This is a genomic window from Mesorhizobium sp. P2_H9, assembly GCF_056403215.1.
Genome location: NZ_JBFUFX010000007.1, coordinates 109,028 through 220,278 on the forward strand (window position 1 = coordinate 109,028; position 111,251 = coordinate 220,278).

The window sequence follows — 111,251 nt, forward strand, 5'->3', positions numbered from 1 at the left end:
TTATGTGCGCACGATCGCGCTTTTTGTTCGCTTCAGGCCGACCAAAGCCCGAAAAGCAAATGAAACCGCCACGGCATGCCCTGCCGGGCGGTTTTCTTGGAACGGCGGTCCTATACGTCAAAGCAGGCCGGGGCGCAACACCTCAGGGGCTGCGACGCTCTGTCCGGACCCGAGCGTGGCCTAAGGGATGCGGAACAGCACCGGGAGAATCCCAGATTGCTGGGCGCCGTCGATGGTTTCGAAGACGGGCAGCGCCACCAGGAACACCAGCCCGTCCAGCAGCGTGGTCAACAGCAGGCGCGGCTTGAAGCTGCCGGTATCGCCTTCCTCGTAGAGCGACAAATTAGGGAAGAAGCGTGGCACTTTCGCCAGATAGGCCTTGTATGGCGCACCAAGCGCCTCCTTGAGGAATTTCTCCTCGTGCCGGATGACGATGTGAAAGGCTCCCGCACAAAGCAACCCGAAGCCGATCGTGCCCGTGACCGAGCCGATCTGCGCGCCGACGCCGGCGGCAGCAACGCTCGAGAAGACATAGAGCGGGTTGCGGGTGATCGAATAAGGGCCGCCGGTCACCACCTCGGAGGATTTGCGCCCGCCGATATAGAGCGTCGACCACAAGCGTCCGACGACACCGAGGAAGATCAAAAGCACGCCGAACATCTCGATGGTTTCGTGCACCGGTGTATCCGGCGGAAACGTCGACTGCCCGAACAGCAGCGCCGCGAACAGCACGACGACGAGCACGGCAAGCACCATCCTGCGCGTGTGCTGATAGTCGCCAGTCGCGTATTTGACCTCATTGACCATGTCGGAATCCGATCGTCGAAAAGCTTTGCCGGCGATCGCAGCATCTGGACAAGAAACAGGCGTCCCGCCGATCGCCGGGACGCCGTGGAATATCATCAAGGCGGATTTAGAGCGCCATCATCACGCTGAACTTATCGTGATCTAGCGCGGCGCCAGCACCATCATCATCTGGCGGCCTTCGAGCTTCGGTTCCGCTTCGACCTTGGCGATGGTCGCCACTTCCTCGCGGACCTTGTTCAGAAGCTGCATGCCGAGTTCCATATGCGCCATCTCGCGGCCACGGAAGCGAAGGGTCAGCTTGACCTTGTCGCCTTCCTCGAAGAAGCGCCGCACGGCCTTCATCTTGGTCTCGTAGTCATGGCTGTCGATGTTCGGGCGCATCTTGATCTCCTTGATCTCGATGACCTTCTGGTTCTTGCGCGCCTCGGCCGCCTTCTTCTGGTTGGCGTATTTCAGCTTGCCGAGATCGAGGATTTTTACGACGGGCGGTACCGCATTGGGCGATATCTCGACCAGATCGAGCCCGGCCTCTTCGGCAAGCAGCAATGCGTCGTTGATGGAGACATCGCCTCGGTTCTGGCCTTCGGCGTCGATGAGCTGGACCCGGGGAACCCGGATATCACGGTTGGAGCGCGGGCCATCCTTGGTGGGCGCCGCTGCTTTGAAAGGTCTGCGAATGGTCGTGGTCTCCTTGAGCCGTTTCGTTCAGGGTTCTTCAGTTCAAATCGGTGAACGCGCCAATGTGGTGAGCGCGCGGGCGGAGTCAATAGCACAGCGCTGACAGGAAATCACCCTGCGTCCGCCACCTTCGGCTGCGCCAAGCGAAGAAACGCGCCAAGCACTTTTCGTTGAGCCCTCGGCTGTGCCAAAAGACCGGCGTGCCAAGAGACCGGCGCGAGGGAACAAAGCCATGACCGCCACCGCCCCGGGTTTTCTGGACGTCGAAGGAACCGCCATCGCCGTCAGGCATAGGGCAGGCGCCGAGCCCGGCATCGTCTGGCTCGGCGGCTACAAATCCGACATGTTGGGCACGAAGGCGCAAACGCTGTCGGATTGGGCGGATCGCGAAGGCCGCGCCTTCCTGCGCCACGATTATTCCGGCCATGGCGAATCGGGCGGCGCCTTTGCCGACGGCACCATCTCGAAATGGCTGGCGCAAAGCCTCGCGGTCTTGCGCCATTTCACGCAAGGCAAGCAGATCCTGGTTGGTTCCTCGATGGGCGCCTGGATCGCGCTGCGCATGGTGCAGGAATTGCGCAAGGCGGGCGAGGACCGCGTCGCCGGCCTGGTGCTGCTGGCGCCGGCGCCGGATTTCACCGCCGAACTGGTCGAACCGGCATTGACCGAGGCACAGAAGCGCGACCTCGCGCAAAAGGGCTTCTTCGAGGAGCCGTCGGACTACTCCGCCGAGCCTTACATCTACACCCGCGCGCTGATCGAGGACGGCCGCAACAACCTGACAATGACCGGGCCGATCGACACCCATTGTCCCGTCCACATATTGCAAGGCCTGGCTGACGCGGATGTGCCGACAAGCCATGCGCTGAAGCTGGTCGGCCTGCTGCCGGCCGACGATGTGACGCTATCGCTCATTCCCGAGGGCGACCACCGCCTGTCGCGGCCGCAGGATCTCGACATGCTGCTGCGAGCCGTGGGCGCCATGGTCCAGCAGGCAGGGTAGGAAAATGCGCATTTCCATTCCCATTTCCGCCTTCGTCGCGGCGATTGTCGGCTTCGGCGGCACGCTGGCCATCGTCATTGCCGCGGCCAAGGCGGTCGGCGCGACGCAGGTCGAGACCGCGAGCTGGGTCACCACCATCTGCCTGGCGATGGCCATTGAGAGCCTGTGGCTGTCATGGCGCACGAAAATGCCTGTCATCACCGCCTGGTCGACGCCGGGCCTGGCGCTGATTGCCGCATCGAGCGGCTTTTCGATGCGTGAGGCCGTCGCTGCCTTTGTCGTCACCGGCATCCTTTTGATCGCCACCGGCCTGTTTCGGCCGCTGACGCAGCTGATATCCAGGATACCGCCCTCCGTTGCCTCGGGCATGCTGGCCGGCATTGTCGTCACCTTCGCGCTGAATGCGGTCAAGACCGTTCCCGTCGATCCATGGCTGATCCTGCCGCTGATCGCCGCCTTCTTCGTCATCCGCCTGTTCAATCCGGCGCTGTCGGTGCTGGCAGTGCTGATCGGCGGTGGCCTCGCGGCTTTCCTTACCGGCCGCGTCGGCGGCCTGCCGACACCGGAGATATCGACGCTGACGCTGATTGCGCCCGATTTCACTGCCAAAGCGATCATCGGCCTGGCACTGCCGCTCTACCTCGTCACCATGGCCTCGCAGAACCTGTCCGGCCTCGCCGTGCTCAGGGCCGCCGGCTACCATCCCGAACCCGGCCCGCTGATCGGCGTCACCGGCCTGTTTTCGCTGCTGTCGGCGCCGTTTGGCGGCTCGACCACCAATCTGGCGGCGATCTCGGCGGCGATCTGCACCGGGCCGGACGTCCATCCGGACCCGGCCGAGCGCTGGAAGACCGGCCCGTTCTACGCGCTGGCCTACCTCGTCTTCGCGATGTTCGGCGCTTCGCTGGTGGCGATCTTCGCCGTCCTGCCGCAGAGCCTGATCGTGCTGGTCGCAGGCCTGGCATTGATGGCGTCGCTTGCCAACGCGCTGTCGATCGCGCTGAAGGAAGAGGGCGAGCGCATGGCCGCCACCGTCACCTTTGTCGTCACCGCGTCGGGGCTGACGCTGTTCGGCGTCGGTGCCGCATTCTGGGGCCTGATCGCCGGACTGGTCGTGCTTTTCCTGGAAATGCTCAAAAAGCGATAATCATTTCAGGACCTTGTCCGGTTTTGGCCGGCATTGTCTTGAATCGCCGTTTTTCCCATCCCATTTCGAATCCACGCAGCCGTATCTGGCTGTCTCCAACTGAAGGATTGGGAGAAAATGAACACATCTGCATTGATCCGTCCGGCGTGGACGCCGGCGACCATCGCGTTGATGGTTGTGGGTTTCATGGTGTTCTGGCCGCTCGGCTTCGCCATGCTTGCCTACATCATCTGGGGTGACCGTCTCGACGGCTTCAAGCGCGACGTCAACCGCGCCACCGACGGCATCTTCGCCGGCTGCCGCCGCGGTTCCGACAAGGCCGCCCGCTGGGGCCACGGTTCGGCTCGCACCGGCAACGTCGCTTTCGACGACTGGCGCGAAAAGGAACTCGAGCGTCTCAATGAAGAGCGCAACAAGCTCGACGAGATGCTGACCCAGTTCGACGAGTACGCCCGCGAATTGCGCCGCGCCAAGGACCAGGACGAGTTCGACCGCTTCATGGCCAACCGCAACAAGGCGACCGCTCCGACGACGACGACCGAACCGAGCAAGCCGGCGAAGCGCGGCAAGGGTTCGAACCTTCTCGACGACTGAGCCCCAGCGACAGGGCCCGGCATGCAAAAACGGCGTCGCGCAAGCGGCGCCGTTTCTTTTTTGTTCTGGTCGTTTTCCTCGAATCGCGTATCGTCTCGCTATGTCCTTCGGCTTCTTCCGCAACCTGACGAAACCCACGCCTTCCCCCGTTGAAGAGCGTGAGCATGTCGTCGCCGGCCGCTCGTTGCCGCTCAAGATCGTCGAGAGCGACCGGGCGCGGCGGCTGACGCTGCGCATCGATTCTGGTGGCCGCGGCCTGCGCATCACCGTGCCGCCGGGCCTGCGCCGCGGCGAGGTGGAAAAATTCCTGCATCGCCATCAGGACTGGCTGGAGCAGCGTCTGGCCAAGGTGCCAAACCGGCCGCAGGTGCGGCCCGGCATCAAGATACCGCTACGCGGCGTGCCGCATCGCATCGTCCATGAACCGGCAAAACGCGGCACCGTCAGCCTGTCGCGCGACGAGCGCGGCCCGTTGTTGATCGTGCATGGCGACCGGATACATCTGCCGCGCCGCATCGCCGATTTCTTGAAGCGCGAGGCCAAGAAGGAAATCGAGAAGCTGGTGATCAAACACACCGAGGCGCTAGGCAAGCGCGCCAAGGCGATCCGTTACAAGGACACGTCCAGCCGCTGGGGGTCATGCACGTCCGAAGGCAATCTGTCCTTCTCGTGGCGCATCATGATGGCGCCGCAGCCGGTCATAAACTACCTCGTGGCGCATGAGGTGGCGCATCTCAAGGAGATGAACCACGGCCCGAAATTCTGGAAATTGTGTGAAAAACTCTGTCCTGACACCGACCGTTGCAAGGACTGGCTGAAGCGCAATGGCGGCGCGTTGCAGGCGATCGTGTTCGAGTAGGGCGGTTGAAGATGGTGACGCCATCTGCAGCTTCGTCATCCTAGGGCGGAGCAAGGAGCGAAGCGACGCGGCGTAGACCCTAGGATCCATGCCGGGACGCGCGAGCGTCGCAGCGGTGCAGGTATTAAAGATACTTGGAACGACAGATCGGTGTCGCGGGGTACTTATTCTGCGCCGCCGCGTTCTTCGGTGGATGCCACGGAATGGATCCTAGGGTCTGCGCTCCGCTTCGCGTCGCTCCGCCCTAGGATGACGAAGGTAGGGTTGCCGCGACTGAGAAAGCCTCTCAATCGTCGTTCGCGGCGTTGAGATCCTCGGGCCGCAGCCCCTCATCGCCATGGCGCGGCCACGGCAAAAAGTTCTTCTCGAAGGCATCGCCGCCGAAATAGTCGAGCGCGCGGTGCGCCTCGGCGCCGTTGAAGGCGGCCTTGTCCATCAGGTGCGCGATGACCTCGCGGGCCTGTGCGATCTTCTGCCTGAGTTGATCAGCGGTTTCGTCTGCCATTGTTTTGCTCCCGCCTGTATCGCTACAGGGAAAGGTAGCGCTTTCCGCCCCGGCGGCAAACAGGATGCTTTTTCTCGACTCTTTTGCGGTTTCGTGCCAATCCCCGCGCCATGGCGCTCGACATCAAGATATGCGGGTTGAAGACTGACGGGGCACTGGCCGCGGCTTTGGCCGGCGGCGCCAGCCATGTCGGCTTCATTTTCTTTGCCAAGAGCCCGCGCTATGTCGATCCCCTGGAAGCCGGGCGCTTGCGCCAGGCAGCAACGGGCAAGGCCCAGGCGGTGGCCGTCACCGTCGATGCCAGCGACGCGTTCCTCGATGAGATCGTCGCGAAAATGCATCCCGACATGCTGCAAATGCACGGCTCGGAAACGCCCGAGCGGGTGGCGCAGGTGAAGGCCCGCTATGGCCTGCCGGTGATGAAGGCGCTGTCGGTCAGCGAGGCTGCCGATCTGGAGCGGATAAAGCCGTTTATCGGCGTTGCCGACCGCTTCCTGTTCGATGCCAAGCCGCCAAAGGACTCGGAATTGCCGGGTGGCAATGGCGTCGCCTTTGACTGGCATATTCTGGCCGGCCTTGACGCCAGCGTCGATTACATGCTTTCCGGTGGGCTCAACGCCGCCAACATCGGCGACGCCCTTCGGCTTGCCAACCCGCCCGGAATAGACATTTCCTCAGGCGTGGAAAGCGCGCCGGGCGTCAAGGATCCGGCGCTGATCGAACAGTTTTTCCGGGCCGTCAGGGCCGCGCGCGACGATCGCGCCGCCTGAACAATTTTTTCGAACCAGGAGATCGGCGATGGACCAGCCGGCGACACCCAATTCCTTCCGCACCGGACCCGACGAACAGGGCATGTTCGGCATCTTTGGCGGCCGTTTCGTCGCCGAGACGCTGATGCCGCTGATCCTCGACCTCGAGCGGAACTGGAACGAGGTCAAGAACGATCCGGATTTCAGGGCTGAACTCACTGACCTGTCGACCCATTATGCCGGGCGGCCCTCAAAACTGTATTTCGCCGAAGGCCTGACCAGGCATCTCGGCGGCGCCAAGGTCTATTTCAAGCGCGAGGATCTGAACCACACCGGCTCGCACAAGATCAACAACTGCCTCGGCCAGATCCTGCTGGCCAAGCGCATGGGCAAGAAGCGCATCATCGCCGAAACCGGCGCCGGCCAGCATGGCGTGGCGTCGGCCACGGTGGCGGCGCGCTTCGGCTTTCCCTGCGTGGTCTATATGGGCGCCACCGACGTCGCCCGCCAAAGCCCCAACGTCTTCCGCATGAAGTTGCTGGGCGCCGAAGTGCGGCCGGTCACCGCCGGTCACGGCACGCTGAAGGACGCCATGAACGAGGCGCTGCGTGACTGGGTTACCAATGTCGAGGACACTTATTACCTGATCGGCACCGCCGCCGGGCCGCATCCCTATCCGGAACTCGTGCGCGACTTCCAGTCGGTGATCGGTTCAGAAGCTCGCGCGCAGATCATCGAGCAGGAAGGCCGGCTGCCGGACACCATCATCGCCTGTGTCGGCGGTGGCTCGAACGCCATCGGCATGTTCCATCCTTTCCTTGACGACAAGGAGGTCCGCATCATCGGTATCGAAGCCGGCGGCCGCGGCCTCGACGGCATCGAGCATTGCGCCTCGATGAATGCCGGCGCACCCGGTGTACTGCACGGCAACCGCACCTATCTGCTGCAGAATGCCGACGGCCAGATCATGGACGGCCACTCAATCTCGGCCGGACTCGATTATCCCGGCGTCGGCCCAGAGCATTCCTGGCTGCGCGACTCGGGCCGTGTCGAATACGTGCCGATCCTCGACGACGAGGCGCTGGAGGCTTTCAAGCTGACGACGCGGGTCGAGGGCATCATTCCGGCGCTGGAATCCGCGCACGCCATTGCGCACGCGGTGAAGATCGTGCCCGCCATGGACAAGGACCAGATCGTCATCGTCAACCTGTCCGGCCGCGGCGACAAGGACGTGCATACGGTTGCCTCGATGCTGGGCATGGAGATCTGATCATGGTGACCCGCATCGACCGCCGCATGGCGAAACTGAAGACCGAAGGCCGCCCGGCGCTGGTCACCTATTTCATGGGCGGCGACCCCGACTACGACACCTCGCTGTCGATCATGAAGGCGCTGCCCGGCGCCGGCAGCGACATCATCGAGCTCGGCATGCCGTTTTCCGATCCGATGGCCGATGGCCCGGCGATCCAGGCGGCGGGCCTCAGGGCGCTGAAGGGCGGCCAGACTCTGGTCAAGACGCTGAAGATGGCGGCGGACTTTCGCGCCGGTGACAACGAAACGCCGATCGTGCTGATGGGCTACTACAACCCGATCTACATTTACGGCGTCGACCGCTTCCTTCGGGACGCGATTGCCAGCGGCATTGACGGGCTGATCGTCGTCGACCTGCCGCCGGAGATGGATGAGGAACTCTGCATCCCGGCGCTGAAGGCCGGCATCAATTTCATCCGGCTGGCGACGCCGACCACCGACGACAAGCGCCTGCCCAAGGTGCTGCAGAACACATCCGGCTTTGTCTACTACGTGTCGATGACCGGCATCACCGGCTCGGCGCTGGCCGACACCGGCAAGGTGGCTTCCGCCGTCAAGCGCATCAAGGGCCACACCGACCTGCCGGTCTGCGTCGGTTTTGGCGTCAAGACCGCCGAGCAGGCGCGCGTCATCGGCGCCAATGCCGACGGCGTCGTCGTCGGCACGGCGATCGTCAATGCGGTCGCCAACGTGCTGGGGCCGAAGGGCGAAAAAACCGCCGACCCGGCCGAAGCGGTCGCCACGCTGGTCAGCGGCCTGGCGCAAGGCGTGCGCTCGGCCCGCCTTGCTGCCGCCGAATAGTTTTCCTACCTCTTCCTAACTCTTCGTCAGGACAGGAGCCGAAGCGATGAACTGGATCACCAATTACGTCCGCCCGAAGATCAATTCGATGCTCGGCCGGCGCACCGACATGCCCGAGAATCTCTGGATCAAGGATCCGGAGACCGGCGAGATGGTGTTCCACAAGGATCTGGAGCAGAACCAGTTCGTCATCCCGTCTTCCGGCCATCACATGAAGATCTCGGCCAAGGAGCGGCTGCGCTTCTTCCTCGACGACGGCAAATACGAGCAGCTCGAAAATCCCAAGGTCATGCAGGACCCGCTCAAGTTCCGCGACGAGAAGCGCTACACCGACCGGTTGAAGGACGCCAAGGCCAAAACCGGCCTCGAAGACGCCATCGTCAACGCGCTGGGCTCCGTCGAAGGCCTGCCGGTGGTGGTGACGGTGCAGGACTTCGCCTTCATGGGCGGTTCGCTCGGCATGGCCGCCGGCGACGCCATCGTGCATGGCTTCGAGGTCGCCTTGCAGCGCAAGCGGCCGCTGATCCTGTTCGCGGCCTCCGGCGGCGCCCGCATGCAGGAAGGCATCCTGTCGCTGATGCAATTGCCGAGAACCACCGTCGGCGTCGACCGGCTGAAGGAAGCCGGTCTGCCCTACATCGTCGTGCTGACCAACCCGACCACCGGCGGCGTCACCGCGTCCTATGCCATGCTGGGCGACGTCCACATTGCCGAGCCCGGCGCGCTGATCGGCTTTGCCGGACCGCGCGTCATCGAACAGACCATCCGCGAAAAACTGCCCGACGGCTTCCAGCGCTCCGAATATCTGATGGAGCACGGCATGGTGGACATGGTGGTGTCGCGGCTGGAATTGCGCGGGACAATTTCCAGGCTCTTGAAAATGCTGCTCAAGCTGCCCGAAGAGCAAAAGCCGCTGGAGCCGGAAATCCTGCCGCCGGCGCTGATCCCGCCGGAAGCCCGTCCGCAAGCCTGACGCGACATCGTTCGCCGCGAACCGCGATTGCGCGCGCTTTGTTGCGCGCTTAGGATTCGTCCATGACCACGCTTGCCGCAGACCGCGAAATCGAAAGCCTGATGGCGCTTCACCCGAAGGGCTTCGACCTTTCGCTTGGCCGCATATCGCGGCTGCTGGAACGGCTGGGCAATCCGCAGGACCAATTGCCGCCGGTCATCCATATCGCCGGCACCAACGGCAAGGGTTCCTGCGCCGCCTTTTCGCGCGCGTTGCTCGAAGCCTCCGGCTACCGCGTCCATGTTCACACCTCGCCACATCTGGTGAACTGGCATGAGCGTTACCGACTGGCCGCCGATGGCGGCGGCAGGCTGGTCGAAGACAAGGTCTTCGCCGATGCCATCGCCCGCGTCGCCAAGGCCAATAATGGCGAGAAGATCACCGTCTTCGAGATTTTGACCGCGGTGACTTTCCTTTTGTTTTCCGAACATCCGGCCGACGTGGCGATCATCGAGGTCGGCCTCGGTGGTCGCCTTGACGCCACCAATGTCATCAGCGAACCGGCCGTCTCAGTGATTATGCCGGTCTCGCTCGACCATCAGGCCTATCTCGGCGATCGGGTCGAGGTGATCGCGGTCGAAAAGGCCGGCATCATCAAGCGCGGCTGTCCGGTGGTCATCGGCGCCCAGGAAAGCGAGCCGGCGCTGCAGGCCATCATCGAAACCGCCGAGCGGCTTGACTGTCCGTCCTTCGTCTATGGCCAGGATTTCCTCGCCTATGAGGAAAACGGCCGCATGGTCTACCAGGACGAAGACGGTCTGATGGACTTGCCGCCGCCGCGCCTGCCGGGGCGCCACCAGTTCGCCAATGCGGCGGCGGCGATCGCCGCGGTCAAGGCGGCGGGTTTCGAGATCAGCCACCGCGCCGCCGAAAAGGCCATGACGAGCGTTGTCTGGCCGGGCCGGATGCAGAAATTGTCGCAAGGCAGGCTGGTGGATCTGGCGCCCAAGGGCGCCGACATCTGGCTCGATGGCGGTCACAATCCGGGCGCCGGCATCGTCGTTGCCGAAGCGCTGGCCGAGCAGGAGGAAAAGCACCCGCGGCCGCTTTTCCTGATCGCCGGCATGATCAACACCAAGGACCAGAGCGGCTATTTCAGCGCCTTCAAGGGCCTGGTTCGCCATGTCTACACGGTACCTGTGAGCATGAGCGACGCCGGCGTGCCGAACGACGAACTGGCGATCCGCGCCACGGAGGCCGGGCTGACCGCCGAACCGGTGAGTTCCGTCGCCAGCGCGCTGATGCTGCTGCGCGACACCTGGGACGGACCGCCGCCGCGCATCCTGATCGGCGGATCGCTTTATTTCGTCGGCGCGGTGCTGGCCGAAAACGGCACGCCGCCAACATGATCAAGGTGAAGCAGCTCGCCCACGTCTGCATCTTCGCGCACGACCTGGAAGCGACGAGAAGCTTCTACCGCGACGTGCTGGGCATGGACACGAAATTCAATTTCCTGCGCGACGGCAAGGTCTTCGGCTTCTACCTCGATTGCGGTGGTCGTAGCCATGTCGAGGTGTTCCAGAAGGACGGCACGAGCTTCAGCGAGCTCAACCAGATCAACCATTTCTGCCTTGAGGTGGAAAATATCGACGCGGCGATCGCCCATATCAAGTCGAAGGGCGTCGACGTGACCGCCAAGAAGCATGCCTGCGACGACACCTTCCAGGCCTGGATCCGCGATCCCAGCGGGGTGAAGATCGAGCTGTTCGAATACACCGCAAAAAGCGCCCAATTCGCCGGCGGCGCCCGCATCGCCGACTGGTAGTCGTACCCGATGCGGCCTTGATGGATTACTTCAGCTCGATCTCGATGAAGGCGTACTCGCCCTCATTGGCGCTGATGACGTCGTGCTCGACGCCCTCCTTGCGGAAATAGGGCGCGCCCTTCTTCATCTCGGCGAAGGATTCGCCGTCCTTGGTCAACAGCTTCACTCTGCCGTCCATCAGCGGCACGACGACATAGTCGTGGCCGTGGCGGTGCCAGCCGGTGTTGTCGCCCGGGGCGAAGCGATATTCCGTGACGATGACGCGCTCATTGTCGATGAAGACGGTGGCCTTGGCGGATCCGGTCATGTCGCTCTCCTGTTTTGCCAAAACAGAGGACATGGCGTGCGCGGGCGCGAGGGCCAGAGCGGCTCAGCGATGACGCCAACAAAAAGCCCGGCGCGAGGGCCGGGCTTGATGGTCGGAATCCTGGATGGATCAGGCGAGGTTGCCGTTGATCCAGTGCGACAGCGCGGTCTTCGGCGCGGCACCCACCTTCATGTCGGCCATTTCGCCGCCCTTGAAGATCATCAGCGTCGGAATCGAGCGCACGCCGAACTGGGCGGCAAGCTCGGGATTCTCGTCGATGTTGAGCTTGGCGATCTTCACCTTGGCGCCTAGCTCAGTGGCGATGTCCTCAAGCGCCGGCGCGATCATCTTGCAAGGACCGCACCACTCCGCCCAGAAATCGACGACGACCGGTATGTTGGCGTCAAGCACATCGGTCTGGAAGTTGCTCTTGTCGACCTTGACGGTGGCCATATGGAAAATTCCTTTCGAAAGTTTTTGTCCCACCAAATGTGGTGGTGATCGAGCCCTTCTTCAAGCAGGTGTTGTGTCACGCTCCCGTGAGTCGGGCAAGGGCGTCATCCATGGCCGCTGCCGGCAGTTCGATCAGCCGCGGCGCTTCGGTAAACAGCAGCACGGCTGCGACCTCGCGGCCGGGATAAAGCGGCTGCAACAGCGCGCGATAGAGCGCCAGTTGCAGGACATAAGCCGGCGGAACGTCTGCCAGGCTAGCGGGCGCCGGCCGGTTGGTTTTGTAGTCGACGATCGAGATGCAGTCGGGGGTCACCGCCAGCCGGTCGATCTTACCGGAGATCGAGCGTTTCTTGCCCTTCACCTCCAGGCTGCCCATGATGGCCACCTCGGCCCGCGATGACGGCCCAAACAGCTGATCGAAGCGGCTGTCGGCAAGGATCGCCGCCACCGAGGCCAGCGCCTTGTCGCGCTCGGCGGCAGGCCATTCCGCGCCAGCGCGAGTGAGATAGCGCTCCGCCGCCGCCCGGCGTTCGCTCTCGGCAAGGCCGGGCAGCATCTGCAGCAGCTTGTGCAGCGCCAGTCCGCGCATCACCGCAAAGCCGGGCTCCGCCTCGCCATCCAGCACCGGCGAGCGTGTATCGACCACCGCTTCCTTGGCCTCGTCGATCAGCGCCGAGGCGCCGGACGGCGACAGCGGTCGCGGCAAATCCTCGTAAGGCGGCAAGGGCCGGAACAGCGTCGCCGGCAGTGGCCTGAAGATCTCGCTTTGCCTTGCGTCCTCGCCGGAAACCAGCGCGACGGGCGCCAGCTTGGTCACGCGAAAGCGATGCACGGGCTCGTCTATGGCGGGGTGGCGGCGCTCCGCGCTTTCAGCGGCGCCGATCAGCGCCCGGCTGACGATCGAATGCCAGGTGCCGGTGCTCGGCTCCCGCTTGCCGTGATAGCCGCAGACTATCAGCCGGTCCTCCGCCCGCGTCATGCCGACATAAAGCAGCCGGCGATATTCGTCGTCGGCCAGCTCGCGTGCCCGGGCCGCGGCGGCGCGAGAAAAGCCGTTGGCGACCTCGCTGGCGGCGCGCCAGAGATAACCCTTGCCGTTCCAATGCTGGCCCGAGCCTTCGAACGGCATCAATCGCGGCAGATGCTGGTCGCTGAACGGCGCCGACCCGCCATCGACCAGGAACACCACCGGCGCTTCCAGGCCCTTGGCGGCGTGCACGGTCATGACCCTCACCTCGTCGCGGGTCTGGTCCATCTCGCGCTTGATCTCGGGGCCGGTGTTTTCCAGTGTCGACAGGAAGGCTTCCAGCCCCGGCAGGCCGGTTCGCTCCTCTGCCAGGCAGAAGCTGAGGAACTCGTCCAGAATGTCGCCGGCTTCCGGCCCGAGACGGGCGATCATCTTCTTGCGCAACCCGTCACGCGCCAGCACGCCGGCGTAGAATTCGAACACCGGTTTGAACGCCGCTTCATTGGCCCAGCCGTCGAGCCGGGCAAGGACATTAGCCAGCGCAGGACTCTCGCCGGCATGCTGCCCGAGCGAGGCGATCAGCGACAATCCGGACGGTCGCTCCGCGGCGAGCGCGAACAGCGTTTCTTCCGAAACGTCGAAGATCGGGCTGCGCAGCACGGCGGCCAGCGACAGATCATCCTGCGGCTGGATGAGGAAATGACCGAGCGCGATCAGGTCCTTCACCGCGATGTGTCCGGGCAGGCTTAGCCGGTCGGCGCCGGCGACGGGGATGTCGCGGCGCTTCAGCGCCCGCGTCAGCGCATGGACGAAGCGGTCGCGTTTGCGCACCAGCACCAGCACATCGCCGGGTCGCAGTTTCTGTCCCCGACCTTCGATGATTTCGCCGCCGCCGATCCAGCCGGCAATGGTCGCGGCGACGTTTTCGGCAACCCGCACCGCCGGCGCATGGGCGTGGTCGATGGCTTGCGTCCAGTCGTCGGGCTCATCGACGGCATCGGTGCCGATCGATGGCCAGACCTCGACATAACCCGGCGCATCGGTACGGATCGCCTTGTGGTCGAGCGGATCGGGATCATGGCTGATGCCGCGCCGCACGCCCGGCTCGGCGAAGACGCGGTCGACGGCGGCCAGCACGTCGTCGGTCGAACGGAACGACCAGGTCAGTTTGAGATCGGCAAATGCGGCCTCGGCATCGCGCACACGGCCGGCAAACAACAGTCGGCTGTCGGCAAAAGAATCCGGCGCCGCCCCCTGAAAGGAATAGATCGACTGCTTTTCATCGCCAACGGCAAACACCGTACGATGCGTCGTGTCGCGCGCGCCTTGCCCGGCAAAGAACTCTTCCGTCAGCCGCTTCACCACCTCCCATTGGTCGGGGCTGGTGTCCTGCGCCTCGTCGAGCAGGATATGGTCGATGCCCTGGTCGAGCTTGTATTGCACCCAGGGGCCGGCATCGGGCCGCGCCAGGAGATTGACCGTACGCGTGATGAGGTCGTTGAAGTCGAGAAAACCGCGGCCGCGCTTCAGCGTCTCGTAGCGGGCGATCAGCCAGTCGGCGATGGTCAGCGCGGCAGCCGTGCCTTCCAGCATCCGGAACAGCGCCAGCCGGTCGGAGATCTCGAGAATGGCTTTGACTGCCGAAAAATAGCGGTCCGGCAGATCGGGCAGCCGGTCGAGCAACGCCTTCTTGAAGGTTTTTTGCGGATCGTAGGGGTCGCCATCCGCCTTCAGAAAAGCCCGGGACAGCAGACCAATCCTGCGCACCGCATCACCCTCGGCGAAGGCAAGCCGCGCATAGGGCAGGATGTTGTTCAGCACCGTGCGGGCATCGGCGTCATCGGCGGCACGGGCGAAGCCGGCAAAATAATCCGGCAAAAAGCCCGGCAGCGGCCAGACGGACGCCGCTATGCTTTCAGCCGTCTGCCCGGCGCTGAACTGAAACTCGTCGAACAGCGCCTGGAAGCGGTCGCGGCCGGCAGCATCGATGAAGGCGCGCAGACCGTCGCGCTTGCGCACGATCTCGCCCAGCAGCGCGTCGAGCCCGGCTTCGCCGCTGCGTTCCAGCACGGCTGCGAAAGCCTCGGCCAATGTCGTGTCGCCCGCAGCGGTGCCCGTAATCATGTCGCGGCGCGCGGCAGCGAACAGCGACGCCTCCATCTGCGGATCGAGCATTTCGAAATGGGCCGGAATGTTGGCTTCCAGCGGGAACTGGTGCAGCACCGATTCGCAAAAGGCGTGGATGGTCTGGATCTTCAAGCCGCCGGGCGTCTCCAGCGCCTCGGCAAACAGCCGCCGCGCCCGTCGCATCGTGTCACGATCGGGCCGGCGATTGTCCAGCGCCTCTATCTTTGCCGCCAGCTCCGGATCGCCAAGTGCCGTCCATTCCGACAGTGTCGAAAACACCCGGTTCGACATGTTGGCGGCAGCGGCGCGGGTGTAGGTCAGGCACAGGATTTTCGACGGATCGGTGCCGCGCAGCAGAAGCCGGATGACGCGCTGGGCCAGCACATGGGTCTTGCCCGATCCGGCATTAGCCGACACCCAGGCGGAATTCTGCGGATCGGAAGCGCGCGCCTGGCTGGAAGCGGTGTCGCTCGGGATGGGATAGGCCTTCTTCATGCCTCCCCTCCCTCGTCGTCGGTGTCGCCGCCAGCGGACCATTCGAGCACGCGGGCGAGATGGTCGTAATCGCCATCCGTCTCGCCCTCGCGAAACGGCAGTGCCCGCGACAGATAGCCGGCTGCCGGATCGGCATAGTGGATCAGCAGCTTTTCCAGCCGCGCCCAGGCCTCTTCGGCGAGATCCGCGGCGGTCCGCGGCTTGCGGTTGTATTCGAGGATGGATTCCTCGAACACCTCGCCATTCGGCTTCAGCCTGACGAAGGCCAACTGCGAAGGCTCGCGCGCGCCAAGCCCCTTGAAGGCGCCGCGCCTGAGCAGCGCGCCCTCCAGCGCCAGTTGCGGCGCCAGCAGTGTGTGCGCCTGCGCCTTGGATGGCGAGGAGCCGGTCTTGTAGTCGAGGATGTCGGCCATGCCGCCGGCCAGCAGGTCGACGCGATCGGCATAGCCGGACAACGTCACGCCGGATTGGCCGACAACGGTCTTTTCGGCGCGCTCCTCGGCATGCTGCCGGACCACGGCGGCGGCGCGGCCGCGCTCCCACTCGATGATGCTGGTGGCCAGCTTTTCGAAGCGCGGCCACCAGACGGCTTCGACATCGGCGGGAAGTGCGGCCTCGGCAAAGCAGGCCCGACCGGCGGCAATGAGACCTTCCAACGCCTCCGGCGCGCGCGGGTCGGCGACGCGCGCCGAGAAAAGATGCAGGATGGCGTGGAACAGCGTGCCGCGCTCGGCCGCACCCGGATCGCGGATCACCGGATCGAGCGGCATCAGGCTGAGGATGCGCCTGGCGTAGACCGCGTAGGGGTCGCGGCGGAGCGTCTCGATCTCGGTGACCGAGAAATGCTGCGGCCTGACATCAAGCGGCGGTTTTGGCTGCGGCCGTGGTGCGAAATTTTCCTTCTCGCCGGCATCGAGCGTGCGGGCCCAGACCAGCAGTTCATCGCCACGCCGACGAAGGGCCGCCGTGTGGTCCTTGCCGACGAAAGTGAGAATACGCTGCAGCCAGCGCGATGGCACTGCCGGCGCGTCGCCGGAACGGGCGGAGCGCGCCAGCATCACCTTTTTCGCTCCCATCGCCATCTGGAAATCATGCGCGGCGAGGCCGATGCGCCGTTCCGGCGGCTCGAGGTCGATGCCGGTCTTCATCAGCCGCGACATGAAGCGGTCGCTTTCCGGCTTGCGCGGCCACACGCCTTCGTTGAGCCCGCCAATCACCAGCGTGTCGACGCTCTGCAACCGGGCTTCCAGCGCGCCCCAGATGGCGATGTTGCGGTCGGTGCCTTGGCCCGGCTTGACCGTTTCCGGGGCGATCAACGCGTCCATCACATCGGGCCACTCGCTGGCGGCGAAGGCGAACGACGCCGAGGCGGCGACCAGCCCGCGCAAAAGCTCGGCGAGCTTTTCGCCGGCGTCGCCGGCATAGAATTCGCTCAGACTGCCATCCGCCGCCCGGCCGAGATTCTCCAGCGTGGCAATGCTGGCTCGGGTCAGCGCGACCAGATCGGCATCGTCGCGCCCGCGAAAGGCCGTCAGCGGCGCCAACGCGTCGGCAAGACGGGTCAGCAGATCGCGCGCGGCCTCGATGCCGCCAACGGTCAGCCGCGAAAACCAGAAGGGCTGGCGCTTGTCGCTGCTCAGGCCGGTAAGACGAGCCTCGAACAGCGCCGGCAGCGAGGCGATGTCGGGACGACCGGTGCCGCCGCGCAGCGCCACCAGTTCGATGAGCTCGGCTGCATGGCGCACGCTTGCCCGTTCCAGGCCAAGGCCAAGCAACGGGTGTTTGAGTAGCGACAAAAGGCCGACCGGATCGCCGGGGCGGAATGCGGCCTGCAGCGCCAATCTCAGCAGGCTGGCGGCCGGTGTGTTGGCCAGCGGCGTGCCGCCGGAATCGTCGGCGACAACGCCAAAACGCAACAGCTCGGCCGAGACGCGCCGCGCCAGCGCGCGGTCGCCGGTGACCAGCGCTGCCCGCTGGCCCGGCTGTTCGACGGCCGTTTTGAGCGCCACGGCGATCGCCACCGCCTCGTCGCGCTCGCTGGCCGCTTCCACCAACGTCACCTCGGCAAAGGCCTCGGTGATGTCGGCGGCGTCGAAGCGGGCACGCGTCTCGGCCCACAGCTCCGTGGTTTCGGCCGGCCGCAGCGCTTCGCCGACAAGAGCCGCGCGGACGGCAAGCGGCGTTTCGGCGGCAACGACCTCCTCGACGTCGGCCCGCAGCACGCCGATCTTGCCGATCAGCTTGGCCAGGCCATATTGCGGATGGCCAAGCAGGGCCGGCCGGGCGCCCGGTGCGGCAATCGCCGCGAAGGATGGCTCGTCGAGCATGCGGTCGAGGCCGGGCAGCACCACGGCGCCATTGGGCAGGCTGGCGACCACGGCCAGCAATTCGGCGGTGGCGGGGATCGAGCCGGTCGAGCCGGCGGCGATCACCGGCCCGACGGGTGGATTGCGCTTCAGCCGCGCCGCTTCCAGCCGGATCAGCGCATTGCGATGCGCGGCCGGGTTGGAGCGGTCGCGCTCTGCCAGGAAATTCGGCCAGGCGTCGGTGACGATGCCGAGGAAACTCAGCGTCACCTGCCACCAGCCGGCAAGGTTGCCGGTCACCAGTTCGGCCAGCCGGGTCCAGTCCGAATCCTCGGTCTCGATCTCGTCCATCAGCCGGGCAAGATCGCGCGCCAGCCAGATGGCGTCGGCAGCCGAGGCCGGCACGACGATCTCTTCGTCGAACATGGCAGCGACATGCGCCGGCAAATTGCGTTTCCACGCCCGCACCAGCGGCGCCAGCAGCAAAAGCCGTTCTATTGCCGGGATCGGCGGTGCAAGGTCGATTGCGGCGGACGCTTCCGCCTCGAAAGTCGCCTCGTCCTCATCGAATTCGCCAAGCGGGCGGATGACCGGCAGGATCGCCGAGCGGCCGCCCAGACTGTCGACGAAGGCGCCGCGCAACGCGCGGGCGGCGCGGCGCGTCGGCACATAGATGGTGACGTCGGCCAGCGCCAGCGGATCGCCGTCGAAGCGGAAACCGGGAACCAGCCTGCCGGCCAGCAGCGCATCGGCTAGCGTCGGCAGAAACGGCGCTCCGGGTGGGATCGAGAAAACGCGGCGGGAGCCGCTCATTGCGACTCGACAAGCGCGCCGGCAACCGCTGCTTCCGCGAGCGGAATGGCATCGGGCGTGCCGACGGTGATCCAGTGGCCGTGCATCGGCATGCCGAACAGGCGCCCGGCGGCAATCGCCGTATCGAAATAGGCGTTCAGCGAATGCGGCCCGGCCGGCGCATCCTTGAACAGACGCGGATGGACGATGGCAGCACCGGCATAGATAAGGCCGGCCGGATCACCTTTTGAACGCCGCAAGGTGCCATCCGGCGCCACCAGGAAATCGGTGCTGCCGCAGTGTCCGGTTGCCTGATTGAGATCAGCCAGCATCAGCAGAATATCCATTTTCGCTGCGTCCCATGCAAGGGCGAGGCGATCGAGGTTGAGCGGAGCGTGGTCGATCCAGAAGGTGTCGGCGTTGAGGATGTAGAAGGGCTGCTCGCCCAATTCCGGCAGCGCCTTGACGATGCCACCGGCGGAATCGAGCAACTGTTCGCTTTCGTCGGAAATCAGGATGTGCGGCGTGCGGCGCGCGGCGACATGGGCGACGATCTGCTCGGGAAAATAATGGACGTTGACCACGGCCTTGGCGACACCGGCGGCGGCCAGGCTGTCGAGACCCCAGTCGAGCAATGTCTTGCCGGCTATCTTGACCAGCGGCTTGGGGATGGTTTCGGTGATCGGCCGCATGCGCTTGCCAAGCCCGGCGGCGAGCACGATCGCGGTCCTGGGCTTTGCCGTCACGGGGTTCGTTCCTCCAGCAGGCCATTGGCGACATAGAAGTCGCGCAGCCCGCTCAAGGCCGGGTGCGCCAGCGCCCGCCGCAGATAGTCGCGAATGCGCGGCAGGTGCTTGAGATAATAGGGTTTGCCGTCGCGCTTTTCGAGCCGGACGAAGATGCCGAGGATCTTCGAATTGCGCTGCGCCGCCATGATTGCATAGGCTTCGGTGAATTTGTCTTCATCGAAGGCGCCGGCCGCATGGCGCGCCGCGATGTAGGCCTTTCGCGTCTGCGCCTCGATGTTGGGCGATACGGTGACGCGGGCATCCATGGCCAGCGACGCCACATCATAGGCTGAAGGACCGATCAGCGCGTCCTGGACATCGACGATACCGAGGCGGTCGTGGCCGGAACGGTCGCCACGCCAGATGATGTTCGGCGAATGGTAGTCGCGCAGCATCAGCGTGTATTGGCTGCCGTCCAGCCGGTCGAGCACCGCGTTCCATTCCCTGTGGTAGCCGGCCCGCAACGCATCGCTTGCCGGGCTGCCGGTGACCATCGGCACATACCAGTCGACCAGCAATTCGGCTTCGATCATCATCGCGTCGCGGTCGAAGGGCGGCACGTCGTGAAAGACGCCTGGCGCGGCCTCCATGCGGGCAGGCCATGGCTTGCCATGCATCATCGCCAACAATTCGGCCGCCGCTGCATAGCGCTCGGCTACCGGCTCGCCATGCTGATCGAGAAATCCCTCCGAGCCGAGATGTTCGATCAACAGAAATCCCTGATCGAGATCCTGCGCATGAATCTCCGGAACGCTGACACCGCCGGCCAGCAAGGCGCGGTCGATGGCGACGAAAGCCGAAACTGACTGCGCGGTGTGCGCGATCAAGGCATAGGGCTTGCCGTCCCGGACCGGTGGTCCGAGCACCAGCCGTGGCGAGTTCATCAGCACCCGCGGCGCCAGGCCGGCGAGCGAGACGATTTCATAGGAGCGGGCGGAGGCATCGCCGACGAAATGCCGCCTTTGCGCGTCGCCCCAACCGGATTTTGCGAGAAAGTCGCGCATAGCCAGCGATCGCGCCGCGCGTTCGAAGGCCGCGCCTTGCCCTGACAATCTGGCAAGACGTCCGTCGCCTTGGTGGACGAGTTCGATCCAGAGCGAGGTCTTCGGCAGATAGGCCTCGGCCCGTTCCGGCCATTCGACCAGGGCAGCACCTTGCAGCAGTGCATCGTCGAAACCCAGCTCGTCGATTTCGCCAGCCGAAGACAAGCGATAGAGATCGAAATGGTGGACGGGAATGCGGGTGTCGTAGCTCTGCACCAGGGTGAAGGTCGGGCTCGGCACGTCGAGGCCGGCATCGTCGGCCAGCACTCTGATCAGCGCCCGCGCCAAAGTCGATTTGCCGGCGCCGAGATCCCCTTTGAGGGCCAGCACGTCGCCAGCCCGCAGCGCCATGGCCAGGTCTTCGCCGAGCCTTGCCGTCGCCGCTTCGTCAGCGAGAAAACGCTCCAGCACCACGTCCGTCATGGGGCGCGCTACTCGGCTGCGGCGCGAATGCCCGACGGGGCGTCGGGAAAGGTGCAGATGACGGTGGTGCCCTTGTCCTTGCCAGTCTCGATGCGGACGCTGCCGCCATGCAATTCGACAAAGCTCTTGACGATCGACAGGCCGAGTCCGGCGCCGCGCCGGCGGCCGCCATTGGTCTTTGGCTCGAAGCGGCGGAACACCGAATCGAGAAGGTCCGGCGGCATGCCGGGACCGTCATCATGGACGGAGAACTCGACGCCTTGCGGCAGTTGGCGGCAGGCGAGCGTGATGGTGCTCGCCTCCGGCGCGTAGTTGGCAGCGTTGCTGAGCAGATTGTAGAGGATCTGGCGAATGCGGATCTCGTCGCCGTGGAAGCTTTTGGGCGCCGCAGCAGCATCGATGCTGAGCTTGATCGAATGCTCCTCCAACCGGTCGGCAACCAGGTCGGCCGCGGCCGCGATGGTCCGGTCGATGCTCACTTCAGAGATGTCGAGCTGCATGATGCCGGCGTCGACCGTCGCCAGGTCGAGTATGTCGTTGACGATGGTCAGCAGCACCGAAGAGGACGAGCCGACGTGCTCGACATATTCGCGCTGCTTCGGGCTGAGCGGCCCGGTCGTCGGTAGCGACAGCAGCTCGGTGAAGCCGATGATGTTGGTCAGCGGCGAGCGCAGCTCGTAGGAGACGTGCTGCACGAACTCGTTCTTGAGTTGGTCGGATTTTTCCAGCGCTTCGTTCTTGTCTTTCAGCGCCCGCTCGACATTGACGCTGTCGGTGACGTCGACAAAGGTCATCATCACTTGCCCGTTGGGCAGATGGATGACGGCATAGCGCAGCACATTGCCGTTGTTTAGTTCGGTCTGGCCGTGGCGGTCGCGGCGCTCGTCATCGAAACCGGTGATGGCGGCAACGAACCCGCCCCATGGGCTGTCGGCGGCGCGCTGGTCGCTGAGATCGCGGATCGCCGAGACATGGACGTTGGGCTTGACGACATCGGCGCCCAGCCCCCACAGCGCGACGAAGGCGGGGTTGGACAGACGCAGCCGTCCATCAGGACCGAACACCGCCACGCCCTCGGCAAGATTGTCGAGCGTTTCGCCCTGGACCCGCACCGCGGTCTGGTAGCGGCTTTCGAGGTCCATCTTCTCGGTCAGGTTCTCGAACACCCAGGTCACGCCGCCCTTCGGCTGCGGGTTGGCCACCACGCGGATGGTCTTGCCGTCGGGCAGATGCCACCAATGTTCCTGCGATTCGACGGCACGGTAGGCGCCGAGCAGGCTTTCCTTCCAGCGCCGCCATTCGGGCTGCTCGGCGATCTTGCCTTCGCTGCGCAGCCGGTCGAGCAGCAGGGCGTTGTCCGGAGCGCTGTGCAGGAAGCCGCTGTCGAGGCTCCACAGTTTCTGAAAGGCCTGGTTGAAGAAACGCAGCTTCTCGTCGGTGTCGAAAATCGCAACGGCGGTGTTGAGCTGGTCGAGCGTGTCGGCGTGGCTTCGCACCGTGCGCTCATACTCGCCACGAATGGTTTCGATGGCGCTGGTGTCGCTGGCGATGCCGGCGGAACCATCGGCGCCGGCGAAGTCGGTCACCGCGAACATGCGACGGTCGCCCTCGATCACCGTCGACAGCGTCTGTTCAAACACCGGCCGCGATTTGTGCTGCTCGGCAATCGCATCGCGCGCCTGGCCGCCGAGGAATTCCTTGGCGTCGCGAACGGCGGCTTCGGCATCCTTCGCTTCGACCGCCTCGGCATAGGCGCGGTTGACCCATTTCAGCCGTCCGTCCGCGGCGCGCAGCCAAGTCGGCATCTTGAGCACGTCGAGAAGCCCGATCACGGTGTCGTAGTCGGCGGCCAGCCGCTGGTTGTCGATCTTCAGCCTGGCCTGGCTCCGCTGCGTTTCCGAAAGCGAGACGAAACGCACGATCACATGGGCAGCACTCTTGCGGCCGTGCACTTCGAGCGGCGCTCCGGCCTGCGATTCGATGACCAGATCGAAGGACTTCGCCTTTTCGCGCAATCCCGCCACTGCGTTCTCTAGCGCTGCCGCCGAACGCGGCATCAGCCAACGGCCGAAGGCGAGGAAGGCGGCGCGATCTTCCGGGGCGCCGCTCTCGATCGGCAAGGTGCCGATCAGCTCGGGCTTCTTGTTTTCCGAGGTCCATACGATCACGCGCTGGTCACGCAGGTTGAGCATCGCTTCGGAGCGCTGCAGCGCTGCGTTGACGTCGGCGATGCGGGCCCTGAGTTCGACATTCTGCGCCGAGGTGCGCGCCCGTTCGCGGATCAGGAAGATCGCCGAGACAAGCGCTGCGCCCATGACGCCGGCAAACATCGCCAGCTGCATGACCTCGACCGCGCTGACAGACAGTCCCGCCTTTTGCGCAATGCCGGGCTCGGCATGCGCCGCAAAGCAGAGCAGCGGACCGGCGAGTGCGGAGGTGGCAAGGAACGTCCCGACGCGTGCGCCAAGGCGCCATGGAAGGCAGCCGCCGGTGACGGCGGTGACACCCGAATCGTTGCGGCCGCCGGAAACGGCCTGTCCCGCGCGAGGCGGGTTTTCCCCCGGCATGTCTTGGTCCTCTTCGCCGCCTGAATGCAAGACCGCCCAAAATGCGTGCGTCGGTCCTCGTCCCCGGACCGAATCAGCACCATAGCGCTTGCGCGAATCGGCGTGAAGAATCATTCAGCGCAAAAATAAAGCCGGGCGAAAAGTCAATCGCCCGGCTACAATATCTAGTGGTGATTTCCGCTTTGCTTAATAGCGGTAGTGTTCCGGCTTGAACGGCCCCTGTGGGGTCACGCCGATATAGGCCGCCTGTTCGCCCGACAGTTCGGTCAGGCGGGCGCCAAGCTTGTCGAGATGCAGGCGCGCGACCTTTTCGTCGAGATGCTTGGGCAGGACATAGACTTGGTTCTCGTATTGGCCAGGCTTGCTGTAGAGCTCGATCTGCGCCAGCACCTGGTTGGTGAACGACGCCGACATGACGAAGCTCGGGTGGCCGGTGGCGTTGCCGAGATTGAGCAGGCGTCCCTCAGACAGCAGGATCATCCGCTTGCCGTCCGGGAAGGTGATCAGGTCGACCTGTGGCTTGACGTTGGTCCATTTCAGATTGCGCAGCGCCGCCACCTGGATCTCGTTGTCGAAATGGCCGATGTTGCCGACGATCACCATGTCCTTCATCGAGCGCATGTGGTCGAGGGTGACGACATCCTTGTTGCCGGTGGTGGTGATGATGATGTCTGCCGTGGGCGCGGCATCTTCCAGCGTGACGACTTCAAAGCCGTCCATGGCGGCCTGCAGCGCGCAGATCGGATCGACTTCGGTGACCTTGACGCGGGCGCCGGCGCCCTTCAGCGAGGCCGACGAACCCTTGCCGACGTCGCCATAGCCGCAGACGACCGCGACCTTGCCGGCCATCATCGTGTCGGTGCCGCGCCTGATACCGTCGACCAGCGATTCCTTGCAGCCATATTTGTTGTCGAACTTCGACTTGGTCACCGAATCGTTGACGTTGATCGCCGGGAAGGGCAGCAGGCCCTTCTTCTGCAACTGATAGAGCCGGTTGACGCCGGTCGTCGTCTCTTCGGTAACGCCGCGGATCGCCGCCTTCTGCTTGGTGAAGAAGCCCGGCGAAGCCTTCAGGCGCTTCTTGACCTGGGCGTAGAAGTACTCTTCCTCCTCGCTCTGCGGGTTCGACAGCACGTCTTCACCCGCCTCGGCGCGGGCGCCGATCAGGATGTACATGGTGGCGTCGCCGCCGTCGTCGAGGATCATGTTGGAGGTGCCGCCATCGGTCCACTGGAAGATGCGGTCGGTGTAGTCCCAGTAGTCCTCGAGCGACTCGCCCTTGATGGCGAACACCGGGATGCCGGCCTCGGCGATCGCGGCGGCGGCGTGGTCCTGGGTCGAGAAGATGTTGCAAGAGGCCCAGCGGATGTCGGCGCCCAGCGCCTTCAGCGTTTCGATCAGCACCGCCGTCTGGATGGTCATGTGCAGCGAGCCGGTGATGCGCGCGCCCTTCAGCGGCTTCTTGTCGCCAAATTCCTCGCGGCAGGCCATCAGGCCCGGCATTTCGGTTTCGGCGATCTCGATTTCCTTGCGGCCCCAGCCGGCAAGCGAAATGTCGGCGACCACATAGTCCTTGCTACCCGTCATGGCAGTGCTCCGATGTGAAAAATCTCAGGGATGCGCCCACGCCTGAAGGCGCGTCGAAGGGCGCGGATTGCCGGCCTGACTAGCAGATCGCCGGTCGCACGACAATGGGATATAAAGAAATCTTTATTCGTGCATGTCTTTGGAGGGGATGCATGCCGCCCAAAAGTGCCCCGCGGTTTTGGGACAACGGCATGCATCGAACCAAAAACTTCAGGCCTCCTCACCGAAGCGCGAAGCGACCAGCTGCTCCAGCGCGTCGATGACTTCCAGGGCTTCGGGCCCGCTGGCGGTGACGCGGATTGAATAGCCTGGGCTTGCCGCCAGCATCATCAGGCCCATGATCGAGGTGCCGCCGACCTTGACGCCGTCCTTCTCGACATGGACCGCAGCATCGAAGCCGCTGGCAACCTGGACGAACTTGGCCGAGGCGCGCGCATGCAGGCCGCGCTGGTTGACGATCGGAAACTCGCGGACGATGTGGTCCTTTTCCGGCGACAGCGCGTTCATTTGCTGCTCAGCAGCTGGCTGGCGACGTTGATGTATTTGCGCCCCGCGGCCTGCGCCTCGTCGAGCGCGGCGCTCATATTGTCACCCTTGCGAATGCTCGACAGCTTGATCAGCATCGGCAAGTTCATGCCGGCAATGACTTCGGTGCGGCCGGATTCCATCACCGAGATTGCGAGGTTGGACGGCGTGCCGCCAAACATATCGGTCAGCACGATGACGCCCGACCCGGTGTCGACGCGCGCCACGGCTTCGACGATGTCGCTGCGGCGCTGCTCCATATCGTCATCGGCGCCGATCGCCACGGTTTCGAAATTGTCTTGTGGCCCCACGACATGTTCCACGGCATGGCGGAACTCGGCGGCCAGTTGACCGTGCGTTACAAGCACGAGTCCGATCATTCGTTGGTGGCTCCCGTCATCGCCGCTTCACAGGCGTATTTTATGCTCGCCGGCCATTCCAGGCGGCGGGAGCGCTATCTTGTCGACGCGAGGCGCGTTGACAAGCCCAAAATTGCGCCGACCGACGCCATTTTGACGCATTGCAGCAAAAAATCGAAACCGGATCATGCGAAAGCCGCGATCGACAGCCGCGCCATTACGGCCGGCAAGGCCGTCGCAATGTTGCGCTCGATGAGATCGATCCGCGGTACCGGACAACCGGCGATCGGCTCGCTGAAGTCTTCCTGAAAGCGGTCCCTCGCATGCTTCGGTACCAACCGGATATGGAGGTCGATCACCCCGCTTGGCTCGAACGATAGCGGCCGTGGCATGAATCCTGGCACTTCTGCCAGGCCGGCAATGGTGGCAGGTACGCGGCAGACCAGCCGCCCGGCGCGAGTAGCCGCAAGCAGCCTGTCGTCCCCGATCAGCCGCGAAAACAGCCCGCGCGCTCGGCAGTGGTCGATGAGCACCAGCGCCAGTGTCGTCTTGCCGGCGCCGGACGGTCCAGTGATGAGCACACCGCGCTCGCCGATGAGCAGTGCCGTTCCGTGAATGTTTTCCGCCTGCGGGATTGGCTCAGGCATGATCTTGTCCGAAAAACCGGTGCCCACTTTGCGGGATCATGCTTCAGCCTTCGGCCGGCAGCGTCACCACGAAGCGCGCGCCCTTGATCTCGCCGGGCTTGGTGCCCGGGATGTTCTCGGCGGTCAGCGTGCCGCCATGGGCTTCGACGATCTGCCTGGAGATCGACAGGCCGAGGCCCGAATTCTGGCCGAACGCCTCGCCGGCCGGGCGGTCGGTGTAAAAGCGTTCGAAGATACGGTCGATGTTGTCGGCCCGGATGCCGGGGCCGTTGTCGTCGACGGTGACGATGTTGAACTTGCCGGCGCGTGCAAGAGAAATCGCGATATGGCCGTGCTCTTCGGGAACGAAGGAGCGGGCATTCTCGATCAGGTTGGTGACGACCTGGCCGATCCTCAGATCATGGCCGACGACGAAGTAGCCTTTGACGCCTTGCGGCAGCTTGGCGACCTTGAACTCGATCTCGACCGCCTTCTTGTTGCGCGTCGCCTCACGTGAAACAGCGACGAGGTCGGTGATGAATTTCTTCAGATCCACCGTTCCGGCATCTTCACGCGCCAACTCGGCGTCAAGGCGCGACGCGTCGGAAATATCGGTGATCAGTCGGTCCAGCCGCCGGACATCGTGCTGGATGATCTCCATCAGACGCGCGCGGGAATTATCGTTCTTCGCCAAGGGTAGGGTTTCCACGGCGCTACGTAGCGACGTCAGCGGGTTCTTCAATTCGTGCGACACGTCGGCGGCAAAACTTTCGATCGCCTCGATGCGGGCGTAGAGCGCATTGGTCATGTCGCGGATGGCGATCGACAAATTGCCGATCTCGTCCTGCCGGTCGGAAAAGTCGGGGATTTCCTCACGGTTCTTGACGCCGCGCCGCACCCGCACCGCCGCCGCCGACAGCCGGCGCAGCGGGTTGGCGATGGTCGAGGCCAGCAGCATCGACAGGATGGCGGTGACCAGGGCGGCGATGCCGAAGACGCGCAGGATCGCCTTGCGTTCGGCAGCGACGATCTTGTCGATGTCGCCGCCTTCCGTCGACAGCATCAGCACGCCGAGCACGGCACGGAAGCGCTGGATCGGCACGGCCACCGAAACAATCTGCTCGCCCTGCTCCGAGACCCGCACGATGGTCGACGGGCTGCCGGTCAGCGCCTTGACCACTTCCGGGAAGGCGGCGCCATTGCCGCCCGGCTGTTCGTGGTAGACCGGCAGTTCGGTGTTGCGGAAGAAATCGAAGACGAATTTCTGCACGCGCTCGACAAGGTCGGGCTCTTCCTCCTCGACCGGCGGCAGGTCGTAGCGAAGGATCTGGCCGCGCGAATAGAGATGGCGTGAATCAAGCAGCAGATTGGCGTCGCGGTCGTAGATGCGGGCGCGGGTGCGCGTCGGCGAAATCAGCCGTCTCAGCACCGGCGCCACGCGCTCCGGATTGATCGGGAAATCCAGATTGTCGAGCTGGTCGGAGCCGGGGCCGAGGCTTTCGCCGGCCTGCAGCTCCAGCAGCTTCTCCGGGTCGATGCTGATCGAATCGGTCTCGACCGTCGCCGACGCCGCAATCGCGCCGGCGATGATCTCGCCTTGCGTCATCAGGCTCTCGACGCGGGCATCGATCAGCCCGTCGCGAAACGTGTTGAGATAGAGGATGCCGGTGACCAGGACGGCCAGGCCGGCAAGGTTGAGGAAGAGGATGCGCCGGGTCAGGCTGGAAAAGATATGGTGGCCGAGGAAACGGCGCATCGGCACCGTCAGCCTCGACAGAAATGCGGGCATAATCCTGGACGGCCGCCTGCCGGCGCCCGCCCGTCTGCCTCGCTCTACGTCAACTGCCATAGAATAGCAGCTCCCGGTCCGTTCTTAAGCTTCGCGGAACCGGTACCCGACTCCGTAAAGGGTTTCGATCATTTCGAAGTCATCATCGACGGCCTTGAACTTCTTGCGCAGCCGCTTGATGTGGCTGTCGATGGTACGATCGTCGACATAGACCTGCTCATCATAGGCTGAATCCATCAGCGCATCACGGCTTTTTACCACACCGGGACGCTGCGCCAGCGAGTGCAGGATCAGGAACTCGGTCACCGTCAGCGTCACCGGCTCGCCCTTCCAGGTGCAGGTGTGGCGCTCCTGGTCCATGACAAGCTGGCCGCGCTCGAGCGATCGGGCCTGCTGGCTGGGTGTCTTGGCCGCTGCCTCGCGGGCACTGGCCCGGCGCAGCACGGCGCGGACCCGCTCGACCAGAAGACGCTGCGAAAACGGTTTGCGGATAAAATCGTCGGCGCCCATCTTGAGGCCGAAGAGCTCGTCGATCTCGTCGTCCTTCGAGGTCAGGAAGATCACGGGCAGGTCGGACTTCTGGCGCATGCGGCGCAAAAGCTCCATACCGTCCATGCGCGGCATCTTGATGTCGAGGATGGCGAGGTTCGGCGGGCGCGCCGCCAGGCCTTCCAGCGCTGACGCCCCATCCGTGTAGGTTTCGACGCGGTAGCCCTCGGATTCGAGGGCAATCGACACCGAAGTCAGAATGTTGCGGTCGTCATCGACAAGCGCGATCGTTGCCATTTCAAGCGGCTCCCTCATGAGCTGTCCCTTCTTTCGTAGAGAAGGGGCTTTTGCAGGACAAATTAGGTACAAAATGTGGCATAGGCTCAGACCGCTGTCACGAGCGGCATGCCGGTGGCCACAATCACACCACTACACGGATTGGACGAACAAAGACTGCCAATCCTTTGGGCAACCACCCGACTTTTTGCACATATAAACGATTTAAACAACTTTTAAAATTTTTAAATCGATTAATGATTTGATATCATTCGGGTTTTCTGGTTCTGAGCCTTTCAGCCCCGGCAAAAGGGGCTTCGGAAAAATTCGCCGGCAAGATGCGGCAAATCGAAGAAGGGACACCCATGTTGGAAGCCGGCAAACGCAATCCCGCATGCGCGATCGATCGGATCGGCCTCCTGACCTCAGGCGTGGTGCGCTATAATTTCGGCGCGGCTCAGCTCTACGAGCAGGCAATCGGCCGCGGCGAGGCCCGGTTGACCGCGCATGGCGCGCTTGTCGCCGAGACCGGCCAGCACACCGGCCGCTCGCCCAAGGACAAGTTTGTCGTCCGCGACGAGGCGACCACGCCGCATGTCTGGTGGGACAACAACAAGGCGATCTCGCCGGCCCAGTTCGAGACGCTGCTTGCCGATTTTCGCGCCCATGCGGCGGACAAGGACCTTTATGTGCAGGATCTGGTCGGCGGCGCCGACGACGGATTGAAGCTGACGACCAGGGTCGTCACCGAACTCGCCTGGCACTCGCTGTTCATCCGCAATCTGCTGATCCGGCCGCAAGCCGCTGAACTCGAGCATTTCGTGCCCGAGATGACGATCATCGACCTGCCGTCGTTCCGCGCCGATCCGGCCCGTCACGGCACCCGCACCGAAACGGTGATCGCGGTCGATCTCGCACGCAAGATCGTGCTGATCGGCGGCACCTCCTATGCCGGCGAGATGAAGAAGTCGGTGTTCACCATGCTCAACTATCTGTTGCCGGCCAAGGGCGTCATGCCGATGCATTGTTCGGCCAATGAAGGCCCGGCCGGTGACGCGGCTGTCTTCTTCGGCCTGTCGGGCACCGGCAAGACGACGCTGTCGGCCGACCCGTCGCGGACATTGGTCGGCGACGACGAACATGGCTGGGGTCCGCACGGCATCTTCAATTTCGAAGGCGGCTGCTACGCCAAGACGATCAAGCTCTCGGCCGAAGCCGAGCCGGAAATCTTCGCCACCACGCAGCGCTTCGGCACCGTGCTGGAGAATGTGATCCTCGACGCCAACCGCGCGCCGGATTTCGATGACGGAAGGCTGACCGAGAACACGCGCTGCGCCTATCCGCTGGATTTCATTCCCAACGCCAGCAAGACCGGTCGCGCCGGTCACCCGAAAAACATCATCATGCTGACCGCCGACGCCTTTGGCGTCATGCCGCCGATCGCGCGGCTGACCCCGGCGCAGGCGATGTATCATTTCCTCTCCGGTTACACCGCCAAGGTGGCGGGAACCGAAAAGGGCGTCACCGAGCCCGAAGCGACGTTTTCCACCTGCTTCGGTGCGCCGTTCATGCCGCGCCACCCCTCCGAATACGGCAATCTGCTGCGCGAACTCATCGCCCGCCACGACGTCGATTGCTGGCTGGTCAACACCGGCTGGACCGGCGGCGCCTACGGCACCGGCAAAAGGATGCCGATCAAGGCGACGCGGGCGCTGCTAGCCGCGGCCCTCGACGGGTCGCTGAAATCGGCCGATTTCCGCACCGATGCCAATTTTGGTTTCGACGTGCCGGTGGCGGTTGCCGGCGTCGACAGTGCCATTCTCGATCCGCGGTCGACCTGGGCCGATAAGGCTGCCTACGACCGGCAGGCGGCAAGGCTGGTCGGCATGTTCGCCGTCAATTTCGAAAAATTCGAACCGCATGTCGACGCCAACGTGCTGGGCGCCGCGCCGCGCCTGCAGGAAGCTGCGGAGTAGGGTCACCGCTCCACTCCTGGAAGGCCCGGTTGTGATCGGGCCTTTTCTTTTTTCATCCGCCGCGCCATGAGTGCGGCATGACTGCCGACGACAAGATCATCATTGCCGACGATGCGACAATCCATCCGGGCGACCTGCACGAGGATTTCATCCGCTCGTCCGGGCCTGGCGGCCAGAACGTCAACAAGGTGGCGACGGCGGTGCAGTTGCGCTTCGACGCCGCCAACGCGGCGGGCCTGTCGGAGCGCGTGCGCGAGCGGACCATCAAGCTCGCCGGCCAGCGCGCCACCAAGGACGGCGTCATCGTCATCGAGGCCGGTCGCTACCGAACGCAGGAGCAGAACCGGGCGGACGCGCGGGCAAGGCTAACGGCGCTGGTCGCCAAGGCGGCCGAGCCGCCACCGCCGCCGCGCAAGAAGACGAGGCCGTCGAAAGGCGCGGTCGAGCGGCGGCTGAAGAGCAAGGCAGGGCGCGGCACAATCAAGAAATTGCGCGGCCGGGTCGGCGACGACTGAGTGTGGCCCGCTCGTATTTTCTTTCTGGCCGGAGCGGCGAAACTGAAGAACGGCGGCTTTCGGGTCGCCGTTTTTGCTTGGCAATGGCATTGTTGCCGGATGAACCGAATGAAGCGGCCACTCTGATGCTCGTCCTGCCCAAAGGCGTTCGCCACATGCCAGGCTATCTGTCGCGCGCCATACAGGAGGCGCTGGTCGAGGATGTGAGAAGCGTGGTGCAGGCAGCCCCTTTGTTCGTGCCGGCCATGCCGCGCACCGGCAAGGAGATGAGCGTGCGCATGACCAATTGCGGCGCGCTTGGCTGGGTCACCGACAAGGAGCACGGCTATCGCTACCAGCCGACTCATCCGGTGACCGGAACGCCGTGGCCGCCGATCCCTGAGGTGCTCCTGCAATTGTGGCGCGAAGTATCGGCCTATCCGCAGCCGCCGGAGGCCTGCCTGGTCAACTTCTATGCGCAGGACGCCAAAATGGGTTTGCACCAGGATCGCGACGAGGCCGATTTCTCGGCGCCCGTGGTCTCCGTCTCGCTCGGTGACGATTGCTTGTTCAGGGTCGGCCAGACCACGCGCGACGGGGCGACCAAATCGTTCAGGCTGAAAAGCGGTGATGTCGTCGTGCTTGGCGGTGAGGGCCGCCTCTGCTTCCATGGCGTCGATCGTATCTATCCGTCGACCTCGGCACTGCTCAAGAACGGCGGGCGCATCAATCTGACGCTGCGGCGGGTCAACCCTTGACGGTCAATTGGTCGAGCTGAGTTTATCCGAGCCGTTGCGAAGGTAGACCAGAACGGTCGGATCTTCGGTGAGAAGTCGATAGTCGCTCATGAAACGGGCGAAATCGTCACGCTGCATCACGCGTGGGATCCAGAACGTATCCGCTTTCTGGACGATCATCAGATCAGGTCTCGCCGTCTCGAGCTCCCGGATCTTGGCGTCGAGAAAATTGTGCTCGAGCGCGTCGAGCCGCGCTGCCTTGACGGTGTTGCCTTGCGCGCGCTCAATCTGTGCAAACAGGGCTGCGAAACCGCCGAGCCAATCGCTGCCGTAAGCAGATATCCACCGGCCTTCGATCATCCGGGTCAGCGGATGACCGCTTTCGATCCCCGACCCGATCAGGCCGACCGTCGGATGATCGACGGCGGCGCGTATGCTGGCGACGAACTCCGCTCCGGGCTTCTGGGTATCTTTGAAAGGCAGCCAGTTCGCCGCAAGCACGGCGGCCAGCAGGATTTTCTGGATCATGCTCAGCCGCACCGCGCCGGGTGAGGACGATCGCTCGACGGCCCGGCAAACGATCGCCGCCAGCATCAGCACTACCGCCGGATAGGCATGATATGGCCAACCCTTGCCTTGGTAGATCAACGGAAGAAGGCCGGCAATCGATGCGATGGTCAGCACCAGGACCAGCGGCGACACCGCCCGGCCGGTGCGCAGAAGCAGCAGGAGGCAGAACGAAATCAGCGACAACCCGCAGTAGGTGACGATTGCCGGCGAAATCTGCTTGTAGCGCAAATAGGTGTCGGCGAGGTTCGGGTAGATGTCGCGCATGAACGCTGGATAAAGCCACAGCACCGCGGCCAGATAGGTCACGCAGGCAATGCCAACAACCCAGTATTCGACGGCAAACAGCGACCTGATGCTGCGCCGGCGCCAGGCGACGTAGAGTGCCGGCGCCAGAATCATCACCGCATAGTAAGGCTTCACCAGCACCATCACGCTGCCCGACAGGCCAACCAACGCGGCCAGCCACCACTGCGGCTCCGATGTGCGGTCGTTCGAAGCACGCCAGGCCATCAGCACCAGCAGCGGCAAGAGCAGGGCGATCCCCAGGTTCTCGCGCTCGCTGAAACTGTTTCCGGGAAACAGCACGAGCAAGGCCAGAAACAACGGCAAAAGCTTGTAGAGTCCCGGATTCTCGGCAAATCGGGCGCGCCGCGCAACGAAACCGGCAAACCCCAGGCCGAAGACGCAGACCGTGTAGGTGTAGGCATGGACCATGTATTCGGGGGCAACGCCGAGCAGCCTGGCGACATACACCGCCGGCAGATACAGCCACACGGTGAAGGGCGGATTGGTCTCGATCAGGTCGACATAGAGGCGGTCTCCGGCCAGCACCCGCTCGCAGAGCGTGATGATCCAGCTGGCATCGGGAATGACGCCCCAGCGCGTTTGCCACGGGACGGCAACGGCGAGAACGATCATCGAGAGGACGAGCGGCCAAAGCCGCCCGGCCCGGCTGACGGCGAAGTCTGTCGTCGAGCCGTCCTCGATCGCATCGGTTGTCGCAGCGCGGAAGGCTCCCACGGTCGCCATGCTCCTCAGGCCGTGGCCACAAAGACGAACTTCCGCAGGATGATGAAGTTCAGGATTGGAACCAGAATGGAGGCAATGGCCACCGGCACGAAAGGCGGCAACCCGACGAGATCCGAGAGGATCACGGCCAGCCCGGTCGAAAGCATGAACCCGACCGCTGTGGCGCCCGCAAAACGGGCGATCTCAAAACCCACCGCGCCGTCCGACATGAAAGTGACGAAGCGGTGCCCGAAATAGGAGAATATGGCGCCGGCGCCGTAGCCGAAGGCCGATGCGGTCACCGCCGGCATGCCGATACTGCGCGGTTGCACCAGGAGGAGCGTGACGACTGCATAGATGAGGGTCGACATGCCGCCGATCATGGCGAAGCGCAGGAACCGTGCCGCTTCCGTCTGCCCTGTCGCCCATGACCAAAACCGGTGCATCGGCGACGGCGGCAGTGCTGCCACGGCAAATGCGTCAATATCCTTGGGATTGACCGGCTGTCGCAAGGTCAGCCGAACCGACGGTCGAGTGACGAAGGCAGCGTGCGCACTTTCGCAGGGTCCGCGTCACGCATGGCGGCGATCGTTTCCTCAAAGCCGGTCAACCGATCGATGACATAGAGCGGCCGGCGCTTGACCTCGGCGTGGATGCCGCCGACGTAGAGGCCGATCACGCCGGTCATGAAAAGATTGATGCCCGACAGGAAAGAGACAATGACGACGGTCGATGTCCAGCCATGAACGACTCCGGTGTCGAACAGCCAGGAGAACACCGCGAAAACACCGAGCAGGGCAGCGACACCTGAAATCGCCAGGCCTGCCCACAGCGCTACGCGGAGCGGCTTTTCAGAAAAACTGACGATGCCGTGAACGGCAAGCCGCAGCATCTTCCAGAACGGATATTTGGTTTCACCGGCTGCGCGCGCCGGCCGCTCGAACGGCACGGCCGTCTGCTTGAAGCCCATCCAGCCGAACATACCCCGCACGAAGCGGTCGCGTTCCGGCATGCGCTTGAAGGTTTCCAGGGCTTTGCGGCCGACCAGCCGGAAATCGCCGACATCGCGCGGAATGGCGACGGAGGTCATGCTCTCGAGCACGCGATAGAACAGGTTCGCCGTCACCCGCTTGAACAGCGTCTCGCCCTCTCGCCTGATGCGGCGGGCGTAGACGATCTCGTAGCCCTCTTTCCATTTGGCGACGAGTTCGAGCACGACTTCCGGCGGATCCTGAAGGTCGGCATCCATGACGATGACGGCCTCGCCGGCGGCCGCGTCCATGCCGGCGGTGATTGCGATCTGATGGCCGAAATTGCGCGACAGCTCTATCAGCCTGAAGCGCGGATCCTCGGCAACCATGCCTCTGAGATAGATGACGCTGGTGTCGCTGCTGCCGTCATCGACGAAAATAGCCTCCGAACGCGCGTCCAAAGCATCGAGCAGCGCGGCAACGCGCCGGATGAGCAGCGGAAGGACGGCTTCCTCGTTGAAGATCGGAATAACCAGGGAATATACCGGGGCCTCTCGACCTGCGGCAGTGCTCGCTTTGATCACCGGCTGCTCCCGACCGCCCGCTGGAATGACCTTCGAAAGCTAATCGGGATTGCCTAAGGTGCCGTTAACCGCGCCGTTACAACTTCCTGAGCGCCACTTCCTCGACCAGGTGATTGGCGCCCTTGCGCAGGATGAGATCGGCCCGCGCCCGCGTCGGCACGATGTTCTCGCGCAAATTCTTCAGATTGATGTTGGCCCACAACCCTTCGGCAATGGCGCGTGCCGCGCCTTCTGACAGTTGCGAATAGCGGTGGAAGAAGGAGTCCGGATTGCGGAAGGCGGTCTCGCGCAGCCGCATGAAGCGGGCGATGTACCATTGGTGGATCAGCTTCTCGTCGGCATCGATATAGATGGCGAAGTCGAAGAAGTCCGACAGGAACGGCACGATCTTGCCGTCCCTCGGCAATTTACCCGGCTGCAGTACGTTGATGCCTTCGAAGATCAATATGTCCGGCCGGTCGATGGTGACGAACTCGCCGGGGATGACGTCATAGGTCAAATGCGAATAGACCGGCGCCCGGACATTGCGCTGCGCCGACTTGATGCCCGACAGGAAACGCAGCAGCGCGCCGACATCGTAGCTGTCGGGAAAGCCCTTGCGCTCCATCAGATTGTCGCGGCGCAGCACCTCGTTGGGCAGCAGGAAGCCGTCGGTGGTGATCAGATCGACCTTCGGGCTCGACGGCCAGCGCGCCAAAAGTTCCTTGAGCACGCGTGCCGTGGTCGACTTCCCGACCGCAACCGAGCCGGCAATGCCGATGATGAACGGCGTCTTGACCACATCCAGCGCGTTGAAGAAGGCCTGGCGCTGGCGGAACAGGAGCTGGCTCGCCTCGACATGCGCGGACAAGAGCCGCGACAGCGACAGATAGATGCGCTTGACCTCTTCGAGGTCGACCGGGTCGTTCAGCGAACGCAGGCGGTTGATTTCATCTTCGCCGAGCGTCAGCGGCGTGTCGGCGCGGAACTGCGACCATTGCTCGGCCGAGAAGAAACGAAAGGGTGAATATTTCTCGGTGGGAGCGAGCTGGTCCATCGAGTTTCCTGCCCTCCTCAGCGATCAGCGTCTCAGGACCGAGACGCCTTTTCTGCGATGCCCGAGCGCCCGGTACGGGTTTCGAGCTCCTTGAGCACGTCGCTCAGCGGAATGTCGGCGATGCCGAGAACGACGAGCCAATGATACAGAAGATCGGCACTTTCCGAAACGAGAGCTTTTCTGTCGCCTTTGACGGCGGCGATGACTGCTTCTACCGCCTCCTCGCCGAGTTTCTGCGCCGCCTTGTCCATGCCGCGCGCGAACAGCTTTGCCGTCCACGAGTCCGGGTCGCCGGACTGCGCGCGTTCGCGAATGGTTTGCTCCAGATCGGAGAGCGAGAACTCAGCCATGACGCAGCCTACAGCCTTTGTGGTTTGGAGTGAAACGGCGAGTCCAGGCGCATCGGCAGCCCGGCAAGCGCCATATGCGCCTTGGCTTGCGCGATCGTGTAGGTGCCGAAATGGAAGATCGATGCCGCCAGCACAGCCCCGGCATGGCCGTCGCGAATGCCCTCGACCATGTGGTCGAGCGTGCCGACGCCGCCCGACGCGATCACCGGCGCACGCACGGCGTCGGCGATGGTGCGGGTAAGCGCGATGTCGTAGCCGGCCTTGGTGCCGTCGCGGTCCATCGACGTCAACAGGATTTCGCCTGCGCCGAGATCGACCATTTTTCGCGCGAATTCGACCGCGTCGATGCCGGTTTTTTCGCGACCGCCATGGGTAAAAATCTCCCAGCGGTCGGCCTCGCCGGCTGCCGACACCTTCTTGGCGTCGATGGCGACGACGATGCACTGGTTGCCGAACTTGTCGGCCGCTTCAGCGACGAAATCAGGGTTCTTCACCGCCGCCGTGTTGATCGACACCTTGTCGGCGCCGGCCAGCAACAGTTTTCGGATGTCGGCGACCTGACGCACGCCGCCGCCGACGGTCAGCGGCATGAAGCATTGTTCGGCGGTGCGGGCGATGACGTCGAAGATCGTCTCGCGATTGTCGGACGAGGCGGTGATGTCGAGAAAGCAGAGCTCGTCGGCGCCGGCCGCGTCATAGGCCTTGGCCGCCTCGACCGGATCGCCGGCGTCGATCAGGTCGACGAAATTGACGCCCTTGACGACGCGGCCGTTCTTCACGTCAAGACAGGGGATGACGCGGGCCTTCAGCATCAGCTCTTCTCCACCGTTGCCAGCAGATCGGCCAGCAATTGGCCGACCAGCGGCGGAACATCGCCTTGCGCATCGAACGCCGGATCGTAGGCAGAGATGGTGATGCCGACGATCGGCAGCAAACCGGCCATGCCGCAGACCGCCTGGCGCAACTGTGCCGGTCGCGGCCCGCCCGAATGCGTATAGCGATTGGCCTGCAATTCGTTGGGGTCGTGGACATCCAGGTCGAGATGCATATGCGTTCGCTTGACGCCGGTGGCCTTCAGCCTTCCGGCTGCCATTGCCGCATCCGGGCATTCCGCTCGAATGACCGGCAATGTCTCCAGCAGCAGCTCTTCCGCAGGATCGAGGTCGCGGGCGTTGACCAGCACGCAGCGGGACGGGTCGATCGCATGAAAGCCGGGAATTGCTTTCGCCATCGCCCGCCAGCAGAGCCCCAGAACCGTCGCCAACGCCATGCCGTCGAGAAAGCCGTAAACGGATGTCTCGGGCGTGTTGAGGTCGCCATGCTGGTCGGCCCAGATGATCGAATCGGCGTCCCCGCCGGCGACCGCACCGGCGCTGGTCAGGCAATTGCCGGCGAGCACAATGGGAAACCGGCCGCGGTCACGGGCGATGCGGACCTCGCCGGAGACGGCGTTGCAGACGGCAAAGCCTGTTGCGATCTCGCGTTCCTGCTCATCTCCGACCTTGCCGATGTCCTCGACGGCAACGTCGTGACCGGCCAGCGTGAGCGCTTCGACCAGCCCGCCTGATATCAGCGCGTCCGGTCCCTGGCCCATGCCGCCGTGATAGTGACCGCTGTCATAGGAGGCCAGGATGATCGAGACTTTCACGGTCTCGCCTCCGCTACGGGCCTGCCGCGCAGGATTGCCAGGGCCTCGGTCGGGTCGATGCGCCCGTCATAGAGCGCGCGGCCGGAGATCGCGCCTTCGAGCTTTTGCGCATCGGGCATGGTCATACGCACGATGTCGGCGATCGAGGCCAGGCCGCCCGAGGCGATGACCGGGATCGACACCGCTTCGGCGAGGCTGATCGTGGCATCCCAGTTGATGCCGGTCAGCACGCCGTCGCGGTCGATGTCGGTGTAGATGATGGCAGCGACACCGGCGCCCTCGAACTTCTTCGCCAATTCGATGACGCCGAGGCTGGAGGCCTCGGCCCAGCCCTCGACCGCCACCTTGCCGCCCTTGGCGTCGATGCCGACGGCGATCTTGCCCGGAAACGCCTTGCAGGCCTGCTTGACCAGGTCGGGATCGCGCACCGCCACCGTACCGAGAATGACTCGGGCGAGCCCGCGATCGAGCCAGTCCTCGATCTGTTCAAGTGTGCGGATGCCGCCGCCAAGCTGCACCGGGTTCTTCGTTGCCTTGAGGATGGCGCCGACCGCCGCGCTGTTGACGCTCTGGCCCTTGAAGGCGCCGTTAAGGTCGACGACATGCAGCCACTCGAAGCCCTGGCTTTCGAAGGCTCTGGCCTGGTCTGCCGGATCGTCGTTGTAGATCGTCGCGGTCGCCATATCGCCGTGCTTCAGCCGCACGCACTGGCCGTCCTTGAGGTCTATGGCCGGAAACAGGATCACGGTTCACACACCTTCCACAATGGCGAAATGCGACGTCGAATAAAGCCGCCGGAGTTTTAGCGCCGCCTGGTATTCGGGTGAATGGAAGCAGGCGAGTGCGACCGCGTAGCTCTCGAACTCGATGATGATGTGGCGACTGCCGGACGGCCCTTCCGGGCTCGACGACTGGCCGCCACGGGTCAGGAATCTTGCGCCGTATTTGTCGAAGGCCGCTTTGTTGGCGGCGATGTAGAGCGGATAGTTTTCCGGATCGGTCACCTCGATCATCGCCATCCAGTAGCCCTTCTTGCTCATGGCTTCCACCGCAGGAAGTTGGTGATCAGCGCCAGGCCGAGCGCCTGGCTCTTTTCGGGATGGAACTGGGTGCCGACGAGGTTGTCGCGGGCGACAGCGGCCGTCACCGGGCCGCCATAGTCGGCGACGGCCAGCACTTCGGTCGGCTTCGTTGCATCGAGGTGGTAGGAATGCACGAAATAGGCGTGCAGCCCCTTGGGTCCGGTGAGAATGCCGGAAAACAGCGGATGTTTGCGCTCCAGATCGATCGTGTTCCAGCCGATCTGCGGGATCTTCAGCGCCGGATCGGAGGGCTTGATCTCCTTGACGTCGCCGGCGATCCAGCCAAAGCCTTTGGTAACGGTCTTTTCGAGGCCGCGTTCCGACATCAACTGCATGCCGACGCAAATGCCGAGGAACGGCCGCCCCTTGGCGATGGCCACCTCCTCCACCGCTTCCCACATGCCGGCGACGGCACGCAAGCCCGCCGCGCAATCGGCATAGGCGCCGACGCCGGGCAGCACGATGCGGTCGGCGGTGCGCACCCGTTCGGCGTCCGCCGTCAGCTCGATCGCGGCAGCAATGCCGGCTTCGTGCGCGGCGCGCTCAAAAGCCTTGGTGGCCGAGCGCAGATTGCCCGAACCGTAGTCGATGATGGCAACACGCATCTCAGGTCTTTCCCGGAATGTGGGTCAGCCCCAGCGCCATGCCCGGCTGCGCCGGCCGCGCCTGGGCGGCGTCCGGAACGATGCGATGCACCGGCGCGCCTTCATCCGACGGCGCCTCGGTTTCCAGCGCGTAGCGGGTGTCGGCATCGTCGATCCCATCGGCCTCGACGACGCCCCATTGCTGCCAGCCCCGCCGGCGCAGCGCCGCGATCCGCAGACCCTGCCCCTCCAGCCCGACATAGAGCGAGACCAGCAGCGAGAGAGCCGAGCCGGCCCATTCGAGCCCTAATTTCTCGCCGAGCATCGACAGCGCGGCCATGGCGACAAAGGCCAGCGCCGCCTCGATCCACAGCCGGTGCCAGGCGAGCCACAACGGCGTCACCAGGAAGCCGAGCCAGGAAAAGCCGTCACGGACAAAGGTCGTATCGGCCTTTTCGCCGCGGCCCGGTGGCTCCATCACGACATAGATGGCCATGATACTATCCCTTCAGCGATCCCTTGGTGGAGGGCACCGCGTCCGGCTGGCGCGGGTCGGGTTCAAGGGCGGCGCGCAGCGCCCGCGCCACCGCCTTGAAGCAGGTCTCGGCAATATGGTGGTTGTTGGCGCCGTAATGGTTGGTTACATGCAGCGTGATGCCGGCATTCTGCGCCAGCGCCTGAAAGAATTCACGCACCAGTTCGGTGTCGAAGGTGCCGATTTTCGGCGACGAGAAGGCAACATTCCACACCAGGAAAGGGCGGCCGGAGACGTCGATCGCCGCCCGCGTCAGCGTCTCGTCCATGGCGAGGTCGATCGAGGCATAGCGCATGATGCCGCGCCGTTCGCCCAGCGCCTTGCTGAGCGCCTGGCCGAGCGCGATGCCGGTGTCCTCGACCGTGTGGTGGTCGTCTATGTGCAGGTCGCCCGTGGCCTTGACCGTCATGTCGATCAGCGAATGGCGCGACAGCTGATCCAGCATATGGTCGAAGAAGCCGATATCAGTCGCAATGTCTGACTTGCCCGAGCCGTCGACATGGACCGATACGGAGATATCGGTTTCCTTGGTCTTGCGGCTTGCTTGCGCGGAACGGGTCGGCATGACCTTGTCCTTGTCTTGGAGTTTGCAGGCTTTCCAAGCCTTCACTGCTTGAAAACGAGAGCCTTCTAGCAGCATGATCCAGCGATTGCCAGTTGCCATGCCAAGCCGCATCGAGGCCGGTTTGCAATCGCCGGGCCTATGCATACATATGGCCGATCAAGTCACTCGTAACGCGCCAATCGCCTTTTGGGATGGCGCTGCTCGGAGCCCAAGAAATGTCGAATGAACTGACCATGCACGCCACGACCATCGTGACGGTGCGCAAGGGCAACAAGGTGGTGATCGCCGGCGACGGCCAGGTCAGCCTCGGCCAGACCATCATGAAGGGCAACGCCAAGAAGGTGCGCCGCATCGGCAAGGGCGGCAATGTCATTGCCGGTTTCGCCGGCGCCACCGCCGACGCCTTCACCTTGCTGGAACGGCTGGAAGCCAAGCTCGAACAATATCCCGACCAACTGACGCGGGCTTGCGTCGAACTCGCCAAGGACTGGCGGACCGACCGCTATCTGCGCCGTCTCGAAGCCATGATGCTGGTGGCTGACAAGTCGGTTTCGCTGGCGCTGACCGGCACCGGCGACGTGCTCGAGCCCGAATTCGGCGTCATGGCCATTGGTTCGGGCGGCAATTACGCGCTGGCCGCGGCGCGCGCGCTGATGGACAGCGACAAGGATGCCGAGGAGATCGCCCGCAAGGCGATGCAGATCGCGTCGGACATCTGCGTCTACACCAACAACAATTTCGTCATCGAAACGCTCGATGCCGGCTGATCCGGTTTTGCTCTACGATTTTCGGCCGGTGACCGAGAAGGACCTGCCGATGATCGCGGCATGGCTCGCCGAGCCGCATGTGGCTGAGTGGTGGGACGATCCCGAAACGGAAATCGCTGAAATTCGTGAGCATATCGACTCGATTTCCGTCGAACCGCTGATCGTCGAGCTCGACGGCAAGCCGATCGCCTATCTGCAGAGCTACGACCCGCACCTGGAGGACGGCCATCCCTATGCCGACCAGCCATTCGGCACGCTCGGCATCGACCTGTCGATCGGCGTGCCGGGATTTGTCGGGGCCGGCCATGGCTCGGCCATTGTCCGCCAGTTCGTCGAGCAGCTGTTCGAGGAAGGCGCGCCGCGCGTCATCATCGACCCGGATCCGTCCAATGGACGGGCCATTCGCGCCTATGAGAAGGCCGGTTTCAGAGCCATCGATCGCAGGCACTCTAGATATGGGGACGTCGTTCTGATGGCCGTCGATGCCGAAGAGAGCGACGCGGAAGAGGGGGAATGATCTGATGACGACACCGGTCAAGGACGACAGCTATTCGGCCTATGAAGACTCCTGGCGGATGGGGTTGCTGCTTGTCCTCGCTCTGATCGTCTTCCAGGCCGGGGCGCTGTACGGCATGGGGCGAACGCCGATCTGCACCTGCGGCTATGTCAAACTCTGGCATGGTGTTGTGCAGAGTTCGGAGAATTCCCAGCATATTTCCGACTGGTACACCTTCTCGCACATCATCCACGGCTTCCTGTTCTACGCGCTGGCGCGGTTCCTGTTCCCGCGTTCACCGATCGGGCTCAGGCTGGCCTTTGCCGTCCTCATCGAGGGTGGCTGGGAATTGCTCGAGAACAGCCCGTTCATCATCGACCGCTACCGCGCCGGCACCATCTCGCTCGATTACTACGGCGACAGCATCATCAATTCGGTGTCCGACACACTGGCCATGGTGCTGGGATTTGTGATGGCGCGAAGGCTACCTATATGGGTGATCGTCAGCCTCGCCATCATCTTCGAACTCGGTACCGGCTACCTCATCCGGGACAATCTGACACTCAACGTGATCATGCTGCTGCATCCGTTCGAGGCCATCAAGCAGTGGCAAAGTGGAATTTAGTGACATGACGACATTTTCTCCCCGCGAAATCGTTTCGGAGCTCGACCGCTTCATCATCGGCCAGAAGGACGCCAAGCGCGCCGTGGCCATTGCCTTGCGCAACCGCTGGCGCCGCCAGCAGCTCCAAGGCCAGATGCGTGAAGAGGTGATGCCGAAGAACATCCTGATGATCGGGCCGACTGGCGTCGGCAAGACCGAGATTTCGCGCCGCCTGGCGCGTCTGGCCGGAGCCCCCTTCGTCAAGGTCGAGGCGACCAAGTTCACCGAGGTCGGCTATGTCGGCCGCGATGTCGAGCAGATCATCCGGGACCTGGTCGAGATCGCCATCGGCCTGGTGCGCGATAAGATGCGCGAAGACGTCAAGGCGCGCGCCCATATCAATGCCGAGGAACGGGTGCTGGAAGCCCTTGTCGGCAAGACGGCGAGCCCGGCCACCCGCGACAGTTTCCGCAAGAAATTGCGCGACGGCGAGCTCGACGACAAGGAGATCGAGGTCGAAGTGGCCGATACCGGCACTGGCGGCATGCCCGGCTTCGAGATCCCCGGCATGCCGGGCGCCAATATCGGCGTGCTCAACATCAATGACATGCTGTCGAAGGCGATGGGCGGCAAGAAGACCAAGACGCGCAAGACGACGGTGAAGGAATCCTACGCGCTTCTGGTCAACGACGAGTCCGACAAGCTGCTCGACCAGGACGAGGTGGTGCGCCAGGCGCTCGATGCGACGGAAAATGATGGCATCGTCTTCCTCGACGAGATCGACAAGATCGCGTCGCGCGAAGGCGGCATGGGCGCCGGCGTTTCGCGCGAAGGCGTGCAGCGTGACCTGCTGCCGCTGATCGAAGGCACGACGGTGGCGACCAAGTATGGACCGCTGAAGACCGACCACATCCTGTTCATCGCCTCCGGCGCCTTCCACGTTTCGAAGCCGTCCGATCTGTTGCCGGAATTGCAGGGCCGCCTGCCGATCCGCGTCGAATTGCGGGCGCTGGAGAAGGACGATTTCGTCCGCATCCTCACCGAGACAGAGGCCAGCCTGATCAAGCAATACATCGCGCTGATGAAGACCGAGGGCGTCGACCTGACCTTCACCGACGATGCCATCGATTCGCTTGCCGGCATCGCCGTCGATCTCAACGCCAGCGTCGAGAACATCGGCGCCAGGCGCCTGCAGACGGTGATGGAGCGGGTGCTGGACGAGATCTCCTATGACGCGCCCGACCGTAACGGCACCTCGGTGACCATCGACGCCGCCTATGTGGAAAAGCACGTCGGTGACCTCTCCAGAAACACAGATTTGTCGCGATTCATCCTTTAAAGGGCAATTCATCTCGTAAAGGGCGGGCCGGGGCGGCACGCAATCTGCCGGCAGGATTTGCGAAGGTGTGGCCAAATGGAAGCATCTGGCCAGCTTTCGACCCGCCGGGCCAAGGGGTCTATCGACTCCCCTAGGAGCATTACCTAGTTTGCCCCCCGACTATTTAGGCGGCGGTGCATGAAAAAACTGATCTTCGTCATTCTCGGCTTGGCGCTGGCGACAACCATGTTCGCGGCCCAGGCGGCAACCATGGTGCCGCCGGGAAACCGCAACGTCGAACAGCCCGACATACCGGGCGCTTCCAGCCGACGCACCCAGGCCACCAACACCACTTTCCAGGCGAAATACCGCAAGGTCTACGCGCTACTGCAGAGCGACGCCGAATTGCGCGGCAAGATCAAGCAGGCGGCCTCCGCCTACGGCATCGACCCGATGCATATCGTCGGCGCCATCGTCGGCGAGCATACCTACAATGTCGACGCCTATGACCGGCTGCAGACCTACTACGTCAAGGCGATCTCCTATCTCTCCAGCAAGCTCTCCTTTGCCTATGACGGCGAGGACATCACCGATTTCGTGCAGCGGCCGGAATTCGCCAAATGCACCGCCAAGTCGGACAGCTACGATCTGTGGGAATGCCGCGAGCAGGTGTGGAACCGGTCCTTTCGCGGCAAGAGCGTCGGCGGGGAGAGTTTTCCCAACGACCGCTTCGGCGCCACCTTCTTCCAGCCCTATTATGCAGGCCAGACCTTTGGCCTTGGCCAGCTCAACCCGCTGACCGCGCTGCAGATGAGCGATCTCGTGCACAAGGTGTCCGGCCTGCCGAAGCTCGACGTCAGCGATCCGAACGCCGTCTACAAGACCATCATGGATCCGGACCTGACGCTGCCTTATGTCGCGGCGACGATCAAGAAATCGATCGACGCCTACAAGGGCATTGCCGGCTTCGACATCTCAGGCAATCCCGGCGTCACCTCGACGCTGTACAATATCGGCAATCCCGAACAGCACGCCTATGAGCTGAAGGTCGAGAATGACAGGCGCCGCGCCGCCGGCGAGCCGGTGAAGCTGCCCGAGGAAAACTACTACGGCTGGCTGGTCAACGACAAACTGTCGGAGCTCAAGGCGCTGTTCTAGGATGCGTTGATGCGGTCTACGCCGCCAGCAACGACTTCAGCTTGACGGTCTGCGAGCCGAGCGCTTCCGGCGTCGGCTTTGCCCGCTTGCCGATCAGCATCTCGGCCAGCCTGATGTCGCGGGCGACCGCATTGCCGGGGCCGATGCCGCTCGCCGCCACCAGCCTGCCGTCCTCAGCCAGGTGGAACAGGATGAAGGCGCCGTCGTCGAGATCACGGCGCACGACGCTGCGGCCTTCATCCGAAAGGCCGGCGATCTGCAAGCTCAGGCCATATTGATCCGACCAGAACCACGGCACCGCTGCATGCGCCTCGCCGGCGCCCAGCATGTTTCTCGCGGCAAGCGCGCCTTGCTCCTGTGCGTTGCGCCAGGCTTCGAGCCGCACCTGCCTTCCGCCATAGACGGCCAGCGGAAACGAGCAGCAATCGCCGGCGGCATAAATGTCGGGATCGCTGCTGCGCAATTCGCCATCGACCGCGATGCCATTGTCGATCGTCAGCCCCGCTTCCGCGGCAAGTCCGGTCACCGGTACGGCGCCGATGCCGATCACCGCAAGGTCGGCGACGATGTCGCGCCCGCCGGCCAGCGTGATGCGCACCTGCGCACCGTCGTCGGCGATGGCCGCGATGCCGTCACCGCACAGGATGGTCACGCCTTCGGCTTCATGCGCCGCGTGGATCACCTTAGCGATTTCGGCCGGCACGCCGCGCATCAGAATGCGCGGCTGCGCCTCGATGACGGTGACATCGGCGCCCAATTTGCGCGCTGCTGCGGCAAGCTCGAGCCCGATGAAGCCGCCGCCGACGATGGCGATGCGGTTGCCGGCCCGCAAATGGGCGCGAATGGCCAGCGCGTCGGCAAAAGTTCTGAGATAGACGCAGCGCGGCCCAAGGCCCGGCATCGGCAGTCTGCGCGGCGTCGAGCCGGTTGCCAGAAGCAGTCTGTCATAAGGCAGCACCGAACCGTCCGACAGGCGCACGCTGTGTGCTGTGCGGTCGATCGACACGGCCTGGACCGAATGGATATGCCTGATCGATTTTTCGGCCAGCAAGGCCTCGCTGGCAATCGCCTTGATCTCGGGCGCGTCGCTGACCATCGCGTCTTTCGACAGCGGAGGCCGCTCATAGGGCAGATGCGGTTCGTCACCGACCAGCGTCACGGGGCCGTCATAGCCGAGGTCGCGCAGCGCCAGCGCCGCGCGCCCGCCGCATTCGCCGGCACCGATGATGACCATGCCTTTTGTCATCGCCATCATCCGATCTGGATCAGCACTTTGCCGGCGTCGACCTTGACCGGATAGGTCTTCAGGTTGACGCAGACCGGCGCGCCCCTGGCGTCACCCGTCTTGTAGTTGAAGCGGCCATTGTGTTTCGGGCATTCGATGATGTCGTCCATCACCAGCCCGTCGGCCAGATGCACCTTCTCGTGCGTGCACAGCCCGTCGGTGGCGAAATAGTCGTCATCGGGGCTGCGATAGATGGCGAAGGTGCGGCCGCCGTGGTCGAACCGCATCACATCCTCTTCGTCGATGTCTCCGGCCGCACAGGCCTCGACCCAGTCGCTCATTAATTCCTCCCGGTAGAATTTGGCCCGTCAGCTGCCCGTTACAGGCTGCTGTCATTCCGCTGCCTTCGCAGCAGCAGGGTCGCTGTGGAATTCGCCACGATAGGGCCGCGCCGTCGGCGGCAGCTCGCGCTTGAGGAAATAGTCTTCATTGCGCAACTGGCGCAGGAAAGCCGGTATCATCTCGCGATAGCCGGCCAGGATCGACGGCGTCGGCGCCGGCAGATCGTGCTTGATCAGCTCATGCAGCTTCGGCAGTGCGTGATAGGGCACCATCGGGAACATGTGGTGCTCCACATGGTAGTTCATGTTCCAGTATATGAAGCGGCTGATCGGGTTCATCAGCACGGTGCGGCTGTTGAGCCGATGGTCGATGACGTTGTCGGCGAGGCCGCCATGCTGCAGCAGGCCGGTCAGCACATGGTGCCAGGCGCCGTAGAGCCTGGGCAGGCCGACCAGCATCAGCGGCAGGAATGAGCCGTAGTACAGAGCCAGCGCGATGGTGGCGGCATAGATCGCCGTCCAGATGCGGGCAATGCGGATCGCCTTCGGCTGCTCCTGCTCGGGAATGAAGGTCTTTTCCGCCGGGCTGATGTTGCCGGCCGCGTTGCGCAGCATGTCGCTCATCGCATGCCAGGCATCCAGCACGCCGACGAAGGCCAGCGCCGTACGGATCAGGTCCGGCGGCCGCATCACCGATATCTCCGGGTCGCGGCCGACGATGATGGTGTCGGTATGGTGCCGCGTGTGGCTCCAGCGCCAGGTCACTGGATTGCGCATGATCATGAAGCAGGCGATCTGATAGATTGCATCGTTCATCCACTGCGTCCTGAAGGCCGTGCCATGGCCGCATTCGTGCCAGCGGGAATCGGTAGAAGAGCCGTAAAGCGTGCCGTAGACGAAAAAGAACGGCACGCACCACCATGTGCCCCAGAACCAGGCGCCGCCGGCCGCGCTGAGGATAAGGGCCGCAAGCCAGATGATGGTGTCGCGGATCGCCGGCTGGTCCGAGCGCTGCATCAGCTCCTTCATCTGCTTGCGCGAGACATCGGTGTGATACCACTCCGCCGCCGACAGCCCGGTCTCGACGGCGAGCCTGGCGTCGCGGCCGATCAGGCTGTAGTCGCGCCGGGACGGTGCTGCTTCCATCACTGCCGTCATCGAGGTTCTCCATCGCGCCTTGCGATCAGCCCACAACGGAAGCTCGGGCGCAATGGCTGGCGTCGGATTCCAAAATAGCGCCAAGCCATGATAGTCTCAATATCACAAAGATAGTTTCTATCATTTCATATCAGAATGAGGTACTCTTTGTCCTCAAGCAGTGGAGGATCCATGGCAAAGCGGCCAACCATCACCGATCTGGCGCGCATCTCGGGCGTCAGCGTCGCCACCGTCGACCGGGTGTTGAACAACCGGCTGCCGGTGCGCGAGGAAACCGCGCGCCGCGTCTATGAGGCAGCGACCGGTATCGGCTATCACGCTGCCGGGCTGATCAAGCAGCGCATGCGCCAGGAATTGCCCGAATACCGCCTCGGCTTTCTGCTACTGCGCGGCAATGATGTCTTCTACGGCGATTTCGCGCGGGAACTGGAAGTGGCGGTCTCGCAGTCGCAGCGCTTCCGCGGCGTCGCCACCATCGACTTTGCCACTTCGCTCGCCGCCGACGAGATCGCCGCCCAGATGCGCAAGCTGGCGGCGAAATCCAGGGCCATCGCCGTTGTCGGCCCGGACCATCCGACGCTGACGGCGGCCGTCGAGGCGCTGAAGGCGAGGGGGCAACCGGTCTTTTCCCTGCTGTCCGACTTTGCCGCCGGCATTCGCGAGGGCTATGTCGGCCTCGACAACCGCAAGGTCGGTCGCAGCGCGGCCTGGATGATCGCCAAGGCGGCGCCGAAGCCCGGCAAGGTCGCCCTTTTCGTCGGCAGCCATCGCTTTCACGGCCATGAGCTGCGCGAGATCGGCTTTCGCTCCTTCTTCCGCGAACATGCGCCTGAGTTCACGGTGATGGAAACGCTGGTCAATCTGGAAGCCAACCAGGTGACCCACGATGCGATGATCGATCTCCTGGCGCGCTATCAGGATCTTGCTGGCTGCTACGTCGCCGGCGGCGGCATGGAAGGCGCGGTCTCGGCGCTGCGGGCGGCGAAGCCGGCAAACATGCCGGTGGTCGTCTGCAACGAGATCAACGCCGAATCGCGCGCGGCACTTGCCGACAACATCCTGACGATGGTGATCTCGACGCCGCTCGCCGCACTGTGCCGCGAGCTGGTCGGTCTGATGGCGCATGCCATCGAGGCCGGCGCCGCCAACGCGCCGGGCCAGACCTTTCTGCCCTTCGACATCTATCTTCCGGAAAACATTTGACCCCTCGCCGGCGCGAGTCGGCCGCCGGAAATGATAGAATCTATCAGAGCAGGCCGAAAATCCGCCATCCGACCGCGGAATCACCCTTGACGTCCTGACAGAAAATGGAATAAAAATTTCACCAACTGGGCATTTTGGTTCTTTCGTTCCGGAACATCTGTTTCAAACTGAGCGCCTGGCGTTCCAATTGCGCGCAAAAGGCCATCCGGAACTGAAACGACAATCGGGAGAGATTCCCTGGGAGATCGGGGATTCCGGGTAGAATCGGTGCAGCCGGACACCAATGTGTGGAGGAGAACGAAAATGAAGAAACTGCTTTTGGGCGTCGCCTTTGCGGCGCTGATGAGTTCGTCGGCACTCGCGGCCAAGGTCGGCGTGTCGATGGCCAAGTTCGACGACAACTTCCTGACCGTGCTGCGCAACGGCATGATCGAGCAGGCCAAGGGCATGAGCGGTGTCGAGCTGCAAGTGGAGGACGCGCAGAACGACGTTGCCAAGCAGCTTGACCAGATCAAGAACTTCGCCGCCTCGGGCGTTGATGCGATCATCGTCAATCCGGTCGACACCTCGGCCACGCAGGCGATGTCCGACGCCGCCGCCGCCGCCAAGATCCCGCTGGTCTACGTCAACCGCGAGCCGGTCAATGTCGACACGCTGCCGGACAACCAGGCTTTCGTCGCTTCGAATGAGGCCGATTCCGGCACACTCGAGACCAAGGAAGTCTGCCGCCTGTTCACCGAAGCCGGCAAGAAAGAAGCCAATGTCTATGTGATCATGGGCGAACTGTCGAACCAGGCCGCGGTGCAGCGCACCAAGGACATCGACGATGTGATCGCCACGCCGGAATGCAGCTTCATCAAGATCATCGACAAGCAGACGTCGAACTGGAACCGTGACGAAGCCCAGAACCTGATGACCAACTGGCTGTCGACCAACAAGCCGTTCGACGGCGTCATCGCCAACAACGACGAAAGCGCCATCGGCGCGATCCAGGCAATGAAAGCCGCCAACATCGACATGAAGACGGTTGTCGTCGGCGGCGTCGATGCCACTCAGGACGCGCTTGCAGCAATGCAGGCGGGCGACCTTGACGCGACGGTGTTCCAGGATGCCGCCGGCCAGGGTGCCGGTGCTCTCGACGCCGCGCTGAAGCTCGCCAAGGGTGAGAAGGTGGAACACAAGGTCTACATCCCCTTCCAGCTGGTCACCCCGGCAAACATCGACAAGTTCCTGAAGAAGAACTGAGGCTTCGCAACGATCGGGAGCGGCGCGAAAAAGCGCCGCTCCTCCTTTCCCGACCTGCCCGAGCGGGCGGCGGAAGCGCGGCCGACGGAGGACAGAAGACGTGGCACAGACATCTCATGGCGTCGGCGGGCTCAGCTATGATGCGAAGAAGCGCGCATGGCCGGCTGAGTTCAACGTGTTCCTGGCGCTCATCATCCTCGTCGGCGCCTTCGAACTGATCGGCCGGGTCTTCCTCGGCGACAGTTTCCTGTTCAACACCCGCGACAATGTCGACGCGATCTTCAACCAGCAGCGGCTCGAGATCATCATCCTGCAGGTGTCGATCGTCGGCATCATCGCCATCGGCGTGACGCAGGTGATCATCTGTGGCGGCATCGACCTGTCTTCGGGCTCGATCGTCGGCGCTACCGCGATGATTGCCATGAGTTTTGCCCAGGTGGCGACGGTCAACGGCAACCCGAATCCCAAGGCGATGTTCGTCGGTTGGACCGACCTGCCGGTGATCGTCCCGGTGTTTGTCGCCATCGGCTGCGGCCTGCTGGCCGGCCTCGTCAACGGCGCACTTATTGCCTATACGCGCATTCCGCCCTTTATCGCCACGCTCGGCATGATGGTCACCGCGCGCGGCATCGCCAAATGGTGGTCCAAGGGCCAGCCGATCTCGTTTCCGACAGACGGTTTCGCGGCAATCGGCAAGGGCCTGATGCCGGTCGTCATCTTCATATCGCTGGCAATACTGTTCCAGCTGATCCTGACCTACACCAAATACGGCAAGCACTGTTATGCTATCGGCTCCAATGAGGATGCCGCGCGCATGTCTGGCATCAACATCGCCAACCACAAGATCCTCGTCTATGCCATCGCCAGCATCCTCGCCGCGCTCGCCGCCGTCGTGCTGTGCTCGAAGAACCTGACCGCCCAATCCGGCATGGGCGTGATGTACGAACTCGACGCCATCGCCATGGCGGTCATCGGCGGCGTCTCGCTGTCGGGCGGCCGCGGCTCGATCATCGGCACGGTGATCGGTTCGCTGATCTTCGGCGTCATCATCTCCGGCTTCACCTTCCTGCGCCTCGACGCCTACTACCAGGAGATGGTCAAGGGCGTGATCATCGTCGGCGCGGTGGTTCTCGACCAATGGCGCCAGCGCCGGCGCGCGATAGGAGGTTGATCATGTCGGACATCGTTCTGAAGACAGAAAACCTGACCAAGCGCTATGGCGGCGTGCATGCGCTCGAAGGCGCGAATTTCGAACTGCGCAAAGGCGAGCATGTCGCCATCATGGGCGACAACGGCGCCGGCAAATCGACCTTCGTGCGTCAGATCACCGGCGTCGAACAGCGCACCGACGGCAAGGTCTGGTTCGACGGCAAGGAAGTGAACTTTTCCGGCCCCATCGAAGCGCGCGAGGCCGGCATCGAGACCGTGTTCCAGAACCTGGCGCTCGCCGACGATCTCGACGTGCCGTCCAACCTGTTTCTCGGCCGCGAGAAGGTGCTGTTCAATCTCGGGCCGTTCTCGATCCTCGACCGCAAGTTCATGCGCAAGGCGACCGAGGCGGCGCTTGTCCGCACGGCGGTCAAGATCCCCAATCTGTCCAGCACCATCCGCCACATGTCGGGCGGTCAGCGCCAGTGCGTGGCGATCGCCCGCACCGCGACCTTTGCTTCCAAGCTCATCATCATGGACGAGCCGACGGCAGCGCTTGGCGTGCAGGAGACGGCGCAGGTCGAAAACATCATCCGCACGCTGAAGGAAAATGGCGAGCCGCTGATCCTGATCAGCCACAACATGCGCCAGGTGTTCGACCTGGTCGACCGCATCGTCGTCTTCCGCCGTGGCAAGATTGTCGCCAATCTGCGCAAGCAGGACACCGACGGCAACGATATCGTCTCCTACATCACCGGCGCCAAGACCGGCGAGGCGGAACTCGCGGCATAAACAGGGTGGCCATCCGGTTTCCGGGACGATCTGCCGCGTTCAGAAATAGCCTTGCCACCTTCCCCCAATAGGAAGGTGGAGACACAATTCTCTCGAACCCATCCCCTTAGAGGAAATTTCCATGACTGTTCGTTTCGCCCTCCTCGGTGCCGGCCGCATCGGCAAGGTCCACGCCCGCGCCGTCGGCTCCAATCCGCAGGCCAAACTGGTTGCCGTTGCCGACGCCTTCGAGAAGGCGGCGACCGAACTGGCTTCGGCTTATGGCGCCGAAGTGCGGACCATCGACGCGATTGAAAAATCAAAAGACATCGACGCCGTCGTCATCTGCACGCCGACCGATACCCATGCCGATCTGATCGAGCGCTTTGCCAAGGCCGGCAAGGCGATCTTCTGCGAGAAGCCGATCGACCTCAACGTCAAGCGCGTCGAGAAGTGCCTGGCCGTGGTCGAGAAGGCCAAGGCGACGCTGATGGTCGGTTTCAACCGCCGCTTCGATCCGCACTTCGCCGCCGTGCGCAAGGCGATCGACGACGGCGCCATCGGCACCGTCGAGATGGTCACCATCACCTCGCGCGATCCCGGCGCGCCGCCGATCGACTACATCAAGCGCTCGGGTGGTATTTTCCGCGATATGACCATCCATGATTTCGACATGGCGCGCTTCCTGCTCGGCGAAGAGGTGGTAGCGGTCAGCGCCCATGCCTCGGTACTTGTGGACAAGAAGATCGGCGAAGCCGGCGATTTCGACTCGGTCAGCGTCATCCTCGAAACCGCTTCGGGCAAGCAGGCCGTCATCTCCAACTCCCGCCGCGCCACCTATGGCTACGACCAGCGCATCGAAGTGCATGGTTCCAAGGGCATGGTCGCCGCCGAAAACCAGCGGCCGGTGTCGATCGAGGTCGCCAATGACAAGGGCTACACCCGCCCGCCGCTGCACGACTTCTTCATGACCCGCTACCTCGACGCCTATGCCATCGAGATCGCCGCTTTCATCACCGCGGCAACGAGCGGCAAGAAGGCGGCGCCGAGCGGGGCCGACGGCCTTGTCGCGCTGAAACTGGCGGATGCGGCACTGAAGTCGGCGACCACGGGCAAGACCGTCCGTCTCGACAAGTAAGAGCACTTAGGAAGAACCAGGAGCAAAGTGATGAGTGTATCGGCCGGTCGCAATTCAGAAACGCGCGCCATCGTCACCGGCGGCGCGCAAGGCATCGGCTTTGCCGTTGCCGAGGCGTTGGCCGACGAGGGTTGCCGGGCATTGGCGCTTATTGGCCGTTCGCAGGAAAAGGGCGACAAGGCCGTTGCCCATTTCAAAAAATTAGGCGTCGACGCGATCTTCATCAGCGCCGACGTTTCAAAAGTGGCCGACTGCAAGCGCGCGGTCGAAACCGCGATCGCGCATTTCGGCACCATCAACGCGCTGGTCAATGCCGCCGCCACTTCGGCCCGCGGTTCGCTGGTCGAAACCAGCGAAGAGCTTTTCGACACGATCTTCGCGACTAATGTGCGCGGACCGTTTTTCCTGATGCAAGGCGTGGTGGCGCACCTGCTCGACCGCAAGGCGCCGGGCTCGATCGTCAATGTGCTGTCGATGTCGGCGCATGCCGGCCAGTCCTTCCTGACGCCCTACTCCACCAGCAAGGGCGCGCTGATGACGCTGACCAAGAACGTAGCCAGTTCCTATCGGCGCAATCGCATCCGCTGCAACGCCGTGCTGCCGGGCTGGATGGACACCGAAGGCGAAGCGATCGTGCAGAAAAAATGGCACGATGCGCCGAACGACTGGCTGGCAAAGGCCGAGGCCGCGCAGCCGATGGGCCAACTGGTGAAGCCGGCGCAGCTTGCCCGGCTGATCAGCTACATGATCAGCCCGCAGGCCGGCGTCATGACCGGGTCGCTGGTGGACTACGACCAGAACATTGCCGGGGTGATCGGCGAGTAGTGACAAACGCTCCGGCATCGACTATATGAGCCTCATGATCAACCTGACCGCCAAATATTGGTACTTTAGGAGCTCGCTGGCGGCGGGAGGATTGCGCTCGATCTGAAGATTGCAGCATCAAAATCCGAACAGCCGCCAGACCTGGCGGCTTTTTTGTTTTTGCCGGCAGGTCTCCCAAACAGGAGCAGAAAGCCGTGTTGACCACCACAGATGATCTTCGGGTCAAGGAAATCAGGGAATTGAGTACGCCGGACCAGGTGATGCGGGAGATACCGCGCACGCTGACGGCGACGCGCACCGTGAGCGCCTCTCGCAACGCCATCCATGCCATCTCGAACGGGACCGACGACCGATTGCTCGTCATCGTCGGCCCGTGTTCGATCCACGATCCGGTCGCGGCCGTCGACTATGCCAGCCGTCTGGCGGCGCTGCGCGAGACCCTGTCCGACCGGTTGGAGATCGTCATGCGGGTCTATTTCGAAAAGCCGCGCACCACTGTCGGCTGGAAGGGCCTGATCAACGATCCCGACCTCGACGGCAGCTTCAACATCGACAAGGGGCTGCGGATGGCTCGCAACGTGCTATCGGCCGTCAACAATCTCGGCCTTCCCGCAGCGACCGAATTCCTCGACATGACCACGCCGCAATACATTGCTGACCTCGTCGCCTGGGGCGCCATCGGCGCGCGCACCACCGAGAGCCAGATCCACCGCGAACTCGCATCGGGTCTCTCCTGCCCGGTCGGCTTCAAGAACGGCACCGACGGCAATCTCAGGATCGCCGCCGAAGCGGTGAAATCCGCCGCCCAGCCGCATCATTTCATGGCGGTGACCAAGGGCGGGCGCAGCGGCATCGCGACCACCACCGGCAATGAGGACTGCCACGTCATCCTGCGTGGCGGCGTTCAGCCGAACTATGATGCGGCGAGTGTCGCGGCAGCCTCGGCGGAACTCGCCCGCATCGGCGTCGCACCCCGGCTGATGATCGATGTCAGCCACGCCAACTCGGCCAAGAAGCCGGAGAACCAGCCGAAAGTGGCCGCAGATGTGGCGGGCCAGGTCGCGGCAGGCGACGAGCACATCATCGGGGTCATGATCGAGAGCAATCTCGTTGCCGGCCGCCAGGACGTCGTGCCCGGCAAGCCGCTCGTCTATGGCCAGAGCATCACCGATGGCTGCATCGACTGGGCGACCACCGAAACGGTGCTGCATGGCCTTGCCGGCGCCGTCGAATGGCGCCGCTCAGCCCGCCGCACCATGATGGAGAGCCGGCCGGGAGCCGCCTGACGAGGAGGCGCTACCTCACCTCCACCCAGCGCTTCTCCTCGAACGAGCGCGCCATCGCATGCACGGTGCGCTCGATTTCCAGGCCTTCGTCGAAGTCGATGATGCGCGCCGGCTTGCCGGCGAGGCGCGTCAACAGTTCGCGGCATTCGATGATCTTGAGATCGTTGAAGCCGAGGCCATGGCCAGGCGCCGGCAGGAAGCTGTCATAGGGCTTGTGGTGCGGCGCCACCAGGATGGTGCGGTAGCCTTGCTCGGTCGGCCGGTCGGCGGTGAGATAGAGCTGGAACTCGTTCATCCGCTCCTGGTCGTAGAGGATCGAGCCTTTCGAGCCGAAGATCTGGATGGCGATGCGGCCCTTGCGGCCCCAGGCCGAGCGGTTGACGAGCAGCGTGCCGGCAATGCCGTTTTCGAGATGCATCAGCACGCTGGCAATGTCGTAGGTTTCCACCGCGCGCCGCCCGCCCGAGGCGACCTTGCGGTCGGCATAGGGTTTGGCCATGTCGCACATGACGCGGCCGACACGGCCGAACAGCACCGAAATCAGCGACAGCGGATGCACGGCGAAATCGTCGAGCGCGCCATAGCCTGACGAAGCCTCATGCTTCCAGAAGAACAGCGCCTCCGGGTCGGCCATGAAGTCCTCGTCCATCTCGATGCGCACAAGGTTGACCTCGCCGATGATCTTCTCGTCGAGCAGTGCGCCGATGTGACGGATGGCCGGATTCTGGATGTAGTTGTAGCCAAGTGCGGCCACCTTGCCGGATTTCTTCGCCGCCGCAGCCATGGCTTCGGCCTCGGCAAAACTTGGCGCCATCGGCTTTTCGCACCACAGATGCTTGCCGGCTTCGAGGATGGCGATGGCCATTTCCGGATGGAACTGGTTCGGCGTGGTCAGCGAGACGATATCGACGTCCGGATCATTGACGACGGCGCGCCAGTCGCCGGAGGCCTTGGCGAAGCCGAACTCGCCCGCCTTGCGCCTGGCCAGGTCCTCATTGACCTCGCCAAGATGGACGAGCCGTGGCTTGGCCACGTCTGGAAAGACGGCGCCTACGGCACTCCATGCGATGGCATGGCACTTGCCCATGAAGCCCGTGCCGATAAGACCGACTCCGACCATTTCCCTTGTCTCCGCTGGCTGAAAAGTGTCGCGTGGATGAATTAGTCCATTTTTCTCAGGAATGGAACGCCTGCCTCATTTATTATGGCGTTCTTGCGCAGCCTCGCTATGATGAGGCAGAGAGGGTACCGACCGATGAGCCTGGGCAAAGCGACGATGGACGAACGGGTACCTCGCGATTTTGAGACGCTGCGCGCGACGATCCTCGAGCGGCGCGAAACCTTGCCCAAACGCATCGCCCAGATCGCCGCCTATGCGCTCGACAATCCCGACGACATCGCCTTCGGCACCGCCGCCAGCATCGCTGCCTCTGCCGGCGTGCAGCCTTCGACCTTGATCCGCTTTGCCCAGCAGCTCGGCTTCGATGGCTTCACCAGCCTGCAGTCGGTGTTTCGCGAACGCCTGCGCGAACGCAATTCGTCCTATGATGAAAGGCTGCTGGCGTTGCGCGCAAAGGCCGAGGAAGGCGCCGGCCACCGGGCGATCTTCGACGGTTTTGTCGCCGCCGCCAGCACCTCGCTCAACGACATCTCACGCACGCTCAACGAACCGCATTTCGAAGAGGCGATCGCTCTGCTGGCGAAGGCCGAAACCATCTACGTGCTGGCCAAGCGCCGCTCCTATCCGGTGGCGTCCTACATCGCCTATGCGCTGGGCAAGTTGAAGATCCGCAACCAGTTGATCGAATCCGCCGCCGGCCTCAACGCCGAGATGATCGGTTTTGCCACGCCGAGAGACGCCGTCATCGCCATCAGCTTCTCGCCCTACGCCCCGGCGACCATCGAGGAAGCGAAGACCATTTCGGAGCAAGGCGTGCCGATCGTGGCGATCACCGACAGCGCCTTTTCGCCGCTCGCCCAGTTCGCCAAGGTCTGGTTCGAAGTCGCCGAGGCCGATTTCGCCGGCTTCCGCTCGCTGTCGGCAACGATGGCGCTGGCCATGGCGCTGACCGTCGCCGTTGGCGAGAAGCGGCGCGACGGCGGCCGCAAGCGCAAGGCCTAGATAACCTCGACGGCCGCTTCGCCTCTCGCCACAAGCTGCGCCGCGTCGCGCCCTGGTGGTGACCCGAACTGACGGGCATATTCCCGGCTGAACTGTGAAGCGCTCTCATAGCCGACGGCAAAGGCGACCTGTGCCACATTGCCTGGCTGGGCAACCAGCAGATGGCGGGCCTCCAGCAGCCGAATCTGCTTTTGATACTGGATAGGGCTCATAGCCGTCGCCGCCTTGAAGTGGCGATAGAATGCGGCATTGCTCATATGCGCGATGTCGGCCAGATCCTCGACCCGGATTTGCTGATGGCAATGCGTCCGGATCCAGGCGATCGCCTGGGGTATTCGGGACAGATGGCCATCGATCCGCGCAAGCTGGCGCAGCTTTCCGCCTTGGGGGCCTTGCAGCAACCGAAACAGCATCTCGCGTTCAAGCATGGCCGCCAGCACCGGAATCTCCGCTGGCCGGTCAAGCAGCCGCATCATTCGACGCAACGCATCGAGCAACTCGTCATTGACCGGAGAGGTGGAGAAATTGTCGCCGCTAAGGGCCGGTTCGTGCTCGACGAGGAGTTCGGCGACAGTTTGCAGATCAAGGCTGAAGCCGATGGCCAAGTAGGGACGCGCGGCGCTCGCTTCGACCAACTGGCTGATGGTCGGCGTGTCGACAGTGTAGATGAAATAGCTGGCTGGATTGTAGCGAAGGGATCGGTCACCGATCAGGACCGTCTTGGCGCCCTGCAGCACGAACAAGATTCCCGAACCCCACACGCCCGCCAATGGTGCCGTGGTGACTTCACTACGGCCGATCGATACGCGGGGGATAGCCGTTGCTGTTCGTCGCCCGCGCGCATGGCGGCCGGCGATATCGATCAGCTCTCGCAGGGGTTCACTCATGGCACGAGCATCGCGCATCCCCACGCGCCGCGCAACCATCGTGAGAGGATTAGGCAAGAGCGAGAGAGGTTTCGGCGCGCGACGTTTCCTGTGCTGCTCCAAATGGATGCCTTCCGCAGAACACAGGAGACACTGACATGATGACATCGAAAAGCGCTCTGGTGACCGGCGCCAACAAGGGCATTGGCCGCGAAATCGCCCGGCGACTGGCGACGATGGGCTTCAAGGTCTGGCTCGGCGCCAGGGACGCCGAACGCGGCATGGCAGCGACGCAAGCCTTTCGCGCCGAAGGCCTGGACGTTCAATGGCTCGAGCTCGACGTCACACAGGATGAAAGCGTGGCGGCGGCCGTCAAAATCGTCAGCGCGGACAGTTCCTGCCTCGACGTGCTGGTGAACAACGCCGGCGTCGCTATCAACTACGATCCGCCGCCAAGTCGGCAGCGTGTTGCCGACATCCAGGCCACCTATGACGTCAATGTCTTCGGCCCGATCCGCGTGACCCAGGCGTTCCTGCCGCTACTGCTTGCAGCGCCGGCCGCCCGCATCGTCATGGTCAGCAGTTCCACCGGCTCCATCGGACGCGCGCTCGACCCTGCCACCGCCAATTCTGCCGTCAACCTGATGGGCTATGGCAGCTCCAAGACTGCCTTGAATGCCATCACCGTGGCCTTCGCCAGGGAACTCGAGGGGCAAGGCATCAAGGTCAACGCTGCGGCGCCCGGCTACACCGCCACCGATCTCAACGGGTTCAAGGGCCACCGCACGGTGCAGCAGGCGGCCGAGATCGTCATCCGCCTGGCCACCCTGGACACCGATGGTCCGACCGCGGGATACTTCAACGATGAGGGCCCGCTTGCCTGGTGAATTTGGGGCCTGGTGAAATTTGGCGGCAGTTTTCGGCAAAGGAATGCTCATTCCATATTGACTATGGATTGGAATTATTATTTCATATTGGGAGCATCACGCTGCCGCTCGCGCGTGTTATCAAAGACAACAAGGCCGACGGGAGGTTCCAATGAGCGAAGCCGTGGACGCAAAACAGGCGCCGCTCGACGTCATCACCATCGGTCGCGCTTCCGTCGACCTTTACGGCCAGCAAATCGGCTCGCGCCTGGAGGACATCACCTCCTTTGCCAAGTCGGTCGGCGGCTGTCCAGCCAACATCTCCGTCGGCACCGCCAGGCTCGGCCTGCGCTCGGCGCTGCTCACCCGCGTCGGCAACGAGCAGATGGGCCGCTTCATCCGCGAACAGCTGAAGCGCGAGGGCGTTTCGGTCGATGGCCTGAAGACCGATCCGGACCGGCTGACCGCGCTGGTGCTGCTGTCGGTCGAGGAAGAGGGCGTCTCGCCGATGATCTTTTACCGCTCGGACTGCGCCGACATGGCGCTGTCCGAAGAAGACATCGACGAAGCGTTCATCGCTTCGGCCCGCGCGATCGTCGTCACTGGCACGCATTTTTCGCGGCCCAACAGCGACGCGGCCCAGCGTAAGGCCATCCGCATCATCAAGGCCAAGGGCGGCAAGGTGGTGTTCGACATCGATTACCGCCCCAACCTCTGGGGCCTCGCCGGCCATGCCGAAGGTTTCGAGCGCTATGTGAAATCGGACCGGGTCTCCGCCCAGCTGAAGACGGTGCTGCCCGATTGCGACCTCATCGTCGGCACCGAAGAAGAGATCATGATTGCGTCCGGCGCCGACGATTGCCTGAGCGCGCTGAAGACCATCCGCTCGCTGTCTTCGGCCACCATCGTCCTGAAGCGCGGCGCCATGGGCTGCATCGTCTATGACGGGCCGATCAGCGACGATCTCGAGGACGGCATCATCGGCAAGGGCTTTCCGATCGAGGTCTACAATGTGCTCGGCGCCGGCGACGCTTTCATGTCCGGCTTCCTGCGCGGCTGGCTCGGTGGCGAGGACCATGCAACGGCCGCGACCTGGGCCAATGCCTGCGGCGCCTTTGCCGTGTCGCGCCTGCTCTGCGCGCCGGAATACCCGACCTTCGAGGAGTTGCAGTTCTTCCTCAAGAACGGCAGCAAGCACCTGGCGCTGCGCAAGGACGAGGCGATCAACCACATCCATTGGGCGACGACGCGCCGCCGCGACATTCCCTCGCTGATGGCGCTGGCCTGCGACCACCGTATCCAGCTCGACGATGTCGCCGCCAAGGCCGGCGCCGACCCATCGCGCATCCAGGATTTCAAGGTGCTGACCGTAAAGGCCGCCGCCAAGGTCGCCGCCGGCCGCGCCGGCTACGGCATGCTGCTCGACGAGAAATACGGCCGCGACGCGATGTTCGAATTCGCCCGCCATCCCTTCGCCTGGCTTGGCCGCCCGGTCGAATTGCCGGGCTCGCGGCCGCTGCGCTTCGAATTCTCGCAGGATATCGGCTCGCAACTGGTCGAATGGCCGGTCGACCACTGCATCAAATGCCTGTGCTTCTACCACCCCGACGATCCTGCGGCGCTGAAGGAAGAGCAGCAGCAGAGGCTGCGCGCTCTGTTCGAGGCCGCGCGCAAGGTCGGCCGTGAATTGCTGATCGAGATCATCGCCGGCAAGCATGGCAAGCTCGACGACACGACGATCCCGCGCGCGCTGGAGGAACTCTATGCGCTCGGCATCAAGCCCGACTGGTGGAAGCTCGAACCGCAGGCATCCGCCGGCGCCTGGGCCAGGATCGAAGCGGTGATCCTGAAGCACGACCCATGGTGCCGCGGCGTCGTGCTGCTTGGCCTGGAAGCGCCGCAGGACGAGCTGGAAGCGGCTTTTGCCGCCACTTCCAAGGCGCCCATCGTCAAGGGTTTCGCCGTCGGTCGCACCATCTTCATCAACGCCGCCGAACAATGGCTGGCGGGCAAGATGACGGATGACGAGGCGGTGGCCGACATGGCGTCGCGCTTCGAGAAGCTGACCGAGGCGTGGCTAGCCGCGCGCGGCCGCAAAGCGGCATAACAAGGCGCAGCATAGGACTGCGGAGGAAAACAAAATGACCAAGACAATCCGCCTCACGATGGCGCAGGCGCTGACCCGCTTTCTCAGCCGGCAGATGACCGAGATCGACGGCACGAAAGTGCCGATCTTTGGCGGTGTCTGGGCGATCTTCGGCCATGGCAATGTCGCCGGCATCGGCGAGGCGCTCTATCAGGTGCGCGACGAACTGCCGACCTTCCGCGCCCACAATGAACAGGCGATGGCGCATGCGGCGATCGCCTATGGCAAGGCCAATTTCCGCCGCCGCTTCATGGCCGCGACCTCTTCGATCGGCCCCGGCGCGCTCAACATGGTGACGGCCGCAGCGCTCGCACACGTAAACAGGTTGCCCGTCCTGTTTCTGCCTGGCGATGTCTTCGCCAACCGCATTCCCGATCCGGTCCTGCAGCAGGCAGAGGATTTTTCCGATGGCACGGCGACGGTCAATGACTGCTTCCGCCCGGTGTCGCGCTATTTCGACCGCATCACCAGGCCGGAGCAGATCATCCCGGCACTCGCCAGGACCATGCAGGTGCTGACCGATCCCGCCGAATGTGGACCGGTGACATTGTCGCTTTGCCAGGACGTGCAGGCCGAGGCCTATGATTATCCCGAAAGTTTCTTTGCCGAACGCGTCTGGCACCAGCGCCGTATACGTCCGGACCGCCATGAGTTGGCTGCCGCAGTGGCGGCGCTCAAAGGCGCGAAAAAGCCGCTGGTGATCGCCGGCGGCGGCGTGCTGTATTCGCAGGCTTCCGCTGAACTGGCCAAGCTGGTGCAGGGCGCCGGCATTCCGGTCTGCGAGACGCAAGGCGGCAAATCCTCGCTGCCCGACGATCATCCGCTCAACATGGCGGCGGTCGGCGTCACCGGCACTTCGGCCGCCAACCGGCTGGCCGAGGAAGCCGATGTGGTGCTGGCGGTCGGCACAAGGCTGCAGGATTTCACCACCGGTTCGTGGTCGCTGTTCAAGAATTCCGGCAAGACCATCATCGGCCTCAACGTCCAGCCTTTCGATGCCGGCAAGCATCGCGCGCTGCCGCTGGTCGCCGATGCGGCCGAAGGCCTCGCCGAACTTGGTGCAGCACTGAAGGGATGGAAGGCGCCCGCCGCCTGGACCGACAATGCGGGCAAGGGCAAGAAGGACTGGCAGGCCGATGCCGGCAAGGTGACGGCGTCGACCAACGCCGCCTATCCGTCCGACGCGCAGGTGATCGGCGCCGTACAGCGCGCCATGGGTTCCGGCGTGACGTTGCTGCATGCCGCCGGCGGTCTGCCCGGCGAATTGCACAAGCTCTGGCAGGCCGGTGCGCCCGGCTCCTACCACGCCGAATACGGCTTCTCGACCATGGGCTACGAGATCGCCGGCGGGCTCGGCGTCAAGATGGCCAAGCCCGACGAAGAGGTCGTCGTCATGATCGGCGACGGCTCCTATCTGATGCTCAATTCCGAGATCGCCACCTCGGTGATGCTTGGCCTGAAACTCACCATCGTGCTGCTCGACAACAGGGGCTATGGCTGCATCAACCGGCTGCAAATGGCGACCGGCGGCGCCAACTTCAACAACCTGTTGAAGGACTCGCGCCACGAGGTCCTGCCCGATGTCGACTTCGCGGCGCACGCGGCAAGCCTTGGCGCCATTGCCGAAAAAGTGCCGTCGATCGCCGGGCTGGAAAACGCCTTGCAAAAGGCAAAGAAGAACACGCGTACCACGGTGCTGGTCATCGACACCGATCCGCTGGTTTCGACCGATGCCGGCGGCACATGGTGGGACGTCGCCGTGCCCGAGGTCAGCACGCGCAGCCAGGTCAATGCGGCGCGCAAGGCCTATGACGAAAAGCGGCAGATGCAGACCATTGGCGATTGACGCTAGCTCCCTTCTCCCCGGCAGGCGGGTGAGGGGCAGCGCCGGCGGCAGAAGAATGAATTGTTTCGAACTGGAGTGACGACTTGAAAGCCAAACTGGGCATGTCCCCCATTGCGTGGTGGAACGACGATCTTGCGGAACTCAGCGATGACGTGTCGCTGGAGGAGTGTTTGCGCCAGTCGCGTTCGGCCGGCTTCACCGGCATGGAAATGGGCCGGCGTTTTCCCAATGACCCCAAGATCATGCTGCCGATCCTGAGGAAGGCCGACGTGACGCTGTGCGGCGGCTGGTTCTCCGGCACGCTGGTCGACGAGGACATGGGCAAGAACAAGGATCGCATCCAGCCGATGATCGACCTGTTCAAGGCGGTCAACGCGCCTTGCATCGTCTATGGCGAGGTCGGCCGCTCCATCCAGGGCGACCGCTCGAAGCCGCTGGCCACCAAGCCGAAGCTGTCGGACGACGAGATGAAGGCCTACGCCGGGCGCCTGACCGAATTCGGCGAATGGTGCGCCGAACAAGGCATGCCGCTGTCCTATCACCATCATATGGCGGCAGTGGTCGAGACCGAGCCGGAGCTCGATGCCTTCATGCGCTATTCCGGCGAAGGCATTCCGCTGCTCCTCGATGCCGGTCACCTGGCCTTTGCCGGCGGTGATGTGTTGCGCGCCATCGACAACCATCACCGGCGCATCAGCCATGTGCATGTGAAGGACGTGCGCATGGGCGTGATCGACAAGCTCGATCGCAGCAAGCAATCGTTCCTCGATGCCGTCGCGCTTGGTGCCTTCACCGTGCCGAGCGACGGTTCGCTCGACTTTGGCGCCATCGTGCAAAAGCTGGCGGACCATGGCTATGAAGGCTGGTTCGTGGTCGAGGCCGAGCAGGATCCGAAGAAGAATCCACCGCTGAAGATGGCGCAGGTCGGCTACGCCGAATTGATGCGGGTGATGACCGCCGCCGGCTACACGGTCGAAACGCAAGGTTTCCCCAACGCATGAATGCTGGATTTGCCGTGACGGGCAGCCTATCTGATGGCCAGTTGCTGAAACCCGGATTGGCCCGATGAAAGACTATGAGCACCCGTTTTTCCGGCCGCTGTGGCGGCGCGTTGCCATCGTCGTGGTCTGCCTCGCCTGGTCGGGGATCGAATTTGCCACCGGCACGCCGTTCTGGGGCGTGCTCGCCCTTGGTTTCGCCGGCTACGCGGTCTGGCAGTTCTTCTACCTCTACAAGCCGGTCGATGAGGACAAGCCTCCGGTCGAGCCAAAGGTATAGAGCGGTCAATGGCGCAGAGGTTTTTGTGGATCGGATACGGCGTGCGTGGTGGCTCGCCGACGTTGGCGATTGGCAGGAACGCTCTTCACTTCGTCATCCTAGGGTCTCCGCGACGGAGCTTCGCTCCTGCTTCGCCCTAGGATGACGAAGTTGAGAGGGCCCCGGCTAATCTCCGAAGTTTGTTCACGGGACCGCAAGCAGGGCTGAAATTAGGGAGACAAAAATGTCGAAACTGCTCGTCAAAGCCAACAAGGGTCATGGCCGCGTTGCCCATGTCACGCCTAACAGCGCCGGCTGGACCTATGTCGGCTTCGACCTGCATCGGCTGAAACCCGGCGAGACGGCATCCGGGCAAACCGCGGACCGTGAAATCTGCCTGGTGTTCGTCACCGGCAAGGGCAAAACCAGCGCCGCCGGCAACGAGCTCGGTCTGCTCGGCGAGCGCATGTCGCCCTTCGAAGGCAAGCCGTGGTCGGTTTATGTGCCCGCGGGCTCCGACTGGTCGGTGACCGCGGACACCGAACTCGAACTCGCCGTCTGCTCGGCGCCTAGCCTTGGCGGCGGCCTGCCGGTCCGTGTCATCGCGCCCGACGATCTCGGCCAGGAGATCCGCGGCAAGGGCACCAACACGCGCTACGTCACCAACATCCTGCCGGAGGGCAAGCCGGCCGATTCGCTGCTGGTGGTCGAGGTCATCACGCCCGGCGGCCATACATCGAGCTACCCGCCGCACAAGCACGACCAGGACAATCTGCCGGCCGAGTCCTATCTCGAGGAAACCTACTACCACCGCCTCAACCCGCCGCAGGGCTTTGCCTTCCAGCGCGTCTACACCGATGCCGACAAGAATGGCGCGCGCGCGCTGGATGAGGCGATGGCGATCGAGGACGGCGATGTCGTGCTGGTGCCCGAGGGCTACCATCCTTGTGCCGCCTGCCACGGCTATGATCTCTATTATCTCAACGTCATGGCCGGGCCGAAGCGGACGTGGAAATTCCACAACGCGCCCGAGCACGAATGGCTGATGAAGGCCTGATCGGTCCCGCCTTTTCGGCTGAAGCTGTTGGTCCAGCTTGGAAAAATCGTCGGCTAAGGACCTTCAGGGTCGATTTGCCATCGAAAACCCTTCAAAGCTTCGTCAATCCGTCATGGAAATCGCCTATGGCAGCGGAGCTGACGAGGACTTCTTATGCGCTATGCCATCTATTTCACCCCCCGGCAGGACGAACCGCTGGCGCGGATCGCCGCCAACTGGCTCGGCCGCGATCCGTTTGGTGCGGCGACAAGGCCTGTCGAGGCCGTTGCCGAGCTGTCGGCGGCGGAAGTCGCCTTCCACACGGCGTCGGCCCGCCGCTACGGTTTTCATGCGACGCTGAAGGCGCCGTTCCGGCTGGCTGCGAACGAGACGGAAGCCTCGCTTCGCGCCGGGTTGGATGCCTTTGCCGAAGCGACGCCTGTGGTGACCATCCCGCGCCTGGTCGTCAGCCAGATCGACAGCTTCTTTGCACTGGTGCCGGAAGGACCGCTGCCGGCGCTCAACCGCTTCGCCGATGACGTCGTGCTCGGCTTCGACCGTTTTCGCGCGCCGCTGACCGAAGCGGAAATCGAACGCCGCAGCCCCGATTCGCTGAAACCGGCCGAGTTCCGCAATCTCTGCCAGTGGGGCTACCCCTATGTCTTCGAGACCTTTCGGTTCCACATGACCCTGTCCGGCCGCGCCGGGTCACAGGAAAGCCCCCGTTTGCGCGCAGCAATCGACAGCCTGTTCGCGCAGGTGCTGCAACAGCCGGTGCCGGTCGACGCGCTGACGCTGTTTGTCGAAACCGAACCCGGCGCCCCGTTCATGGTGCTTTCCCATCACGCACTCGGGCGCCGCGCCGCCAGAAAAACTGCCTGACGCTGAACCAGCAAGGACTGCCTGCAATGACCGCCGAGACCGTACTGAACAATGCCCGCATCGTCCTTGCCGACGAGATCGTCGAAGGCTCGATCGTGCTGCGCGACGGTTTCATCGCCGGCATCGAGGCCGGCACCGGCAGAACCGGCGAGGACATGGGCGGCGACTACATCATCCCGGGTCTGGTCGAGCTGCACACCGATCACCTCGAAGGCCACTACGCGCCACGGCCCAAGGTGCGCTGGAATCCGATCGCCGCAGTGCTCGCTCATGACGCGCAGGTTGCGACGGCCGGCATCACCACGGTGCTCGATGCCTTGCGCGTCGGCATGGACGAGGATGCCGACCTGACATCCCTAGACATCCGCAGGCTGGCTGACGCCATCGAGGACAGCGTGCAGCAGGACCGGCTGCGGGCCGACCATTTCATCCATTTGCGCTGCGAGGTTTCGGCACCCGATTGCCTTGCCGCCTTCGCCAATTTCGACGGCGACGAACGGGTCAAACTGGCGTCGCTGATGGACCATGCGCCCGGCCAGCGCCAGTTCGTCAATCTCGAAACATATGCGTACTACTACCAGCGCAAGCTGAAGCTGACCGATCGCGACTTCAAGCTGTTCTGCGAAAAGCGGATGGCTGAATCGGAGCGGAATTCGGCCCCCAACCGCGCGGTGATCGCCGCTGCCTGCCATCAGCGCGGCATCGTTCTGGCCAGCCATGACGACGCCACGGCAGGCCATGTCGACGAGGCGATCGAGCAAGGTGTGCGCGTCGCCGAATTTCCGACCACGGAAGAAGCCGCAAGGGCCTCGAAGGACGCCGGCCTCGGCGTGCTGATGGGCGCGCCAAACGTCATGCGCGGCTCCTCGCATTCGGGCAATGTCTCGGCCCGCACGCTGGCGGGTGAAGGCCTGCTCGACATATTGTCGTCCGACTACATCCCTTTCAGCCTGATCCAGTCCGCCTTCTTCCTCGGCGACGTGGTCGAGGGAATTTCCCTGCCGCAGGCGGTGGCGATGGTCTCGAAGAACCCGGCCGATGCGGTCGGTCTCACCGATCGCGGCGTCATCGAACAAGGCCGGCGCGCCGATCTGGTTCGTGTCCGCGTCGATGACCACGTGCCCGTTGTCCGCACCGTCTGGCGCCAGGGACGCCGGGTCGCATGATGGTGTCGGCGTTGATCGAACGCGAGTTGTCCGCCGAGACGTTTCCGATCCGTGACGGTGTCTTCGTCGCCGTCGTCGGCCCAAGCGGCGCAGGCAAAGACACGGTGATCGGCTACGCCCGCACGCGCTTCACCGACGAGACAAGGCTGGAGTTCGTGCGCCGGGTCATCACCAGGCCTTGCGACATCACCAGCGAAGATCACGACACGCTGGCCGACGCCGCCTTTGTCGAGGCCGAAGCCGACGGCTCCTTCGCCGTCTCCTGGGAAGCGCATGGCCTGCGCTACGGCATCCCGGTCGATGTCGACTGGTCGGTCGCCAATGGCCGTGTCGCCATTGCCAATGTATCGCGCGCGATCATCCCGGTCTTGCGCGAACGCTATGCCAATCTGGCCATCGTCGAGATCACCGCCACGCCGGAGGTGCTGGCCGAGCGGCTGGCCATGCGCGGCCGCGAGTCGCGCGGCGAAGTGCTGGCGCGGCTGGCGCGCAGCGCCAATGTGACCTTGTCGGGACCTGGCGTCACCTCGATCGACAACAGCGGCCCGCGCGAAGCGGCCGGCGAACGTTTCACTGAGGTGCTGCGCAAGGCGATGGCGTTTTCCGATATGTCGGGGATGATCTAGTCAGATCACTACTCCGCCGCCGCACCGGCCACGCTTTTGCGTGTCGCGTCCATCATCAGCCGCCGCGCCCGGAACACGCCCCATTGCTGGTCGACCAGCACACCGATCAGGATAACCCCGCCCATCACCGCGAAGTTGAGCGAGGAGGGGATGCCGAGCAGATTGACGAGGTTCTGCAGCTCCTGCAGCAGCACCGTGCCGAGGATCACGCCGATCAGCGAGCCTTCGCCGCCGCGCAGCGAGAAGCCGCCAAGCACGGCCGCCGCAATGGCGTAGAGCTCGTAGAACTGGCCGTGGCTGGCCGGCGAGATCGAGCGCGTGTACATGGCGAAATAGACCGCCGACAGCGCCGTCAGAACGCCGCAGATCACATAGGCGGCCATGACGACGCGCCCCGTTCTAATGCCGGAATATTTTGCCGCCTCCTCGTTCTTGCCGATGGCGTAGAGGTAGCGGCCGAACACAGAGCGGTGCAGCACCACCCACATGACGATGGCGATGACGATCAGCGCGATGAAGCTGTTCGGCACGCCCCAACTGCGCCCCGCCGTCAGGAATTCGAGCTCCGGGAAATTCTGCCCGAAGCCGAAGCCCGCGGTGCCGTCGGCGGTGTAGAAGCGCGCCACGCCGCGATAGATCAGCAAACCGCACAGCGTCACCACGAAGGGCTGCAATTTCAGCCGCGTGATCAGCCAGCCATGCACCAGGCCGATGATGGCGCCGAGCACCAGGATCAGCGGCAGCGCGATCGGCCATCCCAAACCGCGCACGGCGATGAAGTCGATAAACAGCGTACCGAGCAGCGCCACCACCGATCCCACGGACAATTCGATGCCGCCGGTGATGATGACGAAGGCCTGGCCGATCGACAGGATGCCGAACAGGCCGATGAGGTTCGAGGTGTTGGCAAGGTTGATCGGCAACAGGAAGCGCGGATTGATGATCGCCACCACCGCTCCGACCACCAGGATCAAAATCAGCAGGCCGAGATCTTTCTTGCTCATCGTCTTCTCCCCAATGCCCGCTTGAGCAGGTTCTGCAAAACTGTTCCGCCGTTTTGCGACGGCGGCAAAAACAAGACCTAGTTCGGCTTCTTGCCGACAGCCAGCAACAGCACGTTTTCCTGGCTGAAGTGTTCCTTGTCGAGAATGCCGGAGATCTGGCCCTCATGCATGACGGCGATGCGGTCCGAAACGCCGATCACCTCTTCCATGTCGCTGGAGATCATCAGCACCGCGACGCCGGCATCGGCCAGCGCCCGCATCAGCCCGTAAATCTCCGCCTTGGCGCCAATGTCGATGCCGCGCGTCGGCTCGTCCAGGATCATTACCTTGGGGTCCATCGCCAGCCATTTGCCCAGCACCACCTTTTGCTGGTTGCCGCCCGAGAGCGTGCCGGTGCGCGTCTGCACCGACGGCGCCTTGATGCCGAGATTGGTCTTCTGCTTCTCGGCCGTGGCGGCCTCGGTGCTGGCGGAAACCAGGGAACGCCTGGCATGCGCCGGCAAATTCGGCAGCGAAATATTCTGAGCGATCGAGAGATCAAGCAGGATGCCGGTCAGTTTGCGGTCTTCCGGCACCAGGAAGATGCCGCTGGCCACCGCGTCGGCGGCCGAACCCAGGACCAGGCTTTTGCCGTCGAGCTGCAAGGTGCCGCCAAAGCTCTTGTCGATGCCGAACAGCACGCGCGCCAGTTCGGTGCGGCCGGAGCCGACCAGTCCGGCCAGGCCGAGGATCTCGCCGTGCCTGACGTCGAGGTCGACCGGACGGTCGGGATAGGCGCCGGTGCGGATGGCCTTGGCCGACAGCGCGACGCTGCCTGGCGCGCGCGCCGCTTCGGCGGCCTTCTCGCGCTCCTTCAGCATGCGGCCGATCATCAGCTTGACCATCTGGTCGTGATTGATCGAGCTTTTCGGCAAGGTGCCGGCAAGCAGGCCGTCCCTGAGCACGACGACGCGGTCGGCGACCCGCTCGACCTCGTGCAGGCGGTGCGAGATGAAGATGACGCTGATGCCGTCGGCCTTCAGCGCGGCGATGACATCGAGCAATTTGTCGGTCTCGGCGAGCGGCAGACTCGACGTCGGTTCGTCCAGGATCACCAGCCGCGCCTTGATCGACAGCGCCTTGGCGATTTCGACCATCTGCTGCTGCGCCAGCGACAGCGACGAAACCGGTGTGTCGGCCGAGAAGTTGGCACCCACCCGCTTCAGCAACGGCGCCACCATGGAGCGCAGTTTTACCCGGTCGACCAGCCTGAGCGGGCCGCCGCGCAACGGCTCGCGGCCGAAAAAGATATTGGCGGCGACGTCGAGGTTTTCGAACAGGTTGAGTTCCTGGTGGACGAAGGCGATGCCCGAACCGAGGCTGCCTTCGACGGTCAGCCCGTGATGCGCGACGCCGTCGACGGTGATCGTGCCGGTGTCCGGGGTCGTCACGCCGCCGAGGATTTTCATCAGGGTCGATTTGCCGGCGCCGTTTTCACCGACCAGGCCGATCACTTCGCCCGGCCTGACCTCCATCGAAAACCCGTCCAGCGCGACAACGCCGGGATAGGTCTTGCGCACGCCCTCGAGGCTGAGGAACGGAGCGGTGGTGGATGCAACGATGGATGTGTCGGAGTAATTCATCATGCCTGACAGCAGCCGGTGGAACAAAATAGTCCCATCTGCAGACTGACGACCCTTGCCGGGTTCGTCAATGCGAACCGCCGGCCCGGGATGAACCCCGAGCCGGCGCAATTCATTCGCTTAGTTCCCGGACATCGCCTTCAGATTGGCGGCATAGGCGTCGACGTCATCCTTGCCGATGATCTTGGTCGGGACGATGATCAGGCCCCCTTCCGGAATGCCGGACTTGTCGCCCTTGAGATAGGCCGCCATCAGCTTCATGCCTTGATAGGCCCATTCGAAGGGCTGCTGCACGACAGTCGCCGCCACGGTGCCTTCCTTGACGCCGCCCAGCGTGATCGGATCGTCATCGAAGCCGACGACGGTGATCGAGCCGAGCTTGCCCGCGTCGCGCAGCGCTTCATAGATGCGCGGCGTGTTGTAGGAGTAGAAGCCGACCATGCAGGTGATGTCGGGGCTGGCGACCAGCGCGTCCTCGACATTCTTCTTGGCGCGCGCCTGGTCGATATCGTCGCCGCGCACGTCGACCAGTTCGATCTTGCTGCCGGCGAGCCCGTCCTTCATGCCCTGGATGCGTTCCTTGGCATTGTCGGCGCCGAGCAGTCCGACGAAGCCCAGGCACTTGCCGCCATCGGGCATCGCCTTCTTGGCAATCTCGGCCGCCTGCTTGCCGGCATCGACGTTGGACGAGCCGATATAGGCGACGCGCTTGGTCTGCGGTGCGTCGCTGTCGGTGGTGAACAGCGCCGTTTCCGAAGCGATCTTGTTCAGGCCGTCGGTCGAGGTCTTGGGGTCGACGGCGGACACCATGATGCCCTTGACGCCGGCGGTCACCAGATCGTCCATCAGCCGCTGCTGGATGGCGACCGAGGACTGCTCCGGATATTTGAGTTCGAGATTGTAGTCGGGCAGTTCGCCCTGCGCCTTCTTGACGCCGGCTTCGGCCGCCTTCCAGAAATCGGAAGCGCCGTTGACGACGAAGGCCAGTGTCGGCTTGTCGTCGGCACGCGCGATCGCCGTCGCCGACAATCCCAGCAGCAGGGCAGCCGCGGCTACGGATGCGTTTCGTATTGCAGATTTCATGTTCAACCTCCCATTTGGCTTAGACATTTTCGCTGATCAGAAAATTGTCGTTTGTGGCTTGGACGCCCTCTCCTCAAGGCGCTTCTAGGGCAGCGAAAGAACGGCGCCGTTCCAGCCACGACGTGGACTTTAGAGACTCATTTGCGGTTCGTAAATAGTCCGATTTGTCTGACATTTCCGTGAACGTATGGCATTGTCCTGCCGGCCGCAGCCTGCCCGATATCGTGCCATACGCCTGCTCCAGTCATCGCTGCTCGATCCCGAGCTTTGCATGACCATTTGACGTTAGAACGCTTACGGGTATTAGTAAATAGTATTAGTTTCCGGTTGGAAATCGCGAGGTCGGTTGTGGAGATGGCGGCGAAGACGGGGAGGTTTGCGGTCGATGCGAGCCGTGGCGGAGCGAAAAAGAAGAGCCACCGCAAGGTCTTGCCCTATCAGACGTTGCCTGATGCCTTGCCTGCTCACGCGTCGCGGACGGCTGTATGGTAGCCGGGATGCTAATAATCATTGGCGCGCGGTCAGATTATAAACGCACGCCACCGGACCATCTTGCTGTTGTGCCGGCCTGTGGTTAGACAGGCTGGGATGGGGGACGAGACTGCAATGAGCGAACCGACGGAACTGCGCGATCCCTCTCCCGAGGTTTCCCGGCGCCGCAAGCCAGCGGGCAAAAACCCCAAGGGCCGTGTCACCATGACCGACATCGCCAGGGCCGCGGGCTGCTCGCAGGCGACGGTTTCGTTCGTGCTCAACAACACGCCGGGCATCAGGCTGTCGCAGCAGACCCGCGAGCGGGTGATCGAGGCGGCGCGCACGCTTGGCTATTCACCGCCCGCCTTTTCCGCCTTGCAACGCCCGGTGCCCGCCTTCGACGGGCTGGACGGGGTGATCGGCTTTGCCGTCGACCAGCTGGCGACCAGCCCGGAAGCGGTCGTCGCTATCGAGGGCGCGCGGCAAGCGTCGTGGAATGCCGGCAATGTGCTTTTGGTGGCGCAGACGCTGGGCGATTCGGTCATGGAGCCGCGCGCCATTGCAGCACTGACCAAGCGGGGCATTTCGGCGCTGATCTACATGACCATCTTCACCCGCGAGATCGTTGCCCCCGACTATCTCTACGGTCTCGACATCCCGGTCATCCTGCTCAATTGCTACACCGCCGACTATGCCTTCCCTGCCGTGGTGCCGAGCGAGATCGCCGGCGGCCAGAGTTCCACCCGCCATCTGATCAGCCATGGCCACCGCCGCATCGCCACCATCACCGGTGAACCCTGGATGCAGGCGGCGCAGGATAGGCTGAAGGGTTACCGCCGGGCGCTGGCCACGGCCGACATCCCGTTCGATCCGGAACTGGTGGTCGAGGGCGACTGGTCGGCCAGCGCCGGCTATGCCGCGACCGTCAGGCTTTTGGCGCTGGAGGATCGGCCGACCGCCATCTTCTGCCAGAACGACCGCACCGCCATCGGCTGCTACGAAGCGCTGAAGGAAGCCGGCTTGCACATCCCCCAGGATATTTCCGTCGTCGGCTATGACGACGAGGAAATCGCCCGCCATCTGTTCCCGCCGCTGACGACCTCGATCCTGCCGCATATGGCGATGGGCCAATGGGCGATCGAGCAACTGGAAGTGCCGGCCCCGCCTGGCCGTGGGCGGTATCCCATCACCAAGCTGGAGTGTCCGCTGGTGGAGCGGGAGTCGGTCAGCGCCGTCGCCGGGCCGATCGCGAGTTAGCGCGAAACATCGGTGGGCTAAAGCCTCGGCTCGCCGTTCGCCGCTCTATCCGCCAACCATCAGCTTGACGACTTCGTCATGGTTGGTTTCCGATATTTTGCGCTCGCCGGCCTGGACGCCGCGCCTGAGCACGACGATGCGGTCGGAGACGGCAAAGATGTCCTGCAGATTGTGCGAGATGAAGATCACGCCGCGGCCTTGCGCCTTGAGCTGGTGGATCAGCGAAATCACCTTGCGCTGCTCCGGCACGCCGAGCGCTGCCGTCGGTTCGTCCATGATCAGGATCTGCGCGTCCCAATAGACGGCCCGGCCGATGGCGACCGCTTGGCGTTGGCCGCCGGAGAAATTGCTGACCGGCGCCTCCAGCCGGCTGACATGGAAATCCAGCCGGCTCATGGTCTGCTTGGCGGCGACGGCCATCGCCTTGCGGTCGAGCACCGGCAGGAAGCCGAAGGCTTTGCGCATGGGTTCACGGCCAAGGAAGATGTTGGCGCCGATCGACAGATTGTCGGCCAGCGCCAGGTCCTGGTAGATGGTCTCTATGCCTCTTTCGCGCGCCTCCTGCGGCGTCGCAAAGGTGACGGGCTGACCCCTGAGCAGGATCTCGCCGCCGGTCGGTTGAAACACCCCCGATATCGCCTTGATCAGCGTCGTCTTGCCGGCGCCGTTGTCGCCGGCCAGCGCCACCACTTCGCCCGGCCGCACGGCCATGGAGAAATCGTTGAGCGCCTGCACCGCGCCAAAATGCTTGGAAAGGTGGCGAACTTCGAGAAGCGGTGTGGTCTGATCGGAACTATTCATCCTGGCGAGCTCCACTGAACCGGCGCTGCGCCTGGTCGATTAGGACGGAGATGATGATGACGACGCCGACAGCGATGAACTGCCAGAACGGCTCGACATTGACGAAAACCAGCCCGTACTGGATGACCGCGATCACCAGCGCGCCGGCGACCGTGCCGAAGATGGTGCCGGAGCCGCCGAACAGGCTGGCGCCGCCGATGACCACGGCCGCGACACTGTCGAGCAGCAGCGGCTCGCCGGCCTGCGCGGCGCCGGCGGTGAAGCGCGCCGCATAGAGCGCCCCACCAAGGCCGGCGCACATCGCCGACAGCACGTAGAGGCGCAGTATGTGCCCCCTGATGTCGATGCCGGCGCGACGCGCCGCCTGGACGTTGGCGCCGATGGCGTAATTGTGCTGGCCGAACCGGGTCTGGCTGAGCAAATAGTGCATCACGATGACGAAGATGGCGGTGATCATCACGAGATAGGGCACGCCGTAGAATTTGCCGTTGCCGAGCAGCGCGAACCAGGAATTCTGCACCGGCACCGTGGTGCCGCCGGCGAGCAGGTAGGCAGCGCCGCGCGCCACGCCGAACATGCCGAGCGTGCCGATGAAGGGCGGGATTCTGAGCCGCGAGATCAACAGGCCGTTGATGACGCCGGGCACGCCGGCGACAAGCACGGCGGCCAGGATGCCGGCCAGCATGGCCACCGGCAGCGGGATTGCGGCGCCCGCCATGTTGGTCGCGTGCGCGGCGATGACGGCCGCCAGCCCCATGATGAAGCCCAGCGAGAGGTCGATACCGCCCGAAATGATGACGAATGTCTGTCCGGTCGCCAGCAGCAACGGCGCAACGGCAAAGATTGCAATGGACTGCACGTTGAACGGATTGAGCACGAAGGTGGCGCCGAAGGAGAGCCGCGACCAGACCTCGAAACAGATGATCAGGCCGGCAAGGAACAGCCAGGCCCGGCCTTCGGCGATCCGGCCGAGCAAGGTCCTGGTGGGATCACCATGGTCCGCCTGGGGGGCGACATGCTTTTCGACCTGTTGTGATGTTGACGTCATCAATGCATCCGATCCGCGGCTTGGCTGTCCTGGCCAGGCCTGTGTCAAACAGGGTCCCGGCGCGATACCGGGCATCGGTCTCCTCCCGGCTCGCCGGGAGGAGACCAGAGTGAGGACTTATTCGGAGTAAAGATACTTCGAGATGTTCGGATCCGCGATGTTGGACTTGTCCATGATCGTGAAGCCGGTGCCGATCGCAACCGGGATCGAATGGCCGGTCAGATGGGCATAGGCCGAAACGACGCCGAAATAGCCGATCTCGGCCGGATGCTGGGCAATCGCAACGTCGACCAGGCCGGTGTTGATGTTGTCGACGATGCTGGTCGGCGCGTCGAACGCCACGACCTTGACGACACCGCTCTGCCCGGCCTGCTTGACGCCATTGGCGGCACCCAGCGCGGAGAACAAATTGGCGCCGAACACGCCGACGAGATCGGGGTTGCGCGCGAACACCGCTTGCAGCTGCGACGCCGCTTTGTTGGCGTCGTCCTCGTTGAACTGGGTCTCGAGCACGGTGATGCCGGTATGCTTGGCCATCTCCTTCTTGAAGCCTTCTTCACGCTGGTCGGTGGTCGAGATGCCGGGCTTGACGTTGGAAACGTAGACCTTGCCCTTGTCGCCAATGGCGGTGGCCAAGGCGCGCGCAGCGATCTCGCCGCCGAGCACGTTGTCCGAGGCAATATAGGCCAGCGGGAAATCCGCATCGCCGGCGCCGGTCTGGTAGACGCCGCTGCCGATGAAGGTGTCGACGGTGATCACCGGAATGCCGGCATCATTGGCCTTGCGCAGCGGCTCGACCAGCTGAACCTTGTCGGTCGGCGCGATCAGGATGGCGTCCGGCTTCTTGGCGATGACCGCGTCAAGCACGGGGACCTGGGTGACCGGATTGAAATCCGGGGCGCCCTGGAAAACCAGGTTGACGCCAAGCGCATCGGCCGCCGCCTGGGCGCCCTTGCGCATGGTGATGTAGAAGCCGTCGGTGGTCAGGCCCGGAACGAGCGCAATGGTGAACTTCTTGTCTTCAGCCGAAGCCGATCCGATCAGCGCCGTTGCGCTGATGGCGAGAGCCGCGAGCGCGGCAACAATCTTCTTCATGACATCCTCCTCATGGTGTTGGCAGATTTGCCGTTGCGATTGAAATCGGAATGGCCGTTGAACTGTTCAGGCTGTGGTGGGCTGACGGCCGGATACGCCTGCTTGCTGTTACGGGCAGCTCCTCCCAGGCGCCTCCAAAGTCGTTATGTCAGCCGGTCGAAACCGACCGGCCCGATATCGGCGGTTCCGTTTCCTTGCCTCCGCAAGGTCCAGAGAACCGCGCTGCCCGACACGCATAAGTGCCTGGCTGAAAAGTTGTAACACTTTGCTGAAAGAAATTGCAACCGGGTATTTCCCGGGCCGAAACGCTTTTCAAAACGGACGGCATCTGTCTGCTCCGCGGAGCCCCCGCCGGAGACTAGAGCATGATCCCGAAAAGGGGAAACCGGTTTTCGGACGAGATCATGGTCCAGCAAAAGGGTGATTTTGCGGTCGGGCGGATGACTCTATCGCGGCAAAGCGTCGAGGATGGCCTGCGCCGTCTTGGTGTCGGTTATCAGCGCGTTGATGAGCTTGGCCCGCACCGCACCGATGATGGCGCTCGCCTTCTCCGGCGAGGCGGCGACGCCGATCACCAGCGGCACGGCCCGAAGCTGCGCCGGCGACATGGCGATCATCCGGCTCTCGCCTTCCCACGGGATCAGCGTGCCGTCGGCGTCGAAATAGTGGCGGATGACGTCTCCGGCGGCATGAAACAGCGCCTGTTCGCTCAGCGTCGCGGCACTTGCCTCGGGCGGGTTGATGGCATGCGGCAGGCCGATGCCGACGATCGCGACATCGGTGCGGTCCCACAGCGCGACACTGTCGGCAATGGCCGCATCGCCAAGAAAAACCTCGCGCAATTCGCTCGACGGCAGATAGGGTGCGTGGATGAAATGCGGCGTGCCGCCGAACTCCTCGGCGGCCAGCCGCACAAACTCGTTGATCTGGAAATGCGCCGCCTGCTGCTGCATGCCGCCGGTGGCCGCGACGGTGAGAACGCCGGGAATGCGTGGCAGGCCGGCGCGGATCACCTCGCGGATAGCGCGTCCCCAGCCGATCGCGACCACCGAGCCGGCCGTCAGCTCGGCTTGCCTGAGCAAGGCGCCGAGCGGTGCGGCGAGCGCCGCCAGCGCGCCGGCCGCCGGTGTCTCGACCACCGCGGCATTGCGCAGCCCGAGCCCGTCGATCAGCTGCGTGGTGATGATTTCGGGCGTTGCCAGGTCGAGAACCTCGATGCGCACGATGCCTTCTGCCCTGGCCCGCTGCAGCAGCCGCGATATGGTCGCAGTGGAGACGCCGAGCCGGCGCGCGATATCGACCTGCGACATCTCCGCCTCGTAATGCATCTTGGCGACCGTATGCAGCATCGTCCGCGATGCGGCCGCATCGTTTGCTGAGGGGACAGACAGCTTGCAATTCCTTTCAGCAATGTGTTACAGGTCCGGCGACTGATCGAGTTATCGCGCAAATCGGGCAGACCTGCAACGTGAGTTCGTTCCCACAGCACCTTGTGGGGTCCGGCCGGATTTTCAGGGTTCGATAGCAGATCGATGCGGCATGCCTTGCGCGAGGTAGGCAACCTTCTTGTTCCACAAAATTGCGCCCCGGGCGCCAACATCGGACAAAACACCATGACCAAGATGACGACTGCGGAGTTGCGCGGCTACCAGCAGATCTGCGGCAAGGACGGCGCGATGATGGCGATCGCCTGCGACCAGCGCGGCGGCATGCGCACGCTTCTGGCGTCGGACCCCGAGGAACAGGCCAGGATCACCAACGACATGCTGGGCGACACCAAGGCCGACATCACCCGCTACCTCGCCAGCCAGGCCTCCTGCGTGCTGCTCGACCCGCTCTGCGCCGTGCCGCGTGTGGTCGATGAAGGCGTGCTCAACCGCGATACGGCGCTGCTCATCGGCCTCGATGCCTCCGGCTTCGATGTGACGCCGCAGGGCTACCGCCTGTCGCGCCTCGTTCCCGGCATCGACGCGCGCCGCGTGCGCGAACTCGGCGGCACCGGCGGCAAGATCATGGTCTATCTCAGGGCCGACAAGCCTGAGGCGAACGCGCACAACATTGCCATCTTGCGCCAATGCATCGCCGACTTCGGCAAGGAGGACCTGCTGCTCGTCGTCGAGTTCCTGACTTATCAGCTCGAAGGCGAAAGCGTTGAGGACTATACGGCCAAGATCCCGTCGCTGGTCGAGCAAGGCACCCGCATTTCGCTGGACTGCGGCGCCAAGGTGCTCAAGCTCCCCTATCCCGGCACGCCGGAATCCTGTGCCCGCATCACCGGCATGGCCGGAGACGTTCCGTGGGCGGTGCTGTCGGCCGGCGTCAACCACGCGACCTTCCTTGGCCAGGTCGAGATCGCCATGCAGAACGGCGCCTCGGGCGTCATTGCCGGCCGCTCGCTGTGGAAGGACTGCATCTCGCTCGACCGTGACATTCAGCGTGAAAAGCTGAAAACCATCGCTGTGTCGAGATTGCGCGAGCTTCAAGCAGTGATTGGCAACTATCGCCGGCAAGCCGCATGATTCAGGTGAGGCCGGCCTGCAAACGCCGGTTTCCTGCGCTTCCGGTGCTCACGTACTTTGAGTACGCTCCGCTCCGGTTCTCGATATCAGCCGCTTTCGGCTCGGCCTGACCTGAATCACAGGCCGGCGCCAGACAAGTACGGAACGTCATGCCACAAAGATCGATGGCCATTGGGATCGATATCGGCGGCACCAATCTGCGGGCCGCCCGCATTTCCGCCACCGGCGAAATCCTCAAACGCCTGTCCGAGAAAAGCGCGCCCGACCCGGAGTTGGTGCTCGGCCGCATCGCCGACATGGTGCGCCAGCTTGATATCACCGACGTGGCGGCGATCGGCGTCGGCGTCCCCGGTCGCGTCGATGCGCGGCGCGGCGCGGTGTTGTCCGGCGGCTATGTCGACCTCGCTTCGGTCGCCTTGGCGCAGCGGCTGGAAAGCATGGCCGGCAAGCCCGTCATCATCGACAATGACTGTAACATGGCGCTGATAGCCGAAATGGCGCGCGGCGCCGGCAGGGGCCACAACAACATCGTCATGTTCACCATCGGCACCGGCATTGGCGGCGCCGTAGCGCAGGATCGCCAGATCGTGCGCGGCAAGGCGACGGCGGGGCAACTCGGCCATATCGGCGTCGACATCAATGGCGAGCATTGCATCTGCGGCCGGCGCGGCTGCGTCGAAACCACCAGCTCCGGCACCGCGCTCGGCCGCCACATCGCCCGCGCCGGTCTCGGCCCTGATATCTCGATCGATCAGCTTTTCGCCCGCGATGCCGGCTGCGATGCCGTCGCGCGCGGCATATTGGAGGCATGGGCGAGGCCGCTGCGCGGGGCAATCGATACCGCGGTCGCCATGTTCGCCCCCGATCTGGTGCTGCTCGGCGGCGGCCTTGGCCACGCGGCGCACAGGGCGCTTGCCTGCGCCCCGGCTCTGGCGCCCTGGTACCAATGCCAGGTCGAACCGGCGCAACTCGGCGACGACGCCGGCGTCATCGGCGCCGGCCTGCAAGCGCTGGCGGCACAAGGGAAGGCTGCTGCCGCGCCGGCGGCCTTGCCCCGGCTCGGTCCGGGCCGGCCTGCCGCCCGGCGCGCCGTCCTCGTCAACGGCATCCCGGCCTCAGGCAAGAGCACGGTGTCGCGCTTCATTGCCGAGCGCATGGGCTGGCCGTTGCTGGCGCTGGATACGATCAAGAACCCGTTCCTCGAAGCGCTCGGCGGCGGCGACCGTGAATTCAACCGCACGCTCGGCCGCGCCAGCTATCAGGCCATCTGGTCGGTGGTCGGTGAAGCGCCGGCCGGCAGCATCTTTGTCGTCGACGCCTGGTTCGGCTTCCAGCCGCGCCAGTTGCTCGAGGATCATTTGCAAAAGGCCGGTATCGTTGAGACCGCCGAGATCTGGTGCCACGCCCCCGGCGAAGTGCTGGCCGAGCGCTACCGCGCCCGGCTCGGCCAGCGTTTGCCCGGCCATCCCGGTGCTGCCTACATCCCCGAGCTGATCGAGCTGGCCAAACGCGCCGAGCCGCTGCGGCGCGGCCCGCTGTTTGATGTCGACACGACGAAGGCGATCGATTTCGATGCCATCACAGCGTGGCTGCAGGCGATGGTTCACGCATAGTCAGCGCGCCTCCGCTATCATATGCGATTGCCCGGGATCGACCGCAGGGCAATCGCATATGGCGCTCCCCCACTCCGTCTCGGCTTCGCCGAGCCACCTCTACCCCCACATTCGTGGAGGAGAGGAAATGCCAACCGCCGAGGTCGCGGCCTTGAAATGCTTGGGTTTCCTCTCCCCCATGGACATTGGGGAGAGGTGGCCGCGCAGCGGCCGGAGTGGGGGGCTGGCGCCGCCATACGCAATTGCCCTCGGGTCGACAGGGAGGCCGCCGCAAACAAAAAACAAAGCCCCATCCCGACTCAATCGGGATGGAACAAGCTTCAGGCTGTCAAAGCCTCACGGCCTGTCCGATACTGCGAACGCTCAGCGGCGCGCCAGCAGCAGGCAGAGCTGCTTCAGGTCGCGATCGTAGGTGCCCTTGCCGCTGAGCACGCTGGCGCAGCGTTTCTTCATCCGGGCGATCTGGCTTTTCGACATGGCGGAAAGCGCAGCCACCGCTGGCGGCGTGGCGATCGCTGGCTGGTTGGGATCTCGAGGACTGGTGACGCCAACGCCAACCCCGGCGCTGACACCATCGCCGACGGAAGCCCCGGCCCCTGCGGAAACGCCGCCGGTTCCGCCAACCGTGGCACCCGCACCGGCGTTGACGCCGCTGGTGCCGCCAACGGAAGCGCCGACACCGACGCCACCGCCGCCGACCGAGGCGCCGGCATTGACCCCACCGCCGCCACCGAGGCCCAACCCGAGCCCGGCCGCGTTAGCGGGAAAGCACAAAGCGACGACAATCGCACCGCTCGCCAAGGTCTTGGTAAAATTCCGCAAGAAAAACATTTATGACGCTCCCCGTGTTGGTTACCAGGGCACAGGCTGAATGACATCGGTTACCAATATCATTACGCCAATGCAGGGTTTTTAGTTTCCTACCGAATAGACGTTACTGGAAATCGTTGTTATTGTTGCTTTGATTGATTGGAATAGATATTTGGCAATTGATGGAAAAAATCGAGGATTGTTGGCGTCCGAAGAGCCGGCGTATACGTGGGAGATTGATTGTTGAGCGGGACATCTATGCGAGTGTCCGAGGAAACCGTGTTGCGAGCCGCATTTCATGTTGCCACGACATGGCCCTCGATGCGAAGATTTAGATCTCATAGAAAACCGCGTGATCCAGGCGAACAACGTTCGCTTGACTGACTGCGGCTAGGAGGCGCTTAAGAAAGCCGCTACTGGGCAGCTTCAGGTAAATGTAGATGCGACTGTAGGAGTTGCGTCTATCCAATTGAATTTCAGCGCTGTTGTGATTCCACTCAGCCGGAATCCTTCCTGTTCGGAGTAGCTCAACCGTGGCCGATCGGCACACCGCGAGTCAGAGAAGCCATAATATGAGCCGCATCCGGTCGGCCAATACTGCTCCAGAACGGACAGTGCGCCAGATTGTGCACCGCCTTGGCCTCCGCTTCCGGCTTCATCGACGCGATCTACCAGGCACACCGGATCTGGTCTTGCCAAAGCATCGAGCGGTGATCTTTGTTCATGGTTGTTTTTGGCACCAGCATGCCGGCTGTAGGTATGCAAAGGTCCCGATTTCGAGCAGGGACTATTGGATTCCGAAGCTCGCTCGGAATGTTCAGAGAGATGCAAGCGCCAAGCGACAACTGGAGGAAGCAGGCTGGCGAGTGCTTGAGATCTGGGAATGTGAGACACGCAACTTAGCTGCTGCAGAAGCAAAACTCTGCTGCTATCTTGAGCGGGATCACTGACTGTCTTGGCGTGCAGCTTTGCCGGATCAGTTTCCTTGTCACGTACGCCCTCGGAGAGCCGTCTTAAATTACGACGAGCGGATCCAGCGGAGACGGATACGCTCAGGGCAAGCACGCTGTCACGTATCCTTGAGTTCAAACTGCCTGACCAAACGCGTATATTCGTAATATTTACGCGTCCTATTGACGTCCCGATACCTTTCCGATAGACGGCTTTGGTAGGCAGGAGAGCGTGATGGCCAGTGCGCGGGATAATTTTGTCCGCTTAGCAGAAGCAAGAACGAGGAAGGTTCTGAAGGACCTAGACCTCTTGGGGAATCTTTCAAATAGGTCAAACTATGCGTACTCAGAGGAGGATGTGAAGACAATCATCAAGGCCGTAGCCAAGAAAATGCAAGACGTGGAACTTCGCTTCAAGGCTAGCATGAGCGCAACCCGGGAGGCTGATTTCAGGCTTCCTCGATGAAGGCTGCCGCACTGTTTTCCGGCATTGGAGGATTCTGCCTAGGATTCGAGCGTCAGGGGATAAAAACCCAGTGGGCACTGGAGCTCAATCAGCACGCAGTTGAAACCTATCAGGCCAACGTTTCTACACCCAGAATTATTCAGAAGGACATCCGAGAGGTTTCCGTCGCGGGCGACAACCTCGAGCCAGTGGATGTACTTCATGCCGGCTTCCCGTGTCAGAGCTTCTCCCAGGCGGGCACGCGCTCGGGTTTTGATGACGATCGTGGCAAGCTCTTTTTTGAGATTGTCAGATTGCTACGAGAGTTTGGGCCCCAAAGGCCTCCCGTGCTGGTCTTGGAGAACGCGCCGTTTTTCCGCTACGGCGACGGAGGTGCATGGTTTCTGAGATTGCAGAACGAAATTAGAAAGGCTGGCTACTGGTTTAGGGATGAGAATGCTCAAGAAATTGATGCGTATAAATTCACTGCCCTTCCTCAGCAACGGGTACGCCTCTTCATGGTGGCGCTCTCAACAGATCATTTTATTAGCGGGCGGTTTGAATTCCCCAAGCCCAAGTCGGCGAAGGCGAAGGACCTCAGCGAGTTCGTTGACTTTGACAACGATGTTGGGGATCAATATTATTTGCCAAAAGATAATCGTTATTATCATATGATAAGTAATGCGGCGAGGGGAGATCGGCAGATTTATCAACTGAGGAAGTATCTTGTTCGAACAAAAGAGCCGGGGGTGTGTCCCACTCTTACTGCAAATATGGGCTTGGGTGGCCACAACGTGCCCTTTGTGTTCGCGCCGTCAGGTCTCAGAAAGCTGACTGAGTACGAATGCTTAGCGTTGCAGGGATTTCCAAAAGACTTTCGATTTCCAGAGAGTGTCCCATGGGCCAAGCGATACACTCAAGTTGGGAACGCGGTAGCGGTCCCAGTTGCAGAAGAGTTGGCTAAATTTGTTCGCAAGCGGTTGGCGACTGGGAGGATAGATGGTGACGAAGATCGGCTTCGAATTTCCGCGTGACAATTCTCAACAATGGGATGGTTTCAATGAGCCAGGAATGGAGCACTTCGCGGGTTCGCCATTTCGTTCGTTAGGGCGAGAGGGAACGCAGAATGCGCTGGATGCTAAGATAGCTTCACCTGTCGCCATAAGTGTTCGTTTGGTTGAAGTTCCGACAGCAAGCATTCCTGACGTGGATCAGTTGCGGTCTACGCTGGAGCTGTGTGCCATCGAGTCTCAAGCTGAGGGCGAAAAGGCCAAGCAATTTTTTGACACTGCAATTGACATTCTCGGTAAGTCGAAAATCTCAGTCTTACAATTTTCCGACAGCAACACCTCAGGTGTTAAAGGCCCATGTGAGTTGGGCTACCCATACTTCGCCCTCATGAAGGCGACAGGTCAATCAAAGAAGGAATCCGGCACGGCTACGGGTTCGTTCGGCATTGGAAAATTTGCTCCTTTTACGGTTTCCGGCCTGCGGACTATCTTTTTAAGTACGCAATGGAGTGACGATAGTGGTGCAATTCACCACTATGTTCAGGGCAAGGCGATACTAATGTCTCACCGCAACGGGGGCGCTACTCATCGCGGGACTGGTTTTTGGGGGGTAAGGAAAAACTGTCAGCCCTTGGTTGGAAACTTGGATGAATTGCCCAGCTGGCTACATCGCAAGGGTGAAAGCACCGGTACGACCCTTAGCATCCTAGGTTTCGTGCCGAACAAAGGCTGGGAAAAAATACTCGCGGCGAGCATCGGAGCTTTTTCGGAGCCATCTGCCGCAACGAGCTTACACTGGCGATCGAGGGAGGGCCAACGCTTAACGCAGGAACTCTACCAGGCTTCTTCTCCGACAAAGACACCCTAGACGCGATCAAAGATCAGAAAGAAGAGCCGGAGACATTTCAAAACAGTGGCCATTTCTTGAGGGCGCTCTCCAGCACTGAGAGCAAGATCGAGGAGACTCAGAATGCTTCACTAGGCCACTGTCGTCTTCACGTCCTCGTTGGGGAGGGACTTCCAAAGCGCGTGGCTGTCTTGCGCAATGGAATGCTTATAACCTCCGAACTCACTCGTTTGCGACGTTTTGGTGAGTTCAAGGAATTTGTCGCTGTTTTGGAATGCCTCAGTGACAAAGGGAACGCGTTGTTGCGGGCAATGGAGCCGCCGCCCCACAACGATTTTGAGCCGGACCGTCTTCCTACAACCCAACAACAGAGGGCCGGTCGCGTAGCGCTACGTGAACTAGCGGAATGGGTACGTCAAATGTTGCAGCGCCACGCTCAAGATCCAATCGCAGAGGTCTCTGAAATCGATGAACTCGCCGAGTTCTTTGGCGACGACGAAGAAGGTAGCGGACCAAAGCATAAGAATGGTGACGAAAATCCTAGAGGTGCGTTGAAAATTCGGGCGCGCCCTTTGCCGAAGAAAAAGTCAACCACTTCCAATATTCAAGACGACGCTACCCTGGAGACTGATGACACTGATTTCGGCGGTGATGGGGATGACGCCGGTGAAAGTGGCGGCGACGGTGGAGGTTCCGGTGGCGGTGGGGGCAAAAACGAGTCAACTGGTGGAGACACGACCAAGGGCGGCGCTGGCGGTGGAAGCGCTTCTCCAAAGAACCCCATCTCCACGCTCGCCCTGCAAAACGTCCGAGCGGTTATCCTGTCCCCAGTTCGGAGACGGATTTCTTTCACTCCTGAAATTGCGGGACAGGTGAAGGTAACGCTAGAAGACTCAGGCGCAGACACCAACCGACTCTTGAAAATCACGTCCACGTCCGCTGGTGCTGTTTCGGGCGGGGACCTGACCATTCAGTGTAACGTGAACCAACGCCTTACCGTAGATGTAGAGCTAGATAGGGTTTTCCAAGGTACAATTAAGGTCAAAGCTCATGCAGTTTGATAGCCTAAGGGCCTTTCCGTACCCAGTGTTGAGGCCTGACGTAGACGACTATATTGATGGAGACATTCAGGTAACCGTTGAGTTCGAGCCATCGGCGGATGGACAAGAGGTCTTCGCAGAAGTTACCTTCCATCTAAGCGTCAAAGAACTACAAGAGGAGGTGTGTGCCGGAAGGGCTCAGTATACAACAGTATTTGCGTGCCGTGATACGTATTTTCGTCACGTGCATGTGTCTGGAGAGGAGAGCTTTAAGGTAACTTTTCCAGCCGGTAGACTGCGGGGCGAAGTACAGATATTTCCATATATCGCTTCAGTGAAGCTAATAGATGATTATAAAAGTAAGCTGATAAATTCTGAATTCGGAGATGGACCATTTAGATACGAAATTGGGTCGGTACTGGCCGTGGATCGCCCCCAAATAATTTATATTGATCGAGATGTATTTAGACCGCTGTCATCTGTATTCGTTCTGATTGGAGATGAATCTATTGTTGGGCATGAATGGCAAGTCCGTACAACCGATGACAAGGTTCAAATTCTTGTAAGCTTCGAGTTAAAAGAACTTATCGATAAAGCGCGAAACAACAAAGCGCATCGCGCTGTTTTGATGAACTCAATATACTTTTCGTCGGTTATGCACTGCATATCTATATTGAAGTCTGGTTCGGATGAGAATGAATCGCGTTGGGCCAAGATAATTCAGCAGAAGTGCCACAATGAAGGTATAAATATCGATGAGCATGACGATTATCTGATAACCGAGAAACTTATGAGGAGCCCCTTTCAATTAATTGAGGCTTACGTATTTCAGGGAATTGAACAATGAAATTGCGTATTTTACGGGATTCGACGGTCGCAGCGCTTAGAAAGGCGATCGCAGACAATATAGAGACTTACAGATCAGGCGGGTTTTCGTTTCTGGACCTTGACGCCACACAGTATCACGAGCTTCCGATTTCACCCCAAGTAGGGGCACTGGAGATGCTGAAGGTTCCCGTAGGCGAGGAATTTCATGAGGTCGAGAATTGCCTTGCCGTTCATGGATATCTGTCAGAATTGACGCCATATGACGCTCGCGACGAGCGTCTGTGGTGCCATCTCACGCATACAGTTTTGCTTGACTATGTCCGCGCTCGTTGGCCGATACCCAGCGATGATGAGAAGGCCGTCGCGCATATCGAAACCCACTTTTTCGCGCGCACCAATCGCCAGATTGAGCGTGACAATGCGGCTTCGCGGTTATGGTGGATGTCGCACCTATGTACGCGTGTTTCTGGAATAGATCAGAAGGAGGCGCTCGAAGCATTCTTGTTCCGTGCGGATGTGAGAGCCAACATCATCGAGAGACCTACGATAGCTCAGTCGACGAATGTTTTTTCGGTGATCCTACGCGGGCTGGTCAAGTCGGCGGCAGGAAAGAAGACCCTCTTTGAGCGTAAGGCGTTCCGTGCCATCATGATGGAGCTCAACTCAATTGGCGGATTTCGCTTATTGGATGTCCTGCCAGAGCCGGAAATTCGCAAAATTTTTGATTCCGTCTTGGAGACCCGCCTAGGCGTCACTGGATACTGAGCAAGTTCGCAACCGCTCGAAAAGCTAGACTGATTTACTGGCGGTTGGCGCACCCGACAGGATTCGAACCTGTGACCTCTGCCTTCGGAGGGCAGCGCTCTATCCAGCTGAGCTACGGGTGCCTTCAGGATCGGCGATCTTGAAAACGAACCAGCCGGTGAACCGGCCAACCACGGCTTCTTAGCGGAAGCCGGCGCGGGCTTCAACGGGCAATTGGCGATTGGCCGCTGCCCTTCGCAGGCTCCCTGCCCTTTGGGCGTTCATCCCCTTCAAAAGGTCCACTGGACCTTTTGATCCGCCCAAAGGCGGCTTCACCGTTCGTCATTCGAACAGCCAGGGCTTTTCGTCCGCTGCGCGTCCATCACCCCGCCGCCTCCACCTTCGCCACCCGCCGCCGCACCCCTCGCGTCGCCCGCTTCGGCTTCTTCGCCCCCGTCAGCTCATGCATCGCATCCAGCTGCATCTGCTGCATTTCGGCCAGCCGTGTCCATTGGCGCGAGATCAAATAGTCGAGCTTTTCGTGCAGGTGCCGCACTTCCAGCTCCGCCTTCAGGTTCACCCGGTAGTCGTTGAAGGAGCGCAGCCGATCCTTGGTTTCCTGCCGCTTCTGGCTCATCATGATGATCGGCGCCTGGATCGCGGCGATGCAGGAGAGCAGCAGGTTGAGCAGGATGAAGGGATAGGGGTCGAAAGCGCCCCCCATGCCCTCGATGAGATTGATGCCGATCCATACCGCAAGCACGCTGGCGAACGAGATCAGGAACCACCAGCTGCCGCCGAACGCCGCCATATTGTCGGAGACGCGGTCGGCAAACGTCCGGTGTTCCTCGAATTCCTCTTCCGAGTTTTCCGAAATCGTGTCCTGCCTGGCGATCGATTCCACCACCTGGCGGTCGAGCTCGGAGAATTCGCCGTGCTCCTGCTGCAGCAGCTCCTCCATGTAGCGCATGCGGTAGCGGCCGAGCTCGGCGCGGCTGATGCGGGCGCCATGCGGCAGGTCCGGATGGTCGGCGCGGATGCGGTCGGCGAGGCTCGGGCGCAGTTCGTCGATGCGCACCAGGTCGCGCTTGTGGAACTTCCTGCCTGATATCGCCGACGGCTTCTTCTTCGGCTTCACCCGCGATGCGCCGGGCAGGGTCGGTTCGGAGTCCGGCACATCAGGGGCTTCGAGATGCTCGTCCGCAGGCGCGTCGTCCGCCACGGTGGCCGCCTCGAGATATTCGCCGCCCGACAGGTTCGCGTCGTCTGCCGCCTTCTGCGCGGATGCCTTGGGGTCGCCGGCCATGGTCAGTGCTCCTGTTTCTCGGGCTTTCCGATACGATACGCCAAGCCGGCGCGGCATATCCATCGCGACTGTGAAGCTGGTGTGACCAAACAAGTTCTTGTGATTAGAGGGCTGGGACTGCGCCTGTCAGTTCGTCATCCTAGGGCGGAGCGACGCGAAGCGGAGCGCAGACCCTAGGATCCATGCCGTTACGCTTGTCGAAAATGAGACGACGCAGAAGAGAGGACATCTGCGCGGGCGTTCCGGTGCCAGAGTCAGCACCGTGGCACGGCTCATAGGTCACGGCATGGATCCTAGGGTCTGCGCTGCGTCGCTCCGCTCCTTGCTGCGCCCTAGGATGACGAAGGGTCGGCGTCAGGCCGCGATGGATCAGCGCCCGCGCGACCGCCTATTGCTCCGGCAAACCAGGAAGCGGCAAACCGGGTAGCGGCGAAGCGGTCGGCTGCTGCCCTGCGTACATCAGCCTTGTCTTGGCATTCGCACTGGTCGGCGACAGGCTGCGCTGGATCAGCGCTTCGACATGGTCGTTGCGCTGCCTGGCGCTGTCGGCGCCCATCACCACCACGATCAGCCGGCGGCCGTCGGCGTCGTAGGACGTCACGATGTTGAAGCCGGAGGCCTTGATGTAGCCGGTCTTGATGCCGTCGACGCCGCGCACCCGGCCCAGCATGTCGTTGTGGCCGCGCACCAGCCGTCCGCGGAACATGAAGTCGCTTTCGGAGAAATAGTGGAATTGCTGCGGGAAGCGGGCGCGCAGCGCCATGCCCAGCACCGCCATGTCGCGCGCGCTCGTGTGCTGGTCGTCGTCGGGCAGGCCCGATGCGTTGCGGAACACCGTGCTGCTCATGCCGATCTGGCGCGCCTTGGCGGTCATGGCGCCGGCAAACGCCTCTTCCGAGCCGCCGAGATATTCGGCGATGGCCACCGCCACGTCATTGGCCGATTTGACGACGATGGCGCGGATCGCCGAATCGACATCGATGGTCTCGCCGCGCTTGAAGCGCAATTTGGTCGGCGGCTGCCTGGCGGCATTGTCCGAAACCGGGATCTGCGTCGCCTTGGTGACGCGGCCGGAATCCAGCGCCTCGAACAGCAGATAGAGCGTCATCATCTTGGTCAGCGACGCCGGATAGCGCTGCGCGGTCGAATTGACCTCGAACAGCTGCTTGCCGGTCGAGGCGTCGATGACGATGGCCGCATATTTCTGCGGCGGCGCCGGCACCGCCAACACCGAGTCCGGCGGCGCGGTGGTGCAGCCGGCAACAAACAGCAGCAGCATGAACGCCGCGACAAGTCTCTGGACGAGTGAAGGGAAGCGGAAAGCGGGCAAGTCGGTTCCGAAGCAGGCTGTTGCTGAGAGGGCCGGAACCTAGCCTAACCCGATTGCTTCGTCCATTTGGTTAACGGTGGCGGCAGAACTTGGGTGCCTCGCCCCCGCGCAGCGGGGGAGAGGAACCGAGTACCGCCCCGAAATCGCCTGTTTCCTGTTCTGTTTTGCCTTCGGGGTCGCGCTGCTGTTAATTGTGGTGCGACATTTGGCTTGGGGGTTGAATATGAGCATGGAACTCGGCGCGCAGGCGCCGTCGCTGATCAGGGCATCTCTCAGCCGCACCGGCAAATGGGCCGGCAGCGTCGCCTTTATCGGCGGCGCGGCGTCCGACATCCTCAACCCGCTGGCGCCGTTCGCCGCCTATATCGCGCTGGTCGCTTCGGTCGCGGCAGCCATCATCGCCATCGCCATCGTGCTGCGGCTGGTGCTGGCGGCCAAGGCGCTGCCGGCGCTGATCTTCGCCACCAGTGCGGCCGCCGTCGCCGGTGGCGTCTACGGGTTGCAACAGCAGACCAATTCGCAAAACGGGGTGATCGCCGGCCTGGTGCCGGCCATCGCTCAACTGCAGCAGTCGATGGGCATCGTCTCGGCCAAGGTGGCCAAGATCGAAAAAACCGTCACCGAGACGCAGCAGACGGTCGAGGCGGTCAAGCAGACGACCGACACGGTGGCCAAGACGACCGAGGAGATCGCCTCGACCCAGCAGCAGCAGGCCGTGCAGGGCGCCGAAACGCAAAAGAGCGTCGAGGCGGTCAAGCAAACCACCGAGACGCTCGCCGCCGGCCAGAAGCAGCAGGCGGCCCAGGCCGAGAAGCTGCAGGCGACCACCGAGCAGATCGCCGTCTCGATCGATACCATCGCCAAGGGGTTTGCCGCACTCGCCGCACAGGGCGGGGCGATCGCCGACCCCAAGCGTCCCGACGAGTATTATCACAATGCCCGCGCCTACGAACTGTCGGGCGACATGCTCAATGCGCGGCGCTCTTATCTCGCCTTCGCCGGTTTCGACGTCGACGCCATCGACCCCTACACGCGCTTTGCCACGCTGCTGCGCGTGCAGGACGGCAAGGCGGGTTCGCGCGAGGTGTTCGGCGCGCTGGCCGACAAGGGCAAGGCGCTGTCGATCAAGCTCGTCCATCTCGAACAGTTCGACGATGCCCAGCGCCTGGAAAAACTCAACGCCTTCATCGCGGCCCATCCCGATTTCGCCCCGGCCTATTACCTTTTGGCGCAGGAGTTTTCGGAGGATCGCCTCGGCAGCCAGTCGCTGTCCGACAAGCGCAGCGAAGCCCAGGCGCTGACCAAATTCGTCTCCTACGAAAAGGATGGCGGGCTGCTGAAGTATTTCGTCGACCAGACCCAGCTCGCCGACTGGCTGGACCGCAGCCGCAGCCGGCTGGCCGCCCTTGGCGACGTGCTCGACCCCGCGCGTTTCGCCCCGACCTTGACGCCGATGCGCTCGAACCAGGGCTGGTCGATGACCATCTCGCTGCCCGAGGTGGCCACCGCCATTTCCTGGCGTCTCGGCAACAGCGGCCCGTTCACCGACACCGGCTTCCTGGCGGTCAACGACCAGCGCACCGGCAAGCCGATGCCCAATCCGAGCTTCGAGTTGCCCGACAGCACCGCCGCCACCACCATCGCCATCAAATATCTCGATCTGAGAGGACGCGAGACCGGCCCGTTCGACATCAGCTTCGATCCGGACGCCGCCCTCCAGCAGGGCTCGAAGCAGATCCTCGACCAGTTCTGGACTTCGTGGATCGCCTTCGATGCCAGCGGCAATCACGGCCTGGTCTATTTCAGCCAGATGCTGTCATTCCGCTGCGCCATCAAGGAGGTGCATTACGGCCTGAACGGTGCGGCGCTCGACAAGGAGATCAAGATGCCGCCTTGCGACAAGAAGGACCCTTACGCCATTCCCTACGACTACCAGCCCTATTTCAAGGTCGCCGACAGCGTGAAGTCGATGTCGGTGCAGGTCACCTACATGGACGGCACCCAGTCGCCGGTGCGGGAGTACAAGCGGCAATAGGCTCGTTTACCCTCCCCCTTGTGGGGAGGGTCGGCGAGCGATCGGAGCGAAGCGGAGATCGGTCGACGGGGTGGGGGTAGCGCCCTACGAGGACCCCCACCCCGATCCGCTTTGCGGATCGACCCTCCCCACAAGGGGGAGGGTGAAGCAACCTCTGATGCAAAATGCCGGCGGCCACGCTTGCACAACCGGGCCTGAGCGGCTTTTGCTGGCGCGGGCAGAATCAGCAGGTGCGCGCATGGACACGGTCACGATCAAGGCAAAAGGCATTTCGGTTGCGCTCGACCTCACGGTCGGCCATCTCGCCGACTTGGTGGTCGACATCGATGGCCGCCAGCTGAAGCCGCTGCACCGCGCGCCCTGGGTCGACACGGGCGAGACGCTGCCGCAAAACCTGCCCGAAGGCACCGTTCGCCTGTCCGGCGATTTCCTTTGCGCACCGTTCTCGCGCAGCGATGTCGAGGAGGCACCGCTGCACGGCTGGCCGGCCAACAGCGCCTGGGATGTCGTCGACAGCAGCGCGACATCCGATGGCTGGCGCGCCACCTTCCGGCTGCAGCACAGGGTGATGGGCGCCGCCGTCGACAAGATCCTCACCTTGCGCGACGACCACCCCTTCCTCTATCAGGAGCACGTCTTTTCCGGCGGCGCCGGCGCCATTTCCGTCGCCCATCATCCGATGACGGCGATGCAAGACGGCGGCAGGCTGGCTTTTTCGCCCAAGCGCTTTGCCGCAACGCTGGAGGAGCCGCTGGAACCCGATCCGGCCCGCGGCCGCTTTATGCTCGCCTATCCCGCGCGTTCCGCCGATCTGACGCGCTTTCCGACCGCCGATGGCGGCACGACGGACCTCGGCGACTATCGCAACGATCAGCTGCGCGAGGATTTCCTCACCTTGGTCGAGGCCGATCATGGCGGACCGGGCTGGGCGGCCCTGGCGCGCCGCGCGGAAGAAGATCTGGTGCTGGTGCTGAAGAACCCGGCCGAATTGCCGGTCACCATGCTGTGGTTCAGCAATGGCGGCCGCGACTACGCGCCGTGGAACGGCCGCCATCGTGGCGTGCTCGGCATCGAGGACGGCCGCGCCGCGGTCGGTCACGCCGCGTCGATCAGTGACAACTGGCTGAAGCGCGAAGGCGTGGCGACGGCCTTTGCGCTCGGCGGCGAAGTCTCCTTCCGCCATGTTATCGGCGCACTGCCGCAGGCGGGCGGCGAACCACCCCGCGACATCGCAACGTCGGATGGCCGCATGCGCCTGGCCGCAGCCGACAGCTCGACCCGCGATATCGCCTTCGACAGCGATTTCCTGCGCATCGGCCAGCCTGGCTGATTTTCCAGCGCCGGCGCGGCGCTAACGTCGGCAGATGTCGCCCAATAGGCCAAATCGCGGTTTGAAATTTCCGCAAACTGCCGACAAGATGCAAAAGAACAACCGGAAGCGCCCAATGTCCGAAATCGCCCATCTCGCGGCCACCATCTTCAAGCGTGCCGGCAAGGCGCCGCGCTTCATCGTCGCCATTGCCGGTCCTCCGGGCGCCGGCAAGTCGACGCTGTCGGCCAGCCTGCATGATCTTTTGCCGGAAGGCGCCGCGGAAGTCGTGCCGATGGATGGGTTCCACTATGACGACATCGTGCTCGACCGGCGTGGCCTTCGCTCCAGAAAAGGTGCGCCGGAAACCTTTGATTTCTACGGCTTCGAGACGCTGCTGAAGCGCATCCGCGCCAGCGAGCCCGACATCGCCATTCCGGTGTTCGACCGTAGCATGGAACTGTCGCGCGCCGCCGCGGGGATCGTCGCAGCCGAGACCAAATTCATCCTGGTCGAGGGCAATTACCTCTTGCTCGACGAAGAGCCATGGTCGCGCCTGGCGCCGCTGTTCGATTTTACGATCTATGTCGACGTGCCGCGCTCCGAACTCGAGCGCCGCCTGCTGGAGCGCTGGCATGGCCATGGCCGTTCCGACGCCGATGCCCGCGCCTGGATCGCCTCCAACGACATGCCCAACATCGACCGCGTGCTGGCCCGCCGGCGGCAAGCCGACTTGGTAATCGGCGATCACGCATAATTCTCAGGATTTCCGAACGGGAACCTTAAGACTTTCTGGTCGTTATCGCCCAAACCGGCAATCGTGCCGCCATGAGGGAACGTCCAATGGCAACCAAGGCAAGAAAACCCGTCAAGGGCAAGACAGCGCAACCCAAGGCAACCCAGGCAAAGGCAGGCGCAGGCCCGGCCATAGCGGCGCGCTCCAAGGATGCAAAGCCGGCTTTCGGCAAGGCGCCGCCCAAGAAAGTGGTGCCGGCCATGGCCAAGACTGCGGCAAAAACCACCGCGCCAAAAGCCGCCAAGCCCAGGAAGGCGGCATCCGGCGGATCGATGGCAGGCAATGCCATGCGCACGGTCAAGGCGACGGCCAATGTTGCCGCCGGCGCGGTTGTCGCCACGGCCAGAGGCGCCGCATCGCTCGCTGCTTCCGTGATCGGCAGGGGCGGCTCAAAAGCCAAAGCCAAGGCGAAATAGGCCGAGCCGCTTCTCGCGGCTCTGCCTCGCCTCGCATCAGGCTCTGGCCGGGATGTTGAGGCCCCTCTGCACCGCCGGGCGCGCCAGGCCGCGCTCCAGCCATGCCGCAACGATGGGGAAATCGTCGAAACCGACGAGTTCCCGTGCCTCATAGAAGCCGATCAGATTGCGCACCCAGCCGAGCATCGAGATGTCGGCGATGGTGTAGTCGTCATCCATGATCCAGGTGCGGCCCTTCAGCCTCGTCTCGAGCACGCCGATCAGCCGCCGCGATTCGTCGCGATAGCGCTCCAGCGGCCGCTTGTCGGCGATCTCACGCCCGGCGAATTTGTTGAAAAAGCCGACCTGGCCGAAGATCGGCCCGATCGAGGCCATCTGGAAGAACACCCACTGGATGGTCTCGTAGCGCCGCGTCGGGTCGGCGGGGATCAGCTTGCCGGTCTTGTCGGTGAGGTAGAGCAGGATGGCGCCGGATTCGAACAGGCCGATCGGCTTGCCGCCCGGACCGTTGGGGTCGATGATCGCCGGTATCTTGCCGTTCGGGTTCAGCGACAGGAACTCCGGCGTCCAGCTTTCATTCTTGCCGATCTGGACGAGGTGCGCCTCATAGGGAAGGTCGAGCTCCTCCAGCGCGATCGAGATTTTCACACCGTTGGGCGTTGTCGCGGAATACAGCTGGAGACGGTCGGGATGCTTGGGCGACCAGCGCTGGGTGATCGGAAAGGCGGACAGGTCGGTCATCGAGGGGCTCCGGCTCGGGGATTTTTTTACGCGGGCATCGCGCGGAGGGGCCGCCAAGAGTTAGGCGGGCACGCCACGGCGATCAATACGGGGAGGAAACTTTCGCGCTGCACACACAGTCTACGCGTCGGTCAGATCGCCCTGAACGCCACGACCGCATTGGTGCCGCCAAAGGCAAACCCGTTGCTGATCGCGGCGCGCACCTTGCGCTCGCGCGCGACGTTCGGCGTGATGTCGAGATCGCAATCGGGATCGGCTTGCCGAAAATTGGCCGTCGGTGGCACGAGGCCTTCGCGGATCGCCATCACGCACGCGATCATCTCCAGCGCGCCGGATGCGCCAAGGCAATGGGCGTGCATCGACTTGGTCGAGGAGATGGAAAGCTTGTAGGCCTGATCGCCGAACACGCGCTTGATCGCCGCCGTCTCGATCTGGTCGTTGGCCTTGGTGCCGGTGCCATGCGCATTGAGATAGTCGATGTCTTCGGGATTGAGTTCGGCATCGGCCAGGCAGGCGCGCATCGCCGCCGTCGGCCCATCGATGGTCGGGGCGACGATGTCGGACGCATCGGCCGACAGGCCGGCGCCGGCAATTTCGGCCAGGATGTTGGCGCCGCGCGCCATCGCGTGTTCGTAGGTTTCCAGCACTGCCATGGCCGCACCTTCGCCGAGCGACAGGCCTTGACGATCGGCCGAGAACGGCCGGCAGGTGTCGGGCGCCAGTACTCTCAGCGCTTCCCAACCTTTCAGGATGCCCCAGACCAGCGGTGCATCGGTGCCGCCGGCGACCATGACGTCGGCGCGGCCGAGCCTGATCTGGTCGACCGCCGAGGCAAAGGCATGGTTTGACGAAGAGCAGGCGGAGGTGACGCCGAACACCGGTCCGCGCAGGCCTAGCGCCATGCTGACATGGCCCGACGCCGCGCTCGGCATCACTTTTGGCACGGTGAAGATGCCGGCGCGGTTCTTGCCCTCGAGCAGGATGGCGCGATAGCTCTCTTCGATCGCTTCCCAGCCGCAGACGCCGACGCCGATCACGGCGCCCATGCGGTATGTGGTGGCCTCGTCCGAAGCCAGTCCGGCATGCTGCATCGCCTCGCGCGCGGCGATCGTCGCCAGCAGGCTGAAGCGGTCCATCGACACGGTCTGCTTGTGGCTGATGCCGTGATCGGGGAGCGTCTTGATCTCGCAGCCGACCCTGACCTTCAGGTCATGCAATTCGGAATTGGCGATCGGGCCGATGGCCGAGCGGCCGGCGCGCATTTCGCCCCAGATCGCGGGCGCGTTGGTGCCGAGCCCGCATATGCCGCCGATGCCGGTGATGACGACCCGCCTGCGCATTCAGCTCAGGCTTTTTTCGCGATCAGCGCGCGAACCGCCTCGACCATGTCGCCGACATTCCTAAGATTGCTCCAGGCATCGACCGTGTTCATCTCGATCTCGATGCCATAGTCTTCCTCGAGATCGAAGATGATCTCGGTCAATTCCAGCGAATGGATGCCAAGCGCGGTCAATTCGGTACTGGTGGTGATTTCTTCGCCGCCCGGCTCCGCGTGAGCCTTGATCTTGGCGATGATGTCCGTTGCCAGCTGGTCAGCCATTCGGTTTCTTCCCCAACTCTGTCGTTTCCCGACGCCGACTGATCAGCGCCCCTCTGTCCCCGGATTCGAATCCTCGTCGCCTTTTACCCAGCAAGGCGCTGCATGACCGTTCCAGGGTGGCTCCCTCTATAGAAACGGAAACGTTGTCAAGCAACAAGCTATATATCGACAAAGCCGCCGCAGTGCTTAACGTTGGGCCGTGGATACGATGGAACACACCTCGATTTCAGCACCGCCGGCCCAGCGCGCAGCCGGCCTGGCGCAGCTTGTTTGCAGCAAAAGTGGCGGCCGCACGCGTCTTCAGCGCCTCTATCAGGACGGCTCCGCCAAGATCCGCATGCCGGCCGTGGCAGTCGATCCGCTCGAAGCCGTGTTGATCAACACCGCCGGCGGGTTGACCGGCGGCGACCGCCTCGGCTGGGAGATCGATGTCGGTGCCAGCGCTTCCGCCTCGATCACGACGCAGGCCTGCGAGAAGGTCTATCGCGCTGCGTCCGACCGCGCCGAAGTGCGGGTCAGGCTGACGGTTGGCGAAAACGGCCGCATCGCCTGGCTGCCGCAGGAAACCATTGTCTTTGACCGATCGGCCTTTGTCCGCACGCTTAACGTCGAACTCGCCGACGGCGCCGAGGCGCTGCTGCTTGAGGCCACGGTCTTCGGTCGCCTCGCCATGGGCGAGAGTACAACCCAAGGCCAATTCCACGACCGCTGGCGCGTCCATCAGAATGGCGCGCTCGTCCATGCCGAGGATTTCCGCGTCGGCCCCGGCATTGCGACCGCCTTGAACCGTCCGGCGGTGGCCGGCGGCGCCATCGCGGTGGCGACGCTGCTGATGGTCTCGCCGCGGGCGGAAGCCTTGCTCGATCCGGCGCGTGACATCATCGGCGGCCAGGGCGACGCCAGCGCCTGGAGCGTTCAGAAATCTGGCAAGCTTCTTGCGAGGCTGTTTGCCGAGGACGGCTACCAGCTCCGCAAGCGGCTGGTTCCGCTCGTCGAGTTGCTCAATGGGCGGGCGGGTCTGCCCAAATTATGGTCACTGTGATTCTGCCAGGGAACGACGCATGAACCTGACGCCGAGGGAAAAGGACAAGCTGCTGATCGCCATGGCGGCGATCGTGGCCCGCAAGCGGCTGGAGCGCGGCGTCAAGCTCAACCACCCGGAAGCGATCGCGCTGATCACCGATTTCGTCGTCGAGGGTGCTCGCGACGGCCGCCCGGTGGCCGAACTGATGGAGGCCGGCGCCCATGTCGTCACCCGCGCGCAGGTGATGGAAGGCATCGCCGAGATGATCCACGACGTGCAGGTCGAGGCGACATTTCCCGACGGCACCAAGCTGGTCACCGTGCACGAACCCATCAGGTGAGGAGGCGAACATGCTGGAACTGCGTCCCAACTGCGAATGCTGTGACAAGGACCTGCCGCCCGAGGCGACGGACACGCTGATCTGCACCTTCGAATGCACCTTTTGCGTTGATTGCGCTGAGAATGTGCTGGGCGGCACCTGCCCGAATTGCGGCGGCAATTTTTCCATGCGCCCGATCCGGCCGGCCGCCATGCTGAAGAAATATCCGGCGTCGACCAAACGCGTTCTCAAGGCCGAAGGCTGCGGTCCCCGCAAGGCCGCTTGAACTGCAGACGATTCTGACAACGGAAGGCACGTCGATGATATCAGCTCCGATGAAACGCACCGCTCTCTCGGCGATCCTGCTGCTGGCTGCGGCAATGCCCGCTTATGCCCATGTCGGCGTCGGCACGACCTCGTCTTTCGCGGCTGGCTTCAGCCACCCGCTTTCCGGTCTCGACCATATGACGGTGATGATCGCGGTCGGCCTGTGGGCAGCGCTCAAGGGCGGCAAAGCCACATGGGCATGGCCGGCGGCCTTTGTCGGCGTCATGCTGGTCGGTGGCGCGCTTGGCATGCTGCAAGTGCCGCTGCCCTTCGTCGAGCCCGGCATACTGGCTTCCGTTGTGGCGCTTGGCCTGCTGGTGGCGCTCGCGATCGATCTTCCGGTCTCGGCCGGTGTCGCCATCCTCGGCCTGTTCGCGCTGTTCCACGGCCACGCCCATGGCACCGAAGTGCCTGAGAACGCTGGCGGGCTCGACTATATGGCCGGCTTTGCCGTCGCCACTGTGACTCTCCATGCCGTCGGCATCGCTGTCGGCCGCGGCCTCGGCGTCAGATTCCGTGGCCTTGCTCGCGCTGCCGGTGCCGCTTGCGCGGTGGTCGGCGTCGGCCTCGTCTTCGGCGTGTTGTGAGGTTCTGATGATCCCGGGCGAAATCATCACCGCAGGCGGCGATATCGAACTGAACAAGGGCCTGCCGACGGTGTCGCTGAAAGTTGCCAACAGCGGCGACCGGCCGATCCAGGTCGGCAGCCACTACCATTTCTTCGAGACCAATGAGGGTCTGAAGTTCGATCGCGACAAGGCGCGCGGCATGCGCCTCGACATCGCCGCCGGCACCGCCATGCGCTTCGAGCCGGGCCAGGAGCGCGACGTCACGCTGGTGCCGCTTGGCGGCAAGCGCGAAGTCTACGGGTTTCAGCAGAAGATCATGGGCAAGCTGTGAGTTCGACGGCGTCGAGTGTTGTCGGCCCTTTGATGCGGCGGACGGACCGGATGCCAGTCCGCCGCAACGTATCGTCAGCTCGCTTTCTTGGTGATCAAGGTCAACGCGCCATTGGGGTTCATGCTGGCGGCAATCACCTGCGCCGACGTAAGCCCCTTGGCTTCGAGCGCCGACTTGACCTGTGGCGTGGCGTCGATCGAGCCGCGCAGCTTCTGCAGGTCGCCGTCGCCGCGCTTGGCGATCACTTCGTTGACCTTCGCCTGTGTAGCCTCAGGCAGTTCCTTGATATCGACGACGCTGATGCTCTGAATCGCCGGCGCTGCCGGCGGAGTGCCGGGCGCCGTGGGGGCGGCCGAAGCCGGCGGTTGTTGCTGCGCGGGCTGTTGCTGGGCGCTGGCGGCGCTCGCCAGCATCAGGGTGGCGGTGGCTGTAATAAGTATCGTCTTGCGCATGGATTTTCCTTTCCATCGTTTGGCAAACGGTCGTTTTTGGGTGGCTCGCCCACCTCAACCGGCAAATGGGATCAGAAGGTGTCGCCCAGCGGGTCATTGCATGACCATAGGATGGCGACCATGTGGAGTTCGGCTGCGGCCAGACCGTATTTCAGGAGCAAGTGCTGATGGCTAGAATTACCCGCGCCGCCTATGCGCAGATGTATGGCCCGACCGTCGGTGACAGAGTGCGGCTTGCCGACACCGAATTGTTCATAGAGGTCGAGAAGGACCTCACCATCCATGGCGAGGAGGTCAAATTCGGCGGCGGCAAGGTCATCCGCGATGGCATGGGCCAGAGTCAGGTGTCGCGCGCCGGCGGCGCCGTCGACACCGTCATCACCAATGCGCTGGTCGTCGATGCCAGCGCCGGCATCTTCAAGGCCGATATCGGCCTTAAGGACGGCCGCATCGCGGCAATAGGCAAGGCCGGCAACCCGGATACGCAAAACGGCGTCACCATCATCATCGGCCCCGGTACGGAAATCATCGCCGGTGAGGGCAAGATCCTCACATCAGGCGGCTTCGACGCGCACATCCATTTCATCTGCCCGCAGCAGATCGAGGAAGCGCTGATGTCAGGCATCACCACCATGCTCGGCGGCGGCACCGGCCCGGCGCATGGCACGCTGGCGACGACCTGCACGCCGGGGCCGTGGCACATGGCCCGCATGATCCAGTCTTTTGACGCCTTCCCGATGAACATCGGCCTGTCGGGCAAGGGCAACGCGTCCTTGCCAGCAGCACTTGAGGAAATGATGCTCGGCGGCGCCTGTTCGCTGAAGCTGCACGAGGACTGGGGCACGACGCCGGCGGCCATCGACTGCTGCCTGTCAGTCGCCGACGATTACGACGTGCAGGTGATGATCCACACCGACACGCTGAACGAGTCCGGCTTTGTCGAAAACACCGTCGCCGCCATCAAGGGCCGCACCATCCACGCCTTCCACACCGAAGGCGCCGGCGGCGGCCACGCGCCAGACATCATCAAGGTCTGCGGCCTGCCCAACGTCATCCCGTCCTCGACCAACCCGACAAGGCCCTACACCGTCAACACGCTGGCCGAGCATCTCGACATGCTGATGGTCTGCCATCATCTGTCGCCGTCGATCCCCGAGGACATCGCCTTTGCCGAAAGCCGCATCCGCAAGGAAACCATCGCCGCCGAAGACATTTTGCACGACATCGGTGCTTTCTCTATCATCTCCTCGGACTCGCAAGCCATGGGCCGCGTCGGCGAGGTCGCGATCCGCACTTGGCAGACCGCCGACAAGATGAAGCGCCAACGCGGCTCGCTGCCGCAGGAGACCGGCAACAACGACAATTTCCGCGTCCGCCGCTACATCGCCAAATACACCATCAACCCGGCCATTGCGCACGGCCTGTCGAAGGACATCGGCTCGATCGCGGTGGGAAAACGCGCCGATCTGGTGCTATGGAACCCGGCCTTCTTCGGCGTCAAGCCGGACATGGTGCTGCTCGGCGGCATGATTGCCGCAGCACCCATGGGCGACCCCAACGCCTCGATCCCGACGCCGCAGCCGATGCACTACCGGCCGATGTTCGGCGCCTATGGCAAGGCGCGCACCAATTCGTCGGTGACTTTTGTTTCGAAGGCGGCGCTCGAATCAGGCCTGCATGGCAGGCTTGGTGTCGACAAGCAGTTCGTCGCCGTCGAAAACACCCGTGGCGGCATCGGCAAGCATTCGATGGTGCTCAACGATGCCACGCCGCATGTCGAGGTTGACCCCGAAACCTACGAAGTGCGGGCAGACGGCGAACTCTTGACCTGCGAGCCGGCGACGGTGCTGCCGATGGCGCAGCGGTATTTTCTGTTCTGACGCGAGGCTGGCGATCGCTACGAGCGATACAAAATCCGTTGCGGCTGGTGGCTGGCGGCCGCAATATGCGGCCTACCAAGAGCCGCATTGTGATCAGGCATGGCCACCGAAATAGCTTCCGCCCACGACATCTTCCCGCACATCCGCATCGTCATGGGCATGGTAATCGGCCTCGGCGTCACGCGCCTTTTGTCGGGGCTGGCCCGCATCGTCCAGCATCCCGGCCAGTACAAGCTCTATCCCGTGCATCTCGCCTGGGTCGCCTCGGTGCTGTTGATGCTGGTGCATTTCTGGTGGTGGGAGTTCGGCCTCTACGCTATCGAAAACTGGACCTTCGGCAAATATTTGTTCCTCATTTTTTACGCCATCACGCTGTTTTTGCTGTGCGCGCTGCTGTTTCCGGATTCGATGCTGGACTACACCAGCTACGAGGATTTCTTCTATTCGCGCCGCGCCTGGTTTTTTGGCCTGTTGGGCGCAACCTATCTGCTCGACGTGGTCGACACGCTGCTCAAGGGGCCGGAGCATTTCGCCCATTTCGGCAACGAGTACCTGATCCGCACGCCGGTCTTTTTCGCGCTTTGCATCGTCGCCATCCTGGTGCGCGATCGCCGCTTTCACATCGTCTTCATCGCCGGCACGCTGATCTATCAGGTATCGTTCATCCTGCGGCTCTTCGACACGATCGTATGACCGCAGCGGATGGACTAGGCTCCCAGGGAAAGGAAGAGGTTTCAACCATGTACCAGGCCGTTGGATCGCGCGGATCCCGGGTCAGCCGTGTTCTCTGGATGCTCGAGGAACTCGGGCAGCCCTATGAATTCGTCGAGGTCAAACTTCGCTCGCCGGAAGCCTATGCACTCAACCCGTCCGGCAAGGTGCCGATCCTGATCGACGGCGAGTTGAAGGTGACGGATTCGGCGGCGATCTGCGTCTATCTCGCCGACAAGCATGCGGAGAAAGGCATGGGTGCCAATCCCGGTGTCGCCGGCCGCGCCGAGATGGATTCCTGGATGCATTTTGCCCAATCGGAGTTCGAAGCGCCGCTGTGGAACAAAGTGCGCCACCGCTTCCTGCTGCCGAAGGAAATACGGGTCGATGTCGGCCCCGCCGCTGCGCATGATTTCGCCACGGAGGTCAAGGCGCTCGACCGCCGGCTTGGCGACAAGCCCTTCGCGCTGGGTGACCGCTTTTCCGCCGTCGACGTGCTGCTTGGCGATATGGGCAGCTGGGCCCGCGCTGGAAGATTCCCGATCGAATCCGACCGCGTCAGCGCCTATTTCGACCGCCTGCTGGCGCGTCCCGCCCGGGTCCGCGCGCAGGCCAATGGTGGAGCCATGAGATGAAACTCAACATAAACACCGACTTCACCAAATTCCCGCGCGCCGTCTCGGTGCTATCGGCCGGCAATGCTGGAAGCACCACACCATACGGTCGCGCCGTGCTTGCCCATGACGAGCGGCATCTGCGCCGCCGCGCCATTGAGCTTGCCGACGGCAGCAAGGTGCTGGTCGACCTGCCTGAGGCGGTGGCCCTGAACGACGGCGACCGGCTGGTGCTGGAGGACGGCCGTCATGTCGAGATCGTCGCGGCAGAGGAGCCACTCTACGACATCCGCGCCCGTGACGCCGTGCATCTGTCCGAGCTCGCCTGGCATATTGGCAACCGCCATCTCGCCGCCAGCATCGAAGCGGGGCGCATCCTCATCCTGCGCGACCATGTCATCAAGGCGATGCTGGAGGGGCTGGGCGCCACGGTCGAGGGCGTCTCCGAACCGTTCAAGCCGGTGCGCGGCGCTTATTCTGCCCAAGGTGGGCATGGCCATGATCACGGCGATTCGCACGCCGAGGCGCACGCGCACAGCCACGCCGAGGCGCATTCCCACGCGCACGGCGATTCGCATTCCCATTCTCACAGCCATTCGCACGCCGGCCATCACCACGACCATGATTGACCAGCCTTCCAACATCGCGCTGTTGCGCCTGATGGCGTGGCTGTCGCCTTCCTTTCCGGTCGGCGGCTTTTCCTACAGTCACGGCCTCGAGCGCGCCGTGCATGATGGGCTGGTCGCCGACGCCAACAGCCTCACCGCTTGGCTGGAGACGCTGGTCGAGATGGGCTCGGGTTGGAACGACGCGGTGCTGTTTGCCGAAAGCTGGCGGCGCGCCCGCGAGGGCGGCGACCTCGACGGGATTGCCGGGCTCGCCGAGGCGCTGGCCGGATCGCGCGAGCGCCACGCGGAGACCATGCTGCAAGGCACGGCCTTTCTGAAGGCAGCGTCTGCCTGGCCGTGTCAGGTGCTGCAGCGCCTGCCCGAGGAATGCGCCTATTGCGTCGCCGTCGGCGCCGTTGCCGGCGACAACGCCATTGCCTTGCAGGACGCGCTGTCGGCGTTCCTGCAGAGCTTCTTCTCCAACCTCGTCCAAGCTGCGATCAGGCTCGGTGTCGTCGGCCAGACCGGCGCCACCGCGCTGCTCGCCGGCTTCGAGCCGCTGGCATTGGCGACGGCCGATCGCGCGGCGCGCTCGACGCTTGACGATCTCGGCGGCTGCGCCTTCATGTCGGACATCATGGCGATGAAGCACGAAACCCAATACTCCAGGCTGTTCCGCTCATGATCGTCCTCGCCTTTACCCTGTCCTTCGTCCTGCTGCTGATCACCGCGCTGCATGTCTATTGGGGCATTGGCGGCATCTGGCCGGGCACGGACGCTGCCTCCTGCGCCCGTGCAGTGATCGGCTTTCGCGGCGTCGACGAGATGCCGACGCCTTTCGCCTCGTTCGCCGTCTCCGCCTGTCTGGGCCTCGCCAGTTTGTGGCCGCTGGCGCTGGAAGGCGTGTTTGCCTCGCCCTTTCCCAAGGCCGGGCTCGCCGCCACGTCGCTGCTCATCGCCCTGGTTTTCCTTGGGCGCGGCATTGCCGGCTTCACGTCCTGGTGGCGCCGGCTGGCGCCTGAACAGCCTTTCGCGCGGCTCGACCTGCGCTATTATTCGCCGCTGTGCCTGTTGATCGGGTTCGGCTTTGCCATTCTTGCCATCACGGAGTTCCCCACATGACACAAGTCAACGGCCCTCTGCGCGTCGGCATTGGCGGCCCTGTCGGTTCCGGCAAGACGACACTGACCGAGAAGCTCTGCAAGGCGCTGCGCGATGAGTTTTCCATCGCCGTTGTCACCAACGACATCTACACCAAGGAAGACGCCATGATGCTGGCCAGGCTGCAGGCGCTGCCCGAGGACCGCATCATGGGTGTCGAGACCGGCGGCTGCCCGCACACCGCCATCCGCGAGGACGCTTCGATCAACCTGCAGGCGATCGCCGAGATGAACCGGAAATTTCCGGATCTCGACATCGTCTTCATCGAATCCGGCGGTGACAACCTTGCCGCCACCTTCTCCCCTGATCTAGCCGACCTGACGCTCTATGTCATCTCGGTCTGCCAGGGCGAGGAAATCCCCAGGAAGGGCGGGCCTGCCATCACCCGCTCCGACTTCCTCGTTATCAACAAGAGCGATCTGGCGCCCTATGTGAACGTCAATCTCGATGTCATGGAGAGCGACGCCACCCGCATGCGCGGCAAAAGGCCTTTTGGCTTCACCGACCTGTCACGCGGCAAGGGGCTGCAGGAAGTGATCGACTTCATCGTCGAGCAGGGTGGGCTAAGGGCCGCCCGATCGGCCGCCTGATACCTCTTAGCGGCGCGGAAGCATTGCCAGCCTGCACCAACCGAAACCGGTTGCGCGCCTGTCCGCCGCGCGGCATCCTAGGTTCTTTCACGGAGTTTTTTCGATGAGCATCGCCCGGCTGCAGAAGGAACCGCTGACCAACCTGCCCTTCTACGAGGAGCGCGTCGATCTCGCTGCCGCCTTCCGCTGGACGGCGCGGCTCAACATGCACGAGGCGGTGGCCAATCATTTCTCGCTGGCCGTCAACGATGACGGCACCAAATTCCTGATGAACCCCAATCAGGTGCATTTCTCGCGCATCAAGGCGAGCGATCTGCTTTTGATCGACGCCAACGATCCCGACACGCTCTCCGGCCCCAATGCGCCCGATCCGACGGCCTGGGGCCTGCATGGCGCCATCCATCGCAATGTGCGTCATGCGCGCTGCGTCATGCATGTGCATTCGGTTCACGCCACCGTGCTCGCCTCGCTCGCCGATTCGACGCTACCGCCGATCGACCAGAACTCGGCGATCTTCTTCAACCGTCACGTCGTCGACGGCCACTATGGCGGGCTGGCCTTCGAGGAAGAGGGCGAGCGCTGCTCGCAGCTGCTCGTCGATCCGAAGGTCAAGGTGATGGTCATGGGCAATCATGGCGTGTTGGTCATCGGCGACAGCGTCGCCGACACCTTCAACCGCATGTTCTATTTCGAACGCGCCGCCGAAACCTACATCAAGGCGCTGTGGACCGGCCGTCCGCTGCGCGTGCTCTCCGACGCGATCGCCGAGAAGGCAGCGCTTGAGCAGGAAGATTATCCCGATCAGGCCGAACGGCATCTCTCCGAGCTGAAGGCGATCCTCGATGAGCAGGAGCCGGTCTACCGGAACTGATCTTTCTAAAGCCCGAATTCCCTACGCAATTCGGCGGCGCTGTTGACGACGATAGCCCCGGGCGGCCCCGCCATCGGCGCCTCCGGCCAGAAGATCGTCTTCATTCCCGCCGCCAGCCCGGCCATGGCGCCGGTGCGGCTGTCATCAACGGCCACCGATTCGGCAGGGTCGACGCCGGCCAGCCAGGCGGCGCGCAGGAAAGGCTCGGGATGCGGCTTGCCTTCATGCACGTCGTTGCGGCTGATGGTCTTCATGCCGGGATAGATGAGGCCGACCGCGCGCAGATTGGCATCGACGATCAGCCGGTCGGAGTTCGACACCACCGCTTGCGCCACGCCTAGCGCCCGCAATTCGTTGAACACCTCGATCGCGCCGGGGCGCGGCTTCAGCGTTTCGGCCATCGGCAGATAGTGGTCGTATTTGCGCACGATCCAGTCGTCGAACGGCAGGTCGAGGCCAAAGTCGTCGCGCAGCATCTCGTAGACCGGCCATGCGGCAACACCCAGCACCCGCTCATGCAAATTGGCCGGTGGCGCGATGCCGACGCTGTGCAACGCCGCCACCAGCGCCGCCTCGTGCAGCGGCTCGCTGTCGACCAGCGTGCCGTCCATGTCCCAGAAAACCGCTTTCGGCGTCATGCTAGAATCCCTTTTTCGATCCCCTTAAAGCGTTTGTGGCAGGAGATAAACCTTTGAGCCTGTCATCGGCGATGCCGATTGGGCGGTTGTCGCATCGCCGACGTTCCAAGACCGCAAGCAATTGCCCTTGTGATAGACAATTGCGCGCGAGCGCATTCCCTGCAAGACTATAGCGTTCCGCCTTGATGCTTGGCGGGCATGGGAGGCAGGACGGTGAATTCCCGGCAGGATGGCGGCAGCAACAGGCTGGACGACGCGGCGCGTGCCGGCTGGCTTTACTATGTTGCCGGCAACACGCAGGACCAGATTGCGTCCACGCTCGGCATTTCCAGGCAGACGGCGCAGCGGCTCGTCTCGCTGGCGGTGTCCGAGGGGCTGATCAAGGTCCGCGTCGATCACCCGATCGCCAACTGCCTCGACCTCGCGGCACGGCTGAAATCGCGTTTCGCGCTGGATCTGGTCGAAGTGGTGCCGAGCGATCCGGCGTCGTCCTCCACCGTCATCGGCATCGCCGAGGCGGCGGCCGCCGAGATCGAACGGCGGCTAAGGTCGCCGACCCCGATCGTCATGGCTATCGGCACCGGCCGTACGCTGAAGGCGGCGATTGAGCAGCTGCCGCCGATGGAATGTCCGCAGCACAAGGTGGTGTCGCTGACCGGCAACATCTCGCCCGACGGTTCGGCCGCTTTCTACAACGTCATCTTCACCATGGCCGACAGGGTCAAGGCGCGCTCCTTCCCGATGCCGCTGCCGGTCATCGCCTCCTCTCCGGAAGAGCGCGAAATGCTGCTCAACCAGCCGATGATCCAGCCGACGCTGGCGCTGGCGGCAGAGGCCGACGTCACCTTTGTCGGTATCGGCGACCTCGGCCCCAAGGCACCGCTCTACGAGGACGGCTTCATTTCGGAAGCTGAATTGAAGGCGCTGCAAAAGGCAGGCGGCGTCGCCGAAATCGTCGGCTGGGTGTTCGACCGCGACGGCCGCATGATCGACGGCATCACCAACGACCGTGTGTCGTCGGCGTCGCTGCCGTCGCGCGAAAAGTCGCTGGTCATCGCGCTCGCCATGGGTGAGCGCAAGCTGCCTGGCATCCTTGCGGCGGTGAACCGGCGGCTGGTCAACGGCCTGATCACCGATGAGCGGACCGCCGCCGCGCTGCTCGCCGCCGGGTGATTTCTCGATAAGTTGAACAAGGCTATTGGCGCCGCCCGCAAGGATCGTTGCCGTCCAGAAAACCCATGTCGCGCTGCAGATGCGGCGGCAGTTCCCTGATGTCTAGATGGGCCTGTCTGCGGGCCATTTTCCGGGCAAATCCAAGCGCCAGCCGTGAAAACCAGCTGTGGCCTGGAGTTAAGATCAGTTTTCCCTGTACCGTGGTCATGATCGTCAGCCTCCGCTATGTCTGGACGAGATTGATCGTCGACCCCAGATATCGGCGGGATCGGCCCTCGCTTCCAATCAAACGTCGATCACGGCCCATAAGGAGGGCTTATGCCGAATCTTGAGGCACGACAGATTTCCCAGCTCCCGCCGCTGCAGGCTGTCAGGGTGTTCGAAGCGGTGGCGCGGCATCTTTCCTTCACCAAGGCCGCAGATGAGCTCGGCATGACGCAGGCGGCGGCGAGCTATCAGATCAAGCTTCTGGAAGAGCGCGTCGGCGGGCCGCTGTTCCTGCGCCGGCCAAAGCAGATCGTGCTGACCGAGGCCGGCCAACGCCTGGCGCCGGCGGTCAGCGAGGCGTTCGCGCTGCTGAGCGGAGCCTACTCCGCCGCGCGCACCGGGGCAGACGGCCTGCTCTGCGTCTCGACGCTGCTGACCTTTGCCTCGAACTGGCTGGCGCAGCATCTTGGCTCGTTCCAGCTCGCGCATCCGGCGCTGGCCGTTCGCCTCGACACGTCGAACCGCATCGTCGATTTCGCCCGCGAGGACATCGACATCGCCATCCGCTCGGGCGGCGGCAACTGGCCGGGCATGGAGGTGCACAAGCTTCTTGATGCCGACTTCACGCCGATGCTCAGCCCTAAACTGGCTGCCAGCATCGGCGGCGTCAACGAGCCGGCCGATCTGTTGCGCCTGCCCATTCTCGATCCCGGCGATATCTGGTGGAGGGACTGGTTCGCGGCTGCCGGTGTACAATCCCACGATCTTGCCACGCGCCCCGGCTCGAGCATGGGTGCGCAAGCCTACGAGGCCAATGCGGCCATCGCCGGCCAGGGCGTGGCCATCCTGACCAGGGCGCTGTTCAAGACCGAACTTGCCGATGGCCGCCTCATCCAGCCCTTTGACCTCGTCGGCGATGACGGTCACGCCTACTGGCTGGTCTATCCCGAAGCGCGCCGCAACGTGCCGAAGATCCGCGCCTTTCGCGATTGGGTGCTGGCCGAGATCGCTTGCCCGTAGGCGAAGCGGAAGATGCCTGTCGCCATGCGCGAGGCTTCTACGACCCCGTCCTTCAGCATGGTTAACCAATAGTAAGCGCTCAGTTAACCATCACCCTGAAAAACACTGTCGACATCATCTGTTTGACCAGCCCCGCACTTGTTGCGACTCAATCAAGTTGGATCAATCGGCGCAGTAAAATGCCGTTGATCAGTGAGATTGTCAGGGCCGATGAAAGCTTATCGTGTCGAAGAAATGGAAGACTGCGCTGTGCGCACGACACATATGATCGAAGCATTTACCCCGTTTCAAGCTGCTGCTCTGGCAATCCGTCGGGAAGTTACACTGCGAAAAGATGAATCCGACTGGATCAGGGTGACGGAAATCTTGACTCGAGCCAGGCAAAGCCGCGATGGCGACGTTTTCCAGTATTGCGTCGGACGATATCCGGCTCACGGTTGAAAACCCTCGCCCAGACACGCTGCTGGCGATAGGCCGCGATAGCCGGTCGACATAGGCCCGCCATCCTTCGCCAGTTCACAGAAGGGCGATCGGCCGAACCTCTGTCGATTCGATTTACGGCCGCCGGTTTCGAACCCGTTCTCAAAACACCGCAATTCGCCACGCGTTGCATGCCGCGCGACATCCCGCGTGCTGCGCTGCAGCATCGAATCCGGCTTGACATAATTAACAGCAGGTGAGTAATTGCTCATCACCAAGGCAAATGCTCATCTTGGTTTATGGGAGGAATTTGATGAAACTTCGCACGCTCACACTGGGCTTGTTGTCGGCCAGCGCCCTTGCGTTCGCCGCGCATGCCGAATCCATCACCATCGCCACCGTCAACAATGGCGATATGGTCCGCATGCAGAAGCTGACGGACGACTTCACCAAGGCGAACCCGGACATCACGCTCAACTGGGTCACGCTCGAAGAGAACGTGCTGCGCGAACGCGTCACCACCGACATCGCCACCAAGGGTGGCCAGTATGACGTGATGACCATCGGCACCTACGAGGTTCCGATCTGGGCCAAGCAGAGCTGGCTGCTGCCGCTCGACAAGCTCGGCGACGACTATGACGCCAAGGACATCATCCCGGCTATCGCCGGTGGTCTTTCGGTCGACGGCAAGCTCTATGCAGCACCGTTCTACGGCGAAAGCTCGTTCGTCATGTACCGCAAGGACCTGATGGAGAAGGCAGGGCTGACCATGCCCGACGCGCCGACCTGGGACTTCATCAAGCAGGCCGCCGACAAGATGACCGAC

Annotated in this window: 113 protein-coding genes and 1 tRNA gene (1 of these 114 cut by a window edge); 64 read left to right on the top strand and 50 right to left on the bottom strand. The window is 63.1% G+C overall.

What is annotated here, in order from left to right; translation table 11 throughout:
• Positions 1-180: 180 nt before the first annotated feature.
• Positions 181-807, bottom strand: a complete 627-nt coding sequence (locus AC1DXN_RS14745) for a methyltransferase family protein (protein ID WP_477274201.1) — start codon at positions 805-807, stop codon at positions 181-183.
• A gap of 141 nt (positions 808-948) precedes the next feature.
• Positions 949-1,485: a translation initiation factor IF-3 gene (infC, locus tag AC1DXN_RS14750; protein ID WP_010912915.1), complete on the bottom strand. Its 537-nt coding sequence runs from the start codon at positions 1,483-1,485 to the stop codon at positions 949-951.
• 232 nt (positions 1,486-1,717) lie between these two features.
• Here infC and AC1DXN_RS14755 point away from each other — a divergent pair, with 232 nt between their 5' ends.
• The 4 genes from AC1DXN_RS14755 (at position 1,718) to AC1DXN_RS14770 (ending at position 5,088) form a co-directional block, all read left to right on the top strand.
• Entirely contained in the window at positions 1,718-2,488 is a 771-nt protein-coding gene (locus tag AC1DXN_RS14755) for an alpha/beta hydrolase (RefSeq protein ID WP_477274203.1), read from the top strand.
• A 4-nt stretch (positions 2,489-2,492) separates the two neighbouring features.
• A complete protein-coding gene (locus tag AC1DXN_RS14760) occupies positions 2,493-3,635 on the top strand; it encodes a benzoate/H(+) symporter BenE family transporter (RefSeq protein ID WP_477274205.1) in 1,143 nt (380 codons plus the stop codon).
• 117 nt (positions 3,636-3,752) lie between these two features.
• The gene (locus AC1DXN_RS14765; RefSeq protein ID WP_477274207.1) at positions 3,753-4,229 is read left to right on the top strand and encodes a DUF2852 domain-containing protein; all 477 of its coding nucleotides are present in this window, start codon (positions 3,753-3,755) and stop codon (positions 4,227-4,229) included.
• Positions 4,230-4,329: 100 nt separating this feature from the next.
• Entirely contained in the window at positions 4,330-5,088 is a 759-nt protein-coding gene (locus tag AC1DXN_RS14770) for a M48 family metallopeptidase (protein WP_477274209.1), read from the top strand.
• 286 nt (positions 5,089-5,374) lie between these two features.
• Here AC1DXN_RS14770 and AC1DXN_RS14775 read toward each other — a convergent pair whose 3' ends face one another.
• Complete coding sequence (locus tag AC1DXN_RS14775; protein ID WP_477240561.1) at positions 5,375-5,593, bottom strand: hypothetical protein; 219 nt, start codon at positions 5,591-5,593, stop codon at positions 5,375-5,377.
• Positions 5,594-5,703: 110 nt separating this feature from the next.
• On the opposite strand from AC1DXN_RS14775, the gene AC1DXN_RS14780 reads away from it, so the two are divergent.
• From AC1DXN_RS14780 to AC1DXN_RS14805, 6 genes are all read left to right on the top strand, one after another.
• Complete coding sequence (locus AC1DXN_RS14780) at positions 5,704-6,363, top strand: phosphoribosylanthranilate isomerase (RefSeq protein WP_477274211.1); 660 nt, start codon at positions 5,704-5,706, stop codon at positions 6,361-6,363.
• A gap of 28 nt (positions 6,364-6,391) precedes the next feature.
• Complete coding sequence (gene trpB, locus AC1DXN_RS14785; protein WP_477274213.1) at positions 6,392-7,612, top strand: tryptophan synthase subunit beta; 1,221 nt, start codon at positions 6,392-6,394, stop codon at positions 7,610-7,612.
• A 2-nt stretch (positions 7,613-7,614) separates the two neighbouring features.
• Positions 7,615-8,454 carry a tryptophan synthase subunit alpha gene (trpA, locus tag AC1DXN_RS14790; protein WP_477274215.1) on the top strand — a complete coding sequence of 280 codons (840 nt, stop codon included), beginning with the start codon at positions 7,615-7,617 and terminating at the stop codon, positions 8,452-8,454.
• 46 nt (positions 8,455-8,500) lie between these two features.
• On the top strand, positions 8,501-9,427 hold the full coding sequence (accD, locus tag AC1DXN_RS14795; protein ID WP_477274217.1) for an acetyl-CoA carboxylase, carboxyltransferase subunit beta: 927 nt from the start codon (positions 8,501-8,503) through the stop codon (positions 9,425-9,427).
• 62 nt (positions 9,428-9,489) lie between these two features.
• Positions 9,490-10,815 (top strand): bifunctional folylpolyglutamate synthase/dihydrofolate synthase, encoded by a 1,326-nt coding sequence (locus AC1DXN_RS14800; RefSeq protein ID WP_477274219.1) that lies wholly within the window; start codon positions 9,490-9,492, stop codon positions 10,813-10,815.
• Complete coding sequence (locus tag AC1DXN_RS14805; RefSeq protein ID WP_477274221.1) at positions 10,812-11,231, top strand: VOC family protein; 420 nt, start codon at positions 10,812-10,814, stop codon at positions 11,229-11,231. Before AC1DXN_RS14800 ends, AC1DXN_RS14805 begins: the two co-directional genes overlap by 4 nt.
• A gap of 25 nt (positions 11,232-11,256) precedes the next feature.
• Here AC1DXN_RS14805 and AC1DXN_RS14810 read toward each other — a convergent pair whose 3' ends face one another.
• The 13 genes from AC1DXN_RS14810 to AC1DXN_RS14870 form a co-directional block, all read right to left on the bottom strand.
• On the bottom strand, positions 11,257-11,538 hold the full coding sequence (locus AC1DXN_RS14810) for a cupin domain-containing protein (protein WP_477274223.1): 282 nt from the start codon (positions 11,536-11,538) through the stop codon (positions 11,257-11,259).
• 129 nt (positions 11,539-11,667) lie between these two features.
• The gene (gene trxA, locus AC1DXN_RS14815) at positions 11,668-11,991 is read right to left on the bottom strand and encodes a thioredoxin (protein WP_477274225.1); all 324 of its coding nucleotides are present in this window, start codon (positions 11,989-11,991) and stop codon (positions 11,668-11,670) included.
• Between the two features lie 76 nt (positions 11,992-12,067).
• Complete coding sequence (addA, locus tag AC1DXN_RS14820; protein ID WP_477274227.1) at positions 12,068-15,580, bottom strand: double-strand break repair helicase AddA; 3,513 nt, start codon at positions 15,578-15,580, stop codon at positions 12,068-12,070.
• A complete protein-coding gene (gene addB, locus AC1DXN_RS14825) occupies positions 15,577-18,699 on the bottom strand; it encodes a double-strand break repair protein AddB (protein ID WP_477274229.1) in 3,123 nt (1,040 codons plus the stop codon). The genes addA and addB overlap by 4 nt, the downstream gene beginning before the upstream one ends.
• Positions 18,696-19,424, bottom strand: coding sequence for a nucleotidyltransferase family protein (locus AC1DXN_RS14830; protein ID WP_477274231.1), 729 nt, complete (start codon positions 19,422-19,424; stop codon positions 18,696-18,698). Before AC1DXN_RS14830 ends, addB begins: the two co-directional genes overlap by 4 nt.
• Positions 19,421-20,932, bottom strand: coding sequence for a tRNA (adenosine(37)-N6)-threonylcarbamoyltransferase complex ATPase subunit type 1 TsaE (gene tsaE, locus AC1DXN_RS14835; RefSeq protein WP_477274233.1), 1,512 nt, complete (start codon positions 20,930-20,932; stop codon positions 19,421-19,423). Before tsaE ends, AC1DXN_RS14830 begins: the two co-directional genes overlap by 4 nt.
• Positions 20,933-20,940: 8 nt before the next feature.
• Positions 20,941-23,499 carry a sensor histidine kinase gene (locus AC1DXN_RS14840; protein WP_477274235.1) on the bottom strand — a complete coding sequence of 853 codons (2,559 nt, stop codon included), beginning with the start codon at positions 23,497-23,499 and terminating at the stop codon, positions 20,941-20,943.
• Between the two features lie 186 nt (positions 23,500-23,685).
• Complete coding sequence (gene ahcY / locus AC1DXN_RS14845; RefSeq protein ID WP_477240587.1) at positions 23,686-25,086, bottom strand: adenosylhomocysteinase; 1,401 nt, start codon at positions 25,084-25,086, stop codon at positions 23,686-23,688.
• 210 nt (positions 25,087-25,296) lie between these two features.
• On the bottom strand, positions 25,297-25,593 hold the full coding sequence (locus AC1DXN_RS14850; protein WP_477274237.1) for an HPr family phosphocarrier protein: 297 nt from the start codon (positions 25,591-25,593) through the stop codon (positions 25,297-25,299).
• A complete protein-coding gene (locus AC1DXN_RS14855; RefSeq protein WP_477240591.1) occupies positions 25,590-25,991 on the bottom strand; it encodes a PTS sugar transporter subunit IIA in 402 nt (133 codons plus the stop codon). The genes AC1DXN_RS14850 and AC1DXN_RS14855 overlap by 4 nt, the downstream gene beginning before the upstream one ends.
• A 164-nt stretch (positions 25,992-26,155) precedes the next feature.
• On the bottom strand, positions 26,156-26,617 hold the full coding sequence (locus AC1DXN_RS14860) for an HPr kinase/phosphorylase (protein WP_477274239.1): 462 nt from the start codon (positions 26,615-26,617) through the stop codon (positions 26,156-26,158).
• 43 nt (positions 26,618-26,660) lie between these two features.
• A complete protein-coding gene (locus AC1DXN_RS14865) occupies positions 26,661-28,445 on the bottom strand; it encodes a stimulus-sensing domain-containing protein (protein WP_477274241.1) in 1,785 nt (594 codons plus the stop codon).
• Positions 28,446-28,469: 24 nt separating this feature from the next.
• The gene (locus AC1DXN_RS14870; protein ID WP_013528337.1) at positions 28,470-29,171 is read right to left on the bottom strand and encodes a response regulator transcription factor; all 702 of its coding nucleotides are present in this window, start codon (positions 29,169-29,171) and stop codon (positions 28,470-28,472) included.
• 344 nt (positions 29,172-29,515) lie between these two features.
• On the opposite strand from AC1DXN_RS14870, the gene AC1DXN_RS14875 reads away from it, so the two are divergent.
• The 3 genes from AC1DXN_RS14875 (at position 29,516) to AC1DXN_RS14885 (ending at position 32,378) form a co-directional block, all read left to right on the top strand.
• Positions 29,516-31,126, top strand: coding sequence for a phosphoenolpyruvate carboxykinase (locus AC1DXN_RS14875; protein ID WP_477274243.1), 1,611 nt, complete (start codon positions 29,516-29,518; stop codon positions 31,124-31,126).
• A gap of 77 nt (positions 31,127-31,203) precedes the next feature.
• Positions 31,204-31,641: an alternative ribosome rescue aminoacyl-tRNA hydrolase ArfB gene (arfB, locus tag AC1DXN_RS14880; protein WP_477274245.1), complete on the top strand. Its 438-nt coding sequence runs from the start codon at positions 31,204-31,206 to the stop codon at positions 31,639-31,641.
• A 125-nt stretch (positions 31,642-31,766) separates the two neighbouring features.
• Positions 31,767-32,378 carry an alpha-ketoglutarate-dependent dioxygenase AlkB family protein gene (locus tag AC1DXN_RS14885; RefSeq protein ID WP_477274247.1) on the top strand — a complete coding sequence of 204 codons (612 nt, stop codon included), beginning with the start codon at positions 31,767-31,769 and terminating at the stop codon, positions 32,376-32,378.
• 3 nt (positions 32,379-32,381) lie between these two features.
• Here AC1DXN_RS14885 and AC1DXN_RS14890 read toward each other — a convergent pair whose 3' ends face one another.
• From AC1DXN_RS14890 to hisB, 12 genes are all read right to left on the bottom strand, one after another.
• Positions 32,382-33,956 (bottom strand): hypothetical protein, encoded by a 1,575-nt coding sequence (locus tag AC1DXN_RS14890; RefSeq protein WP_477274249.1) that lies wholly within the window; start codon positions 33,954-33,956, stop codon positions 32,382-32,384.
• 5 nt (positions 33,957-33,961) lie between these two features.
• On the bottom strand, positions 33,962-34,318 hold the full coding sequence (locus AC1DXN_RS14895; RefSeq protein ID WP_477274251.1) for a GtrA family protein: 357 nt from the start codon (positions 34,316-34,318) through the stop codon (positions 33,962-33,964).
• Positions 34,319-34,449: 131 nt separating this feature from the next.
• Positions 34,450-35,490, bottom strand: a complete 1,041-nt coding sequence (locus tag AC1DXN_RS14900; protein WP_477274253.1) for a glycosyltransferase family 2 protein — start codon at positions 35,488-35,490, stop codon at positions 34,450-34,452.
• A 76-nt stretch (positions 35,491-35,566) separates the two neighbouring features.
• Positions 35,567-36,526 (bottom strand): type I pantothenate kinase, encoded by a 960-nt coding sequence (gene coaA / locus AC1DXN_RS14905; RefSeq protein WP_477240603.1) that lies wholly within the window; start codon positions 36,524-36,526, stop codon positions 35,567-35,569.
• Between the two features lie 32 nt (positions 36,527-36,558).
• Positions 36,559-36,876, bottom strand: coding sequence for a phosphoribosyl-ATP diphosphatase (locus AC1DXN_RS14910; protein WP_477274255.1), 318 nt, complete (start codon positions 36,874-36,876; stop codon positions 36,559-36,561).
• Positions 36,877-36,884: 8 nt separating this feature from the next.
• On the bottom strand, positions 36,885-37,691 hold the full coding sequence (gene hisF / locus AC1DXN_RS14915; protein ID WP_477241842.1) for an imidazole glycerol phosphate synthase subunit HisF: 807 nt from the start codon (positions 37,689-37,691) through the stop codon (positions 36,885-36,887).
• Complete coding sequence (locus tag AC1DXN_RS14920) at positions 37,688-38,524, bottom strand: arginase family protein (protein WP_477274257.1); 837 nt, start codon at positions 38,522-38,524, stop codon at positions 37,688-37,690. Before AC1DXN_RS14920 ends, hisF begins: the two co-directional genes overlap by 4 nt.
• Entirely contained in the window at positions 38,521-39,270 is a 750-nt protein-coding gene (hisA, locus tag AC1DXN_RS14925; protein ID WP_477274259.1) for a 1-(5-phosphoribosyl)-5-[(5-phosphoribosylamino)methylideneamino]imidazole-4-carboxamide isomerase, read from the bottom strand. Before hisA ends, AC1DXN_RS14920 begins: the two co-directional genes overlap by 4 nt.
• Before the next feature lie 3 nt (positions 39,271-39,273).
• On the bottom strand, positions 39,274-39,564 hold the full coding sequence (locus tag AC1DXN_RS14930; RefSeq protein ID WP_477240611.1) for a DUF1330 domain-containing protein: 291 nt from the start codon (positions 39,562-39,564) through the stop codon (positions 39,274-39,276).
• Positions 39,561-40,211, bottom strand: a complete 651-nt coding sequence (hisH, locus tag AC1DXN_RS14935; RefSeq protein WP_477240613.1) for an imidazole glycerol phosphate synthase subunit HisH — start codon at positions 40,209-40,211, stop codon at positions 39,561-39,563. The genes AC1DXN_RS14930 and hisH overlap by 4 nt, the downstream gene beginning before the upstream one ends.
• A gap of 1 nt (position 40,212) precedes the next feature.
• Positions 40,213-40,686, bottom strand: a complete 474-nt coding sequence (locus tag AC1DXN_RS14940) for a DUF2628 domain-containing protein (protein ID WP_477274261.1) — start codon at positions 40,684-40,686, stop codon at positions 40,213-40,215.
• 4 nt (positions 40,687-40,690) lie between these two features.
• The gene (hisB, locus tag AC1DXN_RS14945; RefSeq protein ID WP_477240617.1) at positions 40,691-41,290 is read right to left on the bottom strand and encodes an imidazoleglycerol-phosphate dehydratase HisB; all 600 of its coding nucleotides are present in this window, start codon (positions 41,288-41,290) and stop codon (positions 40,691-40,693) included.
• Between the two features lie 215 nt (positions 41,291-41,505).
• On the opposite strand from hisB, the gene hslV reads away from it, so the two are divergent.
• From hslV to AC1DXN_RS14970, 5 genes are all read left to right on the top strand, one after another.
• Positions 41,506-42,057: an ATP-dependent protease subunit HslV gene (gene hslV, locus AC1DXN_RS14950; RefSeq protein ID WP_109666998.1), complete on the top strand. Its 552-nt coding sequence runs from the start codon at positions 41,506-41,508 to the stop codon at positions 42,055-42,057.
• On the top strand, positions 42,047-42,574 hold the full coding sequence (locus tag AC1DXN_RS14955) for a GNAT family N-acetyltransferase (RefSeq protein WP_477274263.1): 528 nt from the start codon (positions 42,047-42,049) through the stop codon (positions 42,572-42,574). Before hslV ends, AC1DXN_RS14955 begins: the two co-directional genes overlap by 11 nt.
• Before the next feature lie 4 nt (positions 42,575-42,578).
• Complete coding sequence (locus tag AC1DXN_RS14960) at positions 42,579-43,178, top strand: DUF2585 domain-containing protein (protein WP_477240622.1); 600 nt, start codon at positions 42,579-42,581, stop codon at positions 43,176-43,178.
• Positions 43,179-43,182: 4 nt separating this feature from the next.
• A complete protein-coding gene (gene hslU / locus AC1DXN_RS14965) occupies positions 43,183-44,496 on the top strand; it encodes an ATP-dependent protease ATPase subunit HslU (protein ID WP_477274265.1) in 1,314 nt (437 codons plus the stop codon).
• A 177-nt stretch (positions 44,497-44,673) separates the two neighbouring features.
• Positions 44,674-45,633 carry a DUF1402 family protein gene (locus AC1DXN_RS14970; protein ID WP_477240625.1) on the top strand — a complete coding sequence of 320 codons (960 nt, stop codon included), beginning with the start codon at positions 44,674-44,676 and terminating at the stop codon, positions 45,631-45,633.
• Between the two features lie 16 nt (positions 45,634-45,649).
• Here AC1DXN_RS14970 and AC1DXN_RS14975 read toward each other — a convergent pair whose 3' ends face one another.
• From AC1DXN_RS14975 to AC1DXN_RS14985, 3 genes are read right to left on the bottom strand one after another with little or no spacing between them, the layout of a single operon-like run.
• On the bottom strand, positions 45,650-46,888 hold the full coding sequence (locus tag AC1DXN_RS14975; RefSeq protein ID WP_477274267.1) for an NAD(P)/FAD-dependent oxidoreductase: 1,239 nt from the start codon (positions 46,886-46,888) through the stop codon (positions 45,650-45,652).
• Positions 46,885-47,199 carry a MocE family 2Fe-2S type ferredoxin gene (locus AC1DXN_RS14980; RefSeq protein WP_477240629.1) on the bottom strand — a complete coding sequence of 105 codons (315 nt, stop codon included), beginning with the start codon at positions 47,197-47,199 and terminating at the stop codon, positions 46,885-46,887. Before AC1DXN_RS14980 ends, AC1DXN_RS14975 begins: the two co-directional genes overlap by 4 nt.
• Positions 47,200-47,250: 51 nt before the next feature.
• Positions 47,251-48,345: a fatty acid desaturase family protein gene (locus AC1DXN_RS14985; RefSeq protein WP_477241844.1), complete on the bottom strand. Its 1,095-nt coding sequence runs from the start codon at positions 48,343-48,345 to the stop codon at positions 47,251-47,253.
• 183 nt (positions 48,346-48,528) lie between these two features.
• On the opposite strand from AC1DXN_RS14985, the gene AC1DXN_RS14990 reads away from it, so the two are divergent.
• The 7 genes from AC1DXN_RS14990 (at position 48,529) to AC1DXN_RS15020 (ending at position 55,974) form a co-directional block, all read left to right on the top strand.
• Positions 48,529-49,560: a LacI family DNA-binding transcriptional regulator gene (locus AC1DXN_RS14990; protein ID WP_477240631.1), complete on the top strand. Its 1,032-nt coding sequence runs from the start codon at positions 48,529-48,531 to the stop codon at positions 49,558-49,560.
• A 303-nt stretch (positions 49,561-49,863) separates the two neighbouring features.
• Complete coding sequence (locus tag AC1DXN_RS14995) at positions 49,864-50,805, top strand: sugar ABC transporter substrate-binding protein (protein WP_477240633.1); 942 nt, start codon at positions 49,864-49,866, stop codon at positions 50,803-50,805.
• Between the two features lie 100 nt (positions 50,806-50,905).
• Positions 50,906-51,976 carry an ABC transporter permease gene (locus tag AC1DXN_RS15000; RefSeq protein ID WP_477240635.1) on the top strand — a complete coding sequence of 357 codons (1,071 nt, stop codon included), beginning with the start codon at positions 50,906-50,908 and terminating at the stop codon, positions 51,974-51,976.
• Between the two features lie 2 nt (positions 51,977-51,978).
• Positions 51,979-52,746, top strand: a complete 768-nt coding sequence (locus tag AC1DXN_RS15005; protein WP_477240637.1) for an ATP-binding cassette domain-containing protein — start codon at positions 51,979-51,981, stop codon at positions 52,744-52,746.
• A gap of 121 nt (positions 52,747-52,867) precedes the next feature.
• On the top strand, positions 52,868-53,863 hold the full coding sequence (gene iolG / locus AC1DXN_RS15010) for an inositol 2-dehydrogenase (RefSeq protein WP_477240639.1): 996 nt from the start codon (positions 52,868-52,870) through the stop codon (positions 53,861-53,863).
• A gap of 30 nt (positions 53,864-53,893) precedes the next feature.
• Positions 53,894-54,688: an SDR family oxidoreductase gene (locus tag AC1DXN_RS15015; RefSeq protein WP_477274269.1), complete on the top strand. Its 795-nt coding sequence runs from the start codon at positions 53,894-53,896 to the stop codon at positions 54,686-54,688.
• Between the two features lie 194 nt (positions 54,689-54,882).
• Positions 54,883-55,974, top strand: coding sequence for a 3-deoxy-7-phosphoheptulonate synthase (locus AC1DXN_RS15020; protein WP_477274271.1), 1,092 nt, complete (start codon positions 54,883-54,885; stop codon positions 55,972-55,974).
• 10 nt (positions 55,975-55,984) lie between these two features.
• Here AC1DXN_RS15020 and AC1DXN_RS15025 read toward each other — a convergent pair whose 3' ends face one another.
• Positions 55,985-57,094, bottom strand: coding sequence for a Gfo/Idh/MocA family protein (locus AC1DXN_RS15025; RefSeq protein ID WP_477274273.1), 1,110 nt, complete (start codon positions 57,092-57,094; stop codon positions 55,985-55,987).
• Between the two features lie 156 nt (positions 57,095-57,250).
• On the opposite strand from AC1DXN_RS15025, the gene AC1DXN_RS15030 reads away from it, so the two are divergent.
• Positions 57,251-58,096, top strand: a complete 846-nt coding sequence (locus AC1DXN_RS15030) for a MurR/RpiR family transcriptional regulator (RefSeq protein ID WP_477241846.1) — start codon at positions 57,251-57,253, stop codon at positions 58,094-58,096.
• Here the strand turns inward: AC1DXN_RS15030 and AC1DXN_RS15035 are convergent.
• A complete protein-coding gene (locus AC1DXN_RS15035; protein WP_477274275.1) occupies positions 58,093-59,001 on the bottom strand; it encodes an AraC family transcriptional regulator in 909 nt (302 codons plus the stop codon). The genes AC1DXN_RS15030 and AC1DXN_RS15035 overlap by 4 nt on opposite strands.
• A gap of 119 nt (positions 59,002-59,120) precedes the next feature.
• Here AC1DXN_RS15035 and AC1DXN_RS15040 point away from each other — a divergent pair, with 119 nt between their 5' ends.
• The 9 genes from AC1DXN_RS15040 (at position 59,121) to phnN (ending at position 68,787) form a co-directional block, all read left to right on the top strand.
• Positions 59,121-59,849: an SDR family NAD(P)-dependent oxidoreductase gene (locus AC1DXN_RS15040; protein WP_477274277.1), complete on the top strand. Its 729-nt coding sequence runs from the start codon at positions 59,121-59,123 to the stop codon at positions 59,847-59,849.
• Positions 59,850-60,000: 151 nt separating this feature from the next.
• The gene (locus AC1DXN_RS15045) at positions 60,001-61,935 is read left to right on the top strand and encodes a bifunctional 5-dehydro-2-deoxygluconokinase/5-dehydro-2-deoxyphosphogluconate aldolase (RefSeq protein WP_477274279.1); all 1,935 of its coding nucleotides are present in this window, start codon (positions 60,001-60,003) and stop codon (positions 61,933-61,935) included.
• 34 nt (positions 61,936-61,969) lie between these two features.
• The gene (gene iolD / locus AC1DXN_RS15050; protein ID WP_477274281.1) at positions 61,970-63,820 is read left to right on the top strand and encodes a 3D-(3,5/4)-trihydroxycyclohexane-1,2-dione acylhydrolase (decyclizing); all 1,851 of its coding nucleotides are present in this window, start codon (positions 61,970-61,972) and stop codon (positions 63,818-63,820) included.
• Positions 63,821-63,903: 83 nt separating this feature from the next.
• Entirely contained in the window at positions 63,904-64,821 is a 918-nt protein-coding gene (iolE, locus tag AC1DXN_RS15055) for a myo-inosose-2 dehydratase (RefSeq protein ID WP_477274283.1), read from the top strand.
• A gap of 64 nt (positions 64,822-64,885) precedes the next feature.
• Positions 64,886-65,098 (top strand): DUF3329 domain-containing protein, encoded by a 213-nt coding sequence (locus AC1DXN_RS15060; RefSeq protein ID WP_477274285.1) that lies wholly within the window; start codon positions 64,886-64,888, stop codon positions 65,096-65,098.
• A 223-nt stretch (positions 65,099-65,321) separates the two neighbouring features.
• Positions 65,322-66,134 carry a 5-deoxy-glucuronate isomerase gene (iolB, locus tag AC1DXN_RS15065; protein WP_477274287.1) on the top strand — a complete coding sequence of 271 codons (813 nt, stop codon included), beginning with the start codon at positions 65,322-65,324 and terminating at the stop codon, positions 66,132-66,134.
• Positions 66,135-66,287: 153 nt separating this feature from the next.
• Positions 66,288-66,995 (top strand): DUF1045 domain-containing protein, encoded by a 708-nt coding sequence (locus AC1DXN_RS15070; RefSeq protein WP_477274289.1) that lies wholly within the window; start codon positions 66,288-66,290, stop codon positions 66,993-66,995.
• A 26-nt stretch (positions 66,996-67,021) separates the two neighbouring features.
• Positions 67,022-68,161 (top strand): alpha-D-ribose 1-methylphosphonate 5-triphosphate diphosphatase, encoded by a 1,140-nt coding sequence (locus AC1DXN_RS15075; protein WP_477274291.1) that lies wholly within the window; start codon positions 67,022-67,024, stop codon positions 68,159-68,161.
• Complete coding sequence (gene phnN / locus AC1DXN_RS15080; RefSeq protein WP_477274293.1) at positions 68,158-68,787, top strand: phosphonate metabolism protein/1,5-bisphosphokinase (PRPP-forming) PhnN; 630 nt, start codon at positions 68,158-68,160, stop codon at positions 68,785-68,787. The genes AC1DXN_RS15075 and phnN overlap by 4 nt, the downstream gene beginning before the upstream one ends.
• 8 nt (positions 68,788-68,795) lie before the next feature.
• Here the strand turns inward: phnN and AC1DXN_RS15085 are convergent, their stop codons facing one another.
• The 3 genes from AC1DXN_RS15085 to AC1DXN_RS15095 form a co-directional block, all read right to left on the bottom strand.
• Positions 68,796-69,791 carry an ABC transporter permease gene (locus AC1DXN_RS15085; RefSeq protein WP_477274295.1) on the bottom strand — a complete coding sequence of 332 codons (996 nt, stop codon included), beginning with the start codon at positions 69,789-69,791 and terminating at the stop codon, positions 68,796-68,798.
• 77 nt (positions 69,792-69,868) lie between these two features.
• On the bottom strand, positions 69,869-71,413 hold the full coding sequence (locus AC1DXN_RS15090) for a sugar ABC transporter ATP-binding protein (RefSeq protein ID WP_477274496.1): 1,545 nt from the start codon (positions 71,411-71,413) through the stop codon (positions 69,869-69,871).
• Between the two features lie 120 nt (positions 71,414-71,533).
• Complete coding sequence (locus tag AC1DXN_RS15095) at positions 71,534-72,496, bottom strand: sugar-binding protein (protein WP_477240667.1); 963 nt, start codon at positions 72,494-72,496, stop codon at positions 71,534-71,536.
• Positions 72,497-73,102: 606 nt separating this feature from the next.
• On the opposite strand from AC1DXN_RS15095, the gene AC1DXN_RS15100 reads away from it, so the two are divergent.
• Complete coding sequence (locus AC1DXN_RS15100; RefSeq protein WP_477274297.1) at positions 73,103-74,227, top strand: LacI family DNA-binding transcriptional regulator; 1,125 nt, start codon at positions 73,103-73,105, stop codon at positions 74,225-74,227.
• Between the two features lie 45 nt (positions 74,228-74,272).
• Here the strand turns inward: AC1DXN_RS15100 and AC1DXN_RS15105 are convergent, their stop codons facing one another.
• The 4 genes from AC1DXN_RS15105 to AC1DXN_RS15120 form a co-directional block, all read right to left on the bottom strand.
• Complete coding sequence (locus tag AC1DXN_RS15105) at positions 74,273-75,028, bottom strand: ATP-binding cassette domain-containing protein (protein WP_477274299.1); 756 nt, start codon at positions 75,026-75,028, stop codon at positions 74,273-74,275.
• A complete protein-coding gene (locus AC1DXN_RS15110; RefSeq protein WP_477274301.1) occupies positions 75,021-76,076 on the bottom strand; it encodes an ABC transporter permease subunit in 1,056 nt (351 codons plus the stop codon). The genes AC1DXN_RS15105 and AC1DXN_RS15110 overlap by 8 nt, the downstream gene beginning before the upstream one ends.
• A 117-nt stretch (positions 76,077-76,193) precedes the next feature.
• Complete coding sequence (locus tag AC1DXN_RS15115; protein ID WP_477274303.1) at positions 76,194-77,171, bottom strand: ABC transporter substrate-binding protein; 978 nt, start codon at positions 77,169-77,171, stop codon at positions 76,194-76,196.
• Between the two features lie 446 nt (positions 77,172-77,617).
• Positions 77,618-78,520 (bottom strand): sugar-binding transcriptional regulator, encoded by a 903-nt coding sequence (locus AC1DXN_RS15120; protein WP_477274305.1) that lies wholly within the window; start codon positions 78,518-78,520, stop codon positions 77,618-77,620.
• Positions 78,521-78,784: 264 nt separating this feature from the next.
• Here AC1DXN_RS15120 and AC1DXN_RS15125 point away from each other — a divergent pair, with 264 nt between their 5' ends.
• Complete coding sequence (locus AC1DXN_RS15125; protein WP_477274307.1) at positions 78,785-79,690, top strand: tagatose-bisphosphate aldolase; 906 nt, start codon at positions 78,785-78,787, stop codon at positions 79,688-79,690.
• 164 nt (positions 79,691-79,854) lie between these two features.
• Complete coding sequence (locus AC1DXN_RS15130; protein WP_477421583.1) at positions 79,855-81,303, top strand: ROK family protein; 1,449 nt, start codon at positions 79,855-79,857, stop codon at positions 81,301-81,303.
• A 363-nt stretch (positions 81,304-81,666) separates the two neighbouring features.
• Here AC1DXN_RS15130 and AC1DXN_RS15135 read toward each other — a convergent pair whose 3' ends face one another.
• Positions 81,667-82,134, bottom strand: a complete 468-nt coding sequence (locus AC1DXN_RS15135; protein WP_477274311.1) for a hypothetical protein — start codon at positions 82,132-82,134, stop codon at positions 81,667-81,669.
• Positions 82,135-82,646: 512 nt separating this feature from the next.
• Between AC1DXN_RS15135 and AC1DXN_RS15140 the strand changes: the two genes are divergently transcribed.
• The 6 genes from AC1DXN_RS15140 (at position 82,647) to AC1DXN_RS15165 (ending at position 87,998) form a co-directional block, all read left to right on the top strand.
• Positions 82,647-83,063, top strand: coding sequence for a very short patch repair endonuclease (locus tag AC1DXN_RS15140; protein WP_477274313.1), 417 nt, complete (start codon positions 82,647-82,649; stop codon positions 83,061-83,063).
• 462 nt (positions 83,064-83,525) lie between these two features.
• Positions 83,526-84,542 carry a DNA (cytosine-5-)-methyltransferase gene (gene dcm, locus AC1DXN_RS15145; protein ID WP_477274315.1) on the top strand — a complete coding sequence of 339 codons (1,017 nt, stop codon included), beginning with the start codon at positions 83,526-83,528 and terminating at the stop codon, positions 84,540-84,542.
• Positions 84,508-85,386 carry a hypothetical protein gene (locus tag AC1DXN_RS15150; RefSeq protein ID WP_477274317.1) on the top strand — a complete coding sequence of 293 codons (879 nt, stop codon included), beginning with the start codon at positions 84,508-84,510 and terminating at the stop codon, positions 85,384-85,386. Before dcm ends, AC1DXN_RS15150 begins: the two co-directional genes overlap by 35 nt.
• A gap of 161 nt (positions 85,387-85,547) precedes the next feature.
• Complete coding sequence (locus AC1DXN_RS15155) at positions 85,548-86,426, top strand: hypothetical protein (RefSeq protein ID WP_477274319.1); 879 nt, start codon at positions 85,548-85,550, stop codon at positions 86,424-86,426.
• Positions 86,416-87,252 carry a hypothetical protein gene (locus AC1DXN_RS15160; protein ID WP_477274321.1) on the top strand — a complete coding sequence of 279 codons (837 nt, stop codon included), beginning with the start codon at positions 86,416-86,418 and terminating at the stop codon, positions 87,250-87,252. Before AC1DXN_RS15155 ends, AC1DXN_RS15160 begins: the two co-directional genes overlap by 11 nt.
• The gene (locus AC1DXN_RS15165) at positions 87,249-87,998 is read left to right on the top strand and encodes a DUF6339 family protein (RefSeq protein ID WP_477274323.1); all 750 of its coding nucleotides are present in this window, start codon (positions 87,249-87,251) and stop codon (positions 87,996-87,998) included. The genes AC1DXN_RS15160 and AC1DXN_RS15165 overlap by 4 nt, the downstream gene beginning before the upstream one ends.
• A 45-nt stretch (positions 87,999-88,043) precedes the next feature.
• Here AC1DXN_RS15165 and AC1DXN_RS15170 read toward each other — a convergent pair.
• The 3 genes from AC1DXN_RS15170 to AC1DXN_RS15180 all read right to left on the bottom strand — a co-directional run bounded on the left by AC1DXN_RS15170 (position 88,044) and on the right by AC1DXN_RS15180 (position 90,562).
• Positions 88,044-88,120, bottom strand: a tRNA-Arg gene (locus tag AC1DXN_RS15170).
• A 239-nt stretch (positions 88,121-88,359) separates the two neighbouring features.
• Positions 88,360-89,283 carry a DUF1003 domain-containing protein gene (locus tag AC1DXN_RS15175; protein ID WP_477274325.1) on the bottom strand — a complete coding sequence of 308 codons (924 nt, stop codon included), beginning with the start codon at positions 89,281-89,283 and terminating at the stop codon, positions 88,360-88,362.
• 388 nt (positions 89,284-89,671) lie between these two features.
• Positions 89,672-90,562, bottom strand: coding sequence for a D-alanyl-D-alanine carboxypeptidase family protein (locus AC1DXN_RS15180; RefSeq protein ID WP_477274498.1), 891 nt, complete (start codon positions 90,560-90,562; stop codon positions 89,672-89,674).
• Between the two features lie 280 nt (positions 90,563-90,842).
• Between AC1DXN_RS15180 and AC1DXN_RS15185 the strand changes: the two genes are divergently transcribed.
• From AC1DXN_RS15185 to AC1DXN_RS15200, 4 genes are all read left to right on the top strand, one after another.
• Entirely contained in the window at positions 90,843-92,648 is a 1,806-nt protein-coding gene (locus AC1DXN_RS15185; protein WP_477274500.1) for a methyl-accepting chemotaxis protein, read from the top strand.
• 238 nt (positions 92,649-92,886) lie between these two features.
• Positions 92,887-93,978, top strand: a complete 1,092-nt coding sequence (locus tag AC1DXN_RS15190) for a hypothetical protein (RefSeq protein ID WP_477274327.1) — start codon at positions 92,887-92,889, stop codon at positions 93,976-93,978.
• A 115-nt stretch (positions 93,979-94,093) separates the two neighbouring features.
• Complete coding sequence (locus tag AC1DXN_RS15195) at positions 94,094-94,714, top strand: nucleoside triphosphate hydrolase (protein ID WP_477274329.1); 621 nt, start codon at positions 94,094-94,096, stop codon at positions 94,712-94,714.
• An 86-nt stretch (positions 94,715-94,800) separates the two neighbouring features.
• Entirely contained in the window at positions 94,801-95,169 is a 369-nt protein-coding gene (locus AC1DXN_RS15200) for a hypothetical protein (RefSeq protein ID WP_477274331.1), read from the top strand.
• Between the two features lie 36 nt (positions 95,170-95,205).
• Here the strand turns inward: AC1DXN_RS15200 and AC1DXN_RS15205 are convergent, their stop codons facing one another.
• From AC1DXN_RS15205 to AC1DXN_RS15215, 3 genes are all read right to left on the bottom strand, one after another.
• Entirely contained in the window at positions 95,206-95,910 is a 705-nt protein-coding gene (locus tag AC1DXN_RS15205) for a glutathione S-transferase family protein (RefSeq protein WP_477274333.1), read from the bottom strand.
• A gap of 131 nt (positions 95,911-96,041) precedes the next feature.
• Positions 96,042-97,250 carry a beta-ketoacyl-[acyl-carrier-protein] synthase family protein gene (locus AC1DXN_RS15210; RefSeq protein ID WP_477274335.1) on the bottom strand — a complete coding sequence of 403 codons (1,209 nt, stop codon included), beginning with the start codon at positions 97,248-97,250 and terminating at the stop codon, positions 96,042-96,044.
• A 5-nt stretch (positions 97,251-97,255) separates the two neighbouring features.
• A complete protein-coding gene (locus tag AC1DXN_RS15215) occupies positions 97,256-97,510 on the bottom strand; it encodes an acyl carrier protein (RefSeq protein ID WP_477274337.1) in 255 nt (84 codons plus the stop codon).
• Between the two features lie 208 nt (positions 97,511-97,718).
• On the opposite strand from AC1DXN_RS15215, the gene AC1DXN_RS15220 reads away from it, so the two are divergent.
• Genes AC1DXN_RS15220 through AC1DXN_RS15240 form a run of 5 tightly spaced genes read left to right on the top strand, consistent with a single transcriptional unit; the run spans position 97,719 to position 100,080 of the window.
• Positions 97,719-98,552 carry an urease accessory protein UreD gene (locus AC1DXN_RS15220; protein WP_477274339.1) on the top strand — a complete coding sequence of 278 codons (834 nt, stop codon included), beginning with the start codon at positions 97,719-97,721 and terminating at the stop codon, positions 98,550-98,552.
• A gap of 19 nt (positions 98,553-98,571) precedes the next feature.
• Complete coding sequence (locus AC1DXN_RS15225) at positions 98,572-98,874, top strand: urease subunit gamma (protein WP_023693076.1); 303 nt, start codon at positions 98,572-98,574, stop codon at positions 98,872-98,874.
• A gap of 10 nt (positions 98,875-98,884) precedes the next feature.
• A complete protein-coding gene (locus tag AC1DXN_RS15230) occupies positions 98,885-99,139 on the top strand; it encodes a DUF1272 domain-containing protein (protein WP_477274341.1) in 255 nt (84 codons plus the stop codon).
• Between the two features lie 34 nt (positions 99,140-99,173).
• Entirely contained in the window at positions 99,174-99,767 is a 594-nt protein-coding gene (locus tag AC1DXN_RS15235) for a HupE/UreJ family protein (protein ID WP_477274343.1), read from the top strand.
• Positions 99,768-99,774: 7 nt separating this feature from the next.
• Entirely contained in the window at positions 99,775-100,080 is a 306-nt protein-coding gene (locus AC1DXN_RS15240; RefSeq protein ID WP_477274345.1) for an urease subunit beta, read from the top strand.
• Between the two features lie 74 nt (positions 100,081-100,154).
• On the opposite strand, the gene AC1DXN_RS15245 is transcribed toward AC1DXN_RS15240, so the two are convergent.
• Positions 100,155-100,532 carry a hypothetical protein gene (locus AC1DXN_RS15245; RefSeq protein ID WP_477274347.1) on the bottom strand — a complete coding sequence of 126 codons (378 nt, stop codon included), beginning with the start codon at positions 100,530-100,532 and terminating at the stop codon, positions 100,155-100,157.
• A 167-nt stretch (positions 100,533-100,699) separates the two neighbouring features.
• Here AC1DXN_RS15245 and ureC point away from each other — a divergent pair, with 167 nt between their 5' ends.
• From ureC to AC1DXN_RS15285, 8 genes are all read left to right on the top strand, one after another.
• A complete protein-coding gene (gene ureC, locus AC1DXN_RS15250) occupies positions 100,700-102,412 on the top strand; it encodes an urease subunit alpha (protein ID WP_477274349.1) in 1,713 nt (570 codons plus the stop codon).
• Positions 102,413-102,511: 99 nt separating this feature from the next.
• Positions 102,512-103,105 carry a hypothetical protein gene (locus AC1DXN_RS15255; protein WP_477240715.1) on the top strand — a complete coding sequence of 198 codons (594 nt, stop codon included), beginning with the start codon at positions 102,512-102,514 and terminating at the stop codon, positions 103,103-103,105.
• 47 nt (positions 103,106-103,152) lie between these two features.
• Positions 103,153-103,758: a glutathione S-transferase family protein gene (locus AC1DXN_RS15260; RefSeq protein WP_477274351.1), complete on the top strand. Its 606-nt coding sequence runs from the start codon at positions 103,153-103,155 to the stop codon at positions 103,756-103,758.
• Entirely contained in the window at positions 103,755-104,366 is a 612-nt protein-coding gene (locus AC1DXN_RS15265) for an urease accessory protein UreE (protein WP_477274353.1), read from the top strand. Before AC1DXN_RS15260 ends, AC1DXN_RS15265 begins: the two co-directional genes overlap by 4 nt.
• Complete coding sequence (locus AC1DXN_RS15270) at positions 104,359-105,030, top strand: urease accessory protein UreF (protein WP_477274355.1); 672 nt, start codon at positions 104,359-104,361, stop codon at positions 105,028-105,030. The genes AC1DXN_RS15265 and AC1DXN_RS15270 overlap by 8 nt, the downstream gene beginning before the upstream one ends.
• Entirely contained in the window at positions 105,027-105,467 is a 441-nt protein-coding gene (locus tag AC1DXN_RS15275) for a DUF3995 domain-containing protein (protein ID WP_477274357.1), read from the top strand. Before AC1DXN_RS15270 ends, AC1DXN_RS15275 begins: the two co-directional genes overlap by 4 nt.
• Complete coding sequence (gene ureG, locus AC1DXN_RS15280) at positions 105,464-106,096, top strand: urease accessory protein UreG (protein WP_477274359.1); 633 nt, start codon at positions 105,464-105,466, stop codon at positions 106,094-106,096. The genes AC1DXN_RS15275 and ureG overlap by 4 nt, the downstream gene beginning before the upstream one ends.
• Positions 106,097-106,199: 103 nt before the next feature.
• Entirely contained in the window at positions 106,200-106,967 is a 768-nt protein-coding gene (locus AC1DXN_RS15285; RefSeq protein WP_477274361.1) for a class II aldolase and adducin N-terminal domain-containing protein, read from the top strand.
• A gap of 5 nt (positions 106,968-106,972) precedes the next feature.
• Here AC1DXN_RS15285 and AC1DXN_RS15290 read toward each other — a convergent pair whose 3' ends face one another.
• Positions 106,973-107,605 (bottom strand): HAD family hydrolase, encoded by a 633-nt coding sequence (locus AC1DXN_RS15290; protein WP_477274362.1) that lies wholly within the window; start codon positions 107,603-107,605, stop codon positions 106,973-106,975.
• Between the two features lie 213 nt (positions 107,606-107,818).
• On the opposite strand from AC1DXN_RS15290, the gene AC1DXN_RS15295 reads away from it, so the two are divergent.
• A complete protein-coding gene (locus AC1DXN_RS15295; protein WP_477240731.1) occupies positions 107,819-108,778 on the top strand; it encodes a sugar-binding transcriptional regulator in 960 nt (319 codons plus the stop codon).
• Positions 108,779-108,800: 22 nt separating this feature from the next.
• Here AC1DXN_RS15295 and AC1DXN_RS15300 read toward each other — a convergent pair whose 3' ends face one another.
• Entirely contained in the window at positions 108,801-108,986 is a 186-nt protein-coding gene (locus AC1DXN_RS15300; RefSeq protein ID WP_477240733.1) for a hypothetical protein, read from the bottom strand.
• 110 nt (positions 108,987-109,096) lie between these two features.
• On the opposite strand from AC1DXN_RS15300, the gene gcvA reads away from it, so the two are divergent.
• Positions 109,097-110,005, top strand: a complete 909-nt coding sequence (gcvA, locus tag AC1DXN_RS15305; RefSeq protein ID WP_477240735.1) for a transcriptional regulator GcvA — start codon at positions 109,097-109,099, stop codon at positions 110,003-110,005.
• A 733-nt stretch (positions 110,006-110,738) separates the two neighbouring features.
• Positions 110,739-111,251, top strand: partial view of an ABC transporter substrate-binding protein gene (locus AC1DXN_RS15310; RefSeq protein ID WP_477240737.1) — the beginning only. It continues 798 nt past the right edge of the window; only the first 513 of its 1,311 coding nucleotides appear in the window; its start codon is at positions 110,739-110,741; its stop codon lies off the right edge, out of view.

Excerpts from the sequence above, each read along its gene's own strand:
- AC1DXN_RS14745 (WP_477274201.1), bottom strand. The coding sequence starts at position 807 with ATGGTCAATGAGGTCAAATACGCGACTGGCGACTATCAGCACACGCGC.
- AC1DXN_RS14755 (WP_477274203.1), top strand. The coding sequence starts at position 1,718 with ATGACCGCCACCGCCCCGGGTTTTCTGGACGTCGAAGGAACCGCCATC.
- AC1DXN_RS14760 (WP_477274205.1), top strand. The coding sequence starts at position 2,493 with ATGCGCATTTCCATTCCCATTTCCGCCTTCGTCGCGGCGATTGTCGGC.
- AC1DXN_RS14765 (WP_477274207.1), top strand. The coding sequence starts at position 3,753 with ATGAACACATCTGCATTGATCCGTCCGGCGTGGACGCCGGCGACCATC.
- AC1DXN_RS14770 (WP_477274209.1), top strand. The coding sequence starts at position 4,330 with ATGTCCTTCGGCTTCTTCCGCAACCTGACGAAACCCACGCCTTCCCCC.
- AC1DXN_RS14775 (WP_477240561.1), bottom strand. The coding sequence starts at position 5,593 with ATGGCAGACGAAACCGCTGATCAACTCAGGCAGAAGATCGCACAGGCC.
- AC1DXN_RS14780 (WP_477274211.1), top strand. The coding sequence starts at position 5,704 with ATGGCGCTCGACATCAAGATATGCGGGTTGAAGACTGACGGGGCACTG.
- trpB (WP_477274213.1), top strand. The coding sequence starts at position 6,392 with ATGGACCAGCCGGCGACACCCAATTCCTTCCGCACCGGACCCGACGAA.
- trpA (WP_477274215.1), top strand. The coding sequence starts at position 7,615 with ATGGTGACCCGCATCGACCGCCGCATGGCGAAACTGAAGACCGAAGGC.
- accD (WP_477274217.1), top strand. The coding sequence starts at position 8,501 with ATGAACTGGATCACCAATTACGTCCGCCCGAAGATCAATTCGATGCTC.
- AC1DXN_RS14800 (WP_477274219.1), top strand. The coding sequence starts at position 9,490 with ATGACCACGCTTGCCGCAGACCGCGAAATCGAAAGCCTGATGGCGCTT.
- AC1DXN_RS14805 (WP_477274221.1), top strand. The coding sequence starts at position 10,812 with ATGATCAAGGTGAAGCAGCTCGCCCACGTCTGCATCTTCGCGCACGAC.
- AC1DXN_RS14810 (WP_477274223.1), bottom strand. The coding sequence starts at position 11,538 with ATGACCGGATCCGCCAAGGCCACCGTCTTCATCGACAATGAGCGCGTC.
- trxA (WP_477274225.1), bottom strand. The coding sequence starts at position 11,991 with ATGGCCACCGTCAAGGTCGACAAGAGCAACTTCCAGACCGATGTGCTT.
- addA (WP_477274227.1), bottom strand. The coding sequence starts at position 15,580 with ATGAAGAAGGCCTATCCCATCCCGAGCGACACCGCTTCCAGCCAGGCG.
- addB (WP_477274229.1), bottom strand. The coding sequence starts at position 18,699 with ATGAGCGGCTCCCGCCGCGTTTTCTCGATCCCACCCGGAGCGCCGTTT.
- tsaE (WP_477274233.1), bottom strand. The coding sequence starts at position 20,932 with ATGACGGACGTGGTGCTGGAGCGTTTTCTCGCTGACGAAGCGGCGACG.
- AC1DXN_RS14840 (WP_477274235.1), bottom strand. The coding sequence starts at position 23,499 with ATGCCGGGGGAAAACCCGCCTCGCGCGGGACAGGCCGTTTCCGGCGGC.
- ahcY (WP_477240587.1), bottom strand. The coding sequence starts at position 25,086 with ATGACGGGTAGCAAGGACTATGTGGTCGCCGACATTTCGCTTGCCGGC.
- AC1DXN_RS14850 (WP_477274237.1), bottom strand. The coding sequence starts at position 25,593 with ATGAACGCGCTGTCGCCGGAAAAGGACCACATCGTCCGCGAGTTTCCG.
- AC1DXN_RS14855 (WP_477240591.1), bottom strand. The coding sequence starts at position 25,991 with ATGATCGGACTCGTGCTTGTAACGCACGGTCAACTGGCCGCCGAGTTC.
- AC1DXN_RS14860 (WP_477274239.1), bottom strand. The coding sequence starts at position 26,617 with ATGCCTGAGCCAATCCCGCAGGCGGAAAACATTCACGGAACGGCACTG.
- AC1DXN_RS14865 (WP_477274241.1), bottom strand. The coding sequence starts at position 28,445 with ATGGCAGTTGACGTAGAGCGAGGCAGACGGGCGGGCGCCGGCAGGCGG.
- AC1DXN_RS14870 (WP_013528337.1), bottom strand. The coding sequence starts at position 29,171 with ATGGCAACGATCGCGCTTGTCGATGACGACCGCAACATTCTGACTTCG.
- AC1DXN_RS14875 (WP_477274243.1), top strand. The coding sequence starts at position 29,516 with ATGTTGGAAGCCGGCAAACGCAATCCCGCATGCGCGATCGATCGGATC.
- arfB (WP_477274245.1), top strand. The coding sequence starts at position 31,204 with ATGACTGCCGACGACAAGATCATCATTGCCGACGATGCGACAATCCAT.
- AC1DXN_RS14885 (WP_477274247.1), top strand. The coding sequence starts at position 31,767 with ATGCTCGTCCTGCCCAAAGGCGTTCGCCACATGCCAGGCTATCTGTCG.
- AC1DXN_RS14890 (WP_477274249.1), bottom strand. The coding sequence starts at position 33,956 with ATGGCGACCGTGGGAGCCTTCCGCGCTGCGACAACCGATGCGATCGAG.
- AC1DXN_RS14895 (WP_477274251.1), bottom strand. The coding sequence starts at position 34,318 with ATGATCGGCGGCATGTCGACCCTCATCTATGCAGTCGTCACGCTCCTC.
- coaA (WP_477240603.1), bottom strand. The coding sequence starts at position 36,526 with ATGGACCAGCTCGCTCCCACCGAGAAATATTCACCCTTTCGTTTCTTC.
- AC1DXN_RS14910 (WP_477274255.1), bottom strand. The coding sequence starts at position 36,876 with ATGGCTGAGTTCTCGCTCTCCGATCTGGAGCAAACCATTCGCGAACGC.
- AC1DXN_RS14930 (WP_477240611.1), bottom strand. The coding sequence starts at position 39,564 with ATGAGCAAGAAGGGCTACTGGATGGCGATGATCGAGGTGACCGATCCG.
- hisH (WP_477240613.1), bottom strand. The coding sequence starts at position 40,211 with ATGCGTGTTGCCATCATCGACTACGGTTCGGGCAATCTGCGCTCGGCC.
- AC1DXN_RS14940 (WP_477274261.1), bottom strand. The coding sequence starts at position 40,686 with ATGGCCATCTATGTCGTGATGGAGCCACCGGGCCGCGGCGAAAAGGCC.
- hisB (WP_477240617.1), bottom strand. The coding sequence starts at position 41,290 with ATGCCGACCCGTTCCGCGCAAGCAAGCCGCAAGACCAAGGAAACCGAT.
- hslV (WP_109666998.1), top strand. The coding sequence starts at position 41,506 with ATGTCGAATGAACTGACCATGCACGCCACGACCATCGTGACGGTGCGC.
- AC1DXN_RS14955 (WP_477274263.1), top strand. The coding sequence starts at position 42,047 with ATGCCGGCTGATCCGGTTTTGCTCTACGATTTTCGGCCGGTGACCGAG.
- AC1DXN_RS14960 (WP_477240622.1), top strand. The coding sequence starts at position 42,579 with ATGACGACACCGGTCAAGGACGACAGCTATTCGGCCTATGAAGACTCC.
- hslU (WP_477274265.1), top strand. The coding sequence starts at position 43,183 with ATGACGACATTTTCTCCCCGCGAAATCGTTTCGGAGCTCGACCGCTTC.
- AC1DXN_RS14970 (WP_477240625.1), top strand. The coding sequence starts at position 44,674 with ATGAAAAAACTGATCTTCGTCATTCTCGGCTTGGCGCTGGCGACAACC.
- AC1DXN_RS14975 (WP_477274267.1), bottom strand. The coding sequence starts at position 46,888 with ATGATGGCGATGACAAAAGGCATGGTCATCATCGGTGCCGGCGAATGC.
- AC1DXN_RS14980 (WP_477240629.1), bottom strand. The coding sequence starts at position 47,199 with ATGAGCGACTGGGTCGAGGCCTGTGCGGCCGGAGACATCGACGAAGAG.
- AC1DXN_RS14985 (WP_477241844.1), bottom strand. The coding sequence starts at position 48,345 with ATGGAAGCAGCACCGTCCCGGCGCGACTACAGCCTGATCGGCCGCGAC.
- AC1DXN_RS14990 (WP_477240631.1), top strand. The coding sequence starts at position 48,529 with ATGGCAAAGCGGCCAACCATCACCGATCTGGCGCGCATCTCGGGCGTC.
- AC1DXN_RS14995 (WP_477240633.1), top strand. The coding sequence starts at position 49,864 with ATGAAGAAACTGCTTTTGGGCGTCGCCTTTGCGGCGCTGATGAGTTCG.
- AC1DXN_RS15005 (WP_477240637.1), top strand. The coding sequence starts at position 51,979 with ATGTCGGACATCGTTCTGAAGACAGAAAACCTGACCAAGCGCTATGGC.
- iolG (WP_477240639.1), top strand. The coding sequence starts at position 52,868 with ATGACTGTTCGTTTCGCCCTCCTCGGTGCCGGCCGCATCGGCAAGGTC.
- AC1DXN_RS15015 (WP_477274269.1), top strand. The coding sequence starts at position 53,894 with ATGAGTGTATCGGCCGGTCGCAATTCAGAAACGCGCGCCATCGTCACC.
- AC1DXN_RS15025 (WP_477274273.1), bottom strand. The coding sequence starts at position 57,094 with ATGGTCGGAGTCGGTCTTATCGGCACGGGCTTCATGGGCAAGTGCCAT.
- AC1DXN_RS15030 (WP_477241846.1), top strand. The coding sequence starts at position 57,251 with ATGGACGAACGGGTACCTCGCGATTTTGAGACGCTGCGCGCGACGATC.
- AC1DXN_RS15035 (WP_477274275.1), bottom strand. The coding sequence starts at position 59,001 with ATGCGCGATGCTCGTGCCATGAGTGAACCCCTGCGAGAGCTGATCGAT.
- AC1DXN_RS15040 (WP_477274277.1), top strand. The coding sequence starts at position 59,121 with ATGATGACATCGAAAAGCGCTCTGGTGACCGGCGCCAACAAGGGCATT.
- AC1DXN_RS15045 (WP_477274279.1), top strand. The coding sequence starts at position 60,001 with ATGAGCGAAGCCGTGGACGCAAAACAGGCGCCGCTCGACGTCATCACC.
- iolD (WP_477274281.1), top strand. The coding sequence starts at position 61,970 with ATGACCAAGACAATCCGCCTCACGATGGCGCAGGCGCTGACCCGCTTT.
- AC1DXN_RS15060 (WP_477274285.1), top strand. The coding sequence starts at position 64,886 with ATGAAAGACTATGAGCACCCGTTTTTCCGGCCGCTGTGGCGGCGCGTT.
- iolB (WP_477274287.1), top strand. The coding sequence starts at position 65,322 with ATGTCGAAACTGCTCGTCAAAGCCAACAAGGGTCATGGCCGCGTTGCC.
- AC1DXN_RS15070 (WP_477274289.1), top strand. The coding sequence starts at position 66,288 with ATGCGCTATGCCATCTATTTCACCCCCCGGCAGGACGAACCGCTGGCG.
- AC1DXN_RS15075 (WP_477274291.1), top strand. The coding sequence starts at position 67,022 with ATGACCGCCGAGACCGTACTGAACAATGCCCGCATCGTCCTTGCCGAC.
- phnN (WP_477274293.1), top strand. The coding sequence starts at position 68,158 with ATGATGGTGTCGGCGTTGATCGAACGCGAGTTGTCCGCCGAGACGTTT.
- AC1DXN_RS15085 (WP_477274295.1), bottom strand. The coding sequence starts at position 69,791 with ATGAGCAAGAAAGATCTCGGCCTGCTGATTTTGATCCTGGTGGTCGGA.
- AC1DXN_RS15090 (WP_477274496.1), bottom strand. The coding sequence starts at position 71,413 with ATGAATTACTCCGACACATCCATCGTTGCATCCACCACCGCTCCGTTC.
- AC1DXN_RS15095 (WP_477240667.1), bottom strand. The coding sequence starts at position 72,496 with ATGAAATCTGCAATACGAAACGCATCCGTAGCCGCGGCTGCCCTGCTG.
- AC1DXN_RS15100 (WP_477274297.1), top strand. The coding sequence starts at position 73,103 with ATGAGCGAACCGACGGAACTGCGCGATCCCTCTCCCGAGGTTTCCCGG.
- AC1DXN_RS15105 (WP_477274299.1), bottom strand. The coding sequence starts at position 75,028 with ATGAATAGTTCCGATCAGACCACACCGCTTCTCGAAGTTCGCCACCTT.
- AC1DXN_RS15110 (WP_477274301.1), bottom strand. The coding sequence starts at position 76,076 with ATGACGTCAACATCACAACAGGTCGAAAAGCATGTCGCCCCCCAGGCG.
- AC1DXN_RS15115 (WP_477274303.1), bottom strand. The coding sequence starts at position 77,171 with ATGAAGAAGATTGTTGCCGCGCTCGCGGCTCTCGCCATCAGCGCAACG.
- AC1DXN_RS15120 (WP_477274305.1), bottom strand. The coding sequence starts at position 78,520 with ATGCTGCATACGGTCGCCAAGATGCATTACGAGGCGGAGATGTCGCAG.
- AC1DXN_RS15125 (WP_477274307.1), top strand. The coding sequence starts at position 78,785 with ATGACCAAGATGACGACTGCGGAGTTGCGCGGCTACCAGCAGATCTGC.
- AC1DXN_RS15130 (WP_477421583.1), top strand. The coding sequence starts at position 79,855 with ATGGCCATTGGGATCGATATCGGCGGCACCAATCTGCGGGCCGCCCGC.
- AC1DXN_RS15135 (WP_477274311.1), bottom strand. The coding sequence starts at position 82,134 with ATGTTTTTCTTGCGGAATTTTACCAAGACCTTGGCGAGCGGTGCGATT.
- dcm (WP_477274315.1), top strand. The coding sequence starts at position 83,526 with ATGAAGGCTGCCGCACTGTTTTCCGGCATTGGAGGATTCTGCCTAGGA.
- AC1DXN_RS15150 (WP_477274317.1), top strand. The coding sequence starts at position 84,508 with ATGGTGACGAAGATCGGCTTCGAATTTCCGCGTGACAATTCTCAACAA.
- AC1DXN_RS15160 (WP_477274321.1), top strand. The coding sequence starts at position 86,416 with ATGCAGTTTGATAGCCTAAGGGCCTTTCCGTACCCAGTGTTGAGGCCT.
- AC1DXN_RS15165 (WP_477274323.1), top strand. The coding sequence starts at position 87,249 with ATGAAATTGCGTATTTTACGGGATTCGACGGTCGCAGCGCTTAGAAAG.
- AC1DXN_RS15175 (WP_477274325.1), bottom strand. The coding sequence starts at position 89,283 with ATGGCCGGCGACCCCAAGGCATCCGCGCAGAAGGCGGCAGACGACGCG.
- AC1DXN_RS15180 (WP_477274498.1), bottom strand. The coding sequence starts at position 90,562 with ATGCTGCTGCTGTTTGTTGCCGGCTGCACCACCGCGCCGCCGGACTCG.
- AC1DXN_RS15185 (WP_477274500.1), top strand. The coding sequence starts at position 90,843 with ATGGAACTCGGCGCGCAGGCGCCGTCGCTGATCAGGGCATCTCTCAGC.
- AC1DXN_RS15190 (WP_477274327.1), top strand. The coding sequence starts at position 92,887 with ATGGACACGGTCACGATCAAGGCAAAAGGCATTTCGGTTGCGCTCGAC.
- AC1DXN_RS15195 (WP_477274329.1), top strand. The coding sequence starts at position 94,094 with ATGTCCGAAATCGCCCATCTCGCGGCCACCATCTTCAAGCGTGCCGGC.
- AC1DXN_RS15200 (WP_477274331.1), top strand. The coding sequence starts at position 94,801 with ATGGCAACCAAGGCAAGAAAACCCGTCAAGGGCAAGACAGCGCAACCC.
- AC1DXN_RS15205 (WP_477274333.1), bottom strand. The coding sequence starts at position 95,910 with ATGACCGACCTGTCCGCCTTTCCGATCACCCAGCGCTGGTCGCCCAAG.
- AC1DXN_RS15210 (WP_477274335.1), bottom strand. The coding sequence starts at position 97,250 with ATGCGCAGGCGGGTCGTCATCACCGGCATCGGCGGCATATGCGGGCTC.
- AC1DXN_RS15215 (WP_477274337.1), bottom strand. The coding sequence starts at position 97,510 with ATGGCTGACCAGCTGGCAACGGACATCATCGCCAAGATCAAGGCTCAC.
- AC1DXN_RS15220 (WP_477274339.1), top strand. The coding sequence starts at position 97,719 with ATGGAACACACCTCGATTTCAGCACCGCCGGCCCAGCGCGCAGCCGGC.
- AC1DXN_RS15225 (WP_023693076.1), top strand. The coding sequence starts at position 98,572 with ATGAACCTGACGCCGAGGGAAAAGGACAAGCTGCTGATCGCCATGGCG.
- AC1DXN_RS15230 (WP_477274341.1), top strand. The coding sequence starts at position 98,885 with ATGCTGGAACTGCGTCCCAACTGCGAATGCTGTGACAAGGACCTGCCG.
- AC1DXN_RS15235 (WP_477274343.1), top strand. The coding sequence starts at position 99,174 with ATGATATCAGCTCCGATGAAACGCACCGCTCTCTCGGCGATCCTGCTG.
- AC1DXN_RS15240 (WP_477274345.1), top strand. The coding sequence starts at position 99,775 with ATGATCCCGGGCGAAATCATCACCGCAGGCGGCGATATCGAACTGAAC.
- AC1DXN_RS15245 (WP_477274347.1), bottom strand. The coding sequence starts at position 100,532 with ATGCGCAAGACGATACTTATTACAGCCACCGCCACCCTGATGCTGGCG.
- ureC (WP_477274349.1), top strand. The coding sequence starts at position 100,700 with ATGGCTAGAATTACCCGCGCCGCCTATGCGCAGATGTATGGCCCGACC.
- AC1DXN_RS15255 (WP_477240715.1), top strand. The coding sequence starts at position 102,512 with ATGGCCACCGAAATAGCTTCCGCCCACGACATCTTCCCGCACATCCGC.
- AC1DXN_RS15260 (WP_477274351.1), top strand. The coding sequence starts at position 103,153 with ATGTACCAGGCCGTTGGATCGCGCGGATCCCGGGTCAGCCGTGTTCTC.
- AC1DXN_RS15265 (WP_477274353.1), top strand. The coding sequence starts at position 103,755 with ATGAAACTCAACATAAACACCGACTTCACCAAATTCCCGCGCGCCGTC.
- AC1DXN_RS15270 (WP_477274355.1), top strand. The coding sequence starts at position 104,359 with ATGATTGACCAGCCTTCCAACATCGCGCTGTTGCGCCTGATGGCGTGG.
- AC1DXN_RS15275 (WP_477274357.1), top strand. The coding sequence starts at position 105,027 with ATGATCGTCCTCGCCTTTACCCTGTCCTTCGTCCTGCTGCTGATCACC.
- ureG (WP_477274359.1), top strand. The coding sequence starts at position 105,464 with ATGACACAAGTCAACGGCCCTCTGCGCGTCGGCATTGGCGGCCCTGTC.
- AC1DXN_RS15285 (WP_477274361.1), top strand. The coding sequence starts at position 106,200 with ATGAGCATCGCCCGGCTGCAGAAGGAACCGCTGACCAACCTGCCCTTC.
- AC1DXN_RS15290 (WP_477274362.1), bottom strand. The coding sequence starts at position 107,605 with ATGACGCCGAAAGCGGTTTTCTGGGACATGGACGGCACGCTGGTCGAC.
- AC1DXN_RS15300 (WP_477240733.1), bottom strand. The coding sequence starts at position 108,986 with ATGACCACGGTACAGGGAAAACTGATCTTAACTCCAGGCCACAGCTGG.
- gcvA (WP_477240735.1), top strand. The coding sequence starts at position 109,097 with ATGCCGAATCTTGAGGCACGACAGATTTCCCAGCTCCCGCCGCTGCAG.